The sequence below is a fragment of the Anoxybacillus sp. P3H1B genome (genome assembly GCF_001560855.1).
Taxonomy (GTDB): Bacteria; Bacillota; Bacilli; order Bacillales; family Anoxybacillaceae; genus Anoxybacteroides; species Anoxybacteroides rupiense.
The window spans coordinates 1-115,343 of sequence record NZ_LPUG01000011.1 but is presented as its reverse complement, the minus strand read 5'-3'; the positions used below and the strand labels follow the sequence as shown (position 1 = coordinate 115,343).

Annotated in this window: 113 protein-coding genes, 1 pseudogene and 5 riboswitches (1 of these 119 running past the window's edge); of the genes and pseudogenes, 26 read left to right on the top strand and 88 right to left on the bottom strand. The window is 41.8% G+C overall.

The genetic code is table 11. The features are described 5' to 3' along the window. The 8 genes from AT864_RS04685 to glcT all read right to left on the bottom strand — a co-directional run. Positions 1 to 682 carry the 5' portion of an NAD(P)-dependent oxidoreductase gene (locus AT864_RS04685; protein WP_066147007.1) on the bottom strand. 185 nt of this gene lie to the left of the window's left edge, so 682 of the gene's 867 nt are visible here — the first part of the coding sequence; it begins with the start codon at positions 680 to 682; its stop codon lies off the left edge, out of view. 45 nt (positions 683 to 727) lie between these two features. Further along, positions 728 to 943 carry a TM2 domain-containing protein gene (locus tag AT864_RS04680; protein WP_369815489.1) on the bottom strand — a complete coding sequence of 72 codons (216 nt, stop codon included), beginning with the start codon at positions 941 to 943 and terminating at the stop codon, positions 728 to 730. A 74-nt stretch (positions 944 to 1,017) separates the two neighbouring features. Beyond that, positions 1,018 to 1,803: an SDR family oxidoreductase gene (locus AT864_RS04675; protein ID WP_066147004.1), complete on the bottom strand. Its 786-nt coding sequence runs from the start codon at positions 1,801 to 1,803 to the stop codon at positions 1,018 to 1,020. 106 nt (positions 1,804 to 1,909) lie between these two features. Next, the gene (locus AT864_RS04670) at positions 1,910 to 3,883 is read right to left on the bottom strand and encodes a methyl-accepting chemotaxis protein (RefSeq protein WP_066147002.1); all 1,974 of its coding nucleotides are present in this window, start codon (positions 3,881 to 3,883) and stop codon (positions 1,910 to 1,912) included. Positions 3,884 to 4,539: 656 nt separating this feature from the next. Next, positions 4,540 to 6,261 (bottom strand): phosphoenolpyruvate--protein phosphotransferase, encoded by a 1,722-nt coding sequence (ptsP, locus tag AT864_RS04665; RefSeq protein ID WP_066147000.1) that lies wholly within the window; start codon positions 6,259 to 6,261, stop codon positions 4,540 to 4,542. Beyond that, positions 6,261 to 6,527: a phosphocarrier protein HPr gene (locus tag AT864_RS04660; RefSeq protein ID WP_044746683.1), complete on the bottom strand. Its 267-nt coding sequence runs from the start codon at positions 6,525 to 6,527 to the stop codon at positions 6,261 to 6,263. Before AT864_RS04660 ends, ptsP begins: the two co-directional genes overlap by 1 nt. Positions 6,528 to 6,631: 104 nt before the next feature. Next, positions 6,632 to 8,656: a glucose-specific PTS transporter subunit IIBC gene (gene ptsG / locus AT864_RS04655; RefSeq protein ID WP_066146998.1), complete on the bottom strand. Its 2,025-nt coding sequence runs from the start codon at positions 8,654 to 8,656 to the stop codon at positions 6,632 to 6,634. Positions 8,657 to 8,901: 245 nt separating this feature from the next. Beyond that, positions 8,902 to 9,747 (bottom strand): glucose PTS transporter transcription antiterminator GlcT, encoded by an 846-nt coding sequence (gene glcT / locus AT864_RS04650; protein ID WP_066146996.1) that lies wholly within the window; start codon positions 9,745 to 9,747, stop codon positions 8,902 to 8,904. Positions 9,748 to 10,022: 275 nt separating this feature from the next. Here glcT and AT864_RS04645 point away from each other — a divergent pair, with 275 nt between their 5' ends. Further along, on the top strand, positions 10,023 to 10,472 hold the full coding sequence (locus tag AT864_RS04645; RefSeq protein WP_066146994.1) for a staygreen family protein: 450 nt from the start codon (positions 10,023 to 10,025) through the stop codon (positions 10,470 to 10,472). Between the two features lie 473 nt (positions 10,473 to 10,945). After that, a complete protein-coding gene (locus tag AT864_RS04640; protein ID WP_275900507.1) occupies positions 10,946 to 11,701 on the top strand; it encodes an alpha/beta fold hydrolase in 756 nt (251 codons plus the stop codon). Between the two features lie 389 nt (positions 11,702 to 12,090). On the opposite strand, the gene AT864_RS04635 is transcribed toward AT864_RS04640, so the two are convergent. From AT864_RS04635 to AT864_RS04615, 5 genes are all read right to left on the bottom strand, one after another. Then, a complete protein-coding gene (locus AT864_RS04635) occupies positions 12,091 to 13,236 on the bottom strand; it encodes a cation:proton antiporter (RefSeq protein ID WP_044746688.1) in 1,146 nt (381 codons plus the stop codon). A 748-nt stretch (positions 13,237 to 13,984) separates the two neighbouring features. Beyond that, positions 13,985 to 16,396, bottom strand: coding sequence for a bifunctional diguanylate cyclase/phosphodiesterase (locus AT864_RS04630; RefSeq protein WP_066146990.1), 2,412 nt, complete (start codon positions 16,394 to 16,396; stop codon positions 13,985 to 13,987). Between the two features lie 136 nt (positions 16,397 to 16,532). After that, positions 16,533 to 16,685, bottom strand: a complete 153-nt coding sequence (locus tag AT864_RS04625; protein ID WP_082741650.1) for a YvrJ family protein — start codon at positions 16,683 to 16,685, stop codon at positions 16,533 to 16,535. 174 nt (positions 16,686 to 16,859) lie between these two features. Next, complete coding sequence (locus tag AT864_RS04620) at positions 16,860 to 17,078, bottom strand: DUF2922 domain-containing protein (RefSeq protein WP_044746691.1); 219 nt, start codon at positions 17,076 to 17,078, stop codon at positions 16,860 to 16,862. Continuing rightward, positions 17,047 to 17,310 (bottom strand): DUF1659 domain-containing protein, encoded by a 264-nt coding sequence (locus AT864_RS04615; RefSeq protein WP_044746692.1) that lies wholly within the window; start codon positions 17,308 to 17,310, stop codon positions 17,047 to 17,049. The genes AT864_RS04620 and AT864_RS04615 overlap by 32 nt, the downstream gene beginning before the upstream one ends. 566 nt (positions 17,311 to 17,876) lie before the next feature. Here AT864_RS04615 and AT864_RS04610 point away from each other — a divergent pair. After that, complete coding sequence (locus AT864_RS04610) at positions 17,877 to 18,512, top strand: nitroreductase family protein (RefSeq protein ID WP_066146986.1); 636 nt, start codon at positions 17,877 to 17,879, stop codon at positions 18,510 to 18,512. A 111-nt stretch (positions 18,513 to 18,623) separates the two neighbouring features. Here the strand turns inward: AT864_RS04610 and AT864_RS04605 are convergent, their stop codons facing one another. Both AT864_RS04605 and AT864_RS04600 read right to left on the bottom strand, forming a co-directional pair. Continuing rightward, complete coding sequence (locus AT864_RS04605) at positions 18,624 to 19,901, bottom strand: ATP-binding protein (RefSeq protein WP_066146984.1); 1,278 nt, start codon at positions 19,899 to 19,901, stop codon at positions 18,624 to 18,626. A 96-nt stretch (positions 19,902 to 19,997) separates the two neighbouring features. Then, a complete protein-coding gene (locus tag AT864_RS04600) occupies positions 19,998 to 20,243 on the bottom strand; it encodes a YueH family protein (protein WP_066146982.1) in 246 nt (81 codons plus the stop codon). Positions 20,244 to 20,410: 167 nt separating this feature from the next. On the opposite strand from AT864_RS04600, the gene AT864_RS18095 reads away from it, so the two are divergent. After that, entirely contained in the window at positions 20,411 to 20,551 is a 141-nt protein-coding gene (locus AT864_RS18095; protein ID WP_172798643.1) for a hypothetical protein, read from the top strand. A 44-nt stretch (positions 20,552 to 20,595) separates the two neighbouring features. Here AT864_RS18095 and AT864_RS04595 read toward each other — a convergent pair whose 3' ends face one another. Beyond that, a complete protein-coding gene (locus AT864_RS04595; RefSeq protein ID WP_066146980.1) occupies positions 20,596 to 21,099 on the bottom strand; it encodes a hypothetical protein in 504 nt (167 codons plus the stop codon). A gap of 166 nt (positions 21,100 to 21,265) precedes the next feature. Here AT864_RS04595 and AT864_RS04590 point away from each other — a divergent pair, with 166 nt between their 5' ends. After that, on the top strand, positions 21,266 to 21,460 hold the full coding sequence (locus AT864_RS04590; protein WP_044746695.1) for a hypothetical protein: 195 nt from the start codon (positions 21,266 to 21,268) through the stop codon (positions 21,458 to 21,460). 34 nt (positions 21,461 to 21,494) lie between these two features. Here AT864_RS04590 and AT864_RS04585 read toward each other — a convergent pair whose 3' ends face one another. Beyond that, complete coding sequence (locus AT864_RS04585; RefSeq protein WP_066146978.1) at positions 21,495 to 21,971, bottom strand: sigma-70 family RNA polymerase sigma factor; 477 nt, start codon at positions 21,969 to 21,971, stop codon at positions 21,495 to 21,497. Between the two features lie 614 nt (positions 21,972 to 22,585). On the opposite strand from AT864_RS04585, the gene AT864_RS04580 reads away from it, so the two are divergent. Next, positions 22,586 to 23,173 (top strand): cell wall hydrolase, encoded by a 588-nt coding sequence (locus tag AT864_RS04580; RefSeq protein WP_066146976.1) that lies wholly within the window; start codon positions 22,586 to 22,588, stop codon positions 23,171 to 23,173. A gap of 103 nt (positions 23,174 to 23,276) precedes the next feature. Continuing rightward, positions 23,277 to 23,456 (top strand): DUF2187 family protein, encoded by a 180-nt coding sequence (locus tag AT864_RS04575; protein WP_044746698.1) that lies wholly within the window; start codon positions 23,277 to 23,279, stop codon positions 23,454 to 23,456. A 27-nt stretch (positions 23,457 to 23,483) separates the two neighbouring features. On the opposite strand, the gene AT864_RS04570 is transcribed toward AT864_RS04575, so the two are convergent. From AT864_RS04570 to AT864_RS04535, 9 genes and pseudogenes are all read right to left on the bottom strand, one after another. Continuing rightward, positions 23,484 to 24,143, bottom strand: coding sequence for an oxidoreductase (locus tag AT864_RS04570; RefSeq protein WP_139788169.1), 660 nt, complete (start codon positions 24,141 to 24,143; stop codon positions 23,484 to 23,486). Positions 24,144 to 24,520: 377 nt separating this feature from the next. After that, positions 24,521 to 24,850: pseudogene (gene queF / locus AT864_RS04565) on the bottom strand (preQ(1) synthase); the annotation flags it as partial. 591 nt (positions 24,851 to 25,441) lie between these two features. Next, entirely contained in the window at positions 25,442 to 25,618 is a 177-nt protein-coding gene (locus AT864_RS17475) for a hypothetical protein (protein WP_369815488.1), read from the bottom strand. Between the two features lie 22 nt (positions 25,619 to 25,640). Then, positions 25,641 to 26,372, bottom strand: coding sequence for a 7-carboxy-7-deazaguanine synthase QueE (gene queE / locus AT864_RS04560; protein WP_066146974.1), 732 nt, complete (start codon positions 26,370 to 26,372; stop codon positions 25,641 to 25,643). Further along, positions 26,372 to 26,809: a 6-carboxytetrahydropterin synthase QueD gene (gene queD, locus AT864_RS04555; protein WP_066146972.1), complete on the bottom strand. Its 438-nt coding sequence runs from the start codon at positions 26,807 to 26,809 to the stop codon at positions 26,372 to 26,374. Before queD ends, queE begins: the two co-directional genes overlap by 1 nt. Beyond that, entirely contained in the window at positions 26,806 to 27,471 is a 666-nt protein-coding gene (gene queC, locus AT864_RS04550) for a 7-cyano-7-deazaguanine synthase QueC (protein WP_066147694.1), read from the bottom strand. The genes queD and queC overlap by 4 nt, the downstream gene beginning before the upstream one ends. A gap of 78 nt (positions 27,472 to 27,549) precedes the next feature. After that, positions 27,550 to 27,594, bottom strand: a riboswitch (PreQ1 riboswitch). Positions 27,595 to 27,662: 68 nt separating this feature from the next. Further along, positions 27,663 to 28,772 (bottom strand): GerAB/ArcD/ProY family transporter, encoded by a 1,110-nt coding sequence (locus AT864_RS04545; protein WP_066146970.1) that lies wholly within the window; start codon positions 28,770 to 28,772, stop codon positions 27,663 to 27,665. 23 nt (positions 28,773 to 28,795) lie between these two features. Beyond that, positions 28,796 to 29,875: a Ger(x)C family spore germination protein gene (locus AT864_RS04540; RefSeq protein ID WP_044746703.1), complete on the bottom strand. Its 1,080-nt coding sequence runs from the start codon at positions 29,873 to 29,875 to the stop codon at positions 28,796 to 28,798. 14 nt (positions 29,876 to 29,889) lie between these two features. Further along, on the bottom strand, positions 29,890 to 31,404 hold the full coding sequence (locus AT864_RS04535) for a spore germination protein (RefSeq protein ID WP_066146968.1): 1,515 nt from the start codon (positions 31,402 to 31,404) through the stop codon (positions 29,890 to 29,892). Between the two features lie 152 nt (positions 31,405 to 31,556). Here AT864_RS04535 and AT864_RS04530 point away from each other — a divergent pair, with 152 nt between their 5' ends. Then, positions 31,557 to 33,173: a methyl-accepting chemotaxis protein gene (locus tag AT864_RS04530; protein ID WP_066146967.1), complete on the top strand. Its 1,617-nt coding sequence runs from the start codon at positions 31,557 to 31,559 to the stop codon at positions 33,171 to 33,173. 154 nt (positions 33,174 to 33,327) lie between these two features. Here AT864_RS04530 and AT864_RS04525 read toward each other — a convergent pair whose 3' ends face one another. Further along, on the bottom strand, positions 33,328 to 34,356 hold the full coding sequence (locus AT864_RS04525; RefSeq protein ID WP_066146965.1) for a hypothetical protein: 1,029 nt from the start codon (positions 34,354 to 34,356) through the stop codon (positions 33,328 to 33,330). Between the two features lie 325 nt (positions 34,357 to 34,681). Beyond that, the gene (locus AT864_RS04520; protein ID WP_066146963.1) at positions 34,682 to 35,416 is read right to left on the bottom strand and encodes a FixH family protein; all 735 of its coding nucleotides are present in this window, start codon (positions 35,414 to 35,416) and stop codon (positions 34,682 to 34,684) included. A gap of 202 nt (positions 35,417 to 35,618) precedes the next feature. Between AT864_RS04520 and AT864_RS04515 the strand changes: the two genes are divergently transcribed. Then, positions 35,619 to 37,763: an ATP-dependent Clp protease ATP-binding subunit gene (locus AT864_RS04515; RefSeq protein ID WP_066146960.1), complete on the top strand. Its 2,145-nt coding sequence runs from the start codon at positions 35,619 to 35,621 to the stop codon at positions 37,761 to 37,763. Between the two features lie 94 nt (positions 37,764 to 37,857). Here the strand turns inward: AT864_RS04515 and AT864_RS04510 are convergent, their stop codons facing one another. The 11 genes from AT864_RS04510 to AT864_RS04460 all read right to left on the bottom strand — a co-directional run bounded on the left by AT864_RS04510 (position 37,858) and on the right by AT864_RS04460 (position 49,303). Then, positions 37,858 to 38,274, bottom strand: coding sequence for a PaaI family thioesterase (locus tag AT864_RS04510; RefSeq protein ID WP_231734594.1), 417 nt, complete (start codon positions 38,272 to 38,274; stop codon positions 37,858 to 37,860). A gap of 407 nt (positions 38,275 to 38,681) precedes the next feature. Continuing rightward, positions 38,682 to 39,866, bottom strand: coding sequence for an ABC transporter substrate-binding protein (locus AT864_RS04505; protein WP_231734593.1), 1,185 nt, complete (start codon positions 39,864 to 39,866; stop codon positions 38,682 to 38,684). A 22-nt stretch (positions 39,867 to 39,888) separates the two neighbouring features. Next, the gene (locus AT864_RS04500) at positions 39,889 to 40,629 is read right to left on the bottom strand and encodes an ABC transporter ATP-binding protein (protein ID WP_066146958.1); all 741 of its coding nucleotides are present in this window, start codon (positions 40,627 to 40,629) and stop codon (positions 39,889 to 39,891) included. Further along, positions 40,629 to 41,411, bottom strand: a complete 783-nt coding sequence (locus tag AT864_RS04495) for an ABC transporter ATP-binding protein (RefSeq protein ID WP_066146956.1) — start codon at positions 41,409 to 41,411, stop codon at positions 40,629 to 40,631. Before AT864_RS04495 ends, AT864_RS04500 begins: the two co-directional genes overlap by 1 nt. 15 nt (positions 41,412 to 41,426) lie before the next feature. Continuing rightward, positions 41,427 to 42,452, bottom strand: coding sequence for a branched-chain amino acid ABC transporter permease (locus AT864_RS04490; protein WP_082741648.1), 1,026 nt, complete (start codon positions 42,450 to 42,452; stop codon positions 41,427 to 41,429). A gap of 4 nt (positions 42,453 to 42,456) precedes the next feature. Beyond that, entirely contained in the window at positions 42,457 to 43,335 is an 879-nt protein-coding gene (locus AT864_RS04485; RefSeq protein WP_066146954.1) for a branched-chain amino acid ABC transporter permease, read from the bottom strand. A gap of 1,026 nt (positions 43,336 to 44,361) precedes the next feature. Then, positions 44,362 to 45,021: a TetR/AcrR family transcriptional regulator gene (locus tag AT864_RS04480; RefSeq protein ID WP_044746712.1), complete on the bottom strand. Its 660-nt coding sequence runs from the start codon at positions 45,019 to 45,021 to the stop codon at positions 44,362 to 44,364. Positions 45,022 to 45,034: 13 nt separating this feature from the next. After that, on the bottom strand, positions 45,035 to 46,063 hold the full coding sequence (locus AT864_RS04475) for an ABC transporter permease (RefSeq protein WP_066146952.1): 1,029 nt from the start codon (positions 46,061 to 46,063) through the stop codon (positions 45,035 to 45,037). Next, positions 46,060 to 46,788 (bottom strand): ABC transporter ATP-binding protein, encoded by a 729-nt coding sequence (locus AT864_RS04470; protein ID WP_066146949.1) that lies wholly within the window; start codon positions 46,786 to 46,788, stop codon positions 46,060 to 46,062. The genes AT864_RS04475 and AT864_RS04470 overlap by 4 nt, the downstream gene beginning before the upstream one ends. A gap of 349 nt (positions 46,789 to 47,137) precedes the next feature. Next, the gene (locus AT864_RS18265; RefSeq protein WP_231734592.1) at positions 47,138 to 47,314 is read right to left on the bottom strand and encodes a GNAT family N-acetyltransferase; all 177 of its coding nucleotides are present in this window, start codon (positions 47,312 to 47,314) and stop codon (positions 47,138 to 47,140) included. 294 nt (positions 47,315 to 47,608) lie between these two features. Then, a complete protein-coding gene (locus tag AT864_RS04460; RefSeq protein ID WP_066147686.1) occupies positions 47,609 to 49,303 on the bottom strand; it encodes a M3 family oligoendopeptidase in 1,695 nt (564 codons plus the stop codon). A 160-nt stretch (positions 49,304 to 49,463) separates the two neighbouring features. Further along, positions 49,464 to 49,653, top strand: a riboswitch (Lysine riboswitch). 94 nt (positions 49,654 to 49,747) lie between these two features. Here AT864_RS04460 and AT864_RS04455 point away from each other — a divergent pair. Continuing rightward, positions 49,748 to 51,175, top strand: a complete 1,428-nt coding sequence (locus AT864_RS04455; protein WP_066147684.1) for an amino acid permease — start codon at positions 49,748 to 49,750, stop codon at positions 51,173 to 51,175. Positions 51,176 to 51,319: 144 nt separating this feature from the next. On the opposite strand, the gene AT864_RS04450 is transcribed toward AT864_RS04455, so the two are convergent. The 6 genes from AT864_RS04450 to AT864_RS04425 form a co-directional block, all read right to left on the bottom strand. Next, positions 51,320 to 51,763, bottom strand: a complete 444-nt coding sequence (locus AT864_RS04450; protein ID WP_066146946.1) for a MarR family winged helix-turn-helix transcriptional regulator — start codon at positions 51,761 to 51,763, stop codon at positions 51,320 to 51,322. 203 nt (positions 51,764 to 51,966) lie between these two features. Further along, positions 51,967 to 52,509, bottom strand: a complete 543-nt coding sequence (locus AT864_RS04445; protein WP_066146944.1) for an acireductone dioxygenase — start codon at positions 52,507 to 52,509, stop codon at positions 51,967 to 51,969. A gap of 29 nt (positions 52,510 to 52,538) precedes the next feature. Next, on the bottom strand, positions 52,539 to 53,171 hold the full coding sequence (locus AT864_RS04440) for a methylthioribulose 1-phosphate dehydratase (protein ID WP_066146942.1): 633 nt from the start codon (positions 53,169 to 53,171) through the stop codon (positions 52,539 to 52,541). Further along, positions 53,168 to 53,827, bottom strand: a complete 660-nt coding sequence (locus tag AT864_RS04435; protein ID WP_066146940.1) for a 2-hydroxy-3-keto-5-methylthiopentenyl-1-phosphate phosphatase — start codon at positions 53,825 to 53,827, stop codon at positions 53,168 to 53,170. The genes AT864_RS04440 and AT864_RS04435 overlap by 4 nt, the downstream gene beginning before the upstream one ends. Beyond that, a complete protein-coding gene (gene mtnW / locus AT864_RS04430; RefSeq protein WP_066146938.1) occupies positions 53,824 to 55,062 on the bottom strand; it encodes a 2,3-diketo-5-methylthiopentyl-1-phosphate enolase in 1,239 nt (412 codons plus the stop codon). The genes AT864_RS04435 and mtnW overlap by 4 nt, the downstream gene beginning before the upstream one ends. 62 nt (positions 55,063 to 55,124) lie before the next feature. Next, positions 55,125 to 55,232: riboswitch (SAM riboswitch) on the bottom strand. An 81-nt stretch (positions 55,233 to 55,313) separates the two neighbouring features. Beyond that, positions 55,314 to 56,504: a pyridoxal phosphate-dependent aminotransferase gene (locus tag AT864_RS04425; protein WP_066146936.1), complete on the bottom strand. Its 1,191-nt coding sequence runs from the start codon at positions 56,502 to 56,504 to the stop codon at positions 55,314 to 55,316. 95 nt (positions 56,505 to 56,599) lie between these two features. Here AT864_RS04425 and AT864_RS04420 point away from each other — a divergent pair, with 95 nt between their 5' ends. From AT864_RS04420 to AT864_RS04390, 7 genes are all read left to right on the top strand, one after another. Next, complete coding sequence (locus tag AT864_RS04420; protein ID WP_066146934.1) at positions 56,600 to 57,415, top strand: carbon-nitrogen family hydrolase; 816 nt, start codon at positions 56,600 to 56,602, stop codon at positions 57,413 to 57,415. Between the two features lie 89 nt (positions 57,416 to 57,504). After that, positions 57,505 to 57,612: riboswitch (SAM riboswitch) on the top strand. A gap of 91 nt (positions 57,613 to 57,703) precedes the next feature. Continuing rightward, the gene (mtnK, locus tag AT864_RS04415; RefSeq protein ID WP_066147682.1) at positions 57,704 to 58,897 is read left to right on the top strand and encodes an S-methyl-5-thioribose kinase; all 1,194 of its coding nucleotides are present in this window, start codon (positions 57,704 to 57,706) and stop codon (positions 58,895 to 58,897) included. A gap of 17 nt (positions 58,898 to 58,914) precedes the next feature. Beyond that, on the top strand, positions 58,915 to 59,976 hold the full coding sequence (gene mtnA / locus AT864_RS04410) for an S-methyl-5-thioribose-1-phosphate isomerase (protein WP_066146932.1): 1,062 nt from the start codon (positions 58,915 to 58,917) through the stop codon (positions 59,974 to 59,976). After that, complete coding sequence (locus AT864_RS04405) at positions 59,973 to 61,124, top strand: sugar ABC transporter substrate-binding protein (protein WP_066146930.1); 1,152 nt, start codon at positions 59,973 to 59,975, stop codon at positions 61,122 to 61,124. Before mtnA ends, AT864_RS04405 begins: the two co-directional genes overlap by 4 nt. Next, positions 61,121 to 62,668, top strand: a complete 1,548-nt coding sequence (locus tag AT864_RS04400; RefSeq protein ID WP_066146928.1) for a sugar ABC transporter ATP-binding protein — start codon at positions 61,121 to 61,123, stop codon at positions 62,666 to 62,668. The genes AT864_RS04405 and AT864_RS04400 overlap by 4 nt, the downstream gene beginning before the upstream one ends. Next, a complete protein-coding gene (locus AT864_RS04395; protein WP_066146926.1) occupies positions 62,616 to 63,623 on the top strand; it encodes an ABC transporter permease in 1,008 nt (335 codons plus the stop codon). Before AT864_RS04400 ends, AT864_RS04395 begins: the two co-directional genes overlap by 53 nt. A gap of 85 nt (positions 63,624 to 63,708) precedes the next feature. Then, positions 63,709 to 64,164, top strand: coding sequence for a chemotaxis protein CheX (locus tag AT864_RS04390; protein ID WP_066146924.1), 456 nt, complete (start codon positions 63,709 to 63,711; stop codon positions 64,162 to 64,164). Positions 64,165 to 64,197: 33 nt separating this feature from the next. On the opposite strand, the gene AT864_RS04385 is transcribed toward AT864_RS04390, so the two are convergent. Both AT864_RS04385 and AT864_RS04380 read right to left on the bottom strand, forming a co-directional pair. After that, the gene (locus AT864_RS04385; RefSeq protein WP_066146922.1) at positions 64,198 to 64,695 is read right to left on the bottom strand and encodes a methylated-DNA--[protein]-cysteine S-methyltransferase; all 498 of its coding nucleotides are present in this window, start codon (positions 64,693 to 64,695) and stop codon (positions 64,198 to 64,200) included. Beyond that, positions 64,670 to 66,907: a PAS domain-containing sensor histidine kinase gene (locus AT864_RS04380; protein ID WP_156450502.1), complete on the bottom strand. Its 2,238-nt coding sequence runs from the start codon at positions 66,905 to 66,907 to the stop codon at positions 64,670 to 64,672. Before AT864_RS04380 ends, AT864_RS04385 begins: the two co-directional genes overlap by 26 nt. Positions 66,908 to 67,252: 345 nt before the next feature. Between AT864_RS04380 and AT864_RS04375 the strand changes: the two genes are divergently transcribed. After that, complete coding sequence (locus AT864_RS04375; RefSeq protein ID WP_066146918.1) at positions 67,253 to 69,022, top strand: B12-binding domain-containing radical SAM protein; 1,770 nt, start codon at positions 67,253 to 67,255, stop codon at positions 69,020 to 69,022. A gap of 10 nt (positions 69,023 to 69,032) precedes the next feature. Here AT864_RS04375 and AT864_RS18090 read toward each other — a convergent pair whose 3' ends face one another. The 3 genes from AT864_RS18090 to AT864_RS18480 are packed head-to-tail and all read right to left on the bottom strand — an operon-like array spanning position 69,033 to position 69,470. Further along, a complete protein-coding gene (locus AT864_RS18090) occupies positions 69,033 to 69,170 on the bottom strand; it encodes a hypothetical protein (RefSeq protein WP_172798644.1) in 138 nt (45 codons plus the stop codon). After that, positions 69,167 to 69,322 (bottom strand): hypothetical protein, encoded by a 156-nt coding sequence (locus tag AT864_RS18085; RefSeq protein WP_197430996.1) that lies wholly within the window; start codon positions 69,320 to 69,322, stop codon positions 69,167 to 69,169. The genes AT864_RS18090 and AT864_RS18085 overlap by 4 nt, the downstream gene beginning before the upstream one ends. 13 nt (positions 69,323 to 69,335) lie before the next feature. Beyond that, positions 69,336 to 69,470 carry a hypothetical protein gene (locus tag AT864_RS18480; RefSeq protein WP_255357493.1) on the bottom strand — a complete coding sequence of 45 codons (135 nt, stop codon included), beginning with the start codon at positions 69,468 to 69,470 and terminating at the stop codon, positions 69,336 to 69,338. A gap of 95 nt (positions 69,471 to 69,565) precedes the next feature. Here AT864_RS18480 and AT864_RS04370 point away from each other — a divergent pair, with 95 nt between their 5' ends. Next, positions 69,566 to 69,910, top strand: a complete 345-nt coding sequence (locus AT864_RS04370) for a DUF3905 domain-containing protein (RefSeq protein ID WP_044746731.1) — start codon at positions 69,566 to 69,568, stop codon at positions 69,908 to 69,910. Positions 69,911 to 70,182: 272 nt separating this feature from the next. Here AT864_RS04370 and AT864_RS04365 read toward each other — a convergent pair whose 3' ends face one another. From AT864_RS04365 to AT864_RS04330, 7 genes are all read right to left on the bottom strand, one after another. Continuing rightward, positions 70,183 to 71,319 carry a zinc-dependent alcohol dehydrogenase gene (locus tag AT864_RS04365; RefSeq protein ID WP_066147680.1) on the bottom strand — a complete coding sequence of 379 codons (1,137 nt, stop codon included), beginning with the start codon at positions 71,317 to 71,319 and terminating at the stop codon, positions 70,183 to 70,185. Beyond that, entirely contained in the window at positions 71,319 to 72,581 is a 1,263-nt protein-coding gene (locus AT864_RS04360) for an MFS transporter (protein WP_044746732.1), read from the bottom strand. The genes AT864_RS04365 and AT864_RS04360 overlap by 1 nt, the downstream gene beginning before the upstream one ends. An 837-nt stretch (positions 72,582 to 73,418) precedes the next feature. Continuing rightward, entirely contained in the window at positions 73,419 to 74,246 is an 828-nt protein-coding gene (locus tag AT864_RS04350; RefSeq protein WP_066146914.1) for a carbohydrate ABC transporter permease, read from the bottom strand. A 14-nt stretch (positions 74,247 to 74,260) separates the two neighbouring features. Continuing rightward, positions 74,261 to 75,148, bottom strand: a complete 888-nt coding sequence (locus AT864_RS04345) for a carbohydrate ABC transporter permease (protein ID WP_231734591.1) — start codon at positions 75,146 to 75,148, stop codon at positions 74,261 to 74,263. Between the two features lie 124 nt (positions 75,149 to 75,272). Then, a complete protein-coding gene (locus AT864_RS04340; RefSeq protein WP_066146910.1) occupies positions 75,273 to 76,544 on the bottom strand; it encodes an ABC transporter substrate-binding protein in 1,272 nt (423 codons plus the stop codon). Positions 76,545 to 76,604: 60 nt separating this feature from the next. Next, positions 76,605 to 78,707, bottom strand: coding sequence for an amylo-alpha-1,6-glucosidase (locus AT864_RS04335; protein WP_066146908.1), 2,103 nt, complete (start codon positions 78,705 to 78,707; stop codon positions 76,605 to 76,607). A gap of 155 nt (positions 78,708 to 78,862) precedes the next feature. Further along, positions 78,863 to 79,879: a LacI family DNA-binding transcriptional regulator gene (locus tag AT864_RS04330; RefSeq protein WP_066147676.1), complete on the bottom strand. Its 1,017-nt coding sequence runs from the start codon at positions 79,877 to 79,879 to the stop codon at positions 78,863 to 78,865. A 305-nt stretch (positions 79,880 to 80,184) separates the two neighbouring features. Between AT864_RS04330 and AT864_RS04325 the strand changes: the two genes are divergently transcribed. Beyond that, the gene (locus tag AT864_RS04325; protein WP_066146906.1) at positions 80,185 to 80,391 is read left to right on the top strand and encodes an alpha/beta-type small acid-soluble spore protein; all 207 of its coding nucleotides are present in this window, start codon (positions 80,185 to 80,187) and stop codon (positions 80,389 to 80,391) included. Positions 80,392 to 80,636: 245 nt separating this feature from the next. On the opposite strand, the gene AT864_RS04320 is transcribed toward AT864_RS04325, so the two are convergent. Next, a complete protein-coding gene (locus tag AT864_RS04320) occupies positions 80,637 to 81,143 on the bottom strand; it encodes a ferritin (RefSeq protein ID WP_044746739.1) in 507 nt (168 codons plus the stop codon). A gap of 121 nt (positions 81,144 to 81,264) precedes the next feature. Further along, positions 81,265 to 82,680: an amino acid permease gene (locus AT864_RS04315; RefSeq protein ID WP_066146904.1), complete on the bottom strand. Its 1,416-nt coding sequence runs from the start codon at positions 82,678 to 82,680 to the stop codon at positions 81,265 to 81,267. Between the two features lie 386 nt (positions 82,681 to 83,066). On the opposite strand from AT864_RS04315, the gene AT864_RS04310 reads away from it, so the two are divergent. Together AT864_RS04310 and AT864_RS04305 are read left to right on the top strand one after the other, a co-directional pair. Continuing rightward, positions 83,067 to 83,408, top strand: a complete 342-nt coding sequence (locus AT864_RS04310; protein ID WP_369815499.1) for a DUF485 domain-containing protein — start codon at positions 83,067 to 83,069, stop codon at positions 83,406 to 83,408. Then, positions 83,405 to 84,943: a cation acetate symporter gene (locus AT864_RS04305; protein ID WP_066146900.1), complete on the top strand. Its 1,539-nt coding sequence runs from the start codon at positions 83,405 to 83,407 to the stop codon at positions 84,941 to 84,943. Before AT864_RS04310 ends, AT864_RS04305 begins: the two co-directional genes overlap by 4 nt. 54 nt (positions 84,944 to 84,997) lie before the next feature. Here the strand turns inward: AT864_RS04305 and AT864_RS04300 are convergent, their stop codons facing one another. The 7 genes from AT864_RS04300 to AT864_RS04270 all read right to left on the bottom strand — a co-directional run bounded on the left by AT864_RS04300 (position 84,998) and on the right by AT864_RS04270 (position 91,180). Further along, positions 84,998 to 85,984 carry a signal peptidase I gene (locus AT864_RS04300; protein WP_066146898.1) on the bottom strand — a complete coding sequence of 329 codons (987 nt, stop codon included), beginning with the start codon at positions 85,982 to 85,984 and terminating at the stop codon, positions 84,998 to 85,000. 14 nt (positions 85,985 to 85,998) lie between these two features. After that, positions 85,999 to 86,529: a TasA family protein gene (locus tag AT864_RS04295; RefSeq protein ID WP_066146896.1), complete on the bottom strand. Its 531-nt coding sequence runs from the start codon at positions 86,527 to 86,529 to the stop codon at positions 85,999 to 86,001. Between the two features lie 272 nt (positions 86,530 to 86,801). After that, complete coding sequence (gene menC / locus AT864_RS04290; RefSeq protein ID WP_066146894.1) at positions 86,802 to 87,911, bottom strand: o-succinylbenzoate synthase; 1,110 nt, start codon at positions 87,909 to 87,911, stop codon at positions 86,802 to 86,804. Next, positions 87,908 to 88,759, bottom strand: coding sequence for a GNAT family N-acetyltransferase (locus tag AT864_RS04285; protein ID WP_066146892.1), 852 nt, complete (start codon positions 88,757 to 88,759; stop codon positions 87,908 to 87,910). Before AT864_RS04285 ends, menC begins: the two co-directional genes overlap by 4 nt. After that, the gene (locus tag AT864_RS04280) at positions 88,734 to 89,900 is read right to left on the bottom strand and encodes a M20 peptidase aminoacylase family protein (protein WP_066146890.1); all 1,167 of its coding nucleotides are present in this window, start codon (positions 89,898 to 89,900) and stop codon (positions 88,734 to 88,736) included. The genes AT864_RS04285 and AT864_RS04280 overlap by 26 nt, the downstream gene beginning before the upstream one ends. A 93-nt stretch (positions 89,901 to 89,993) precedes the next feature. Continuing rightward, complete coding sequence (locus AT864_RS04275) at positions 89,994 to 90,425, bottom strand: threonine/serine exporter family protein (RefSeq protein WP_080861493.1); 432 nt, start codon at positions 90,423 to 90,425, stop codon at positions 89,994 to 89,996. An 11-nt stretch (positions 90,426 to 90,436) separates the two neighbouring features. Further along, complete coding sequence (locus AT864_RS04270; RefSeq protein WP_066146888.1) at positions 90,437 to 91,180, bottom strand: threonine/serine exporter family protein; 744 nt, start codon at positions 91,178 to 91,180, stop codon at positions 90,437 to 90,439. A 1,608-nt stretch (positions 91,181 to 92,788) separates the two neighbouring features. On the opposite strand from AT864_RS04270, the gene AT864_RS04265 reads away from it, so the two are divergent. Together AT864_RS04265 and AT864_RS04260 are read left to right on the top strand one after the other, a co-directional pair. Next, the gene (locus AT864_RS04265; protein ID WP_066146886.1) at positions 92,789 to 93,289 is read left to right on the top strand and encodes a cation:proton antiporter regulatory subunit; all 501 of its coding nucleotides are present in this window, start codon (positions 92,789 to 92,791) and stop codon (positions 93,287 to 93,289) included. 9 nt (positions 93,290 to 93,298) lie between these two features. Continuing rightward, positions 93,299 to 94,525, top strand: coding sequence for a cation:proton antiporter (locus tag AT864_RS04260; protein WP_066146884.1), 1,227 nt, complete (start codon positions 93,299 to 93,301; stop codon positions 94,523 to 94,525). Positions 94,526 to 95,087: 562 nt separating this feature from the next. On the opposite strand, the gene AT864_RS04255 is transcribed toward AT864_RS04260, so the two are convergent. From AT864_RS04255 to AT864_RS04170, 18 genes are all read right to left on the bottom strand, one after another. Further along, positions 95,088 to 95,852 (bottom strand): IclR family transcriptional regulator, encoded by a 765-nt coding sequence (locus AT864_RS04255; protein ID WP_066146883.1) that lies wholly within the window; start codon positions 95,850 to 95,852, stop codon positions 95,088 to 95,090. 66 nt (positions 95,853 to 95,918) lie between these two features. After that, complete coding sequence (locus AT864_RS04250; RefSeq protein WP_066146880.1) at positions 95,919 to 96,701, bottom strand: fumarylacetoacetate hydrolase family protein; 783 nt, start codon at positions 96,699 to 96,701, stop codon at positions 95,919 to 95,921. A 366-nt stretch (positions 96,702 to 97,067) separates the two neighbouring features. After that, positions 97,068 to 99,248: a malate synthase G gene (locus AT864_RS04245; protein WP_066146875.1), complete on the bottom strand. Its 2,181-nt coding sequence runs from the start codon at positions 99,246 to 99,248 to the stop codon at positions 97,068 to 97,070. A gap of 154 nt (positions 99,249 to 99,402) precedes the next feature. Then, positions 99,403 to 100,848 (bottom strand): FAD-binding oxidoreductase, encoded by a 1,446-nt coding sequence (locus AT864_RS04240; protein WP_044746754.1) that lies wholly within the window; start codon positions 100,846 to 100,848, stop codon positions 99,403 to 99,405. Beyond that, on the bottom strand, positions 100,839 to 102,206 hold the full coding sequence (locus AT864_RS04235) for a (Fe-S)-binding protein (protein ID WP_044746755.1): 1,368 nt from the start codon (positions 102,204 to 102,206) through the stop codon (positions 100,839 to 100,841). Before AT864_RS04235 ends, AT864_RS04240 begins: the two co-directional genes overlap by 10 nt. Position 102,207: 1 nt before the next feature. Further along, positions 102,208 to 103,533 (bottom strand): FAD-binding oxidoreductase, encoded by a 1,326-nt coding sequence (locus AT864_RS04230; RefSeq protein WP_066146872.1) that lies wholly within the window; start codon positions 103,531 to 103,533, stop codon positions 102,208 to 102,210. A 328-nt stretch (positions 103,534 to 103,861) separates the two neighbouring features. Beyond that, positions 103,862 to 104,749 (bottom strand): diacylglycerol kinase family protein, encoded by an 888-nt coding sequence (locus tag AT864_RS04225; protein ID WP_369815487.1) that lies wholly within the window; start codon positions 104,747 to 104,749, stop codon positions 103,862 to 103,864. 175 nt (positions 104,750 to 104,924) lie between these two features. Continuing rightward, entirely contained in the window at positions 104,925 to 105,122 is a 198-nt protein-coding gene (locus tag AT864_RS04220) for a hypothetical protein (RefSeq protein WP_066146869.1), read from the bottom strand. A gap of 31 nt (positions 105,123 to 105,153) precedes the next feature. Further along, positions 105,154 to 105,498: a hypothetical protein gene (locus AT864_RS04215; RefSeq protein ID WP_231734590.1), complete on the bottom strand. Its 345-nt coding sequence runs from the start codon at positions 105,496 to 105,498 to the stop codon at positions 105,154 to 105,156. A gap of 49 nt (positions 105,499 to 105,547) precedes the next feature. Continuing rightward, positions 105,548 to 105,653, bottom strand: a riboswitch (SAM riboswitch). Positions 105,654 to 105,796: 143 nt separating this feature from the next. Then, on the bottom strand, positions 105,797 to 106,720 hold the full coding sequence (locus AT864_RS17470) for a GyrI-like domain-containing protein (protein ID WP_082741640.1): 924 nt from the start codon (positions 106,718 to 106,720) through the stop codon (positions 105,797 to 105,799). A 39-nt stretch (positions 106,721 to 106,759) separates the two neighbouring features. Then, on the bottom strand, positions 106,760 to 107,110 hold the full coding sequence (locus AT864_RS04205; RefSeq protein WP_066146867.1) for a hypothetical protein: 351 nt from the start codon (positions 107,108 to 107,110) through the stop codon (positions 106,760 to 106,762). A gap of 105 nt (positions 107,111 to 107,215) precedes the next feature. Beyond that, positions 107,216 to 107,608, bottom strand: coding sequence for a hypothetical protein (locus AT864_RS04200; RefSeq protein ID WP_044741807.1), 393 nt, complete (start codon positions 107,606 to 107,608; stop codon positions 107,216 to 107,218). 16 nt (positions 107,609 to 107,624) lie between these two features. Further along, positions 107,625 to 108,386, bottom strand: coding sequence for an RHS repeat-associated core domain-containing protein (locus tag AT864_RS17465; protein ID WP_197430995.1), 762 nt, complete (start codon positions 108,384 to 108,386; stop codon positions 107,625 to 107,627). 197 nt (positions 108,387 to 108,583) lie between these two features. Continuing rightward, positions 108,584 to 108,868, bottom strand: coding sequence for a hypothetical protein (locus AT864_RS04190; protein WP_066146864.1), 285 nt, complete (start codon positions 108,866 to 108,868; stop codon positions 108,584 to 108,586). Positions 108,869 to 109,155: 287 nt separating this feature from the next. Then, complete coding sequence (locus tag AT864_RS04185; protein ID WP_066146861.1) at positions 109,156 to 109,545, bottom strand: hypothetical protein; 390 nt, start codon at positions 109,543 to 109,545, stop codon at positions 109,156 to 109,158. A gap of 188 nt (positions 109,546 to 109,733) precedes the next feature. Beyond that, positions 109,734 to 110,348: a hypothetical protein gene (locus AT864_RS04180; protein ID WP_066146858.1), complete on the bottom strand. Its 615-nt coding sequence runs from the start codon at positions 110,346 to 110,348 to the stop codon at positions 109,734 to 109,736. Between the two features lie 6 nt (positions 110,349 to 110,354). Further along, positions 110,355 to 111,161 (bottom strand): RHS repeat-associated core domain-containing protein, encoded by an 807-nt coding sequence (locus AT864_RS04175; protein ID WP_066146855.1) that lies wholly within the window; start codon positions 111,159 to 111,161, stop codon positions 110,355 to 110,357. A 456-nt stretch (positions 111,162 to 111,617) separates the two neighbouring features. Continuing rightward, entirely contained in the window at positions 111,618 to 112,322 is a 705-nt protein-coding gene (locus AT864_RS04170; RefSeq protein ID WP_066146852.1) for a hypothetical protein, read from the bottom strand. Positions 112,323 to 112,633: 311 nt separating this feature from the next. Here AT864_RS04170 and AT864_RS04165 point away from each other — a divergent pair, with 311 nt between their 5' ends. Together AT864_RS04165 and AT864_RS17460 are read left to right on the top strand one after the other, a co-directional pair. After that, complete coding sequence (locus AT864_RS04165) at positions 112,634 to 113,038, top strand: hypothetical protein (RefSeq protein WP_066146850.1); 405 nt, start codon at positions 112,634 to 112,636, stop codon at positions 113,036 to 113,038. An 81-nt stretch (positions 113,039 to 113,119) separates the two neighbouring features. Continuing rightward, positions 113,120 to 113,344, top strand: a complete 225-nt coding sequence (locus tag AT864_RS17460) for a transposase (protein WP_197430994.1) — start codon at positions 113,120 to 113,122, stop codon at positions 113,342 to 113,344. A 295-nt stretch (positions 113,345 to 113,639) separates the two neighbouring features. Here AT864_RS17460 and AT864_RS04155 read toward each other — a convergent pair whose 3' ends face one another. The 4 genes from AT864_RS04155 to AT864_RS04140 all read right to left on the bottom strand — a co-directional run bounded on the left by AT864_RS04155 (position 113,640) and on the right by AT864_RS04140 (position 115,216). After that, complete coding sequence (locus AT864_RS04155; RefSeq protein WP_066146847.1) at positions 113,640 to 114,038, bottom strand: hypothetical protein; 399 nt, start codon at positions 114,036 to 114,038, stop codon at positions 113,640 to 113,642. A 20-nt stretch (positions 114,039 to 114,058) separates the two neighbouring features. Continuing rightward, positions 114,059 to 114,481, bottom strand: coding sequence for a hypothetical protein (locus AT864_RS18260; protein WP_066146844.1), 423 nt, complete (start codon positions 114,479 to 114,481; stop codon positions 114,059 to 114,061). After that, entirely contained in the window at positions 114,481 to 114,693 is a 213-nt protein-coding gene (locus AT864_RS18255; protein ID WP_066146841.1) for an RHS repeat-associated core domain-containing protein, read from the bottom strand. The genes AT864_RS18260 and AT864_RS18255 overlap by 1 nt, the downstream gene beginning before the upstream one ends. A gap of 91 nt (positions 114,694 to 114,784) precedes the next feature. Continuing rightward, positions 114,785 to 115,216 (bottom strand): DUF5050 domain-containing protein, encoded by a 432-nt coding sequence (locus AT864_RS04140; RefSeq protein ID WP_255357497.1) that lies wholly within the window; start codon positions 115,214 to 115,216, stop codon positions 114,785 to 114,787. Positions 115,217 to 115,343 lie beyond the last annotated feature (127 nt).

Below are 115,343 nucleotides of genomic sequence, written 5' to 3'. Positions count from 1 at the left end.
AATCCCCCGCCAACATTCTTGGGGCTAATTGGCTCAGTGACCAGCTGCCGGCAGCTCCTTGTGAAATGCTTTCCAACACTTTATAAGGATCAAGACCTGAACGTTTCGCATAAATGAGCGCCTCACAAACACCGATCATATTGGTAGCAATCGCAATTTGGTTACACATTTTCGCATGCTGGCCCGCTCCCGCTTTTCCTTGAAAAACAATATTTGTTCCTAGCGCTTCAAAAATTGGCTTGCACTCATGAAATGCCGCTTCATCGCCCCCAACCATAATCGCAAGCCGGCCTTCTCTGGCACCAACGTCTCCACCAGAAACAGGAGCATCTAGCGCAAATACCTTTCTCTTCTTCGCCTCATCATAAATTTTCTCGGCCAACGACGGAGGAGAGGTTGTCATATCAATTAAGTACGTGTTTTCCTTCACATTTTCAATTAATCCGTTTTCGCCAAAATATACGGCTTCTACATCCTGTGGATAGCCCACCATCGTAATAACAACATCCGCCTCGCGGGCAAGCTCGCGAACCGTTTCCTTCCAGACCGCCCCTGCTCTTAATAGCTCCTCTGCTTTCTCCTTCGTGCGCGTGTGCACAAGCAAATCATATCCTGCTTGCAGCAAATTGCGCGCCATGCTTTGTCCCATCACACCAAGACCAATAAAGCCGATTGTTTTCATACTCATTCCTCCACATATAAAACACCTTGGCTTGCGGCCAAGGTGCTAATCTTCTAACACGACATTATATTTTCGATTGAACTCTTCATCGGATTTAACGAGATAAACGATTCCCTCAATAAAGCCGATGATGCTTGGAATTCCTGTCCACGAAAATAATAAATAAAGAATGCCTTGGCCAAGCTTTCCCAAATAAAATTTATGAATGCCGAGACCACCTAACAAAATGGCTAAAAGACCTACAACCACCTTATTTTTCACGATGCCTCTTCCTTTCTCCGCTGGGGTAAGTCCTTTTATTTATATTCACCCAAATGAGAAAGTAGCACCTTTGGTTAAATCGCTTTGACCATCCCCCCATCGACGAGAAACGATTGGCCTGTCATATAAGAATTGGCTGCTGAAAGAAGGAAGGTCACCACATTGGCAAACTCCTCCGGCGTTCCATAGCGGCCAAGCGGAATGGCACTTTTCATCCGCATTTCCATTTCTTCCTTTGTGATTCCAAATTTTTCTGCGTTCATCTGATCTAAAAAAGCCACCCGTTCCGTTGCAATTCTTCCCGGCGCTACGGTATTGATTAAAATGTTATATTGAGCAAATTCAGAAGCCAACGTTTTAGTCAAGCCGACAATTCCAGTGCGGAATGTATTTGATAGCAATAAGCCAGGAATGGGCTCTTTGATGGAAGAAGAAGCAATATTGACAATTTTTCCGCCATTTTTCTTTAAATAAGGCAGTGCTTCACGAATGAGGCGAATATAGCTTAGTAAATTTAATTCAAATGCTTGATACCAATCCTCATCCGTAATCGTTTCAAAAGTTCCCGTCGGAGGTCCTCCCGCATTGTTGACAAGCAGTTCAAGAGCTCCATATGTTTCTGCCGTTTGAGCAACAAGCCGCTGAATTTCTTCTTTTTTCGTTACATCCGCTCGAATGTAAGCAACCCTTCCTTTATGTAACTCGCTTAGCTCTTGAGCCACCTCCTTCAGCTTTTCTTCATTGCGGCTCGTAATCATCACATTGGCACCTTCCAGCACCAGCCGCTGGGCAATCGCTTTACCAAGCCCTTGACTAGACGCTACAACAAGCGCTGTTTTTCCCTCTAACTGAAGCTCCACCTTCTTCACTCCTTTTCTTTATTATTACTATACCATTCGGCAAAGCCGCTGAGTTTTCCTCCTTCTCATCAATAAAAGCGCACGGATTTCCCGCGCGCTTAAATGATTATGCATCGAATTTTTCAACTAATTTCTTGAGCTGCTGTCCCATCTCACTTAATTTTTCAGCAGACTCTGTGACCGTGCTGAGCGCCTGCAGCTGATCATCGGCTGATGCTGCCACTTCCTCCGCAGAAGCTGCCGCCTGTTGAGCAATAGCGGAAATATTTTGCATCGCTTCAACCACTTGATCCTTACTTTCGTTCATATGCTTCACTTCATCACTAATATGAGAGATGGAGTTTGTCAGTTCTTCCATCATGACGGAAATTTTCATAAAGGATTCGCCTGTCGTATGAACGGCTTGCTGTTGCTCTTCGTTCATATCTTTTGAACGCCCAACTGCTTGCATTGCTAAATCCGCTTGTTGCTGAATCGTCGCGATTGTCTGACGGATCAACTCGGTCGCTTGAGAAGATTGTTCCGCCAATTTGCGAACCTCCTCAGCCACAACCGCAAATCCTTTACCATGTTCGCCTGCTCGTGCTGCTTCAATGCTCGCATTTAACGCAAGCAAATTCGTTTGTGCGGAAATCGCTGTAATCGTTTGAATGACTTCATCAATTCTTTTCATTTTTTCAACGAGATCATCCATTACTTTTTCTACAGACTGCAATTCATTTTTTGCTTCATCTGATTTTAATTGCAGCTCATTTAATTTTTCTAATCCATAATAACTTGCTTCTTTTGTATCATTTGATAAAGTTTGCATTTCTGAAGCGGATTGAGCGACTGCTTCAATTTGACTTGACAGCATGGTTGTTCGTTCGTTGATCGTATCTAGGTCACTCGCCTGTTCAGATGTTCCTTTTGCAATATCATTAATCGCTGTCGCTACTTGCTCGCTTGAAGTCATCGTTTCTTCGGAAACAGCGCTTAAATGATCGGCAGATTGAGCGAGCTCAGCAACTGACTGATTCACTTGATGAATGAGTGCCCGCATTTCATGAACCATATGGTTAAAATGAGAAGCCAGCTGCCCGATTTCATCTTTTGCTTTTACTTTCACTTGAACCGTTAAATCTCCCTCTGCTACCCTCTCTACTTGCTCTTGCAAGTAGACGATTGGTTTGACAATGGAGCGAGCCATCAAATAAATGACAATCATTCCGATAAGTACTGCGATAATCGTAATCATGAGCATTTGTGCTGCAATTGAATTACTGACCGCAAATAAATCTTTTTCTTTATATACCGCTCCAACTTTCCAGCCCAGCTCAGGAATAGTTGTAAAATAAAGCATTCTCTTTTCGCCGTCTCTCGTATACTCATACACGCCGCTGTCACGGTCAAGCATGTATTTCACAGTGGCGTCGTTTGCCATATTCTTTCCTTTGTATTGAGGATGGACGATAGCAATACCTGTTTGATCAAATAAAAACGGATAGCCTTTGTATCCTACATCCATTTTATTCACAATTTTTGTAACGGCATCAAGTGACAAGTCCATCCCGATGACACCAACTACTTGTGCACCGTCTTTCACCGCCTTGGCAAGAGTCACCACATACTTTCCTGTAACCGTATCTACATATGGATCCGTCCAGGCAACCTCATCAGGATGCTCGATTGCTTTTTTATACCACGGACGGGAAGTCGGATCAAAGCCAGCCGGAAGGTCCACTTTCGGCGTCGTATACATCTTTTTCCCTTCAGTTCCAATATAAACAAGCTGTGTATTGCTATGAATCTTTAAAAACGTTTGAAATTCCTTTTCAACTGTCGGCGATTCTTGATTGCCTTTCGCCATTTGGACTATCGCCGGCGATTCGCTAAATTGCTTCATACTATTCACTTCACTTGTAAAGCTTGATTGAATATCGTCAATCAGCTGCTCAACAAGCGCATGCCCGCGGCTGCTGACATCCTTGCGAATCATCTGCTTTGTTTCTACGACCCCGACAATTTGTGTAACGGCTAAAGAAACGACCATTAGTAAAGCTATTAAGACAACCAGTTTTGTTCTTAATGTTTTGAACACTTCGCTTTTTCTCCCCCTTGTCAAAATTCATCCTATTTTGTCGAGTTGCCATTTCCATTATAAAACCATGGTCTATAGCCGTCTATAGTAGCATATTCTCAATCATAGCAAAATGAATGAAAAACTTTTTTTGCTATCGCATTTATCACGGTAAAAATTCCAATTGTTGACGATCCATGATTTTACTAAAAATATGGAATCATATAGCTAGACACAAGCTTTTCGCTTGCCGACTACGGCAGAAAAGCGAGGAATCAAGCAGTGTCCATTGATTTGTATTGGATCATCACACACCTAGATAAAAATAGAAATACGATAGAATTAAAGATGGAATAAATGGTCCCTGTATGTATTTTCATCATGAGGCGATATAATTGATCTACACGCCTGTTGTTCGGTTCGTCTTGATCAGCTGCTTAGTAGAGGAAAAATGTGAGACTATGGCCATTATGTCCAGCGCCTTTCAGCGACTAAATATGGACAAAAAAAAGATCATGTAGCCAGCAAAATCAAAGCTTTTTGCTTCATTTGGGCCATGCTGTTCGATCAGTGGCTGAAAATGATGGAGAAGACGCAAAAGCAGCAATCATACTGTATGAATGGAGTGGAAGCCTCTTTTAAATAATAAGCGGTGGTTACGGCCACCGCTTATATTTTTACTCAATATGGAAAGTTTGTTTCACAAATGCCACCACTTCTTCTGCTGTGCTCATGGATAGAATGGCTTCTTTAAAGCTAGCTGCTTCTGTTTTTGAGAGTTTTTTCATTTGTGAACGAGCACGTAAAACCGAAGTTGCGCTCATGCTAAATTCGTCCAGTCCTAAGCCGAGCAAAATTGGAATCGCCAATTCATCTCCTGCCATTTCTCCGCACATTCCTGCCCATTTTCCTTCTTTATGAGCGGCTTCGATCACATGATGAACAAGGCGCAAAATGGCTGGATTATACGGCTGATAAAGGTAAGAAACCCGTTCGTTCATACGATCAGCCGCCATCGTATACTGAATTAAATCATTTGTTCCAATACTAAAGAAATCGACTTCCTTGGCAAATTGATCGGCAAGCACCGCGGCCGCAGGAATCTCCACCATCATTCCAATCTCAATCTCTTCAGCTACTGGAATTCCTTCATGTTGAAGCTTCTCTTTTTCTTCTAAAAGGATGGCCTTTGCTTGCCGGAACTCTTCCAGTGTTGCAATCATCGGAAACATAATTTTTAAGTTTCCATACACACTTGCGCGCAGCAACGCACGAAGCTGAGTTCGGAACATGTCCTGCATTTCAAGGCACAGACGGATCGCTCGGAACCCTAGAAACGGATTCATTTCTTTTGGAAGATCTAAATACGGCAATTCTTTGTCGCCGCCAATATCAAGCGTACGAACAACGACTGGTTTGCCTTGCATTTGTTCCAGTACTACTTTATATGCTTCGAACTGCTCCTCTTCTGTCGGCAGCTCAGAGCGGCCCATATATAAAAACTCTGTACGATATAAGCCAATTCCTTCTGCACCGTTGGCTAGCACACCTTTAACATCTTCTGGCGTGCCAATATTTGCAGCTAATTCAACATGATGGCCATCGCTTGTCACCGTCGACTCGTGAACAAGCTTCGCCCACTCCGCTTTTTGCTTCTCAAAGCGCTCCCGCTTTTCTTCATAATGAGCGAGCACATCACTCGATGGATTCACAACAACTTGTCCATCCAGTCCATCAATAATGACCACATCGCCATTTTGGATTTCCGCTGTGGCACATTTCGTTCCCACCACTGCTGGAATTTCAAGAGAACGAGCCATAATCGCCGAGTGAGAGGTTCGGCCGCCGATATCAGTAGCAAATCCTTTTACATATTGACGATTGAGCTGTGCTGTATCAGAAGGTGTTAAATCTTCGGCAATGATGATCACTTCTTCGGAAATCAAGCTCGGATTGGAAATCGCAATCCCGAGTAAATGGGCAAGCACGCGCTTCGCTACATCGCGAATATCAGCTGCTCGCTCTTTCATGTACTCATTATTCATCGATTCAAACATCGCAACAAACATGGACGTTGTTTCATTCCATGCGTACTCTGCATTGACTTTTTCTGCTTTAATTTTATCCTTTACCGGATTTAATAGTTCCGGATCACTTAACACAAGAAGATGCGCAGAAAAAATGGCAGCTTTGTCCTCCCCTAATTCGCGTAATGCATGGGCCTGAATTTGCTCAAGTTCGCCTTTTGCTTTGACAATAGTTGCTTCAAAACGTTCAATTTCAGCCTGTGGGTCCGTAATGTCATATTTTTCAACAGTAAAATTAGGGGTTTCTAAGCGGTATGCCTTAGCAATGGCAATACCGCTTGATGCAGCAATCCCTGTAATATTCTTAGACATTATTGTGCGAGACCCTCTTTTGCCAATGTATCTGTTAATGCTGCTAACGCTTCTGCTGCATCTGAACCCTCAGCTGTAATTTTAATTTGAGCACCTTGTGGAACACCTAGCGACATAACGCCCATAATGGATTTCAAATTCACTGTTTTCCCGTTGTACTCTAAGTTAATGTCGCTGTTAAATTTGCTCGCTGCTTGAACAAGTAAAGTAGCAGGACGAGCATGAATACCAGATTCAGCAGTTACTTTAAATACTTTTTCAGCCATTTAAACCATTCTCCTTTAACAATATATTTTTTTGTCATCATAACAAACATATCTGCTCTTATTCAACAGAAAAGAAATTTGTCGATCGTTGTATCACCTTTTGGTTATTCGATGACAGCTACTTTGTGCTCACCTTTTGTTACTGTCGTTTCTGTCTCTAAGCGAATCTGCTCGTTCGCTTTTAAGTTTGTAAAAATAATCGGTGTAATGATGGAAGGAGCATTATTTTCTACATATTGCAAATCTACTTTTAAAATCGGCTGTCCTTTTTTCACTTCGTCTCCTTGCGAAACAAGTGCTTCAAAGCCTTGTCCGTTCAATTTTACGGTATCAATACCAAAGTGAATTAAAATTTCTCTGCCGTTCTTCGATTCAATCCCAATCGCATGCTTCGTCGGGAACACATTGATAATTTTTCCATCAACAGGAGAAACTACGGTTCCATCTGTTGGCATGATGGCAAAACCATCCCCCATCATTTTTTGTGAAAACACTTGGTCTGGCACCTCTGACAACGGAAGTACTTCACCTGTTAGCGGAGCGATAATTTCATCTGCACTCGCACTCGCTGCGACTTGAGCACTTGCTGTTTTTGGCTCTTCTTTCACACGAACCGGCGTGCGCCCTTCCATAATATCCTTAATTTGCCCTTTTAAGATGTCGGATTTCGGTCCAAAAATCGCTTGTACATTATTTCCTACTTCAAGTACACCAGCTGCACCTAACGTTTTTAACCGTTCTTTATCGACATGTTGAATATCATGAACTGATACACGTAAACGAGTGATGCATGCATCTAAATGTTCGATATTTTCTTTGCCGCCAAGCGCTGCTAAAATCTCGTACGGTAAATCTCCCGCGCTTGCTGCTTCGCTCGCTTTTTCTTCCGTCACTTTTTCACGTCCCGGAGTCGCTAAATTCCATTTGCGAATCGCAAAACGGAAGCCGAAATAGTAAATAACGGCAAATACAAGACCTACTGGGATCACAAGCCACCAGGCTGTTCGGTTTGGCAGCACTCCAAATAGCAAATAGTCAATGACACCACCGGAGAACGTCATCCCGATTTTCACATGCAATATATGCATAATCATAAACGATAATCCGGCAAAAATGGTATGGATCGCAAATAGTGCCGGTGCGACAAACAAGAACGAAAACTCAATTGGTTCGGTAATTCCTGTTAAAAACGATGTAAGTGCTGCAGATGCCATAATTCCGGCAACGACCTTTTTGTTTTCAGGGCGGGCCTCATGATAAATAGCCAGTGCAGCGGCAGGAAGACCAAACATCATAAATGGGAATTTCCCTGTCATAAATGTTCCGGCCGTTAAATCGACTCCATCTTTTAGTTGAGCAAAGAAGATTTTTTGGTCACCATGAACAACTTCTCCAGCCTTGTTGACATACTCACCAAATTCATACCAGAATGGCGAATAGAAAATATGATGCAAGCCAAATGGAATAAGCGCGCGTTCAATCACGCCAAAAATAAAGGCTGCCAGCGTTTTATTCGCATCAATCATATTATGTGAGAATGAATTCAAGCCATGCTGGATAGGTGGCCATACCCATGTCATCACAATTCCCAAAAGAACAGCAGATGCTGCTGTGATAATGGGTACAAATCGCTTGCCGGCAAAAAATCCTAAATATTGCGGCAGCTCGATATTGAAAAACTTATTGTACATATACGCTGCTAAAATACCGACGATAATACCGCCAAATACCCCTGTTTGCAATGTTGGAATCCCTAAAATATTCGCAAACGACGGATCTGTGCCGATTTTATCAGCCGTGACGCCCAATATAACGCTCATCGTTTTGTTCATAATTAAGTAGCCGACAATCGCAGCAAGGCCCGCAACACCTTCGCCTCCGGCTAACCCGATCGCTACCCCGACCGCAAAGAGCAAAGAAAGGTTGTCAAACACCGCACCTCCTGATTGCTCCATGACTTTGGCCACAAGAACGACCCAGTCTGCCTTAAGTGCAGGAATTTTGTCTGTTAGCGCCGTATTCTGTAAAGCGTTACCAAAAGCAAGCAAAATACCTGCAGCCGGTAAAATCGCTACGGGAAGCATTAACGCTTTTCCGACTTTTTGCAGCGTTCCAAACGCTTTTTTCATAATGTAATCCCCCTTCTCATTCTAAATTGGCAGCAAACATTTTTTCTCTTTATAGTCATCTCACCAAATGCCTGATATTTGTAAGCACTTGCAAAGGATGAAAAAACAAAAGGCATGAGCAAAGAAAAACAAAATTGAACATGAATAGCAACAGGATAGAAAAACAACCATCCATAATTGCTTGTTCCATTTTGTCTTCTTTACTCATGCCTGATCGAATCAGTAACACGTAAAGATGTAGACAATTATTTACTTTTTTTTGCAAGCCTTTGCAAATGCATCGTTAAATAGACTGCTTCTGCATCGTCCACAGGCATCTGCAGCGTTTGCTGCATAATTTTTACTAGCTTCCATGCAGCATTATAACATATCGGATATTCTTCTTTCAAGATTTTCGACAACTTTTTTGGTTCTTCGACACGCTCACCTTTTTTAATTCGTTCGATCGCATACCGTAAATGCTGAATAAATCGCAAATAATAAATACTTTCACGGTCGATGGCAATATGAAGCTGTTCTTCTACAATGGAAATCAGTTGAGCAATTAATTGTGAGTGCTTATTTACTTCCGAAAGACTTTGATGCGAAATCCCACTATGGATATGTAAAGCAATAAATCCCTTCTCTCCTTCAGGAAATTGCACGTGCAGCTTTTTTGTTAACATGTCAACGACTTCTCCGGCAATTTCATACTCTAAAGGATATAAGCTTTTTGTTTCAATCAAAAATGGATTTTTCAGATCAAGTCCTTGCTGAATGCGCTTAATCGCAAAAGAAATATGATCGGTCAGAGCAACGTGGATATGCTCATTCAATGGCGCATTGACCCGATTTTTGATGTGCTGCATCACTTCATTCATGACACCGATGAATTCTTCGTCAAGGCTTGGAAGCAACTTTTTATATTGCTCCTGCTCACGTTCATTTTTCAAGATAAACCATTTTTCGACCGCGTTTTGCTCAATGAAATCTCCCTTTTTCTTGCCGAAGCCGATCCCTTTTCCTAACAAAACCACTTCATCATACTCTTCGTGCGAAGCAACCAATACGTTATTATTCAATACTTTTTCAATCCGAAAGGACTTTCCCACAAAAGCCCAGCTCCTTTGATTTAGACGTTTACAATACTATCATCTTACGCAACGATTTACCATTCGTCAATAATCGACTTTTTTCGAAGCGAGCTTTTTTGCTGCCAAAACATACAATATAACCAAACTATACAAATCCCATTTAATTAAGTAGAGATCGAGCAACAGCCAGTTTCAGAAAGAGCAATGGACCGGTCTTTCAAGTCACTCGCAATCGTCGAAAAACAATCGTTAAAAAGCTAAGCCTCATTTATAGACAAAAAGGAGACAGAATGATGAATCAGATAAATCCTAAAAAACTTCACGTGCAATGGGAAAACAACGCACGTCTGCACATTCCACCTAACACAAGAAAATACACGTTAATCCATTCTGACGACACTGGTGATCTTTATTTGTACATTGGGTCATCATTTGCTTTCAAACATCTTCATCCGATGCGCGATGAAGTATTAGCTGAATGGAAACGAGTGAAGCAAACACTCATTTTATTCCTCTATGTATACGTAGGAAACAAAAATAGCGGAAAAGAAACAAATGAGCAACGAATGCAAGCGTTCCAAAAAAAATTGCCGCTTGCGCTTGAAGCCATTCGTTATGGAGACCAACAGCTGTTTCAAGCGTATCCATCTTTAGATTTTAGTCCTATTCTTGTTCATTTTACATCAGAATATCCCGATTTAAATGTGACAGAGGATTACGGATCTCCTTATCTGTATAAATAATCGATTCCCTGAAAGTGAAAGCTGATATTTCTTTTCCCTTCGATCCATACTATTGAAATGAACATGTCATCCATTACCCATGGTGCTAGTTGCGCATAATAGCTTGAGCGCTCAATATTTCCTCTCCTATATGTACAGGGGATGAGCCGCTTTCGGCGATCAGGCAACTGAACCACACCGCCTCCAGATAAATTCAAATGGCTTATTGATCGCCGCGCGCTCGCTTAGGCTGACCGAGACAAGTCGATGGTTTGCCTCCTGACCGTGAGGTTTGAATCAATACGGTTCATTCATCATATGGATTACCGCGCGAGAACGATCAGTGAAACCGATTGGATCTGGCGCCACGCGTATCCATTATGTCATGGGAAAATGGAAAATATAAGGCTTAGCAAAGCTTTTTCAACAGCGACGATAAAAATAGGATGAAGCACAAACTTTTCAATGAATGGAGGACCTTACACGTGCCATACATGACGATAGAAAACGATATTCGCCTATATTATACGGATGTAGGAGAAGGAAAAGCTCTGGTGTTTATTCACCCGCCAGGAATGGGAAGCAACGTTTTTGCTCAGCAGCAAGCGTTGACAGCCAACTTTCGCGTTGTCACCTATGATATGAGAGGAAACGGAAAAAGCAGCGCTTCAAACAAACCAATAACGATTTCTTTGCTTACGGAAGATCTTCATCAATTGCTTCGCTCTCTCCAAATTGAACGAGCGATTATTTGCAGCTACTCAAGTGGAGGCTCTGTTGCGCAAGCTTTTGCGCTTCGCTATCCAGAACAAACGGAAGCGATCGTATTAATCGGTGGGTTTCCCGAAGTACGCACATTATGGCTATATTTCGAATTTTTATTAGGCATTTTCACAGCGAAAATCGGAGCCATTTCGTTACTTGCTAAAGTATTAGGAACCGCTCACGGAAAAAGCCAAGACGAAAAAAGAGCAATCGAACGATATGCGCGGCTCGCCAATCAAAAGGATTTATTCAGTATGTATAAAACGATGCTGCACGATCGTAACACAGAGCATTTAGCAAAACTAACGGTTCCTCTGTTGATCATATACGGCAATCGCGATTATTATCTCCATGCTTATGAAACCATTTTTAAAACATACGTCCCTCATGCTCGCGCCATCTATATTGATAAAGCTAGACATCAAATTCCAACACGGCATGCTGATGAACTGAATGCCATTTTAACATCATATTTTTTACCGTAAGACGAGCGATATAAACACCGCTCATGCTTCCACCTTTGTTTCCAAGTGGAATTTCACCAATTAGACGACCGAACAACACCACTTCTAAACAGTTTCATTTGTCTGGAAGTGGCTGATTGTTCGGCGCTTAGTGACTATTAGTAAAAAATAGAGCTTTGCTTTTGAGTCAACGATCAACCCAATCTTGTCATGATGCCTATCCATAAACCGGCATAAGCAAGGCGTGGAAGTCATCGACGAAAAAACGATTGGTTTAGGTTGGAAAATATATCTGCTAGCCAAAAAACAAAAAGCCCGTTTCAGTAACCAGTCTCAGGTTGTAGACAAAGTCAATATTGACTTTGTCTACAACCATTTTCATTTCCTTCATCGATTGTGAGGGCTGCACGTCAGACTGGTTGAGAAATCGAGCCGCGCTTAAAAATCATTTTTAATAGCGGAGGAGTCACTAATGTCGTTATAAGGACGACAACAATCAGAACAGCAAATAAATCAGCCGTTAATAAATTAGATTCCAAACCGATACCAGCAATAATCAGTGCTACTTCGCCACGCGAAACCATTCCGGCTCCAACCGCCAATGAGCTTCTCCATTCAAATCCAGCTAATTTCGCTCCAAATGCAGCACCAACTAATTTTGTCAAAATAGCTAGTACGCTTAAGCCGATAATCAACCAAAGATGCTGGCCAACATTGGAAAACTCTACAGCAACACCAATCGAAGTAAAAAAGACTGGCACGAAAATCGAGTAGCTAATGGTTTCTACCTTATGAAAAATTTCTTCTTTATAATCGGTAAAACTGATCCCTAGTCCAGCTATATAAGCCCCGATAATCGCAGCAACTCCTGTCGCTTCTGCCAAATATGCGAACGAAAAGCAAATGATTAATCCCGCGGAAATAAGAGCTTCATCAACACGAAGCGGTGCAAAAAATCGCAATACAACCGGAACAACTTTCCATGCCAGTAAAATGGCAACCGCAAAGAAGACCACTTTCTTAACGATCACAGCACCAAGCTGGACGTCTCCCCCAGCTAGACTCATCAAAAACGCTAATGCGATAATGACAAGAATATCATCAATGACAGCCGCTCCTAAAATGGCCGTCCCCTCTTTTGATTTTAATTGGTTCATCTCTTTTAACGCCTGCACGGAAATACTGACGCTTGTGGCTGACAACAATAGCCCTAGAAAGACCGCTTGTATTGTTGAGAGCTCAAGAGCAATTCCTGCCATATATCCCAGCAATAGCGGTACCACGATTCCAAGTACCCCAACATAGGTAGCCGCTTTTCCCGTTCGTTTAAGCTGGTCTACATCGGTCTCAAGCCCCGCAATAAACATTAACAATATAACACCAATTTGGCTGACTTCTTTTAAAATTTCTGTGTCATTGATTAATCCTAATACCGTTGGTCCAAGAATTATACCGATCAGCAATTTTCCCAGCACTGCTGGTTGGCCAAGTCGTGCGCTAATATCCCCCGCTATCTTTGATGCAAACAAAATAGCTGCCAACTGTAAAATAAACATTTTTCACTCCCCTTATTAAAACGTTCAAACAGGACTATATACGATTAGTGTGCGTCAAAGGTTTCAGTTTCACTAAACAACATGTCCATTCCTTTTGATTTTTCCCGGCTCACCCTATCATAAAAACATTTAGCAAACGAGGAAAACACAACTAAGCGAAGACAAAAATTAAATCAAGTCGGTTATGAGCGGACGGGTGAAGCCAATAACGGAAAAACGCAGTGCTTATCAACCGCCTGAACGCATATCGAAATGATTGATGCACTTTTCCGTTTTTCATCACATCGCTACTTATACTCTCTCACAGTCCAATCATGGACAGCTCTGTGTACACGATAACCCAATACGACAAGAATGATGTCACCTCATCTATAACAAGGACCTTTTTATTAAGCCTAGATTAAAAAAACATGAAGTTTAATCAGGGAGAAAACTAGAAATGATTTGTGGAGAGGAAAATGAAATGAATAACGGTTAAGTCGGTTAGAAAAAGAAACAGCATATTTTTTATTATTTAGAAGAAAATAACAAACATGTGTAACCGCGGTCCAAACGATGCCGCTTCCAGCCCATAAACAGGGCTGGGAAGCGATTCGTTATCGGCTGCTTGATCATCGTCGAAAACGACAAGAACGGCCATTAAGCGATCCACTATCGATCAGATGGCTTGTCTATTAATAACGACAGAAACTCCTTCATGACAACGGATACAGGCTAAAATATTAGAAAAAAACCGGCATCATAAGCATCATACGCGCCATGGCTTCATTAATTCTTGTACCTTCCCCAGTGTATCCAACAGTTGTTCGAATGGAACCGGAGCACTGAAATAATATCCCTGTATTTCCTCACAGCCTTTTTCAAGCAGAAAACGAACTTGCTCTGCTGTTTCGACCCCTTCCGCCGTGACAAATAAATTTAATTTGTGTGCAAGCAAAATAATAGCCTCTACAATTTCCTCGCTTTTTCGCCCTTCGCTAATGCTCCGGATAAAGGAACGATCGATTTTTACAGCATCAATCGGAAACCGGTTCAAATAATTTAATGAAGAGTAGCTCACTCCAAAATCATCAATCGCAATCGTGATACCAAGCTGTTTAAATTTCTGCAAAATCGCGATTACTTCCGAAGGCTCTTTCATAATAGCAGTTTCCGTAATTTCAAATATAAATGAAGTCGGATTCATGTTCTCCTCTGCCAAAATCCTGCATACTACTTCTTCCAAGTCTTTATTTTGGAACTGTCGGGCTGATAAATTGACGGCCATTTTTAAATGGGGAAATCCCGCTTTCTCCAACCGCTTTAAATCGCGGCACGCCTGGCGCAGCACCCATTTCCCAATTTCATCGATTCTGTTTGTTTCCTCCGCAATCGGAATAAACTCCGCCGGACTGACCATTCCGAGTTGCGGGTGCTTCCAACGAATCAACGATTCGACACTAAGAGTGCCGCTTACAACATTCACTTTCGGTTGATAATACAAAGAAAATTCCCCATTTTCGATCGCCTGCTGCAAATCATTCTCAAGGCGCACCTTTTTGGCAAAAATATCGCGCATATGAGGATCATATTCAACAATGCGATTCGTCCCATTCATTTTCGCATAATAAACAGCTTTATGAGCATTGCTAAGGAGCGTTTCAACCGATCGCTCGGCATCAGCTGCGTAGCTTACACCGATATTCGTCGTAATATTCAGCTTTTCCCCGGCAATAAAATATGGCTCCTGTAAGCAGGCGTCAAGCTTGTCAAGCAGCTGTCTCAATTCATCCTTTTGATCATAAACAAAGGCAACCACGAACTCGTCTTCACTAATTCTTGCTAAAAACGTCCGTTCAGATTCAAATTCCTTCAAGCGATTGGCAACCTTCCGCAACAATTCATCCCCGTTTAAATATCCAAGAAAATCGTTAATGAATTTAAAGCGGTGAATATCAATCAATAAAACCGCCACATTTTTATAAGCGAGCATAAACTCCTTTAGCTTTTCACTTAAATAATTCCGATTGGCTAATCCTGTAAGTGAATCATATTGCACCATAAATGCAATTTCTTTTTCTTTGCTTTTTTGCTCTGATAAGTCGTGGATCACAAGAAATCGCGCCTTCTTCCGATAATATGGAATCGTCATTTCGTTCACTTTCACGACTTTTTCTTCTCCATTCAAGGAGGTCATGGTCCATTCGTCTCTATCGCTATCTGCCTTTTTAAGAAAATCGTTTATTTTTTTCCCTTTTACCTCGCTGACCTGTTTGGCGTTTACCATTTTTAATCCAGCGGGATTCATATAAGTGATAATCCCGTTGACTTGAATCATGACCGTATCAGGCAGGAATTCTACCACTTTACGATATAGCTCCTCGCTTCTCCTTAGCTGCTCCTGAACTTCGACTAAGTCCGTCACGTTCTTAATAATGGATAAACCAGCTATCACGTCGCCGTTTTTGCCAAAAAGCGGCGTAACATTTACTGATACATATACTTTCTTTCCGTTTTTATTCGCAAGCGATAATGGAAGAGAAGTTAAACTTTTCCCTGCTTGAAGCTGTCGTAAGCTTTTTTCTAGTTCCAATCGGTATTCTGGTAAAAACTGTGCAATATCTTTTTCCAGAAGCTCATCCTGCTTCCAGCCTACTAATTGCTCCAATTCACGATTGACGCGTAAAATGCGCCCGCTTAAATCGAACATAATAAATGCATCGTGAGAATGTGTAAACAATGAATGAAAAAGCTGATAAATTTCGTCATATTGCTCCTCTTTACGCATCAGCTCTGTGACATCCCGCGTCAATGAAAGTATATAGGACACCGCACCCGTTTCATCAACAATTGGAATCAGTGTTGATTCGGCCGTGCGTTTCTCATTCGTGACATTCATCCGATCGCGGTAAGTCACAACACCCTTTGTTTCAACTACTTTACGATATCGAGAATTTAGATGATCAGCAACCGACTTTGGATAAATATCGTCGATGCATTTTCCCATATCTTCTTCGGCCAAACTGGCTAAATGAAGCGCTTTAGGACTTACATGAACATAGCGAAATCGAGGACCTTCTTCTACTTTCATCAGAAAGACAATATCAAACAGCTGATCCATTACAGTAAACCACAACTGTTCATCCGCTAATAGCTTTTCAACAAATTGATTATGTTTCATCTTCTCCATTCCTTTATGTTAATCTCACGCTGCAATCCCCTCTCATTATTATATTTCGGCAAAAAATCGCCTGTTTTAATATGAGCCAAAACAAAAACCTGATCCCCCTATGCGAGGATCAGGTTTTTGTTTTACATTATTCAGCACGCCAGTCAGCAGCTAGCTGTTCAGATAAACGTTGAATGGATTCAATAACACCATCCAATTTAGCCTCGATTCGATGAAGCAGATAAAGAGTGACAATGACAGGAAAGCCAACGTCGGAAATAAGGGACATATACGCATCCACATGAATCTCTCCATTTGATATGGAATCATGTTTAAATAATAGGCCGGTCGCTTTATAAGCCGGCCGGCCATTTCGCATGTTTTTCTCCTCAAATGATCTTGAGAATATTGGGTAGAGAGGCAAGTGATACTGTATGAAAGTGTTGATCAACATTGGGCGGACTTGCCTATCCGATTATGGTAACGCTATCTCCTCTTCATTGCGCTGCAGCAATCTTGCACCCTTTTTCCCCACAAGGTCCCCTCCACTTGAAGTGAAAATATTGGCCGCGATAATCGTATCCATAACAGAAGATATGTGCTGCGCATTGACCGGCTCAATAGGACGATCAATCACAATCCGGAACACATTCCCTTGCTGGTTAATAAATTGTAGCTCCAACGACTTTTCCATCTCTCATCCCTCCTTCATTTGTAATCAAATGCAGATCGCTGCGCTCGACCTGAACAAGCGGATCGCTTTGCAAAGAAGCAAGTGCTTGAGAAACAGCAAGAAGCTGCTCTGGAGATGCTGTTACTTTTATATTGTTTAATTGTCTCCGTCTATAAATAGGTTTGCCTGCTTCATCAACACCCGCTTCAAATACTAAACGCAGCTGCGACTGCTGAATGATGGATTGTGCCATCCCCCGTTCACCTCCTTTCATCTCTACTATCGCATCAACGAGAAAAAAGGATAGGTGGAACATGCATTTTTTGTTTTCGGCCATCTAAAAAAAGAGGCGCTTCTTTCCGAGCAGCTATAAATTCAAACCTCTACATGAATTCCACTAAATTCTTACCACAGACGTGTTTATTATCCAATAAAAACCAATTGACATTGTTTGATTCCTAGCACAATCATTCCATATTTTTAGTAAAATAATGGATCATCAATACTTGTGTTCTTACTACGTAAAAATCCATTAGATAGATTGACATTCCGCTTATTAGTATGGGGACGCTTTAGATCATGTTGAAAAATCAAGCTGGATTTATGTAAAAAGCGAAAATTATATGCATTTTAGTGGGGGCATATATTCGAATAAGCCTCTCCCACTTCCACTCCGTTAAGAAAGGGAAGACTCATCAATGGATGATATTAAAATATTTGACAAATACAAATAGTAATTTTATGATAGGATTGTTTATATTACTTACCAAAAGTTAGTTAATTTCTTTTTTTAACAATCAGATGTAGGAGGGTATACCAATGGCAACGCAAACATCAACAACGAAAGATTTTTTGACCGTAATAAATGAGCGTCAGTCCGTCCGCAAATATGATCCAAGCTTCCCTATCAGCAAAGAGGAACTAAAAGAAATTCTTGAACTAACAGGTAAAGCACCATCCGCGTGGAATTTACAACAATGGCATTTTTTAGTCTTTCATGGTGAAGAGGCTCAGAAACGCCTTCTGCCTATCGCTTATAATCAGCAGCAAATTGTCGATGCTTCTGCCGTTATTGCTGTACTTGGGGATCTTGAAGCCAATCGCAATACTGACAGCGTATACGATCCATTAGTCGAAGCTGGACATATGACGAAGGAAATCAAAGAAACGCTAGCAAAACAGATTGCTGGTGCTTATGAAAATAAACAATATGCACGGGATGCTGCTTTCACAAATGCTTCGCTTGCGGCTATGCAGCTTATGCTTGTTGCGACTGCAAAAGGATGGAGCACTTGTCCAATTGGCGGCTTTGATGCTGAAAAATTCATGAAGGAATTTCAAGTTCCCGAGCGCTATATTCCAGTAATGCTGGTTACGATTGGAAAAAGCACAGCCCCAGCTCACCGCTCCACTCGTCTTCCAGTTGATGTAACAACAACTTGGATTGAAAAATAAAACAGCAGCTGGGTTAGAACCTTTCATTTGATAAACATTGTTTAAAGATCAAAAAATGGCCGTCCGTAACGAAGAATGGGAGCATCTACCCACAATCTAAGAGGCTGATCGTTAACGATCAGCCTCTTTTTTCTCTTGGTATAAGGGCAACAGCAAATGGACCGTCGTTCCTTTTCCAAGTTCGCTCTCGATTCGCAGCGTTCCTTTGTGCTCCTGAACGATTTTCATGCTTGTTGTCAAGCCAAGTCCCATTCCTTTTTCCTTTAATGTAAAAAATGGTTCGCCGATTTTTTTCAGACGATCTTTCGCAATGCCCACACCCGTATCAGCAATGGTGACGTGTACATTCTCGCCTTCTTCCTGTATATGCAAACGCAGCCTTCCTCCTTGAGGCATTGCTTCAATTGCATTTTTCACAATATTAATTAAAACTTGAATCATTTGGTTTTTATCACCGTGAATTTGTGCATGCGGTGCTGTATTTTCGATGGAAATATCCACATTGTTTAACACCGCTTCATGGCTAATTAAATGAATAACGTAACCGGTCGCGTCGCTCAGCAAAAAGGGCTTATAGCAGTGGCTTTGCGGCTTTGCAAGCACAAGTAACTCGCTTACAATTTGATCGATTCTCTCAAGTTCATTAAGTACAATTTCTATATACCATTCATTCGTTTTCTTCGCCTCTTTCATCATCTGCATAAATCCTTTGATAGAAGTGAGCGGATTGCGAATTTCATGGGCGATTCCCGCCGCCAATTCGCCAACAACCGATAGCTTTTCTTTTTTCAGCAATAACGTTTCTGCTAATTTTTGCTGTGTAATATCACGCCCGATCGTCAGTAACCCTTTCCGTTCTCCATTTTCGTGAAAGAGCGGCACTTTAATGACATCAAAAGTCTTAAATTCCCCATTTGTGGTCATGAACGACTCTTCCGTCCTCGTCATCATTCCTTTTTTCCATGTTTCTTCATCCGTCTGCGCACAATATCGAAACGTTTCTTTAAAAAATGGCACCATTTCGCCAAGATCAAGATCTGTTTTTCCCAGATAATCTACATTTTCTAAATTATATAATTTTCTTCCAAAATCATTCACACGCAGCCAGCGGCCCTTACTGTCTTTAAAGCAAACAAAGTCAGGCATCGAATTAATCAATGTCGACAATTGCTGCTCTTCTTCTACTGTTTTCTTCAATTGTTCGGCCTTTTTAATCATTTGATGAAGAAATACGGCAGATAAAACGACGAAAAGCCCGCCTTTTCCAATATTCACGATCATTTGCATGGAGTGATCGAAACGAAGAAGCTGCATGAACAAGTCCGTTACAATAATCCAAACGATACTAAATATTAAATAAATAACCACGGCTTTTTGCTTTGTAAACACTTTTGCATCGAACCCCTAACCTATAATCATAACGTAAAAGCGGCGAAGCTATGAAGCTCCACCGCCCTGTCTGGTTCTGCGGTACAACTGTATTATTTACATTTCACGGACCCAATATAAAAGCTTGTCCACTAATGGTTCTGCTTGTGCTCCCTCCACTTTCTTCGAAAGCGATGAAAGCAGTTTACTTCGCAACAATTCTGTTTCCTCTTCATAGCGAATCAAAAACGACCATTCCATATGAGGAATCGCAACAACAATGTGCTCTTCTTTTTTATTTTCATAAATGTAAACATTGGTCGTTTCCCGTTCATTTAGTATATTGGCCTTTCTTATTTTCACACTGCCACCTCTTCAACAGCTGTTGATGATATTTTTATTTTATCAAAATGTTTCCAAACGTTCAAATATAAAATTGCCGAACACGAAATATATAGAATTTTCAGAAATGGTTGACTAATACTATTAAAAATGTGAAAATAGAAAAAAGCAATAAGGAAGTGATCTGAATGGCAATTAGTAAAATTATCAAAAATGCACTTATGTCTTATATTACGGTGCTATTTATTCTCGCCTTGCTTCCTGCTTATTTAGTAACAAACGATATTAGCTTAATCAGTGGAATCATCGAATCCATGAACACACGATAAATAGTTAAAAGACCGCCACAATTGTGCAGCGGTCTTTTTTTGCTTTATCGATATGGATAGTATGGTGCTCCGCAGCAGCCTGAACTTGAAGGAAAGCCACCCATTGGTCCGGTCGTTCCCCCCATCGGATACGGCATTCCCATCATCGGCGCACTTTGCATGCCTGGCATTGGCTGCATATTAGGTATTGGCGCCGCATTCGGAGATACGACTGATCCCACTTCGACATGCCCAGGATTAACAAATGGATAAGATCCTCCCATCCATTGATCTGTTCCGCACCATGTCGGCATTGGTTGACAACCGCATGAAGGAATGTATGCATGTTCGACTGGCATCGGCATTTGGGATACAGGCATTACTTGTGTTGGAGGCATCGTTGGCAAAGCCGGCGCGTTATTGGCTGGCATCGTCGGAAAAGCTGGCGCGTTATTGGTTGGCATCATCGGAAAAGCTGGCGCGTTATTATCATGACGAAATGCATCCTCGACATCATAATCATTATCATAAAAACCAGAATAATTCGCATATGGGTTCCAATTACTCATTTCTCTCTTCCTTCCTTTTATTCATTTAGTATGGGTACGTTCTATGATACATACCCATCATATTGTATGAATGAACAAGTAAAGGGTGTTTGCCTGAAAGGAAAATGGGTATTTACCCTACCAAAACCTCTCCAGCTGCGTTACAATATCCTTCGGAGGTGGAGGTATGGACGAAAAGCTTGCAGCAAAATTGCTGGATGATTTGCGAGATCGAAACATTTCCGAGCTGCTTGTCAAAAAAGAGGACTTTTTACTATTTCGCAAAATCCTTGTCAATCGCAGCGATTTTAAGCATTTCCGCGGCATTGCCCAGCATGGTGGAGACGTTATCTACCATTACCTAGAACATCCGCGTAGTTAATCGCCTCCGGCTATGGATACCGGAGGGCAACTGACTATTCCCATCGCTGCTTGCGCAATTTTTTAAGCGCCTCAACCCGCCACTGCTTAACCGTTCCAACTGCCACTCCTTCCTCTTCAGCAATTGCTTTTAATGATTTCCCTTCGATAATGTAACCAATCAGCCATTTTTTTTGCCGTTCTGTCAATGATTTGAGCGCCTGCTCCACTATTCCCTCCTTATAAATTGTTCGATCGTCAAACAGTATATGGATCAATCCATCCGTCAAGGCACATTCCCATTTTTTTCGATGGCACTGTCGACGCAAATGGGAAACCATGGCCCAATATACTTTTTTGTACACAAAGGACGAAAAGCTGCCCTTCTCCTTCTCAAATTGGCACGAAGCTTCCCATAACGCAATTAAGCCAATTTGATAATATTCATCCCATTCTTTTGTGACATGCAGTTTTTTTATCATACTAATAATCATTGGACGATATGTTTTTTCTAATTTTGCAAAGGACGACATCCTCTTCTACAAAACCCTTTCCCAAAAGCGCGCTTTCGTAAATTCCGCGGTACTATAACAATAAAAAGCTTCGTCCCTTTCGTCGAACCGATAAATTCGGAAAAAAGGAAACAAACCATATAGAAAATACCCGCATCAATGTAAGAAATCGAACATTTAGCTTGGCGTTGATCAGAAAATAAGGCATTTCTCCATATTCATATGATGGCAGATGATGAACAAACGGTATTTGTCAAAACTCACAGACGGAAGGCAAGTCGGTAACTTGTCTCAGGCTAAAGCGTGACTGAGAACCGCACAACCGCCCCTTTTAGACAAACGAATTGATCGGTCGTCCGATTGTCATACCCGCCACTAAAAAAGGAAAATGTTGACACATTCCATCCTCTTTATATCGCTACACGAGATTACACCACTAAATTGAAAAGGCGGAATGACGCACTCATTTCTATGCAGAGAGAACAGATCAACTGAACTTGACCGTGAAAATATTTCCAAAGTTGCTATTTAAGCTGTTATATCAACAAAAAACGGATGTTTCCAACATTTAGATAATGACCAGAATAAAAATCCTTGTTAGTCTAGTAGCGAGCGAACAACAAGGAGGTAATTTTATGAAAAAGCTTAAACATTTCACTTTAGCAGCTGCATGCTTTTCTGCATTGTTGTTTGCGAAAGATGCTCAGGCTCAAACCGTTTATACCGTTCAAACCGGGGATACTCTTTGGAAAATCTCAAAGCAACATAGTGTTTCACTTGTCCAGTTGAAAAATATAAATAAAAAACAAAACGCCTGGCTGTTCCCAGGAGAAAGGCTGCTCATTCCTCCAACCATTTCAGCCAGCGACAAAGATTTATTAGCGCGCCTTGTCCATGCTGAAGCAAAAGGCGAACCATTCGCAGGAAAAGTAGCGGTAGCCACAGTCGTATTAAATCGAGTGGACCATCCTGATTTCCCGAATACCATTAAGGATGTCATTTATGAGCGTTCAGGCGGCTATTATGCATTTACTCCTGTACAAAACGGAACGATTCGTGAACCAGCAGATCGCGAATCCTACCTTGCCGTTGAAGAAGCCCTGGCTTTTCGCGGTTTAGGATCTGGATCCTTATTTTTCTATAATCCAAAAACGGCGAAAAGCAGTTGGCTGCGCTCGAAACAAGTAACCGTTGTCATTGGCAATCACGTATTTGCCAAGTAAGATGGCCTAAGGCCATCTTTTTTCAAAATTAGGAACAAAGGGTCTTTACTTATAAAAGAAAATGAGGCAAACTATAACAAATACATGAAAAAGGAGAATGTATATGGTGCAAAAAGCAGAGATAGGCAATATTATCGAGTTTAAAAACGGCTTGCGCGGTATTGTCGAAAAGGTGAATGAAAACTCTGTCATCGTTGATTTAACATACATGGAAAACTATAAAGAATTAGACTTACAAGAACGGACGGTTGTAAACCATAAAAACTATAAAATCATCGAATAAAAAAGCCGGCCGCAGATGGCCGGTTTTTTATGAAATATGGGCGACTTGATCCGATTCATAAATATGCGTTCCTTTCGGGCAAGATCTTGCTGCCTGGAACATTGCCAAAGCCATTTTCTTGGCCTCAACGGGCTTGTATTTGCGCCATTTTCCAATAAACAGAAATGGCATGTGGCTTAAAAGCCACTCCGCTGCCTTTTCTGACAACCGAAATTCCTGACGATCGCCAAGCAGCAAAGACGGGCGAAAAATGTGCAATGATTGAATCGCGAGCCGTTGCAAAGCTTCTTCCGTTTCCCCTTTAACACGATTATAAAAAAACGGAGATTGCGGATCAGCGCCGACAGATGAAATAGTCAGAAAGCTCTTGACGTGGCATTTTTCCGCTAACGCCGCAGCCCGCAGCGTATATTCATAATCCACTTGAATAAAATTCTGCTTCGTTTTGGCTTTTTTCATCGTTGTTCCGAGACAACTAAACACATCATCCACACAAAAATAGCGTTCGTACTTCTCCAAGCTTTTAAAATCAATGACCACTTGTTCCAGCTTGTGATGCTCAATCGGTAATTCTCGACGCACTAGAATCGTCACATGCTGATAATCATCGGATTGGAGAAGCAGCATTAAAAGCTCGCTTCCGATTAACCCGCTCGCTCCGATTAATAGAGCCGTCCTGTCTCCCAAGACTAAACCCCCCAAATAAAAAAATCAATTGTCATTATATATAAGTTTCCGAAAAAAAACTACTACTTTTTTTAAAACCAACCTATAATTTGGTCTATAGCGATTGGAATGGAACAATCGACATAATGAAAAGCAAAAACGGTTTAAGTTGGGCAATGAATATTCGAGCTCCACGATCGCCAGCTATCCAAACGAGGATCAGGCCCATATTTGACATGTTGATTATCCAATGAAAACGAATGAACAGGACTGGGGCTCTCTCGTTTCTAGCATAGTTGACAAGCAAATAGTATGCCAACTGGATGCTGGCAGTACGCTCTTAGGCATTTCGCTGCGCAAAATAAAGCCTCCTCGTTTGGAGGCGAGGAGGCTTTAGCTTAGCGATTGTCTATTTTCTCTGGATACAAATCATGATTCATTAAGCGATACTCGGCCATTTTTTCATATTTTGTTCCGGGACGTCCCCAATTGCAGTACGGATCAATCGAAATGCCGCCGCGCGGCGTAAACTTTCCCCATACTTCAATATAACGTGGATCCATAGCTTCGATTAAATCATTCATAATAATGTTCACACAATCCTCATGGAAATCCCCATGGTTGCGAAAACTAAATAAATAAAGCTTCAACGACTTACTTTCCACACATTTTTTATCAGGGATATAACTAATGTAGATAGTGGCGAAGTCTGGTTGCCCAGTTTTCGGCAACTACTTAAAAAAGTAGGTGGACTATATCTTATTCTTATCCGACTGCGATATCCGATAAGAACCCTTGCGCTTCCACCGTGATCGTCAAACTCACGATGTACTCTACTCTCTTCCTTCATCACTACTCTTCAGTCGCTTCATGATGAAGTGATTTCGATAGTCTCTGCACCTTCCCTAAAAAGAATATGGTTTAACCCGTGGTGCTTGTTGAGCATAGCGCACAACTAACTATCTGGCTGCTTCAGCATTGTCACCGTTGTGGATAGGTGATGCGTCAGTCACGCTTTGGCGTGACTGGGGCAAGTCACTAGCTTGCTTTCCTGCATGTCCATTTGCTTATCATTGATACAGCACAGGGACAACCAATCAATCGATGGGATCTGAAACCACGAGTAAGCATGGTTTGCTTTTTAGGGCTTGGCTCAGGATTGGAGAAACAGGGAGAAACTTCACATACAAGTGACGTTTTTTCATCAACTATAAAAGTCTTTTATCGGCTGATGATATTGCCTGCAAAATCGTTTTCCCCTATTCTCTTCCCCTGAATTCACAAGGTTTAATCGACAGTGTCACCACTGAAGTGTGCCCTCATTGACACAAGCTTGTAAATTCTGGGCAATTAAACTTCACAAAATAGTCGCGGTCTGGATGTTTGTTATCAAATACTTCTAATATTTCTGGACTATATTCAAATAAATATTTGGTTCCTTGATTGCCAAGGAGAGTGACACCTTGTAATTCTTCTTCTTTTCTTCCTGACATCATTCATGCTCCTTTCGTTTGTTCATTAAACTCCTCGCTTATTGCCCCAAAGAAGCGTATGCAGCTGCGGCAGCACGCGGACATCGTTCATTTCTGGATCATAAGCAACTCTTTCTACTAGCCATCGCAGCTGATTGAGCAATTTTGTGCGCAGCATCGCCTCGTCCATTCCTGCTACATCGTCGTTGCCCACTTGCAAATAAAAAGGAATGTAGCGATAACGCTGGTGCACATGTTTCGCATAAGCAAAATCCCGTTCATCAAAAACGACGACTTTTAAACTCATATGAACGGTACGCCCGTTGGCCGTTAGCTTATCCATTATTTCATCCAATATCGCAAAATTGGTTTCCATTCCTGAGCTTGGCGGTTTTGGCGATATCGTTAAATCATCGATTTCATAAAACCAATCTTGCCAACGGCTTCCTTGTGTTTCCAATGCTACACGGATCCCTTTTGCTTTTAATAGCCGAACGAGCCCGCCAAGCGATTTAAGTAAAGCGGGATTCCCTCCAGAAATCGTCACATGGCTAAAACAGTCACGCCCTATTTCTGCAAGCCTCTGCCAAATTTCTTCAGCTGTCATTTGTTGAATTTCTTCCTTTGCTGTTCCGTCCCATGTAAAAGCGGAATCACACCAGCGGCATGAATAATCGCAGCCAGCGGTTCGGACAAACATTGTCTTTTGGCCAATGACCATTCCTTCTCCTTGAATCGTTGGCCCAAAAATTTCAAGTACGGGAATCGTCTTTCCCACTATCGGTCACCCGCTTTCGGGCGGTACACAACATAGCTTGTCGGAGTCTCACGCACAAATACTTGCAAACATTTTGGCTTGTGAGGCAATGCATCCAAATAATCTTGTACCACTTCGTATGTTTTTCGTGCGACAATTTCTGTCGTTGGGAAATGTTCACTATTTTTAGAATCGAACCAATCTTGATGATCATTTAAAAGCGTATGATCGAGCTTACCGTGAACAAGCTGTTTCAATTTTTGAAAATTCACTAAAAAGCCCGTCTCATCAAGTGCATCCCCAGCTACCGTAATGTTCACGACGTACGTGTGACCATGAATATGGGCACATTTTCCCGCCAGCTGATGCGGAATAAAATGAGCAGCAGCGATATGCATATCCTTATTAAGTTCATAACAATAATCATGAAATACTTGTGGATAAAGCTGATGCATCATCGCTGCTCCACCCCGGCTTTTGCTTGCAAATATTGCTCCAATCCTCTCCTGCGCAGCACACAAGCTGGACATTCTCCGCATCCATCAGCCATGATCCCGTTATAGCATGTGAGTGTTTTGGTTTGTACGAATTCCAACGCTCCTAATTCATCAGCAAGCTGCCATGTTTCTGCTTTATTAAGCCACATAAGCGGCGTATGAATAACAAATTGGTAATCCATCGCCAAATTTAATGTCACGTTAAGTGATTTGATAAAAACATCTCGGCAATCTGGATATCCGCTAAAATCCGTTTCACACACACCCGTTACTAAGTGACGCGCGCCTTTTTGTTTGGCGAGCACGGCCGCGAACGACAAAAATAATAAATTCCGGCCATCAACAAAAGTAGAGGGAAGCTCTCCTTCTTGATGTTCAATCGCCATATCGCTTCGCGTCAGCGCGTTCGGCGCCAATTGGTTCAACAAAGACATATTAAGCACCGTATGCTGGATACCAAGATCCCGTGCAATGTCAGAAGCGACTTCAATTTCCAAGCGATGCCGCTGATGATAATCAAAGGTAACCGCCTCTACTTCAGCAAACTGCCGTAAGGCCCAAAACAGGCAAGTTGTACTGTCTTGCCCCCCGCTAAATACAACGACAGCTTTTTCCTTCTTCATTTCGTTTCGCTCTCCTTTCTTTATTTCAAGAAGAAAGAGCATTCTAAAACAAAAAAGCCATACCCCCTAAGGATATAGCCTTCCCTAGTTTTTTATAGAGGGTTGTTCTAGAACCTCTCCCGCACCGATACGACAGTCGGGCGGATTTCTTCTATCCATCATTTTTTCCTTTCATACTATATCACATTTCTTTATTTTGCACTAGCTTTAGATTTAAACAACTTGGCTATTGACACATAGATCCATAAAAATGGAATATAGGCCATCAACACATAAAAGCCAACGGTTGAGACTAAATTGCTAAATTGATCAATCTGAGCCCGCTTAGTGAAAAAAAACGAGGAAATAAATAGCAAAAGTAAAATAATCGGCAATGAGATGCGTTGCTTTAACGAAATAATTTGTTTTAATCCGCGTGTGACCGACCAAACAGCTAAGCAAATAATCGGAAAAATAACCATGACATAAGTTGAAATGACAATATACTCCATCCGTTCAATAAATGGAATTTCCGGGATTTTTGCTAGTGTCAATGTTGGCCATATAATATGCCGAATTTGCTCTTCATTATAAAAAACGATAGCAATACAAACCACTATTAAATAAAGAAAGGTGGTGAATGCGTTGCCCCATTGCGCCCATTTATGTGATTGAGGAGCATTTTTTACAAACGAATAATACATCAGGATCATTTCAAAGCCGAGATAATCAAGCGTCGACGCTTTGGCCCCCTTGATCACCTCAAGCACAGAATGGTCAAAGATCGGCAAAAAATTGCGATAATGAGCATATTCAAGCGGAAATACTAGCATAGGAACAATGATAAGAAGAGGGATCATAACTCCCCAAAAGCATAAGCCGACTACAACTCTGAATCCACCGGAAACCGTATAATACGTTAGCACTAAAATGATGAGACAGAACTGCCATGCTCCCATCAACGGAAATACCCACACCTGAATAATTTCCGTATAGATCCGCATCACAATTAAAGCGAACGAAAAAAAGTAAACGAGCAGGACTACATTTACCATATTTCCGATCCATTTGCCAAAGTATTGTACATTCACTTGAATGACATCTTTATTCTCCCCGGCCGATTTAAAAATTTTATAAATCATCCATATCAAAATATGAATGATCGTTCCAGCGATGATGACGCTCATCCATCCGTCATGTCCCGTCTCTTCATTGAGAAGATTGGGAAGGCTCAAAATTCCTACTCCTATTTGCGAGCAATGAATCGTAAAAAATACAAAAAACGGAGAAATATGAAAGCGTTCATGCTCTGTCTGCTGCATGACACTCCCCCTTTCCAATGCAATCACTCACCAATGCCTGTTTGAACAATGTCAACTTTTACATGCGGGCGAATTTGCAAGTGTCGATATTGCTTATAAAAGGCTTCTTCATCCCAATGTCTCGTCTTGCTCCGCACAAAATCACCAATTCCGAGCGGATCGACACCTTTCTTTTGGAAGAATGAAAGCAAATTCTTAATATCTTGGTTAAGCTTCTTTTCCATCTGCTCGCTCACCTTCTGGAAGGAACGCTGTCCAGAAAGGTCAAGCCACATTGGATAATCGCGAATAGAGGCACGAATGCGAAGATGAATATCGATCACTGGAGAGCTGCCTTTTTTCAGTGAATAATGACTATGGGCAAACAAATTTTCTAATAAAACTCGCCCCTTTTTTTCATTTTGTGAAATTGGCAGCTGATAAACACCATTTTTGGTTTCATCCAATAACAGCTTAACAAGAAACGATTTCCGTAAATCAATTCTCCCAACATAATGGCCATATTTGAATAAAGCCAGCCCCTCCAGCTTTACGGTATCTCCCTTTTTTTCTAAATAGGGCAAAAATGGATCGCGTCCTTTGCCGAAGTAATTGTATAAAAAAATGTGCAAATTCGTCTTCGGCAAATTCATTTCACGAATATTTTGTTCAATGAGATTGGATAAATAGAGCGTATCGCTCAATGTCGTTTCAGCGGTGATGCGCAGCAGTTCTTCCGCATCGCCTTTGGCGACCGCCAGCTGCAAATGACTCCCCACCTTGTTGTTCCTTGCTAAGCTATGAACGATTTCGGCAATGCCTTGCTTAGCAAACTGTTGTCCAAAAAGCACAAGCCGTATTTGCCCTTCTTCAATCGGCAAGGCTGATTTCGACGAAAGCCGCGGAATTAAATCATACGTCGTCGATGATTCCGTCGTTAAAATGTCCGGCTTCGTCATCGGTCCTTGCTTAAATGTCGGATAGATGGCTGTCCCTGTGTATTTGCCATTTTTCACATCATACCCCATCGCATGAATAATTTGAATTTGGTCAACGATGCGGGAGCTTTTACATCCAGAAAGCACTAAGAGAGCGACCAACATGAAATAGAGAGCTCGTTTCATCAGCATCTCCTCTTCTACTCATCAATATCTTTTTTCTTCTTCGCTTTTTTTGGATCATATCTCCATAATGTCAAAGGCCGTAAATAACTTGGACGTTTTACGGTCAAATGATAAGGAGAACGAATAAAGCTGTCTGCAAAATCTTTAACCCGAAACGGATATAGAGGAACGAGATAAGGACTTCCGAACGACTGTAGCTTGCCTAAATGAATCAGAAGCAAACAGGCGGCGAAAACAATGCCGATTCCTCCCCAGCAGGCAGCAAATAAAATAATCGGAAACCGAATAAACCGAATCGTATTCGACATTTTATAAATTGGCGTCGTGAACGAAGCAAGGGCGCCTAATGCGACGATAATCAACAAAATATTACTTGTAAGCGCCGCTTCCACGGACGCCTGCCCAATGACAATACCGCCGACAATCCCCAGGGTCTGGGCTACTTTTGTAGGCAGGCGCGCCCCAGCTTCACGCAAAAGCTCAATCGTAATTTCCAGAAACAACACTTCTAATATCGGCGGAAAAGGAACGTTGGAACGAGAAAAAATAATCGGACCCAGCAGATCCTTCGGAAGCATTTCATAATGATAGGTTAAAACCGCCACATAAATGGGGGATGCCAAAATCGAAAACATGACTCCGATCATTCGAATCAAGCGAAAAAATGAACCAAGAAGCCACGGCAAATAATAATCTTCCGGAGAGGTAAAAAAATCAAATAACGTCGAAGGCCCTGTGATGACATATGGAGAGCCATCGGAAAAAATCGCAACCCTTCCTTCAATTAACGCATATACGATTTTGTCCACCCGTTCACTTGATACAAATGAAGGAAAAGGAGATGAAGAATTGTCTGATAATATTTGTTCAAATAGCGATGTGTCAAACATAATATCAAACTCGATTTCACTTACTCTCTGCACGACAGTCTGTAATGTTTGTTCATTAACAATTCCATCAATATAAGCAATAACGACTTTCGTTTGTGACATCGAACCGATCGTTAATTCCCGAAAGACAAGATGAGGAGTCACAATTTGGCGGCGTAATAAATGTAAATTAGTTCCAATATTCTCAACAAATCCTACTTTTGGACCGACCACGCTAAACTCATTTTCCGAATCATTATTTGGCCGTAATCCTAGATTTTCGCTGGCCAAATTAACAAGGGCGCAGTGGTCCGCGACTCCTTTCAGCTGAATCATCGCAAATCCCTTTAGCAGCTTTGCTTCAATCATCTCAACATCTGCCGTCACCTCGATTCGCTGTACAGGGATAATTTGCTGCAAGTCTTCCAGAGCAAGAGAAGCATAAGACGATAAATCCCGCTGCAACCGGCAAATCACCTGCTGTTGCAAGAGCTTTGGATCAATCAATGAATCAAAATAAGAAATGCAAAAATGATATCCGTTTGTCTGGAATTCAACCGTAGCAAAGTCGCTCGATTGCTTAAAAATTTGCAATAATTGCGGCAGCGTTTTTACTTGTTGCTGCTTACCGTTTTTAAACATAAATGAAAAAATAGACATGGTCATCCCCTCAAGCCTTCATTAATCAAACAAGCATTTATTTGCTAGTCTCCCTTGATTTTGTTGTTTTATGCATAGACATCCTTTTTCCTAGGTTGATAAATCTAAATTTTCAGTATATATTGAAAGAAATAAGAACGGAGGGGGACATAATGAATCGACTACTCAAAAAGAAAGAGGCACAAGATGCACTGAAAAAAGTTGTTCAAGTGTCTGAACAAATTCGGCAAAAAATAGACAAAACCAAGCCTCTTGAACAGCAAATGGATCGCATTCGCTCATTTCTTGATGAACAGCTGCAGCATGATGAATATTTTGTTATCGTTGATGAAAGAGGCTATGCCATTGTCCACACGAATCGGCTGCGCGAAGGCCGAACGTTTTCTGATGAAGTTGGTCAAAAAGCTGCTCAAACAACCGAACCGCTTCTGCAAGCGTACAAGCGTGATACCGGTGAGCTGCTCATCGATGCAAGTTGCCCTCTATACATAGACAGCACAGGCAAGCGATTAAATTTGCGAATGGGCAGATTATCTTATCAGTCTACTTTGCAAATTCAATTAGCATGTCTATCGGCCATTCCGGCCACCATCAGCTTTTTTATCGCTCAACTGCTCTCTTTATCGCCACTATTCATTTGTAGCTTAACGATCGTAATCAGCCTTATTCTCCATACCTTCCTTTATCGAGCGATCATCAAAGAATGCCGCCACTGGTACTATGTCACTCGCACCGTTTCGTCAGGAAATCTTGACGCGCAAGTACAGACAGTTCAAAAACGAACGATATTTCATCAAATTGGGTATGAGCTTAACAAAATGATTCTAGGTATGCGCACGATTTTAGCAGAATTAGCCAAAGCTACCCAAACCGTAAGCAAAGTAGGCGAGCAGCAAACAAATGAAACGAGACGCCTTTCAGAGTCGTTTGACGAAATTGCCGCTGCGATGGAAACATTCCGCGAAGGGGCGAAGCAGCAAACCGCATCAGTAGAACATGCCAATCAATTTGTCACTAAAATGCTTGAAGAAGTATGGGATATGCAAAAAGAGTTTGAAAGCGTTGTTAACCATGCGAGAGAAGTAACGGAATCGATGCGCCAAGGAAGCCGCTTGCTTGAATTGACAAAAGAGCAAATGGATGGGATGCAGCATGATATGCAAGAGACGGCTTCGCTCATCTACTCCGCTTCTCAAGAAGCCAATCAAGCCGTGGGAATTGTTTCGGCCATTACAGCGATTGCCAAGCAAACAAATTTGCTTGCGCTAAATGCTTCGATTGAAGCATCAAGAGCTGGAGAAGCTGGAAAAGGATTTGCCATTGTCGCTCAAGAAGTCAGAAAGCTGGCGGAAAACACTAACACCTTTTCCGCACAAATTTTATCTTCGTTGCAAGAGATGAGGCATTTGCTGGATCGTGCAGTGGAAGCGGTTCAGCAAAACGGGCAAACCGCTGCCACCACTATGCATTCCTTTTTAAAAACAAATGAAGCGATGAAATCATTTTTGCAAGTTTTTTCACAAATGAATGACCTGCTGCTGCGTAGCCGAAATCATGTGGAGCAGATTACGAACCATGGTGATGAATTAAAACAAACGATCGAAGAAGTGCATAGCATTGCTAAAGATTTTACCAATATGGTTCATGAAACAACTTCAGGATTGGAACAGCAAACCATTGCCATTCATGAACTGGCCAAGGATGCCGCTGTTTTATCCACCTCTGTTCAACAGCTGCAACAAATCGTCACCCGCTTCCAGCATTCCTAGTTTATACTAACCGTTTGTCGAACGCTTCACGGCTAAAAACGCCCATTATCTGAGCTGAGCGAATCGCACAAATGCCCTATCTTTTTTAAAACCAAAAGGCTTGGCTGCACCGCCAAGCCTTTCATTTTTTTGAAAAGCAGATTTTTGCCGCATCCTATTTTGGCGTCTGAGGAATTTTGCGAAACAAAAGCAAAACAAGAAACAAAAGACTGATATATCCAAACAAAGGATATAAGAATGAGAGCAAAGATCCGTAGCGAAATGAACTGATCGTATACAAAATCAAAAACAAAATCGCCAAAAACAACGTCGAGGAGAATGCCTGAAACTGTCGCTGCAGCCCAAATACTCCACCAATGATGGACGTAAAAATCTCGCCATAAATAATGAATAAATACAACCAATAAAAATACGTAAAAAACGTGCGAACAATTTCAGCCATAGGAATTTCATAACGCAATACATGCGGAAAAGACAGCAAAACAAAGTGGCTGCTCAATAAAATGCTCGTTAGCAATATCCCGCCAAGCAACGCTCCCCACTTGACCACTCGATCGTCCTCTGCTTCAGAGGCGAGCGGAACAAGAACCGGCTGCGCCATCGCTAAATTAAAGGCCGCATAGGAAAGAGGCGAGAAAAAAGCACTCCAAGAGGAAGGAGAGGAGCTAGAAGGACCGCACCATTCTCCCCCAAGCAGTAATTTCCCTAAAAGCACAAAGCTAAATAGGATCATCATCGGAACAACGAACACATTCACGGCAAATAAGCCTTTTGCATCATAAAGCATCACGGCAAACACAAGAACGATCGTCGCCAGCATCCCTAGAGGCTTCGGCAATCCGAGCTGCTCCTCAAATAACGCTCCTGCTCCTGATAGCATCACAGAAGTCACGCCAACAATCATGATCGTCATAATGAACGTAACGAATGTGCTGGCCGTTTTGCCAAACAAATAATCATTCAATTGCTTGTACGAGGAAGCCCGCAGCGCTCTCGCCATCATCATCATCCGCATTCCTAGCCATGCAAACAGCCAACCGCTAACCAAAACTCCCATCGTTCCAATTTTTCCGTATTGTGTAAAAAAAGCAATAATCTCTTTTCCTGTCGCAAATCCCGCTCCAACGACAGTTCCTACGTATACAGCAGCAATCTGCCAAGCTGCCAGCCATCTTTTAATCATTTTCTTCCCCCTGTCTCTCTTTTCCCTAAGCTTATCGTGGCAATCCATTATTTATTGAAAATACAAGCTCACGAGGCTGAGCACCGAGCTTTTCTCCCCTCTCCTCAATCAAAGCTTCGAGCCCAGCAATCCAGCCGTTAGCCATCGCCCTAAACGCTATCTCCATTTCGATTGCAGGCTGCTTATAAGCAATGGCAGAACAGTGTGGAATGAGCCGTGGATTTGGTTTGATCAGTTCGCTAATATGCTTGGTTATATATATGAAAAAAAGGACAAAGAAAGACGAAAAGAAAATAGAAAAAAGGAAGCCTTTGGGGCTTCCTTTCTATTGAACCATCACTTGCTTTACTTGATGTTCATGCAATTCGTTCGTTTCGACATGCACTTTAACTGAAAACGTTCCCTTTTCTTTAAATACCGTTTTCGCCTGGTACTTTCCACTGCCTTGTTCATTCGCATCGATAAACTCATGCTTCATCTGGTCCTTCCAGATTTCAAAACGAACTTTTGCCGCCGTAAGTGGCTGGCCATTATACGCAATATCGGCTACAATTGGTTCCTCCTTGTTGACTGTAAACATCTGTGGATGCAACGTTACAGCCACACCAGCAGCATCGTCATGGTGCGAATGGTCAGAACCGCTTTCTTCATGCTCCGATGCGGAACCAGCATTGTCACCTACAATCACATCTGTTTTGGGCATATTATGCATATTGCGAGCTGTAACATGGGCTACAACGGAATATGTCCCTACCTCGGTAAATGTTTTTTCAATAGCGTATTTTCCATTTCCTTTGCTCTTGGCTGAAATCATTTCATGCTGGTCGTTTCCCTGCTTCCAAATTTCGAACTTCACCTCATCCGCGTCGTTCACTTTTTCCTTTCCATATGTAACAATACAAGCGATTTCTGTTTTTTTCTGAAGCTCAATTGGCGACTTCACATCTATTTTTACATCTAAAATGGCAGGTTCATCAGCCGATTGATCTTTCGTTTGGCCACATGCCGAAATCAATAACACCACCATCATGGCAAGCATCAAGCGAATATAAACTTTCATCTTCACGTTCCCCCTCTTTCTTCTCTCATTGTCCACTATATCACACCTCTTTCTAGCTACAAATCATTGTTCACATTTTTTTCAAAAACATTTCACCAATCGCACAAAAAATTTATAAAAACCTCTTGAAAGTCAAAAAAGGTCAAATTATAATAAAGTTAAAGTCAAATATAGTCAAAGTCAAAAAAGGAGGTTATGCCTCATGCTTTGCCAATTATGTCAGCAACACAAAGCAACCGTATTCGTTCAGATGCAAATTAATCATGAAAAAAAGCAGTTGCAGCTTTGTCATGAGTGCTATACAAAACAAAAACAAGAATTGACCATTCCAATGAATTTTGAATTCGGAACATTTCCGTCCATTCCGCTAGATTCGTTCTTTTCAGGAAATCTGGCGGCCGATTCAGCATTCTCTTCTTCGGCAAATCCAATACCAATGACGCCATCGCACAGAGGCGGCGGCTTTTTAGATCAATTTGGTCGCAATTTAACCCAGTTAGCAAAGGCCGGATTGATCGATCCAGTCATTGGCCGCGACCAAGAAATTGAACGAGTCATTGAAATTTTGAACCGGCGCAATAAAAACAATCCTGTGCTGATTGGAGAGCCGGGTGTCGGAAAAACAGCGATCGTCGAAGGATTAGCCTTAAAAATTGCGGAAGGACGCGTTCCAGAAAAACTGTTAAACAAAGAAGTATATTTGCTTGATGTCGCTTCTCTCGTAGCCAATACTGGCATTCGCGGGCAATTTGAGGAGCGAATGAAGCAGCTCATTGCCGAATTGCAACGGCGAAAAAATATTATTCTTTTTATCGATGAGATTCATTTGCTAGTCGGAGCCGGCTCTGCTGAAGGCTCCATGGATGCAGGCAATATTCTGAAGCCGGCTCTTGCCCGCGGCGAACTTCAAGTTGTTGGAGCAACGACATTAAAAGAATATCGACAAATTGAAAAAGATGCTGCTCTTGAACGTCGCTTCCAGCCTGTTATTGTTCATGAGCCAACAGTGGACGAAGCCATCCATATTTTAAAAGGAATCCAAGAAAAATATGAACAATTCCATCGCGTAAAATATACGGATGAAGCGATTCAAGCGTGTGCAGCTTTATCGCACCGCTACATTCAAGACCGCTTTTTGCCGGATAAAGCCATTGATTTATTAGATGAGGCTGGCTCAAAAGCCAATTTACGCATTGCTGCAACAGATGAAAAAAATATTCAACAACGATTGGCCTTTTTAGCGAAGGAAAAAGAAAAAGCAGCGGCGGAAGAAAATTATGAACGCGCCGCTCAATTGCGGGCTGAAGAGCTCCGATTAGAAAAACAGCTGCAAAACCAGCAAGCTGATGAAACACCGATTGTTGATGTTGCTGATATTCAGCAATTAATCGAAGAAAAAACGGGCATCCCTGTCGGCAAGCTCCAAGCTGATGAAAAAACAAAAATGAAGCAGTTGGAAGAAAACTTAGCGAAAAAGATCATTGGACAAGAAGAAGCGGTGAAAAAAGTGGCTAAAGCGATCCGCCGCAGCCGGGCTGGACTAAAAGCGAAAAACCGGCCAATTGGCTCCTTCCTCTTCGTCGGCCCAACAGGAGTCGGTAAAACAGAGCTGACAAAGACGCTGGCAGAGGAGCTATTTGGTTCAAAAGACGCCATGATTCGTTTAGATATGAGCGAATATATGGAAAAGCATTCTGTATCGAAATTAATCGGTTCACCTCCTGGCTACGTTGGACACGAAGAAGCGGGACAGCTAACAGAAAAGGTGCGCCGCAATCCTTATAGCATGATCTTGCTTGATGAAATTGAAAAAGCCCATCCTGATGTGCAACACATCTTTTTGCAAATCTTAGAGGACGGGCGTTTAACAGATAGCCAAGGCCGCACAGTTAGCTTCAAGGATACCGTTATTATTATGACAAGCAACGCCGGTGTTACCGATAAAAAAATTACAGTCGGCTTTGAAAAAGAAAATCGCGTTGGCCAAACAAGCATTCTCGACTCTCTAAGCGCGTACTTCAAACCGGAGTTTTTAAATCGCTTGGATGCCATTATTGAATTTAAAGCGCTGCAAAAAGAGCACATGCTACAAATTGTTGAGTTAATGCTTGCTGAGCTGCAAACAACCTTAAAAGATGAGGGCATTCAGCTTGAAGTATCGCAGGAAGCGAAGGAAAAGCTTGCTGAAATCGGCTACCATCCTTCATTCGGAGCTCGTCCGTTACGCCGGGCCATTCAAGAGCATATCGAAGATCAAGTGGCTGACTTACTTCTTGATCAGGATGAAGTGAAAAAAATTCAAATTACAGTTGAAAACGAGCGCATCGTCGCCCGATCAATAAATTAAAGAAGAGGCTGTCTCAAAAGGGCATTCAAACATCCTTTTTGAGACTAGTCTCTATTTTTTATTTCTCTGTGGAATCCAGGATTTCTCTTTCATTTTATTGTGTAGGAACAGAAACAACTGTTCCTTTCTTCCTATAAACCATCCCTTCGGCGAGAGCAATAATCTCCTCATTATCATTCAAAACAACAATCCGGTATAATCCGAGACGATGTGGGTCCGTTTCTTCCTGTGCAACGGCTATCAGCTTTTCGCCCACGACGCTCGCTTTGATGTAATGCATGGTCATCGTAATTCCAACAGCGATTTGATTATGGGAATTGCTGGCGCAGGCAAAAGCTATATCCGCTAAAGAAAAAATCGCACCACCATTTGTGCTTCCATTAAAATTCAACAAATGGTCTTTAATTTCCATTGAAACTTGCGCATATCCTTGTCTAACTTCATCAATAGAAACACCTAAATATCGAGCGAAAGGGTCTTCCTTCATCTTCTTTATAAGTTCTTCCATCATTTTTTATTCACCCCGCTAATTATAATAGATGAAACTTACCCTTTTAACCTTTATATCTTCAATATGAAGCTCGTGTCGTTTTTGTATCCTAACAACGAACCGCTTCCAGACCCATTTATTAGTCTGAAAGCGGTGTCGTTCGAGCTTTTATCACGTGAATCCATAGCTAAAGGCAGATCCACAGCTTTCTCTCATTTAGCAACTTTTCAAAGACCATTCAGCAAATCTTCACATTTCATTTATAATTTCAATTAAATTCCTGAATATCAGAAATATAGTTACGCATACGCTCCTTGTCTCCTCTTTCATCCCCATTAAACACGGATTCAAGCATAGCACTTATTGGTCCTTACTATATATCATCTAACTCCATGTTTTACATCACAATAATAAAATTATTCGCTTTCTTAATTCTCAAGCAGCGTCCATTTTCCATCTTTGACAACAGCCATAACCATACTATCGGAAGTTAAGCCATTGTGATCATCTGGAGAAAAAGTGAACATGCCTGTTGCCCCAACCCAATTCTTCACTTTGTTTTCTAAGAAATCACGAATAGACTCGCGATCAGTGGCACCGGAACGCAATGCCTCAATGACAAGCATTATATTATCATGCCCATATGCTCCAAAGTTGGTTGGTTCATTCCCATATTTTTCAACATATGCTTTGTGGAAAGATGTGATCACTTCGTACTGAGCATCATCTTTAGGAATTTGCTCAGGAAACAATAGCTTTCCTGTGGGAATAACAACGCCTTCCGCTGCATCCTTCGCTAAATTAATGAAATTTTGATTTGCTATACCATGGCTTCCGATCATCGGTATTGCCATATTCAACTTCTTCATATTACTAGCAATCACCGCAGGACCTGGGTTTGTTCCCCAAACTACAACCGCCTGCGCTCCTGAACTTTTAATACGCGTCAGCTGTGCACTCATATCTGGATCTTGAGTGTTATAGCTTTCTTTTTCTGTAATTTCAATATCGTATTTTGAAGCCAATTTTTCCAATTGCTCTAATCCGCTAGTTCCAAATGAATTTGAATCTGTTAGCGTACCAATTCGGTTAATGCCTTGTTTGTTAAGGTACTCATAAATTCTTTGAACAGCATGAACATCGGAATGCGGTGTTTTAAAGACCCATTTAGATTCCTGTACAGGGTCAATAATATGAACACTTGCTCCTGCTGAAATCATGGGAACTTGATTCTGCATAGCAATTCCTTTCATCGCCAAGCTTTCGCCACTTCCAGACGATCCTAAAACCACTAGCGCCTGTTCATCATGAACAAGACGATTCATCTCTTGAGTCGCTTTTTCCTGATTTGATTCATCATCTGCTAAAATTAAGCGGATAGGCACCCCGTTAATTCCACCTTCAGCATTGATTTTATCAACGATTAATTGTGTTGCATTCCATTCCGGCTCGCCAAGAGGGCTATTGGGTCCTGTTTTAGAATAAATGGCCCCTATCACATATTCAGAAGCTTTTTTATTTCCTTGACCGCTATTCTCCTCTTTGCTGCTACATGCAGCAATAAAAAGAAACACAGACAAAACGAATATGAGCAAAAACCTTTTTTTCATCATTCCCTCTCCCCCTATCAATTTTTTATGAGATCGCTTGGCCTAAATAAGCTTCTTTAACTTCCTTATCGTTTAACAATTCTTGTGATATTCCTGATTTTACAATTTTGCCATGCGAAATAACGTATCCGCGATCGGCTATTTTTAATGATGCAACAACGTTTTGTTCAATCAGCAATACAGTGGTTCCGAACTCTTTTTTCAGTTCTCTAATCAGTCGAAGAACCTCTGCTGCGACAATTGGCGCTAATCCTAAAGTTGGCTCATCTAACAGAAGCAGTCGCGGCTTAGACATAAAGCCTCTAGCAATCGCTAACATTTGTTGTTGTCCCCCTGATAACGTACCAGCTAATTGTAATTGTCTCTCTTTTAAAATAGGGAACAACGCAAAAACTTTTTCTAAGTTTTCCTCCATTTCTTTTCGTCCTGATTTTCGATAATGATGAAAGGCACCTAAATGCAAATTATCCAATACAGACAGAGTAGTAAAAATTTTCCGGTGCTCAGGAACATGAATCAAATGCTTTCTGACAATCTTTTCGGCAGTTAGTGAGGTGATGTCTTCACCGTAAAAATAAATTTTTCCGCCAGCTGGTGTCAGCAACCCTGAAATCGTTTGTAGCAATGTTGTCTTGCCCGCTCCGTTAGCACCGATTAAAGCCACAATCTCTCCCTCATTCACTGTCAAAGATACTTCGTCTAATGCTCTAATGGGGCCATAATTCACTGATACCTTTTGAATATCAATAACCGACTGTTGTTCCATCACGCTCCCTCCCCTGCTTTTTCCTCTATATCAGCTCCCAAGTAGGCACTGATAACATCCTCATTATTTTGAATTTCCTTTGGTGTCCCTTCAGCAATTTTGCTTCCTTGATCAAGAACGATAATTTTATCGCATATCCTCATCACTAGATCCATGTCGTGCTCAACGATAAAAACGGTTATACCCTTCTCTTTGATTTGTTGGATTAATCTTGCCATCTCCTTTGTCTCTTTATGATTTAATCCTGCCGCAATTTCATCAAGCAATAACAGCTTTGGTTTTGTTGCCAATGCCCTAGCAAGCTCTAAAAGTCGAAGAGCCCCTAGTGGAAGGCTGCTCGACATTTGATCATATAGTCCTTCGAGCCCTACAAATTTCAAATATTCCATAGCTGTTTCGTATAAAATTTGTTCTTCTTTTCTCGTTCTCGGAGAAAAGAAAGCGGCAGAAAGCATGCTGCTTCTTGTATGAATGTGGAGCCCAACCATCACATTCTCAATAACTGTCATGTTTTTGAAAATTTTAATATTTTGAAATGTACGGGCAATCCCTAAACGGCTTACCTCGTAATTAGGAAGCTTCTCGATATTTTTCCCTTCAAAAACAATTTCTCCTATTGTTGGAGGGAATACCGCAGAAACCATATTAAACATCGTACTTTTCCCTGCGCCATTTGGACCAATGAGCCCTACAATTTGTCCTTGCTCGATAGAAAAGCTAACATCTTTATTAGCCACTACCCCTCCAAATTTTTTTGTCACATTTCGCACTTCTAACAACATCTCTGCCTCCCCCCTTTAGTAAGAACCTTTAGAACGGCGGTACAATAATGCTGATAAACCATGCGGGATAAAAATGATTACACATACTAAAATCAATCCATAAATCACTTGTTCAAAATCACTTGTAATAAAAGTAAATTGCTCTCCAAGATTATGAACGACAACACTAATAAAAGTAATAAAAATGGCGCCACCGACCGCTCCCCATATACTCCCGCTACCTCCAAGAACAACCATTGTTAAAAAAATGATCGAAGCGTCTAGTGAAAATGAGCTTGGTGAAATACTGTAACTCATATGAGCGAATAACCATCCAGCCAAGCCCGCTAACATAGCGCTCAGTATAAAAATTTGCATTTTATACTTTCCTGTTTCTACCCCCACTGAACTTGATGCAATTTCGCTGTCATGAATGGAACGGAGCACTCGTCCAACATGTGAATGGACGATATTTAAGGACAGCATCACAACAAGTGATACAATTCCCCAAACGAAATAATAATAGGATACGCCTTGACTTAATGTATAACCAAATAAACTCATGGATGGGATGCCGTAAAAGCCAGAAGCTCCTTTTGTTACTTCCCGCCATTCTAAAAGAAGTACGTGCACAATGATGCCAAACGCTAATGTTGCCATGGCTAAGTAATATCCGCTTAACCTTGACATAGTGTAACCCATTATAAAAGCTAACAGGGCTGGCAGAAGAATAGAGATGAGCAGGCTAAGCCATGGAGACCACCCGTAAGTTGTTGTTAGTATGGCGGTTGCATAAGAGCCTACACCATAAAAAGCAGCTTGCCCTAACGATATTTGGCCTGCATATCCCATCAATAAAGCTAACCCAATGGCAATAATGGAATAGATCCCGGCAAATGTTGCTTTTGTTAAATAAAAAGATTCATTGACCAATATCGGAAGTAGAAGCACCAATGCTAAAAATCCGCAAAAACGGATCCAGTTTGTTTGTTGAACCCCTTTCAAATTTCCCTTTTTTCGAAACCTAGATAAAAATAACCGTGAGCTTGTTTGTTCCTTCATGCGATCATAATCCCCCTTTCCCAACACTTTTTTCTCCTAAAATACCGCTTGGTCGAATTAATAAAATGACTAGAATGCAAGTAAAAACAATCGCATCTTTTAAACCGGAGCTGATATATCCAGAACTGAATGATTCTAAAAACCCGATCACTAATCCGCCGAGTACCGCTCCAGGAGCACTGCCAAGCCCGCCTAAAATAATAGCCGAAAAGCCTTTTATGCCTAACATAATTCCCATATCGTAAGCGGGGAACATAATCGGCGCAACTGCCAGTCCAGCCAGCGCTCCTAATATTGCACTTAACACAAACGAAAAGGAAGACATTTTTCGTGGGTTGATTCCCATTAGTCTAGCTGCTATAGGATTGACTGAACAGGCTTGAAACGCTTTTCCGACAAGGGTTTTATTCATTAATAAATACAGTGCAAGGACAACAGCTAGCATGATTATGATGATCCAAATACTTTGCGGGGTGATCGCAGCTCCTCCTACATTAATCGATTCATTTGCAGTAAAAGGTTCAATCCGAACCGGATTTTTCCCCCATATTATCCCAGCCATTCCTCGGATAAAAATTGAAATACCAATCGTTAAAATGATTAAGCTTAAAGGATCTGCTCCTTTTGCTTTACTGAGAATCGTCACTTCCATCCCCCAGCCTATCACCATCACTATGGCAATGGTAAAAAAGAACGCAACCCAATATGGCAAACCGCGGCTGACAAGGGTAAACATGATCATTCCACCAAGCATAACAAACTCACCCTGGGCAAGATTAATCACTTTTGTAACGCTGTAGATCGTCACAAAACCAAGAGCCACAATTGCATAAATACTTCCTATGGTTGCCCCTGTTACGAAAAACTGTAAAAAATTCTCCATATCAAATTCCCCCTTTTACATTTATTACATTTTTTTATATTACGTTTTTTTATCGTCATCTATTTTTTAGAAAATGTTAGCGTTTTCAATCATTAATGTCAAGAATTTTTAGAAAATTACATTAAAATAATTATACTATTTTTACGTTGTTAAAGTTGTTTGTTTTTATAAAAATGATAAAACAAAAAATTTTCGAATGGTGAAAAATAATCGACAAATAATGACGGTCTAAGACTTCATTTCTATGTTTTTTAGCTAGCATCCTTCAATACAATAGATTATTAATATAACGTTTTTATATAATACGTTTAATAAACGTGATTTTAAAAAAACAATAATGAATATCAATGGAAAGAGAGAGGTGATAAAAAAATTATCCTAGTAATATTGAGGTAACACAAAAGAAGAACTTCAATTAAAACATTTGTATAGGACATTCACAAAATTAACCATTTATTAACAAAAATCCACCCTTCTTGGAATTTATGGTTCCAAAAGGGTGGATGAAATTCAAATGTTATAATAGAAAAATTCATCACTACAGAATAAGCGAATTCCCCCGCTTTTCCCTCCCTAAAACAGCTGAACTTTCCTTTTCTACCATCTCGGTCTTGTCAATGAAAGGATAAACACGAGGTAAAAAATGATGAGCAATCTTTTATTTTAACACCTCTCCCCGTCTCCCTTCTTAAAATGGCCTATTCCGTTTCTTCGCTAGATTGCGAATGATCAGTTCCCCCGCTATTGATGCACGAACATATTTCCTTATCTTTTATTACGCCAAGTCATGCGCGTTGATGATCTGAGCTGCAAACCCAGCTTAGGCTTTTTATAGCACATCCCTGAACAAGTATTCGATGTAGTAGAAAAATTTGAAATTAATCGTCCGCTTTTTATCAACAGCCATGTAGAAACGAAGCGAATAAAAACGGCGCACATCTGCAAAAGAAGGGAGTTCATTCTTTATAGCAATATATCTTTATACAGTGTTTTATTAAGATAAAGAAGAGACTGATGCCAACACCATCAGCCTTCCTTCTTTAATCCATGCATAAGCATTTGGATGGTGCGCTCCATTTCCTGCTCATCATCCCATTGGAGGTTCGGTAGCAGGATGAAGCGAGTGAGCAAAAAGCCGACGATCGTTGTAATCGTCATCCGAATAATCGTATTCGCCGGCAAATCAGCAAGCTCTCCCTTCTGCTGAAAATGATCAATAACTCGCTTAAATTTCCCATAGATATTTTCCATAAATACCGTTTGAATTTGCTCTTTAATATCTGAATGAAATGCAGTTTCCTGCCAAAAAATCCGAATCATCGGCAAATATTTTTTCACGAATTCATAACGGTTGTTCATCAGCGCTCTAATAAAGTCTTCATAGCTTGAATATTGGCTTTCAAATACTTCTTTAACAAATTCTTTCGCTAAAAACGGGGCCGCAATTTTCATAATGGTTGGCGTCACAATCGCCATCAGCAGTTCTTTTTTCGTTTTATAATGGCGGAAAATCGTTCCTTCCGCAACGCCCGCTCGCTTGGCGATTTCGCTTGTTGACGTTGCAGCATACCCTTTTTCTGCAAACATTTCAATCGCCGCTTCTAAAATTTTTGCTTGCTTATCACTTAGCTTTACTTCCTCATCATTTATTTTCAAGAGCTCCTGCAGCCATTGCTCATCATTCATGTTCATTTGCTCCTTACAATTTTCGATATTTCTTTAACGCTATTACATTTAATATCATAAATAACAAAGAAAATCCAAGCAAAACATATACGTCTATGGCAATCTCGTTCCAACCATTGCCGCGAATCATAATCTCCCTTAATGCGTCCGCTCCGTATGTCAATGGCATGATCACACTGAATGAGCGGAGCCACTGTGCCATTGTTTCCAAATTAAACAATCCAGAGAAGAAAATTTGCGGCACAACGATAAGCGGAATAAATTGAATCATTTGAAGCTCATTGTTCGCAAACGCTGATAATAATGTCCCAAGCGTTAGCGCCGTCATCGATAGCAAAAAAGTAATCAGCAGCACATACAAAAACGACCCTTCCATCATCATATCAAGCACATGAATCGCAAACCACGAAATCAAGCTGGCTTGAAATGTGGTGAAAATGCCAAAACCGATCACATAACCAACCACAATCTCCCATCGTTTTAACGGCGTTGCCAACAGACGCTCTAATGTTCCTCTCGTCCGTTCTCGTAAAAAAGAAACGCCAGCGATTAAAAAGACAAAAAAGAAAATAAAAAAGCCAATCAGCACAGGGCCAAAGTTATCAAATAACGCCATCTCTTCCGATCTGTGCAAATAGATGGTGTCAAGCTTCATCGTTTTTGTCTGCGGAGTTAGCTGTTGAAGCGTTTTTTGCACAGACATCAGAACGGCTTTGTTAGCCGTCGGATCGCTTCCCTCCAATGTCATTTGCGGCATTCCTTCTTTCATTTCAATAAAAGCGTCAATTTGTTGCTTGTTTAACTGAGCTTTCGCTGTCTGTTTGCCCATCCACTTGATATGGGCATCATTTTTTTGCAGCTTTTCAGCAAGCGCCACAGGGACGGCTTGATCCACTGCAATCGTTGGTTTATATTCTTCACCATTAAAGACTAAATTCATTAAAAATAGGACAAACATCGGCGCTAAAATCATGAGTCCAAGCGTCCGCTTATCACGAAAAAATTGACGGATAATCCGAATCACAATCGCGCGTACTCTCATTGATGCGCACCTCCAAAATATAAAAATGCCTGTTCAATCGTCTCGGAATGAGTCTTTTCTTTTAATTCATTCGGACTTCCTACAGCAATCAAGCGTCCGTCACGAATCATCGCCAGCCTTTGACATTTCTCCGCTTCATCCATGACGTGAGTCGTTACCACAATCGTTGTTCCTTGCTGGCGAATGCGCTCAAGTTCTGCCCAAATCGATTGGCGAAGCACAGGATCGATTCCTACTGTCGGCTCATCTAAAATTAACACTTCTGGTTCGTGCAACAAAGAAGCAGCCAAAGACAACCGTCGTTTCATTCCTCCTGAATAATGGTGCACCGTTTTTTTCAAATGCTCTGTTAAATGGACAAGCTCCGCCACTTCTTCAATGCGCTCCTTTTGCCTTTTTCCCCTCAATCCATAAATAGCAGAAAAAAATTGCAGGTTTTCAAGCGCTGTCAATTCTTCGTATAATGCATCTGATTGCGCCATAAATCCGATGCGCTTCATCGCTTGTAAATGAGGCATTTTGACATCAAACACATGAATCGTGCCTTCCGTTGCTTGATCAATTCCCGCGATTAATTTCACTAAAGTCGTTTTCCCCGCTCCTGATGGACCTAGCATTCCAAAAATTTCTCCCCTCTCCACAGCAAGGGCAATGTCATCAAGAACTTTCTTTTTTCCAAATACTCTCGACACATGCTCAACACAAATGCACGGTTTCGCTGCCATCTTTATTCCTCCATCTCACCAAAAATGAGTGATTACTCACTTCATTATAACTTGCTCTCGAATAAAAATAAAGTGAGTACTCACTCATCAAATAAAGAATTTTTAGAGACTTTATTCTCGACCGTTCAACCTCATGGCCGAAAACAGCCCCTTTCTCCGCTACAATAACGATTCCAGTCCCTCCATCCGCAACAGATTTCTTTAAGAACTTTGCCACCAATGTTGATCGTCTCTTCTCCGACCATCGTTCCGCCTAAACGTTCGCAACAATGTTTCGAAGGGTTATCATTGAGTACCCAAACGATCATCGAGCGAATTCCATCGTTCCACAAATCTTTGATGAACGCACTCACAGGTTTTTTCCATATCCTTTTCGCTGCGCTTCTTTTAGTAAATAAATGGCGTACAGCTCTCCTTCGTACTCTGCAAGCGTTCCTTCTTTTAAGCGATTGTTCCCGTCGGAAACAAAGACGCACACCATCCCGTGCTCCTCCACAACCAAAATATGGTGATGGTCTTGCCGCATTCCCTGTTTTCACCGTTCTTCCCTTTCTGTCACATTTAACTTCTGTAAATTCCTTTGTCGGTCGTTTTCCACCTTTCCACTTGCACATGCGCGATCGCTTTGGCATCTTCGAGCGTGGCTTTGCGAATGTTCCTCATCTTTCTCTCCTTTTCTTCATATCCTATTCCCTTTGCATTTCTACATGAGCTCGACAAAAAAAGGAAGAAAACCTACAACAGTTGCTTCCTATCCTCTATAGAAAAAAGCTGGCCAAAAAAAGCTAGCCAGCCTTCCAATCAAGCAAATCGGTCATTTTTATAGTTGTTGATCATTGACGCTGTCCAGCCACTGCTCAATTTCTTCCATAACCGACTGAACGCAACCATCTGCAAATGGCGATATTAAATGAGCCACTTGTACAAGTTTGGTAAATGACTTGCTTCCTCCCTCACGGCAAAGCGTTAAATAATCGCGCCACGCTTCCTGATAGTTTTCTCTTGAACGCTTCCAAAACTGAAATGCACACATTTGCGCAAGCGTATAGTCAACATAATAAAAAGCCGTTGTATAAATATGGCTTTGCCGTTGCCAAAAACCGCCGCGTTCCAAATAATCATGGCCATCGTAATCCCTTGTTGGCATGTATTTTCGTTCGATTTCCCGCCATTTTCTCTTCCGTTCCGCTGGTGTTGCCTCCGGATTTTCATAAACGAAGTGCTGGAATTCATCAACCGCCACCCCGTATGGCAGAAACAGCACAGCCGAGCTTAAATGATGAAATTGATATTTTTTCGTATCTTCTTTAAAGAACAGCTCCATCCATGGCCATGTGAAAAACTCCATGCTCATGGAATGGATTTCACACGCCTCTAACGTCGGCCAATTATACTCTGGAATTTCGTAATGGCGGCTTTCATACACTTGAAAAGCGTGGCCCGCTTCATGGGTGAGAACATCAATATCGCCGGACGTGCCAGTAAAATTCGCAAAAATAAATGGCGCTTTATATTCTTCTATATATGTGCAGTAACCACCGCTTGCTTTCCCTTTTTTGGCCAAAAGATCCATCCATTCATTTTCAATCATAAACCGGAAAAACTCGCCTGTTTCTGGTGACAGCTCTTCATACATTTTTCGGCCGTTTTCGATAATCCACTTTGCATCCCCTTTTGGAATCGGATTGCCCGTCGGGAATGAAAACGCTTCATCGTAATATTTCAGCTTCTCAACGCCAATTCTTTTCCTCTGGCGTTCATACAGCTTTTCTGCTAACGGCACAATATAAGCTTTCACCTGCTCACGGAATCGCGCAACCATTTCAGCATTATAATCGGTCCGTCCCAACCTTGCATATCCAAGTTCAATAAAGTTGTTAAACCCTAGTTTTTTTGCAATGCTTGTACGCACTTTGACAAGCTGATCGTAAATATGGTCAAATTGTTCCTCATGCGTTTCAAAAAAGGCAAATCGCGCTTCATTTGCCCGCTTCCGCATTTGCCGATCAGGCGACTCCACAAACGGCTGCAGCTGTGCCAACGTGTATTCTTGTCCTTCAAATAAAATTTTTGCGGAGGCTACCAATTTCGTATACTCGCTTGCTAGCTTATTTTCTAACTGTAAATCCGCGACAATCTCAGGAGAAAACGTTTTAAGCTCTGTTTCCGCAAGTGCAAATAACTGTTTTCCCCAGCGTTTTTCGAGCTCCGAACGAAATCGGGAGGCGACGAGCGCCTCATAATATTCGTTGACAAGGCCTTTGACAATCGGATCCACCTCATCGAAAAAATCTTGCTCCTGCTTATAAAAATCATCATTTGTATCAACCGTATGGCGAATATAGCAAATTTGCGCCATCGTGCTAAATTCGTTGCGCAGTTTATTGATTTGCTTCATCGCTTCATCCTGCTCTTCCGCATGCAGGGCCTGCTGAAACGCCTGCAATGCCGCTTGAAATTCTGTCTTTAGTTTTTCCATGTCAGGGCGTTTATATAGAAACTCGGAAAACTTCAAATCCATCCCTTCCTTTTCCTCAAAAATTTCTAACCTTAGTTATATTCCACTTGTTTGCTAAAAATTCCTGTTCATGCTTCAGATAAAAGCATATTGACGAATATTGTCGAATCGTGTATGATTATCAAGGTAATTGAATATTTTTTCTTCTCGTCAACTTAGATGAGATAGAGGTTGCAATGGATAAAAGTAGTTTGAATGAGGGACAGAGGAACCGATGACTTCAAACGAAAGGATCCATTGCCGAAGTTTGCAGCGTACTCTGGCGCCGCAAGCTGGGCCTGCATTCGAATAGAGTCAGGACTGCCATCGCTTATCTTATATGGAAGCGATGGAGCGCTATCTACATTAAGTTCGATGCGGATGTCACATGCACCCGTTGAAAACTTAAGGGTGTATTTTTTTTTTGATAAATGCGCAAATCAGAAAGGAGTAGGGGTTATATTGCAGCAAAATAAACTAGGTCTCTGGGTATTAACGGCGCTTGTCGTTGGGAATATGGTTGGATCAGGAATTTTTATGCTTCCTCGTTCACTTTCAGAAGCCGCGAGCCCTTTAGGGGTCATTTTAGCTTGGCTATTAACAGGTGGCGGAGTGCTAATGACCGCTCTTGTCTTTGGCAATTTAGCGATTCGCAAGCCTGCGTTAAATGGCGGGCCGCAAATTTACGCGAAGGAATTGTTTCCAAAGGGCTCAAACGCCTCGGTTTTATCGGGATTTATGTCTTCCTGGGGCTATTGGATTGGAAATTTTGCTGGAAACGTGGCCATTATTACGACATTTACGAGTTATTTATCCACATTCTTTCCGATTTTAACAAGCAAACAAACCGTATTTATGGTAGGCGCTACACCGATCAAACTCGGCAACCTCCTTACATTTATGGTTTGTACCGCTCTATTATGGGGAATGCACTTTATTATTTTGCGCGGCATCGAGGGAGCCGGAAAACTAAATTTCATAGCCACTTCGGCAAAGGTACTCGGCTTCTTTTTATTTATTGCCATAAGCTTATTTGCATTTGATAAAAGCAACATCGGCTCTATCGTCGCTCCGCGTTACGATGAAGCAGGCCATTCCGTTAGCCTGTTCGGGCAAGTGACCGGCGCGGCCGTTGCGACATTATGGGCATTTGTCGGAGTGGAATCTGCGATTGTGTTCGCTTCACGTGCACGCAAGCAAACAGATGTCAAACGGGCAACCATTCTTGGTTTGCTGATTGCTCTCATCATTTACATTGGCATAAGTGTGCTTGTAATGGGCTTGCTTCCGCAAAAACAGTTGATTCATTCAGAGAAGCCTTTAGTGGATGCGATTCAAACCATTTTAGGACCAAGCGGCGCATACATCTTAGCTGGACTTGGCCTCATCAGCCTTCTTGGCTCGACGCTCGGCTGGGTGCTATTAAGCGCGGAAGTTCCATATCAAGCCGCGAAGCAAGGATTATTTATCCCTGCTTTCTTAAAAGAAAACAAAAAAGGAATGCCGAAACTCGCTTTAGTTTTGTCAAATGGATTAGCGCAAATTTTCATTTTCTCAACGATCTCTCATTCGATGTCAGCTGCATTTGATTTTGTCATTTATATTGCGACACTCGCTTATCTTGTTCCTTACTTTATCGCTTCTGTCTTTCAGCTCAAGCTCACATGGACAGGAGAGACATATGAAACCAATACAAAGCAGCGAATCACGGATGGAGTCATTGCAGCACTGGCCACTATTTATTCCATTTGGGTCATTATCGCGGGAACATCTGACATCAAAACCTTTATGCTTGGCGTTGCGTTGCTCGCAAGCGGCATCATTTTTTATCCGCTTGTAAAAAAAGCAGTAGACAAAGAAAAAAACGCGAAAAAAAGACTGTCAGCTTAATCCAAAAAAGAGGGGTTTCTCCCTCTCTTTATCTTTTATCTATAGTCCCTCCTCTCTCTTTATCAAAAAAGAACGCGCGCCCGCCACCCATTATAAAAAAGCGCCAGCGAATCTTTGATCCGCTGGCGCTTTCACCATCCGTACTTATTGCTGTTTCGCACCGTATCCCATTTTTTTCAATAACTCAATAACCTGTTCTTTCTCTTCAATCGTTAATCCGGAAAGTGTTTCATGGATCGTTTGTTCATGCTCCGGAAATACCTTTTCAATAAAAGCTTTTCCCTTATCCGTAATCGAAGCATAAGTTACACGGCGGTCCTTTTCACATGCTTTGCGCATAATTAGCCCTTTTTGCTCTAATTTATCGACAACATATGTGATGCTGCCGCTTGCCAGTAAAATTTTCCCGCCAATTTGCTGCAATGGCTGATCCCCCTTATGATATAGCAATTCCAACACAGCAAACTCCGTAGGGTTCACGCCGAACGACTGAATGGATTTATTTACTTGATCATTAACAGCACGGTACGCTCTTGACAGCACAATAAATAGCTTTAATGATTGCAAAATTTCCTCTCTATCCGCCACTTGTCATCAAATCCTTTATCGGTCGAATTCGAAGCCATTGTAGCGAAAAATCCTCTCTTTGTCAATGAAACGCCCCGATCTACGCCGTCCATTCCGTACGTTCTTCTGCCATTCGTTTCATTGCTAGAAAACCTCTCGGCGAATCGAATCGATTCCATCCATCAAAAAGCGCAAGAATCGCTTAAGATTCCTGCGCTTTTTGGTTATTGAACAGCTTCTTCTTTTTCCTCATAAGGATGGGCAACCCAGCCAGATGGATCAATAAACAAACGAACAGCTACCACTTGGCGGTCTTCCATTAATGTGAAGAAATGCGGATTTCCTTCTGGAACGGAAATAACATCGCCAGCTTCCAGCTGCACTTCAAAATATCCTGTTTGTTCGTCGCCTTTAATAATGAAAATGCCGTGTCCTGCGACGATGGCGCGTACTTCATCCTCCGTATGGATATGCACTTGTTCAAATTTCTTCAATAATTCCTCTAAATTCGGAGTAGCATCTGATAAAGCGACAACATCCCACGCTTTATAGCCTCTTCTTGCTGCTAAATCCTCAATATCATCTTTAAAAATCGCTAAAATTTCCTCTTTTTCCTCGTCACTCAAAACAAACGTTTCTTTTAAGTGACTTGGCAGCTTGCTAACATCCCAATGTTCATACAGAACGCCTTGCTTTTCTAAAAAGCTCCCTACATTCTCATGACCTTTGATCCATTCACCTGTGTTTCTAATTTTAATAACTGCCATTTTTCATCCCTCCATTGTCATTTTAAAATCTATGAAGTGAATACTTTGTGACCTTTTAGCATAAGCAGCTTAACATGATAGCTAAACAAAAACTCGCACGCTTCTAAAAACTTTTTCGCTTCAAAGGAGCTTCTTCCCCATACGGTAATACCGTGGTTGCGAATCAGCACCGCTCCGCTATCTGCCGAGACGTGCTTCGAAAACTCAGCGGCAAGCGTCGGAATGTGCGCATGATTCCGAATAATCGGAATGCGAAAAACCGCATCTTCCTCCCAAAGACCAAACGCTTTAATCATTTCTTGGCCGGTAAAAATGACTTCCCCATCATCCCCATACAGTTCAGAGACGACATTATTATCAATCGTATGAACATGAAGCACGCAGCCAGCGTTCGTTTTATTATAAATTTCCACATGCAGCAAGGTTTCAGCCGATGGCTTTAAATGGGTCGACTCAGCCGGATTGCCCAAAGCGTCGACAAGAAGAAAATCATCATTTGTTTGCTTTCGTTTATCTTTTCCGCTGGCCGTAACGAAAAAGGTTAGCGGCTGATCAGCCACCTTGATCGATAGATTCCCACTTGTTCCCAAAAACCAATCGCGGGAAGCCAGTTCTGCTTTGACATCAGCAAGCTCTGCCCATTTCTTCAATAAATCGCTCATGCGCTCACCTCCATCCTTTTCAAAGATTCAATGACATCAAAGAACGTCGTAAACGGCGTATGGGTCAGGTCCAGCTCCGCACATTTTTGCAACAGAAAATCACGGGCAATCACGTGATCGGCAAGCTGGGCGACCGCTAAATCCGTAACGGAATCACCGATGACGATCTTCGTTTCCTCTGGTGTTGCTAGCTTTCTTAACAACGACGGCTTGCAGCAGCCGCAGCCATTACGGCAATGGTCATCACACGCATACGGCCATGTAATGCGAATCGTTTCCCCGCTAAAGTCCGAACCATTGCAAAAAATCGCGTCTTTTTCAATAAGTCCCTCTAAAAGCGGATAAACGAAAAAATCGATTCCGCCGCTAACGACATAGAGCGGAATGCCTCGCTCCTTTGTAAAGGAGACAAATTCACGAAAACCATCGCGAATTTGGGCAGTGCCTAAAATAAAACTCGTAATCTCTTCTTTTAGCCGGGAAGGAAGAAGCGAAAACATCGCTCCGACGCCAGCTTGAACAGAGCGACGCTGCGCGAGCACATCCTCTTTGATGCTTTCCCATTGCGGCGGAGCAAATTGCTTCATAATCGCTATAATGTTGTCATTATTTGTAATCGTGCCATCGAAATCGCAAAAAATTATCGGTTTCGTCATACTTTCACCTCTTGAGTGCCCCATAAAGCAATGGCTTTTTGCAATGAATGGTTTTCTTTTGCCGCCTCACTTAAAGGCTTTCCGGCTAATACTGCCGCGATTGCGGCGCTAAATGCCTTTCCTCCTCCTGCCACTCCCTCTGGATGTCCATGCACCCCGCCTCCTGCATTAATGACGCTGTCGATGCCAAAATCGCGGATAAGGAGCGGAACCAGCCCTGGATGAATGCCGGCAGACGGAACAGGAAACGTTTGTACAAATACATCTTCCTTCGTTAATTCATGGGCAATGCCACTTGCGTCTTCCTTGGCCAGAGCAACGTTTCCATATGGAGACGGGAACAAGGAAAAATCCGCCCCTGCCATGCGAACGAGCTTGCCAAGCAACAAAGGATGGCTTACACCGTAAAATTCCGACGGAGTCAACGCCCCGCTAAACGCCGGATGCGCCATAATCGGAATGGAAATCTCCTCATCCTCCCGCAATCCTTGCAATACGTCCAGTCCATACGCGAACACGTTGAACAGCAGCAAATCGGCGCCAAGCTCCACCGCTCGCTTCGCTTTCTCTTTTAACTCAAACGTTTTTCCCGAAAGATTCACCGCATAAAGCGTTCTATGCCCTGTCTCTTCATATACGTGCTGCAAGACTTTTTTTCCTGCCGCAATTCGCTTTTCGAATGGCGCCTGTTCATTTTCAAATAAAATTTCATCATCCTTGACAAGATCTACGCCTCCAAGCGCCTGCTGTCTCAGTTGCTCGGATAAATAGGACAAATCGCGCCCGATCACACCTTTAAAAATGCTCATTAACAGCGGGCGGTCATAAACATCCAGCTTTGCGCGAATTCCCTTAATGCCAAAGCGAGGACCAGGAAATGCTTTCTTTAGATCATCAGAAAACTCTAAATCTATCAGCTTAATCGTGCCATCTAATGACAATTTCCCAAACACCGTCGTCAAAACAGCGGGCAAATCGGCGCTGAAGTTGGCGCTTGGGTAAGCGATCTTGACCATTCCCCGCTTCAAACGTTTTCCGAAATATTGATTGGCACGTTCGCTTTCTTCAAGCGGTTGCACATGCACAACCGTTCCTTTATGTTTACGCAGTTGTTCTTTTTCCAAAAACGGCAATTCGGTCCATGAACCGATCGTTAAGCCAAGCGCGATTTTCTCCGCCTTTTTCTCCAAATCAGCCTCATCATAAAGCAGATACGTGGCGATGACTTGGCTCATTCTCATCCCTCCAATTCCAATAAAAAAACCTCTTCCATAAGAAGAGGCTTTGGTTTCAACTCTTCTTATCTCTCAGCGTAATGCTGCAAGAATTAGCACCGTGCTTAACGTTGGTTAAGTCGGTTGCCGGGCTTCATTGGGCTCGTCCCTCCACCTGCTCTTGATAAGAATGACAGCTTCTATTCATTTTTTTGAAATTTTCATTTTGCAAATTTAATTCGAATTATGACAGGGATCATGCAGATTGTCAATTATTTTTTTACCGCTTGCTGAAAAAGATTGAGCTTAGCGATGCGCCGTGCCGCTTCTGTCAAGCGTTCTTCGCTTGTCAACAGCCCGACGCGCACATATCCTTCCCCGTGCTCGCCAAATCCAATCCCAGGCGCCACCACAACATGCGCTTGCTCAAGCAATAAATCAGCAAAGCGCTCCGAAGTCCAGCCCTTTGGTACCGGCAGCCAAGCAAAAAAGGAGCCGGCTGGAGCACTTACGTTCCAACCAATTTCCTGTAAAGCTCCAATGAACGCATTGCGCCGTGATTCATACAACGCTACCAACTCCGTCACGCATTGCTGTGACTCAAGCAGCGCAACCGCTGCCGCTTCCTGAATCGCACCAAACAAGCTGACATATAAATGGTCTTGCAAAAGATTGATCGCAGCAATCACACTTTCATTGCCAATCGCAAAACCTACGCGCCAGCCAGCCATATTATACGTTTTGGAAAATGTATAAATTTCAATACCGACATCCTTGGCTCCTTCCGCCTGCAAAAAGCTGATCGGTTTTTGCCCGTCAAATCCAATCGCACCATAAGCAAAGTCATGGACAACGCAAATTCCATGCTTTTGTGCAAACGAAACGGTCTCTTGAAAAAACGAGTCTGTCGCTACAGCTCCCGTCGGGTTATTTGGATAATTTAAAAACATCAGCTTGGCTTTCTCAACCACCTTTTCATCCAATTGACGATAATCAGGCAAAAAGCCGTTTTCGCTATAAAGCGGCATCATTTCCATTTTTGCACGCGCTAATGCCACTCCCGACCAATAATCAGGGTATCCGGGATCCGGCACAAGCACAACATCGCCCGGATTTAATAAGCACTGCGGAATTTCCACAAGCCCTGCCTTTCCACCGAATAAGACAGCTACCTCTCTCTCAGGATCAACCGTAACGCCATATTCGCGCTGATAGAAAGCAGCCACCGCCTCTTTTAAAAACGAATAGCCACGAAACGGAGAATACTTATGGTATTTTGGATTAGCCGCCGCTTTTTGCAGCGCTTCTACGATATGCGGAGGCGTCGGTTGATCAGGATTTCCTTGACCAAGATTAATTACATCATGTCCTTGAGCCACCACTTTTCCTACTTTGTCGACAAGCGAAGCAAAAAACTGCTTCGGAAGACTTTGCAACAACTCGGATTGGACAAATGATTTCAATTGCTTCACCTACTCAAAAAATTCTTGAAATTCTAGTCAAACATCATATATCGTAAAAATTAAATTGTAAAGACATTTTTTTGGGGTGAATGATTATGACATTAAAAATTGCTTGTCTTCAGCTCGATATTGCTTTCGGAAATCCTGCGGAAAATAAACGCCGCGTTCAACAAGAGATCGAAAAAGTTTGTCAAAGCTCTGTTGACGTCATCGTCCTTCCTGAACTATGGACAACCGGATACGATCTCGCACGCCTTGACGACATTGCTGATGAGAATGGCGCTGATACCAAATCGTTTATTAGCAAGCTCGCACGCCTGCACAACGTCTGTATTGTTGCTGGCTCCATTGCCAAAAAAACCGCTGCCGGCATCACCAATACCATGTACATTGTCAATCGAGACGGCGACATTGTAGGAGAATACAGCAAACTCCATCTCTTTCAGCTCATGGATGAGCATTTGTATTTACAACCCGGTGAATCGAGCGGCTTATTTACCTTGGAGCAAACATTGTGCGCGGGAGTCATTTGCTATGACATTCGCTTCCCTGAATGGATTCGCGCCCATACAACCCAAGGCGCAGAGTTATTGTTTGTGGTCGCCGAATGGCCACAGCCCCGCCTTGAACATTGGCGAACCCTTTTGCAAGCGCGCGCGATTGAAAATCAATGCTATGTAATCGCCTGCAATCGTGCTGGAAAAGATCCGAACAATCAATTTGCCGGCCATTCACTTGTCATTGATCCATGGGGAGTCATCCTCGCCGAAGCCGATGAAAATCCATGCTCTCTTATGGCCGAAATCCAGCTGTCAAAAGTGAAAGAAGTTCGCAAGCAAATTCCTATTTTCCAAGACCGCCGACCTGAGCACTATATTTCGGCCGAAAAAAATTTTCAAAAAAACAGTTGACAAAACTGGCAAATCGAATGTATGATTCGAATCAAGCGAATTGAAAAAAGTTTTGCATTGTTAAAAACATTCGAATAAAACTGAACAAACTCTTATCAAGAGCAGGTGGAGGGACGAGCCCGATGAAGCCCGGCAACCGACTTAACCAACGTTAAGCACGGTGCTAATTCTTGCAGCAACACGCTGAGAGATAAGAGGGGAGAAGCCGACTTCAAACCTCTTTCGAAAAGCGAAGGAGGTTTTTTCATTGTTTCATTGATTGAGTGAATGATAAGGAGGGTACAAATGATGACACATTCTAAACAATCCGTCTACGAGCCTTTAACGGAATCGGGAGCGGTTGCACTTGCTGCTCGATTAGGCTTATTTCCGGAAGGAACACCATTCATTTGTCAAGAAATTGGCGATGGTAACTTAAATCTTGTGTTCCATGTATTCGATCCCCAAACAAAGAAAGGAGTCATTATTAAACAAGCGCTACCATATGCAAAAGTGGTCGGTGAAAGCTGGCCGCTTACGCTTAAGCGGGCTGTCATTGAAAGCCATGCGTTGCGCACGTTTGCCGACTACGTTCCGCAATACGTGCCAAAGGTATACTACTCAGATGAGTCATTAGCGATTACCGTGATGGAGGATTTATCGCATCTGCAAATTGCTCGAAAAGGATTCATTGCTGGAAAAACATATCCGCTTCTTTCCCAGCACATTGGAGAGTTTATCGCTAAAACGTTATTTTACACATCGGACTTTGGCATGAACCAGCAGCAGAAAAAACAGCTGCAGCAAAATTTCATCAATCCAGAGTTATGTAAAATTACCGAAGATCTCGTCTTTACTGATCCGTTTTTCGACCATGAAACGAATAATTTTGAAGAGGAGTTGCGCCGTGACGTAGAGGCTCTTTGGAATGACGATGCGCTTCATCTTGAAGTAGCAAAACTCAAGCGGAAATTTTTAACGGAAGCCGATGCGCTCATTCATGGGGATTTACATACTGGAAGCATTTTTGCAAGCGACACAGAAACAAAAGTCATTGATCCTGAGTTTGCGTTTTACGGCCCATTTGGGTTTGATATCGGCCAATTTTTTGCCAATTTACTCCTAAATGCGTTGTCCCGTTCAGAACATGAGCCGCTATTGGCTCACATCGAAAAAACATGGAATGTATTTACGCACACGTTTGCTGCCCTTTGGGAACAGCATAATGTAGAACCGTATGCAAAAACCGAAGGATTGTTGCAAGACGTGCTGCAGCAAACGCTCATCGATGCGGTCGGTTTTGCTGGTTGTGAAATCATCCGGCGCACGATCGGCTTAGCCCATGTCGCCGATCTTGACGGAATCGAAGATCAACCTACGCGCATCCATGCCAAACAGCTTGCCCTTCAGCTCGGGCGACAACTGATTTTACATCGCCAGACGATCCATGAAGTGCAACAAATACGCTCTTTGTTCTTTCAAACATTTGCTGCCACTCATTAAACGAAAGGAAGAAGAATATGGATTCATTGCTCTCCATTCCGCGTTCTGTTGAATGGAATCACACACATTTGACCATTTTAAATCAGCAAAAGCTTCCAAATGAGACTGAATATTTAGAATTAAAAGATATTCAATCTGTGTGGGATGCAATTGCCACATTGAAGGTTCGCGGTGCTCCAGCGATTGGCATCACAGCTGCATACGGTCTTGCTTTAGCGGCACACAGCTATCAAACGAATTCTCTCGAAGATTTTCGCAACCTTCTGAAAAAGGATCGTGATTATTTGGCAAGTGCCAGACCGACAGCCGTCAATTTATTTTGGGCGCTCGACCGCTTGATGGCCAGCATTGCGAACGTTTCGTCTGTCGCCGATGCCAAAAAAGCATTGGTTCATGAGGCAATCCGTATTCAAAGCGAGGATGAGAACACATGCCGCTCCATCGGTGAACATGCCCTTTCTCTTTTTCAAGAGGGAGATCGCATTTTAACCATCTGCAACGCTGGATCAATCGCTACGGCTCGGTATGGTACCGCGCTTGCTCCCCTTTATTTGGCAAAAGAACGCGGAATTCGTCTGCATGTCTATGCTTGCGAAACAAGACCCATTTTGCAAGGCGCGCGGCTGACGACATGGGAGCTCATGCAAGCAGGCGTTGATGTAACGCTGATCACTGATAATATGGCAGCACAAACTATAAAGACAAAAGACATCACAGCTGTCATCGTCGGTGCTGACCGCATTGCCGCAAACGGAGATACCGCCAATAAAATCGGTACATTTGGCTTGGCATTGCTCGCTAAAGCATTCAACATTCCTTTTTATGTAGCGGCTCCCCTGTCCACTATTGATTTATCGACTAAGACAGGGGCAGATATTCCGATTGAAGAGCGTCCGTCTGAAGAAATAACCGAGCTGGCAGGAACACGAATCGCTCCTCCTGGAGTAAAAGTATACAATCCTGCTTTTGATGTGACGCCTCACGAGCTGATTACAGCCATTATTACTGAAAAAGGAATCATAAGCGGCCATTATGAAAGCGTGCTGACAGCTTTGTTTAAGGAGGAAATCAAGCGATGAAAAAACGACACACATTTTTGTTGGCAATCCTATTGTTATTCGGCATCATGCTCGGAGGCTGCACCAATGAACAAGATGCTGTAAGCTCTAAACCAGCGGCTAAACAAGAAAACACGGAACAGAAGGCGACGAACAATACAGCCAATGAATCCGCTTCCGCTGAGCAGGCCGCTATTCCAAATCAATTAAAAAAACCCATTAAAATTGCGGCCATTATGCAATTTTCGATCGGTACCTTCTCCTCTCAATATATTGCTGGCGTAAAAGATCAAGTGCAGAAATTTGGCGGAGAAGTACAAGTTTACAATGCTGATAACGATTTAACGAAAATGGCTTCATATGTAGAAACCGCGATCACGCAAAATGTCGATGCCATCCTTTTGGACCACGGACGAGCCGACGCATTAAAAGGGCCGGTTGAAAAAGCGGTGGCCCAAGGTATTCCTGTCGTCGCTTTTGACAACGACTTAAATATTCCCGGCGTAACCGTCATTGACCAAGATGACTATAGCCTTGCTTGGAAAACATTAAAAACATTAGCAGAAGATTTAAATGGCGAAGGAAAAATTGTTACCATCTGGGTCGGTGGTTTTACACCAATGGAACGGCGTTATGTCATTTATGACGCATTTAAAAAACGGTATCCAAGCATTAAAGAAATTGCTAAATTCGGCAATGCCAGCTCTAATACAGCATTAGACACACAAACGCAAATGGAAGCGATTTTGAAAAAATATCCGAACAAAGGCGATATCGATGCTGTATTCGCTACATGGGACGAATTTGCGAAAGGAGCCACACGAGCCATTCAACAGGCGGGCCGTACCGAAATCAAAGTATACGGCATTGATTTAAGCGATGAAGATTTGCAAATGATTCAGCAGCCAGACAGCCCATGGGTAGCAACAACCGCGACTGACCCTGCCGAAGTCGGCCGAGTCCAAGTACGGTTTGCTTATCAAAAAATTGCAGGTGAGAAAACGCCAAGTATTTATTCTCTCGAGCCACATCTGGTGAAAAAGACAGACTTGCCTAATCAGCAAGTAACAATGGGAGATCTGCATCAATACATTACTGGCTGGGGTCAATCCAACGTCGCCCTCTCTCCATGGATGAAAACATTAGAAGAACAGGGGAAAACAAAATGAGCGGGCTTTTCATGAACAATATTTATAAATCGTTCGATCGCGTGACCGTATTAAATGGCGTGAATTTCCATGTAAAGAAAGGGGAAGTTCACGCCCTTTTAGGAATGAATGGAGCTGGAAAAAGTACATTAATGAAAATTTTAGCTGGAGATCTTCAACCCAATGAGGGAACTATCACGATCGATGGCACAGACGTCAACTTTCCAAATCCGGCGGCCGCCAAGAAGGCCGGCATTGGCTTAGTGGTTCAAGAAGTCGACACAGCGCTATTCCCCTTTTTAACAGTCTATGAAAATATTGTGGCTGATGATTTGGTCCATGCCGCCCGCCATCCATTCCTTTCATGGAAAAAGCAAAAGCAGCGGGCAGCCCAAGTACTGCAGCAAATCGGGCTATCGCTTCCGCTTGATAAACGGATTCACGAGTGTACGCTGCATGAAAAACAGCTTATTGTACTAGCGAAAGTGCTTTTCTCTTCTGCCCGTTACATTATTCTGGATGAACCGACAGCCGCCTTAAGCGAGGTAGAAACAAAACGCCTTTTTTCGATTATGAAACAATTAAAAAATCAAGGCGTTTCCTTTATCTATATTTCTCATAAGCTCAAAGAGGTGAAGGAAATTTGCGATCAGGTAACCATCCTGCGCGATGGTTCCATCGTCCATCAAGGTGATGCTGCCCAGCTGTCAATCGAAGAGATGATTTATCATATGGTTGGACGGACTCAGCAACGAAAAGAAAGAGAGCGACGCACATACGGCGAGGACATCCTTTTTGAAGTCAAGCAATTGCAAATTCCGAAAACAAACACGATGATTGATCTGCAAATTCGCAAAGGGGAAATTGTCGGAATTGCCGGATTGGTGGGGGCAGGAAAAACAGAGCTAGCCGAAAGCCTATTTGCCCATACGAAAACAACCGGGGAATGGTTGATTCATGGAAAGCGTCATACGTTTTCTTCACCAAAAGAAGCGATTGCTGCCGGCATGTGCTTTATTCCTGAAGAACGGCGAAAGCAAGGACTCTTTATGAGCGAAACGACTCGCACCAATTTAACTGTCCGTTTACTATCATCACTAGCAAAATGGCAATGGATTTCTAGAAAACAGGAGAAAGAAAGGGCTCAGCAGCTCATCGATACACTCCATATCCAGCCTTCCTCCCAGCAAGCCATCGTCAAGCAACTAAGCGGCGGCAATCAGCAAAAAATTGTCATTGGCAAATGGCTGCAAACAGGCGGCGAGGTTTTTATTTTTGATGAACCAACAAAAGGCATTGATGTGAGCGCAAAAGCAGAGGTATTTGCGATTATTCGCTCCCTGGCCGAGCAAGGGAAAGCCGTTCTATATTTAACAAATGAATTTCAAGAGCTGCTCGATATCGCTGATACAATCTATGTCATGGTTGATGGACAGCTTGTACAGCGTTTTACAGCAGAGGAAGCAACATATGAACAACTGATCTATTACAGCAGCGGAGGTGGCGAAGAAAATGGCACAAGTACAAACAACAACGCTTTCAACCGTAAAGCGATCTCCTCTTAATTTTCTATATAAACACGGAACATTGCTTGCCATTCTAGTTGTCATTGCTTATTTCAGCATTACGCTTGATCGTTTTTTGACGTATGAAAATTTTAGTGATATTTTGCGGTCCATTTCGATTGTAACACTCGTAGCCATTGGCATTACATTTTCTCTTATTGTCGACGGCTTTGATTTATCCGTCGGTTCAACGGTCAGTCTCGCCACAATCGCGAGTGCAGCTTCTCTCGTTTTATATCGACAAGAAATTTTGGTCACTCTTCTCGTTCCGCTTTTATTAGGAATAGCAGTGGGCCTATTAAATTCGTTGCTCATTGTCAAACTAAAGCTCCCTGATCTTCTGGCAACACTGGCAACCATGTATGCCATCAATGGGGTGCATCTCACTTATACAAAAGGGTTTTCCATCTACAATGACATGCCCCTTCCAGACGGAGGAACGGCGCCGGGAAAGTTTATTCCATCCTTTTTATTTATCGGCCAAGGAGAAGTAGGCGGCATTCCATTCTCTGTATTACTCATGTTATTCATTGTTGCCGCTTCCCATTTCTTTCTGACCTATACAAAGCCTGGCCGTTTATTCTACATGACAGGAGAAAATCGGGAAGCTGCCCGACTTTCGGGAATTCCAGTCAATCGCTATCGAACATATGCATATGTCATTAGCGGATTTTTCGCAGCACTTGGCGGTATCGTCCTTGCCTCGCGAATCGGAACCGGACAAGTTTCTGCCGGAGCCTCCTTTTTAATGGACGGAGTGGCCGCTGCCTATATCGGCTTTTCCGTATTCGGCGCAGGGAAACCAAACGTTATCGGCACTTTATTCGGATCCATTTTAATTGGTGTACTTTTAAACGGCTTAACCATGATGAATGTCCCATACTATGCCCAAGATATTATTAAGGGAGCGATTTTAGTAGGGGCGTTAGCGCTCTCACATCTCCAAAAGAAATAGGAATGTTTCCCCATCGGCTTATATGAAATTTTGTGATATGATAAAATTACTAGCGCATTTGTCTTATGAACGGGGGAACAAGCGGATGACGACAGCAACAACTCTTACTCACTTATTAAACAGTGCCATTCATTCGATCAAAACGGTAATTCCAGCGGGGATTGAGATTGAAAAACCGGCTTTATACCATGCTAGTTCAATCCGCTCATCTTTATCCGTGCTGATTGGAATGACTGGACAAATTCATGGGCAGTTAGTCATCGCAGGAACGAATGATCTTTTTGCGCAAATCAGTCAACTTATGTATGGAATGATGCTAGAGGGAGAAATGCTCGAATCATTTACATGCGAGTTAGGAAACATGATCGCTGGCCAATTGGCGACACACGCATCGAGCCAGCAAATGATGATGGACATCACTCCTCCCACTTTGCTTGTAGGAGAAGCGAATGTAAAAGGGTTTCAAAAAGCGATTGTTGTTCCTGTCAATATTGTAGAAAAAGGAACATTAAATATGATTGTCACTCTCCATCATGAATAAAAAAACTAGAAGCGATTTTTGCTTCTAGTTTTTTTATTCTCTAGCATAGCTTTGCTCTAAGTTTAACAGCTTTTCTTTTATATCTGTTCGACTTCCCGCATAGCCGGTTAATGAGCGATTCTTGCCAATGACGCGGTGACACGGAACTACAATGGCAAGCTCATTAGAACGGTTCGCCTGGCCGACCGCCCTTACCGCTTTCGGATTTCCAATTTTCTCAGCAATCTCGCTATAGCTTACCGTTTCGCCATATGGAATCTCGCAAAGCGCTTGCCATACCTTTTCTTGAAACGGTGTACCCTTCCATTTCAATGGAAGCTGAAATCTTTTCCGCTTTCCTCGGAAATATTCATCCATTTGTTCAAGTGCCGTTTGCAGCAACTCAGAATCGCTTTTCACCATTTGGTGGTTGCTGCTCAATTCTTCCCAGTCGTCAGCAAATAGCTCGATTTTCACAATGGCTTCCCCGTCTGAGACAATATACAAATCTCCTAGCTCTTTGGAGCTATAAACATTGTATTCTAGCTTCATGATCTCCCTCTTTTTCTGTTCTTTCAATCGGCAACGTAATATGGAAAGTCGTTCCTATCCCCACTTCGCTTTCCACATCAATTTTCCCTTGATGCTCCTCAATAATTTTATAGCTAACCATCAGCCCGAGTCCAGTTCCACGTTCTTTAGTCGTATAAAACGGTTCACCCAGCTTTTTTATTTTGTCCTGAGGAATACCGCAGCCTTGATCCTTGACGGAAACGCGAATCGATTGGCGATCCACTCTTTGAATGCCCACCTGTATTTCTCCGCCTTTTGGCATCACTTCAATGGCATTTTTTAAGATATTGATAAATACTTGCTTAAGCTGATTCGGCTCGCAGTAAATATACGGCAAATCTTCGGCAAAGTCAGGGATAATTTGCACATTATGCATCATCGCCTGAGCGCTAATTAAATCAATTGTATCTTTCATAATTTTGCAAACATCATTTTGCTGGTATTGAATGGCTTGCGGTTTTGCGAGCACAAGAAACTCGGTAATAATGGACTCAATTCTCTTTAACTCAGACATAATCACATCAAAGTACATGGAGTAATCTTCGCTAATGCTGCCTTGCAACAACTGAATAAATCCTTTTAATGCTGTCATCGGATTACGAATCTCATGAGCAATTCCTGCTGCCAGCTCACCCACCACATTAAGCGTATCTGATTTACGAAGCTGCCACTCCAGTTCTTTTCTCTCAGTCACATCCCGCAGCATCATCATACCAACATTAGGAATAATTTCCCTTTTTAATGAAATTTCAACTGTTCGTTGCTCTCCCTTATTTGTTAACAGCGTCATTTCCGCATAAGCTTTGCCAAATTGCTCGCACTGCTTAATCAATTTATAAAACACCTTCTGCTCTTTTTCCGGGACCCAGTGGACAAACGGCTCATGAATTAATTGCTGCTTTGTTGCTTGAAAAATTTCGCAAGCGATTGGGTTCGCATCCAAAATACGATACCCCTCTCCCCAAAGCAGAATGCCATTCATCGAGTGATCAAAAATGCTGCGAAATTTTTGTTCGCTCTCCTGCAGTTCTTTTTCCATTTTGCGTCTTTCGGTGACGTTGCGGAAAATAGCCAAATGGAAGCCGTCAATAACTCCCTGCTTCATCGTAAACTCAAGCTGCTTATCCTCTCCATTCGGCATATGAAAGGTTAGTTCATCACGAATTTCGCCCGTTTTTCGGAAAAGCTCAAACACATGGTGTGCCTTTTCGTCGCGATAGTCAATAAAATCAAGCAAATTTCTTCTTGTGAGCAAATTGAGCGGCAGCTCGAACGTTCGGCTTGCAGCAGGATTGGCATTGACAATGTGTCCATAGTCATTCCAAATTAAAATCGCCTCATGCGCTTGTTCAAACATCGCACGGAATCGCTCTTCGCTTTTTTGGAGCTTAATCTCCATATTTTTCTTTTCCGTGACATCGCGCATAATCGCCATATAAAATCCGCTATATACATTTGATGTCATGGTTAATTCAAACATTTTGACCGTTCCGTCAAACCGGATAAACGACAGTTCTCCCTTCGCCGTTCCTTTTTCTTTTAGTTCAACTAAAAGCTGAACAAAATCGTCTTTGCATTCTGGTGCAACGAATTGCTGGAAGGACAAATTCAGCAGCTTGGCTTTTTCTAAATTTAAGCTCATGCAAAAAGCGGGGTTTACATCAATAAACCGCCCGAATTCATCGAAAATGATAATGCTGTCTACTGCGCGATTAAATACATCCTTAAATAAAAACTCGTTGATGATTCGTTCTCGTTCCAGCGCTTTTCGCGCCGAAATATCACGCATAATGGCTAAATCAAAGTGGTTGAATGCATCTTTTTTCATCGAAAATTCAATGTGCTTGATCTTCCCGTTCGCTAGCTTAATCAGCAATTCATCGCTAAAGGAGCCAAACTTATGTAACATGGATTGCTGAAATGCTAAAATGTCTGGGGGAACCAAATCAAGAAACAAGGTAAACGATTTCCCCACCAGTTCTCCCTTGTCCATTTCAAACAGCTGACACGCTGCCTCATTCACCTCTACAAACTCACCGTTTTTATTAAAAATCACGATCGCATCTAGTGATCTTTCAAAAATAATGGAATATCCGCATAGCTGTTCTCTCAGGCGTCTATTTTCTTCTTCTAACGACCTGACGTTAATCATTAAATCTTCTTCTTCCCGATGAGAAAGGCTGTTATTCACCATTAGCACCTCTCCTTCTCCCATAACGGCATAATATTCAATTATATTCGCTATAAAAAAGGGTACTCCTTCCATTGTTTTCGAAAAAATTCCTATTAATATTCAATAAAAGGGATATTTTGTTTTTAACTGTCAAGTTGCGCTGATATTTGCTTTTTTCTTTTATCACCAATATATGCTGCTTTTGTTTTTTTCATTTATCTTTTGACAAAACTGTGGTATATTAGAGTGTTGTTTTGAGACTTAAACGCTGATCTATTGAAATTCTTATTGATTAATGAACAGTCGCGATAGGCTAAGCTGTAAGCATTGCTTAGAATGTTGTGAATAAAGGAGTTTTTGCCTATGAATATCATCTGTGCGACATTAAATGCTAAGTATATCCATACAAATTTAGCGATTCGCTACTTAAAAGCATATGCTGAACCAGAGTTTACCATCCAGCTTGCGGAATATACCATTAAAGATCCGGCGATGAATATTGTGACAGATCTTTATCGAAAAAAACCGGATATTATCGGTTTTAGCTGTTATATTTGGAATATTGAAGAAACCATTAAAGTCGTGAAAATGCTGAAAAAAATTGATCCTACCATTACGATTGTCGTCGGCGGACCTGAAGTATCGTATGATGTCCGCGAGTGGCTCGAAACCGTTCCCGAATTTGATTTTATCGTCATCGGGGAAGGGGAAGAAACGTTTAAACAATTTCTGGCGCAAATGAATGGAGAACGCAATTTTAATCAGGTACACGGACTCGCCTTTCGTCAAGAAGGACGAATCGTCATCAATCCTCAACGAAACAAAATCCGTTTAGCGGAAATGCCTTCTCCTTTCCGTTTTCCGGAGGACATTCCGCATTTATCCAAGCGCATTACTTATATTGAGACAAGCAGAGGCTGTCCATTCAGCTGTCAGTTTTGTTTATCGTCCATTGAAGTAGGTGTTCGCTATTTTGACAAGGAAAAAGTGAAAGAAGATATTCGCTATTTAATGAAGCATGGGGCGCGCACGATTAAATTTGTCGATCGGACCTTTAATATAAGCCGCAGCTATGCGATGGACATGTTTCAATTTCTTATTGAGGAGCATGTTCCCGGAACCGTGTTTCAATTTGAAATTACAGCTGACATTATGCGCCCAGAAGTCATTGAGTTTTTAAATCAACATGCGCCGCCGGGTCTTTTTCGATTTGAAATCGGCGTTCAGTCAACCAATGACGAAGTAAATAAGCTCGTGATGAGAAAACAAAATTTCGCCAAGCTCACTCGCACAGTAACGATGGTAAAAGAGGGAGGAAAAATTGCCCAGCATCTCGATTTAATCGCTGGATTGCCTGAGGAAGATTACACCTCCTTCCGAAATACATTTAATGATGTGTTTGCGCTTCGTCCAGAAGAGCTGCAGTTAGGATTTTTAAAAATGCTGCGCGGCACCGGATTGCGCCTGCGCGCTGCTGAATACGGATATGTATTTATGGATCACGCACCATATGAAGTATTAAAAAATCATGTTTTGTCATTTGCTGAAATCATCCGCATCAAGCAAGTAGAAGATGTATTAGAAAAATATTGGAATGCCCATCGGATGGATGAAACAATCGAATACTTAGTCACCCATACGTTTTCTACACCTTTTGATTTCTTTCAAGAGTTTGGGACCTATTGGGATGAACAAGGCTGGGGACGCATCGGCCATCAGCTCGAAGATTTATTCCGTCGTCTTCATCAATTTTTGCAGGAAAAAGCCTGTGAAGATCTTTCGGTGGTTGAAGCATTGATGAAGTATGATTATTTGCGCAACCAGAAGCATAAGCCGCGGAAGCCTTGGTGGGAGGAAAAAACAGACAAAGAACGGCGCGCTGCTCTTTATCGCTCTCTTCTTGAACAGCCGTCCATTTTAGGAGAAGCTTTTATGTCTCTCCATTTAGACGAAAAAGATTTATTTAAGCATACGATTATGGAATTGGTTTCAATCGATATTGGACATTACTTGGAAACAAAAGAAATCCATTACACTCCGACCGTGATGATTGCTTATTTTGACCCAATTCAGCTGCAAACGATGATTTTCTCCGCTCCATTGTCATTATTTTCATCGACATTAAAAAAGTAGGGAACTTTCCCTACTTTTTCTTTTTTGACTTCTTCATTTCTTCCATTAGCGCCAGTATTTGCTGTGCATTGAAATCTCCTGTTTCAAAGGCAAACTCCTCTTGATTGCGATTGTCCATACGGCTATGTTCTTGGTTTTTCTTGTTCATTCGCCTTGCATTCCTTTTTTCGAATTGCGGTTAGCCCCGCGAATCATCGGTTCATCGCTTGCGTATTGCGCAATACCTTCCGATTCGGGCAAGCTTTCCGTTGGGGTTTTGTTATTGTTTTTGGCTGCATTTTCCTTGACTTTTCGTTTCATCCTTAGGCCTCCATTATTTTTTCTTATGCTTGTATGCAATAAGGACAATCTCTTCTCCTGTTTCCTCCCGCAGCGATTTTTCAAGCTGCTGTAATTTCTTCAATGAATCGTCCCGCAAATGGGCTACAGGAAAGGCAGTATTGTTCATGACACATCCCCTTTTTTTCTTTACTTTTCGTAAAAGCTGTTTGTTTTATTCATAATATTTTGCGACGGGTTCAAACTATAATAGAGGTGAAAAATATGGACAAAGACAGCAAATTAGAATCACCCATTTTAGATGAAACGCTTCCTCATCAAATTCATGCCCCTTCTTTTAAAGGAACAGGCATTCAAATGAAACCGCCATTTGTGAATCAATATGGAGTCATTATCGGCGACAGCAAATACAATTCCCCTCATTCTCCATTGAATCAATGGAGCGATGAAGTGGATCCAAGCGTCATGTCCGGAGAGGAATGGGTGCATCCAACCAATGATATCGGTTGGAATACACCGGAAAACCGCGAGCTACTGGAAGCAAAAAAGCGGCCGCAATCCGTTCCGTTCATGCATCCAAGCATTGACACAAGCTATGGACAAGATTGACCTTTTCTTTAATTAAGTAGGAGCTCCTTATCATTGATTGGAGATCTTTCTAAGTGGTAGACAAAGTTAAAATAGACTTTGTCTACTCCCATTTTAAAGATCGTGAATTCATTGCCATTTTCCCTTATGAGGCAAGGAACGAAGCCGAATGCGAACCAAGAAAAGTGCTTGCCAACACCCACCTCCACTCCGTTAAGAGGTCGGAGACTTGTCGGTGGATCATGTAAAAAGGATCTCCTCTATTGCTTGGAGATCCTTTTTTATTTTAGTCATCATGGTTTGAGTACGACTTTAATGCAGCCATCCTTCTTTTCATCAAAAATTTCATACGCGTGCGCCGCATCCTTTAAAGGCAAGCGGTGGGTAATAATGTCGGTAGGGTCGAATTTTTCTTCCACAATCCACTGATATAAAGTCGGAAGATAGTGAATCACAGGTGCTTGTCCCATCTTTAAAGTAACATTGCGGGCAAATAAATCCCCAAGCGGAAACTGATTATAGCGCGAGCCATAGACCCCTACTAGCTGAATGGTGCCGCCTTTGCGAACCGCTTGTGTAGCAATGACAATGGCTCCCATCGCTCCCCCTTGCAGCTTTAATGCAGATTCAACCATCTCAAGCGCCGTCTTTTTGCCATCTAAACCGACACAGTCAATCACGATATCCGCTCCGCCGCCTGTGATTTCTCTTATATATTCTCCCACATTTTCATATTCAGTAAAATTAATGGTCTCCACCCGATTCACATTTCGTGCATGCTCCAAGCGATAGCCGATGTAATCAACCGCAATCACTCGTTTGGCTCCTTTTAGCCAAGCAAATTTTTGCGTCAACAGTCCGACAGGGCCGCAGCCGAGAACAACTACCGTATCCCCGTCCTTTACTCCGGCTTCATCAACACCCCAAAAGGCTGTAGGAATAATATCGGATAAAAATAACAGCTTTTCATCCTCAAGTTCACAATCTTGCGGGACAACAAAAGAGGTAAAATTAGCGAATGGAACGCGCAAATATTCCGCTTGTCCCCCTGCGTAACCGCCGAACGTTTCAGAATAGCCAAAATAAGCGCCAGCATCTCCATGTTGATTCGATGTATCGCATTGGCTTTCTAATCCATGACGGCAATACCAGCATTGGCCGCAGGCAATCGTAAATGGCACAATGACTCGATCCCCTTTTTTTACCTTCGTTACTCCTGGACCGACTTCCTCTACAATGCCCATCGGTTCATGACCGATGACAAAATCATGCGGCATATTCGGAATCATTCCATGGATAAGATGCAGATCAGAGCCGCAAATAGCCGTGCTTGTAATTCGTACGATCATATCATCATCCTTGACAATAGACGGATCAGGTACATTTTTCACTTGTACGTTTTTAATGCCTTGATAAGTAACCGCTTGCATCATGCGTTTTCTCCTTTCTTTGATGGTTTTATTCCTGCCACAATCACCACACTGGCCAGCACGCATAAACCAGCTAATACGTAAAACATCATATCCGTTGATTTCTTCATTAATAGGGCAACGACTGGCGGGCCTGAAGCCACGCCGATAAAGCGCATCGAGCTATAAATCGAAGTGATGGTTCCTCGTTCTTTTTTCTCAATTCCTTCGGTAATGAGCGCATCTAGACAAGGTAAGGCAACACCAATCCCAATGCCGCTTAAAAAGAAAATGGTTAATTGAAGCCAAATATTTTCAAAAAAACTTAATAAAAATGTAGCGATGGCTAGGAGCGATACCCCAGCAAAGGTAAGCCACTTCATCAATAGTTTGTTCTTTTCAATTTTCTTTCCGGTAAGAAATGAAGCGATGCAAAGCGCCCCAAGCGGCAAAGCAAGCGCAAATCCTTTTTTTACCCCGTCCATATGATGACGGCTCTCAAGCATACTCGATAAAAAGAATAAGACGCCAAATAAAGCAAACATTAAAATTCCGCCGATCATAAAAATGGCATAAAGCCAACGCCCTTCCCTCTGAAAAATTCCTTTCATCTCATGTAAAAATTGTTTGAACGGCATAGGTTCTTGAGACTTGCGCGGAGTTTTAATAAAAAATAGCATAAGCGCAATAGAAATCGCACAAAAAATCGGAAATGAAAAAAAAGGGAAAAACCAACTAAACCCAGCAAGAAAAGCACCTAATATCGGGCTCAATACTTTCCCAAATGTATTCGCTGTCTCAATCGTCCCTAAACAGCTGCTCATTTCGCTTTCATTTTTATACAGATCGCCAACAAGGGGCAAAACGATCGGAGCTGCTCCAGCTGCCCCTGCACCTTGAAGCATTCGACCGATTAAAATAAACATATACGAATGATCCATTTTCCAGGCGGCCCACCCGGAAACAAGGCCACCAATCGCCGCTAAAATTAAACTTGGAATGATGACTTTCTTCCGTCCAATACGATCGCTTAAATATCCAGCAATCGGTATTAAAATAATAGCCACGATGGAGTACACGGTAATAATCATGCTTGATTGAAAGGATGAAATCGCCAATTCTCGCTCCATAGTCGGCAAAACAGGAATTAACATCGAATTCCCTAATGTCATGACTAAGGGAATCGATGACAAGGATATAATAGCCAGTTTTTTTCCTTTTGACTCTTCTCCTTCTCTTTTCACATTTTTATCTTGTTGAGACAACTGCTCTATCCATTCCATATAACATTCCTACCTTACATTAATATATAAATGATTAGCTCATATGAACGCGTTTTTTGCATTTTTATTCGTTCGAGTTCGATGATTGGAAATGCTGTATATAAACTTAGGCACTCCCGTCATCCTCTCCACCTCTTTTCAGCATGATGGAGCAAAGATTATCCACTTCTTTTCTCATGGTGAATAGCCTTATTGTGTGGCAAAACCTCGTAGTTCTGTTATAAAAACAGCGGACAATAACAATGAGAAGCATTTCTTTCTATAGCCTGCCTTTTAGGAAATGTACCAGCTTAATGATGGATATAGATGCCCCTAAGGCGATCCTGTTGATCCTTCCCCGTTCTAGGCATGACAAAAAGCCAAACAAGGCTGCCCCCACTCATAGATCTGTACAGCGATTCGTTAGTTCATCATTCAATAGCCGGAAAAACACCAGATACATACCAATGCTAAACGGCATCTATGGTGAAGCTATAGTAAAGGAAGAAGTTGATTTTCTCAAAGCTTTCATCATTCGTACGTCCTTTATTCCCCCTTTACGCGCTAAATGGATTCATACACGTTTAGCATCTCCTTCAATTATCATGACATTCTGTAAATTTTTTCAAAACAAAAAAGCTGATCTTATTAAAGAAGATTTTTCGATACATGTATAGAATGGAACATCTGTGAAGCTTTCTATACACGTCATCGATGACATTTCTTCTTTCTTAAGATCAGCGTTTCAATCTATGCGCTCAGGCGGGTTAATTATCCAATATTCCTCGCTTTTCTGTTGAAGTTTAGCGATATCATTCTGTTTTTTAAGTAAAATAATGGAAAAAACAATAGTGTGCGCTATTTTCCACCTGTAAATGATATTCCTTTGATGAAATAACGATTAAAAAAGATATAAATGAGAAGCACGGGCAAGGTGAACACCATGGATGCTGACATAATATAGTTCCAATAGCTAATATACTGTCCTTTAAAGCTGTTTAAGCCAAGCGGCAAGGTAAACATTGCTGGATCAGAAAGAATAATAAGCGGACGCATAAAATCATTCCATGATCCCATAAACACAAAAATGGCTTGTGCCGCTAAAGCGGGCCTCGCTAACGGAAGCACGATCCGAAAAAAGGTTCCAATCCGGCTAAGGCCGTCCAATGCCGACGCTTCTTCCAATTCCTTTGGGAAATTAATAAAAAACTGGCGCATCATAAAAATAAAGGTAGCATTCATCATCGTCGGTACGATCATCCCTTGATACGAGTTGAGCCATCCAAACCACTTTAAGATAAGGTAATTGGGAATCAGCGTCACCTGTGCAGGAATCATTAATACGGCTAAAATAATCACAAAAAGAGGCTTTTTGCCCGGAAATCGCAACCGCGCGAGCGCATAGCCCGCCATTGAATTAAACAACAAATTCAAAACGGTAACGGCTGCCGCAACAATCACGCTGTTAAGCAGCCATCGCGGAAACATTTCCTGTTCAACAAAAATTTGCCGGTAATTCTCAAGCGTAAACTGTTTAGGAATAAAAGAAACCGTTCCACTTACAATTTCCTCAAGTGTTTTAAACGAAGAAGAAAGCGCCCATAAAAACGGAAGCATCGTCGCTACAGCATAAAGCACAAGAATAATGTATAACAATCCTTTGGCTATCCCGATTTTTTTCTTCATCGCACCCATCTCCTTTAGTAAAGAGACTCCTCTTTTGAAAATTTTCGCTGCAACCATGTCGCCATCAAAATAATGAGCGCTAAAATAAAGGCGAGCGCTGCAGCATATCCCATCGTCCCTAATGTTTTAAACGCATATTGATAAATGAGAAGCACAATGGTGAGTGTCGAATTATCTGGACCTCCTGAACCCGCTGAAAAAATATAGGATTGATCGAACAATTGAAACGTGCCAATAAGTCCCATAATAACGACAAACGAGGTCACCGGACGCAAATAGGGCACCGTCACATACCAAAATTTTTGCAAAGCGTTAGCTCCATCCAACTCAGCTGCTTCATAAAGCGAATCAGGAATATCTTGCAGCGCTGCCAAATAAATGACCATAAAATACGGAGCGGTCGACCAAATATTCATCGCCATAATGGCGCTCAGTGCCACTTTCGGATCTCCAAGCCAATTGTAGGTTGGAAGCCCGATCGCTGCCAACACATGATTAATTAAGCCGTTTTGATTATACATCCACATAAAAATGAGCGTTAAGACCGCCGAAGAAGTTAGTGTCGGCAAAAAATAAATAATGCGAAACCACTTTTGTCCTTTTAACCCTGCGTTTAACGTAGCTGCTAATATAAGAGCAAGCACGGTTTGACAAGGCACTACAATGATGACGTACTTAATGGTATTCCATAGGGCAATTTTCGCACGCAAATCCCCACCCATTCTTTTAAAGTTGTCAATCCCGACAAATTCAAAGGAAGTGGCACCAAGCAACTGCACTTTATGGAATGAGAGAAAAACGATAAACAAAATCGGGCCGATAATAAATAACAGCAGTACAAACAGTGTTGGTGAAAGCAGGGCATAGGCGGCGCCCGCTTCTCGCCACGCTTTTTTTCTCATATTCATTCCTCTCCTTAAATGAAGGAAATTCCGTTGACTTTTCCCCTAAACGCTATTCTTTTTATCACGATCTTATATAACGCAGGTAGCTGATAGAAGAAAGCTCTTCTATCAGCTACCTCCTTTATTCGTTTCCTTTAATTTCTTTATTAGCGGTTTCTTGAGCTTCTTTTAAAGCCTCTTTCAAAGAGCGGTCGCCTAAAAATGCACTGACAAATTGGTTATTAAAGTTGTTCATAATAATTGGCAGGTTCGTCCCGTTTTGCCATACGGTTGCATAAGAAGCTCCTGCCACTATTGGCGCGCGCAATGGATCTTTGTCAAATCCGAGCTCAGCAGCGACAGATTTGCGTGATGGAAGCTCTAATCCTTTACTTGTCCATATTTTCATTCCTTCTTTTCCGGTTAAAAAGGAAAGTAATTCCCATGCTGCTTCTTTATTCTTCGCGTCTTTGTTCATAACATAGGCTACTGTATATGCCATCGTCGCTTTCTTTCCATCCAATGTTGGCACTTCAGCTGTTCCGTACTCTAAGTTCGGGAAGGTTTCATCTAAAAATGGGATAGCCCAGTTTCCTTCAATCACCATTGCTGCTTTTCCTTGTCCAAACATTTCACTGCCTGAACTCGCTCCCACTTCTTTAGGCTCTGCTGTCGACCGGTCTTTAAGATGCATATCCACAATTGGTTGAAGCGCTTCCACTACTTTTGAATCGGCAAAGCTTGCTTTATTATCAGTGACTACCTTTCCGCCTTTTGATTCTGCGAGGTAGTAAAGGCGAGCTAATTCCGGCATCACTCCAAATCCATATACGTCCTTCCCCTTTGTTAATTTTTTCGCAGCTTCCCTTAATTCATCCCATGTTTGTGGTACTTCCACACCAGCTTCATCTAGCATTTTTTTGTTATAAAATAAGGCGAGTGTTGAATATCCTTTTGGAAACCCATAAATTTTTCCATCCTTTCCTTTGAACGCATCAAGCAACGGCTTTTCAAAATCGTTTATATCAAAATCATTGGTTACATAAGAATCAAGTGGCTCTAGCACTCCCGTTTCAATTAAAGCAGGGGCTTCAAAAGCATCAAGATAAAAAACATCCGGCCCTTCTCCACCCACAAGACGTGTTTTAATCACATCCATATATTGATCTGAAATCACTTCATATTTCACCTTAATATTTGGATGGGTTTTTTCAAATTCATCTAGCGTCTGCTGAAGCAGCTTTTGCTCTGTCGGATTTCCTCCCCATCCAGCAAGCGTTACTTCCACTTTCCCATTGTTGTTTGTGCTTTCTTTGCCGCTTCCGGCCTTTTCATTGCCGCTGCTGCATCCTGATAAAGCGCTTCCAACTAATAATGAAGTCATCGCAATGGTGGCTAATTTTTTCCCCTTCATGTTTAAAAACCCCTTTCTTAAATAAAATGATCATATATACAAGGAAGAGAAGACTCTTCCTTATGTAGAAACAAAAACAAGATCGTAGCCGGTTGTATTTTCATGAACGTGAACGTTCATTTTTCCTTGCTCCCGCACAACCGTTAAGGACAGTTGTCCATCGCCAATCGCCATATTGCTTATTTTTAAAAAATTCATCGAATCCAGCAAAGTTGGTGATAGTCGAATTTCTTTTGTTAAGCTATTTGGAAACAAGCCAAGCAATGCTTGAATAAAGACAAGCGGAGTTCCTGCCGCCCAAGCTTGCGGCGAACAAGCCACGGGGTATTTCACAGGCTTGCCAAATGACTTGTCATAACCGCAAAACAATTCCGGCAAACGATCATATTCAAAATGTTCAGCCGCCTCAATCAGCCCGCTCATAATCAATGTTGCTGCGTCTCGCCGCCCCAATTTGCTCAATCCGAGTAAAATGATACTGTTATCATGAGGCCAGATGCTTCCATCATGGTAGCTCATCGGATTATATCCCGTTTCTCCTTTCCCCATTGTGCGAATTCCGTAACCAGAAAACATTTTCGGAGACAGGAGCATGCGGACGACGGCGTCTGCCCGATCTTGATTAAGCATATCGGCAAACAAAACGTGTCCCGGATTCGAAGTAATGGTGCCAACCTGCCGTTTCTGCTCATCTAACGCAATAGCATAAAACTCGACATCCTCCATCCAAAACTGCTCGTCAAATTGGTCTTTTAATGCCTTCGCCTGTTGGCGAAGTTTTTCGGCACGTTCTCCCTCATTCAATTTTTCAAAAATATCAGCAAGCCCTTTTTTCGCTTGATAAACATATCCTTGTACTTCTGCGAGAGCAATAGGAGATTTTGCGTATTCGCCGTTGCGATGCACAATAGAGTCACCGGAGTCTTTCCATCCCTGGTTGGCAATTCCTTTGCTTGATTCTTGATGATATTCAACAAACAAGTCGCCATCGCGATCGCCGTATTGATCGATCCAAGCGAGGGCAGCATCAACATTTTCTTTTAATTGGTCAACAATGGCCAAATCTCCCGTCCATTTCACATATTCTGTTAATAACACAAGAAATAACGGGGTGGCATCAATCGTTCCATAATACGGCGTAAACGGAATTTGATTGGTGTTGGCCAACTCGCCAAACCGAATCTCATGCATAATTTTTCCCGGTTGTTCATCACGCCATGGATCAAGCTTTGTTCCTTGATAACGAGCCATAGTCAAAAGAGTGCCTTTGGCAATTTCCGGATTAAAAGCAAGCAACTGTAGCGCCGCAATTAAACTATCGCGTCCAAAAGGAACCCCGAACCAAGGCAATCCTGCCACCGGAAACGGTCCGTATCCTAAATCGGTCAACAACACCCGCACATCGTTAATACCACGATGAACAAGACGTTGCAGCGGTTCGTAATCGGTCTCTATTTCTGTAATTTTTTCCTGCCATTGTTGATAAGACCACTTTAAGCGCCGCAGCGCCTCATCTGGATGAAGGACCTCGTTGGCCGCTTCTTGACCGATTTGCGGCTGCACAATAAATGTTACGGTTTCTTCAGCCGCAGGCTGGAGAGAAAAACGAAATGCGATTTCTCCATGCTCAAAAGCGGCCTTTTCTTGACGATCCCAACTAATTTTGGTGGTTCGTGTAAGCTCGTCTTCCCCCTTATAGTGGAACATAAGCGAGCGTTCTCCGACTGTTTGGCCTGTACGTGTCCCCACTTTTCCTGTTTGGAATCCGCGCACTAGAAACATGTCAGCAAAATCAACATCAACCTGGATGTTCAAATCGAAGGTCACTGGCTTTGGATAGTAATTTTTTAATTTCACGACTTCATAAAGAACATTTTCATAAATAAATCGTTTCCTTTCTATTTCGATCGACTCGCGCCATAAAATCAATTCTCCACCTTTCTCCATATGCGGATTTGTGAGCAGAATCGTCGCTGCATAGTTTTCCGCTGCATCGGACGAAAGCAGCACAGGCTCTTCGCCATTGATTCGCAAATCCCATTTGCTCAAAAAACGAGTATCTTTTATGTACAATCCTAGACCGTACGGATGATTTTCTGGGATATTCCCTTTTTGATCCGTTAACAGAAATAGCTCATTCTCTTTAATCACTCGATATTCCATTCACTGATGCCTCCTCTTGCTTGAAAGCGTTTTGGAGATCCATACGCCAAATCCGAAACGTTTTGATTTTCGTTTCCAAAACGTTTCGGATCATCAACTAAAAAAAAGCAACCTATTCCAAAACGTTTTCAATTTTCACCTTTTAAAAACCACTCCTACTCGTGGTTTTTAAAAGTCGATTCGCGTACTTTTAATTCTGTCTCTAACACTTTAATATGGGAGGTTGCTTTTCCCTCCAGCATCTCAATCAACAGCTTAGCTGCTTCATATCCCATCGCAAATTGATTTTGAGCCACCGTCGATAACGGCGGGGTCGTATAGGACGCCAAAATAATATCATCATATCCTACTACCGCTACATCTTCAGGAATGCGCTTTCCAAGTTTTTTAATCGCCTTCATGGCTCCCAGCGCCATTAAGTCACTTGCACAAAAAAACGCTGTAATTTCCGGATAGCCAGTCAATAGCCGCAACGCTTCCTGCTCCGCTTTTTCTTCCTTGAAGGCTCCATCCGCCACTAGCTGCTCGCGAAAAGGCACTTCTGCTTCCAGCAACGCTTCACAAAATCCTCTCAGCCTTTGTTCGCTAACAAATGCGTATTCATAGCCATTAATCATCGCAATGTCGCGATGACCGAGCGCAAGCAAATGGCGAACGGCTTTTTTTGCCCCAAGAACATTATCGGTTGTCACATATCCAACCGTCTCCGATTCGATCGGAATATCAATAAGCACGCAAGGAATGTCGCTCTCTACGACTTCCTGCAAATACGGATCATCAATGCGGATTCCTTGCAAAATCGCTCCGTCTACGCGCCGCTCGCGGCAAAGCTGCGTATACGTTTTTTCGCGCTGCTTCGTCGATGTCGTGCTGAATAAAACCATATCATAATCTACTTCGCTTACGTATTGATTGACACCTGATAAAATTTCAAATGTAAAGTTGTCCTTTGCGCTTTCGCGCGTCAATCCTGAAACGAGCAAACCAATCGTTTTGGATTTATTCATCACGAGCCCCCGTGCAAGCGTATTCGGACTGTAGTTGAGCTGTTTAGCAATTTCAATAATTTTTTGTCGTGTCTTTTCATTTACGTCAGAGTAGCCGTTCAGGGCTCTTGAGACAGTCGTAATCGAAACCCCGGCCGCTTTGGCAATATCTTTAATCGTCGTCACCATTCTTCCTCCAAAACGTTTCGGATTGCTTTCTGATTGCATTTTATCTTAACTTCTAACGGATTGCAATAAAAAAATAAACGAAGCAAACAAAATATCTGAATTTTGCTTCCTCTCCTTGACTCATCATCTTTGTATCACCATTGGCGTAATGCTCAAACGAACATACAAAGCATCAACCGAGTCATTGAACAATGGCTCATTGCCAAAAAATTGCCGCTGCCTCTGTAATTGCCATTATAAATTATTTCTCACGCCACATACTAACATTGCAAGACCATTTATCACATTAGGAGGAGAAAAAGATGGCTCGAAACAGCAACAAACTACTCGTACCTGGAATTGAACAAGCACTTGATCAGATAAAATATGAAATCGCTCAGGAATTTGGCGTACAGCTTGGCTCAGACACAGCATCTCGCGCAAACGGTTCTGTCGGCGGAGAAATTACAAAACGTTTAATAGCACAAGCTCAAAGCCAACTTACTGGATCTTTCCAACCAACTGAATAAAAATGGCTGATTATAAATGAAGAGGCTATTCCTTTTGAATAGCCTCTCAGTCTGTTCAGACACACTTCCCGTCACCGACCTCGCCCGTCCGCCCACGAACGGCTTTCGCTCCGATTCGTATCTTCGCTTGGCTGCAGTCCTTGACAACCAAATGTTTTCATTTTGAAATGAAAAAATCAAAAAATAGGTGCTTAAAATGGCGATAGACAAAGGCCATTTTGACTTTGTCTATCGCCTCTTTTGGTTTACTGTTGTTCTGGGGTAAATGTCCGCTTCGCTAACTCACTATCGAGCATAAACATGGCATTGTCGTCGTTTTGAATGCGAACAAGTTTTTGAATCATCGTATCAAACATCGATTCTTCTTCCACTTGCTCATCAATAAACCATTTTAAAAAGTTAATGGTCGCATGCTCCCGTTCATCCCACGCGATATCCGACAAGCGGTAAATTCGTTTCGTCACTTCTTTTTCATGAGCAAGCGCCTTTTCAAAGCAATCCAACACAGAGGCAAACTCATTATTTGGCGAATCGAATCCTGTTATCGTTGCACGTAAGCCTAACGCATTAATAAAATTGTAAAATTTCATGGCATGGAACCGCTCTTCCTCGGCTTGAACAAGAAAGAAGTGAGCAAATCCATCCAAGCTTTCTGACGAACAGTATGCTGCCATCGCCATGTAAGCATGTGCAGAAAAGAACTCAAAGTTCATCTGTTCATTTAACCCTTGCAAAAGCTCTTCACTAAGCATCTGTTTTCACCCCGCTTCATTCATAGTATGTCCATTATAGCAAAAAACAGAAAAGGAATGCACCTTTGCTCAAAAAAAGACCTTTGCGTTCTTTAGCAAAGGTCTTTCCAACATCATAACATTAGCTTACTTTTTCATTTGCCTCAGACGGTCCGTTCAATGTGCTATGTCTGCGGCCATATGCAAAATAAATAACAAGACCGATGATTAACCATGATCCAAAACCAATCCATGTAGTGGCTGGAAGCTGAAGCACTAAATATCCGCAGAAAGCAACAGCCAGCAACGGAACCCAAGGAACTAATGGAGTTTTAAACGCACGTTTTAAATCAGGCTGTGTTCTACGCAATACGAGCACTCCGATTGAAACGGTAATGAAAGCAAAAAGCGTTCCGATATTTGTTAGCTCTGCTAATTTATTTAAAGGTACTACTCCTGCAAAGAAAGCAACGATTAATCCTGTCAACCATGTATTCACATATGGTACTTGTTTTTGTTGGCTAACACGTGAAAATACTTTTGGTAACAAACCGTCACGGCTAATCGCATAGAACAAACGTGTTTGTCCATACATCATAACGAGCAATACCGTGGTAATACCAGTAATCGCTCCAAGTGAGATGAAGCCGGCTACCCAATCTTGATGGATGTAATTTAACGCAAAGGCAACTGGGTTTTTCACGTTCAATTGGTCATAAGGAACAATACCTGTCAATACGAGTGACACAACGATGTATAAAGCCGTACATATTAGCAATGAAGCAATAATTCCGATCGGCATATCGCGCTGCGGATTTCTTACTTCCTCCGCCGCTGTTGAAACCGCATCAAAACCGATGTAAGCAAAGAATACAGTTGCCGCACCCGTCGCTACGCCTGAAAATCCATATGGCATAAATGGAGTCCAGTTATCCGGCTTAACATACCATGCACCCACAGCAAGGAACAAAAGAACAACGGCAACTTTAATGATAACCATGACAGCATTAAAGCGAGCAGACTCTTTCACACCGCGTGTGAGCAATAATACAATTAAAAGAACAATCAAAATCGCTGGCAAATCAATAAAGGTTCCTTTTGCTGGATCGTATGCGCTTGTTAGCGCTTTCGGAAGTTCAATTCCAAAACCGGCAAGCAATCCTTGGAAATACCCTGACCAACCAGCTGCTACTGCTGAAGAAGCGACCCCATATTCCAAAATGAGATCCCAACCTAAAATCCAAGCAATCAACTCACCAAAGGCCGCATAACTGTAAGTGTACGCACTTCCCGATACAGGAACAGTTGAGGCGAACTCTGCATAACAAAGAGCTGCAAATACGCAAGCAAGACCCGAAAGAATAAAGGAAATGACAAGTGCAGGACCCGCGTGTTCAGCAGCTGCAACCCCAGTCAATACGAAAATCCCTGTACCGATGATGGCTCCGACTCCAAGCATCGTTAAATCGAAGGCGCTTAAAGATTTTTTTAAGGACGCCCCTTTCCCTCCTGCTTCTTTCAGAAGGACATCAATCGATTTCTTTCTGAATAAACTCATTGTTTGTCTCCCCTTGTCGTTTTCTGTAGAATTTTGCAGAAGTACACGTCAAACATTGTATACTATTCAATATTTTTTGTAAAGTTGAAAAATGAAAAAAGAGTGAGATTATTTTTGGAATTGAGACAAAAAATTTAGAATTTTCCAACTTATTATTGTTACTAAACATTCTTTTGAGGTGTTATTGTTATTGTTCAATAGTGTTCGTCATTTTTCTAATAAATAATCTTCCAAAATAATGAAAATTTTTCAATTCCCAATTTACAAACTTTTCTGATAAATATATAATAAATTTGTGAAAAAAAATGTGAACACATATGGGAAGGGAGGGAAGTTTATACATTTTTCTCATCTAAAAAGATTATGAGGAGGGGCAAAACATGGAAATGCAAAAAACCGCTTCACAGCAAGACCACACGTTTACAGATTACAGTCAAATTGTCCAATCTGCTTCATTTCGGCAGCTTATGCATGCCAAAAAAAGGTTTATTTTGCCGTTTTCTTTATTCTTTATGATCTTTTACTTTGCTCTGCCGGTTTTAACATCATACTCTAAAGCGCTCAATACACCCGCCATCGGTTCCATCAGCTGGGCTTGGCTCTTTGCTTTTGCCCAATTTATTATGACGTGGGCTCTATGCACGCTCTATTCCAAGCGGGCAGCCAAATTTGACGAAATGGTAGAAAAAATCAAAAATGAAGTCAAAGAAAGGAGCCACAAATCATGAACGGCTTAGCATTTTCCCTTTTCCTGATTATTGTCGCCTTAACTCTTGTCATTACCTATTTTGCTTCCAAACGGACAAAAACAACAAGCGATTTTTACACGGCGGACAGCACCCTTACCGGCTGGCAAAACGGCTGGGCGATCGCCGGAGATTACATGTCGGCCGCCTCATTTTTAGGAATTGCAGGAATGATTGCGCTGACCGGATTTGATGGATTTTTTTACAGCATTGGCTTTCTCGTAGCGTATCTTGTCGTTCTTTATATTGTAGCCGAACCTCTTCGCAACTTGGGGAAATATACGATGGCTGATATGATTGCCGCCCGATTTGACGAAAAAAAAGTCCGCGGAGTAGCGGCTCTCAATACGATTACCATTTCCATCTTTTATATGATTGCCCAGCTTGTCGGGGCAGGCGCGCTCATTAAGCTTTTATTGGGAATTGATTATGTATATTCCGTTCTCATTGTTGGTGTGCTCATGACCGTCTATGTGGTATTCGGAGGAATGACAGCCACAAGCTGGGTGCAAATTGTCAAAGCTGTACTCCTTATGGCTGGAACGTTTATCATTTCCATTATCGTATTCGCCAAGTTCGATTTTAGCGTTGTGAAAATGTTCAATGAAGTGAAAACAGCCACTCCACTTGGTGAAGCATTTTTAAATCCTGGAAACAAATTTAAAGACCCGCTTGATACACTCTCTCTAAATTTAGCTCTCGTCTTAGGTACAGCCGGACTTCCACACATCTTAATTCGCTTCTTTACAGTAAAAGATGCACCAACCGCTCGAAAATCAGTTGTGTACGCGACATGGATCATCGGTTTATTTTATGTGATGACCATTTTCTTAGGATTTGGAGCAGCTGCATTTGTCGGCTATGACAAAATCGTGGCCGCAAACGCAGCAGGAAACATGGCCGCTCCTTTGTTAGCAGAAGCGCTTGGCGGAGATTTCTTATTCGCTTTCGTTTCAGCCGTTGCTTTTGCTACCATTTTGGCCGTTGTCGCTGGACTTGTACTATCAGCCGCCTCCGCATTTGCGCACGATTTTTACAGCCATATCATCCGGCATGCACAAGCAACGGAAAAAGAACAAATGGTGGCAGCCCGCTGGGCATCGATCGGGGTCTCCATTCTTTCTATTCTTTTAGCGTTATTTGCCCAAAAGATGAATGTAGCGTTTCTCGTTTCATTAGCTTTTGCTGTCGCCGCCAGCGCTAATTTGCCCATTATTTTGCTCACGATTTTTTGGAAACGCTTTAATACAACAGGCGCCATAACGGGTATGCTCGTTGGACTCATTAGTTCACTTCTGCTTGTCATCGTGAGTCCGAACGTTTGGTCACCGGAGCCAGGAGCTGCTATTCTTGTCGGCGAACCGCTCTTTAAACTTGCGAATCCAGGAATCGTCTCCATTCCGTTAGGATTTATCGCCGCTTTTGTTGGAACGCTTTTATCATCGAAAAAAGCAGATGAAAAGAAATTTGATGAAATTCTCGTGAAAGCGAATACAGGGATGAAAGAGCTAACCTGATCAAACAGTGAAACAGGCTGAACTCGGGACATGTTCCGCGAGCTCAGCCTGTTCTTATAATAAGCGAACCCGTAAAGTAAGCGGGATTTGAAAATGATAGCCATTGATATCATCCGTGATCGTCACCATGCCTTGATACGTCCCTGATATCGTCAAAAGCGGCAAAAAGGTGATCTGCAGTGGAATGGAAGCTGTCTCATTTGGCTGAATGGTGAGCTGCTTGGGAACACTGACAATATAATTCGCGCCAACAAGCGATAAAAATGGCTGTGATACATTTTCAATGGCGAGCGAAACATCCGCTTGGCTTTTTGTTTTATTCATAATCGTAAAAGAATGCAAAATGGTGGTATGGAAATTTGTAATCCCGGAAAGGCTTCCCACATCGAGTGACAACGTGGCATTTTGTCCGGTGGATACATACTGATGATGGTCCGTGGGCTGTCTTGTGTCGGTGCTATTTAATAAATAATAAAAAAAGAAACCGTTGCCTGTTGCGAGCTGTCCTTGAGCTGAATTTGCCTCTGTCCACACCGCCTTCGCCTCCAACGGCAAAAGCAAAAGAGCAAACATTAAAAAAATAGACAATATCGCTCGTTTACATAAAAAAACGAGCAAAAGTAAAGCAACTATGATCCCGCCGTATTTTTTTATCATATATAGCCACATTCCGAGCTTAGGAATATGCCATACATAAACTCCTTTCATATCGCTTCTTTGAACTTTTAGAGGATCCTCGATTGGATTCGCATCTCCCTTTGTCTGGATCAGAATCTCTTTTCCTTGTTCAGACACTTGCTGTCGCTTGACGCGATGCAGAACATAAGCGGATAATGCCGGATGATAAAATAGCACAATTTTTTCAGAAAGCGATTCTGCTTTGCTCAACGGTTTCGTAATGACAAGAGAGCCTTCTGGAATGGTAGGCGCCATGCTATTCGTTAGAACGACATTTCCCTTCCAACCATTCATATAAAACAAACAAATGAATAAACAAAAGCACACCGAAAAAATAACGAACCATTTCATACAAATGCGCATGCTGTCTTTCTCCTTTATCGCGACGTCCCCGGTAATTGAATGGCTTGAATGGTAAATACAATCGTTTCGGCCAGATTTTGAAACGTATTGTCCGCTGTCACAGGAAATGAAATCGTAAATTGCAGATCGTCCTTCTCTCCTGGGGGAAGTAAGAGATTGGGGCCCTGGTGAACATTTAAATCAGAAATGGCTCCATTAAAGTAGGTTGTTGTTCCATCAACAATGGACAGCTGCAAGCCGTTGGTTTGATCAGTCCAAAGCAATGAGTTATTGGAGCTTGCTTGAATAGTGTATGAAAAAGGCACGGTTCCATCGTTTTGCACGGTAACAGTCCGCACAACGACATCTCCGGGAACAAGATTGGAAACGTTAAAAATAGGGGCAGGGGAAACAGAAACGTCTAAAGTGGCGGTCGTTAAATGATTGTTAGGAGAAGTCGCCTCGTCTGTAAATAAAGCATTTGTTTCGCCTAGCAAAAGTATAGGCAAAAAGAGAAAGAAAAAGGAAACAAGCAACAGCCATTTTTTCTTTCGTTGCTTGTACATCTGAGTTCCTCCTTCATGGTCAAAAAACTTTATATATGTTATGCATTTCTGAAAAAATGGTGTGCATGAATAAAGAAAAATCCGCTCTCTTTGTTTAACCTATCCATCGAGAAATGCATATCAACATTTTCGCTTTCTCGCTGAAGCAGCTGTTTGGTCACGCTTTGAGGTGTCGAAACGATAGAACGGCTTCCTTCCAGTTAGCGATAAATTCAATGTTTTAAATTTCGATAAAAAGCCGGTCCCTGATAAGGACCGGCTCCTGGAATCAATTAAGCGTCATATATTTTTTTAAATACCGTGTAACGGTCCACTTGCTGGCGATTCACTTCATACCCGATTCCTGCCCCTTGAGGCACATGAATCACCCCGTTATGTACGGTCACCTCCGGGTCAATAATGTCCCTTTCCCAATAATAAGAAGAGGCCGCTGTATCGCCAGGCATCACAAAGTTTTCAAGTGTTGTCAGCGCTATGTTGTGGGCTCTGCCCACTCCCGATTCAAGCATTCCTCCGCACCAAACGGGAATGCCATGCTGTTGACATAGATCATGAATAAGCTTCGCTTCTGTCAACCCGCCTACACGGCCAATTTTAATATTAATGATTTTGCAGCTTCCAAGCTGAATCGCTTTTTTTGCATCCTCCCACGAATGAATGCTTTCATCAAGGCAAATGGGTGTATGCAATTTGGCTTGCAGCGTAGCGTGATCGACAATGTCATCAGCGGCGAGCGGCTGCTCAATCATCATCAGCTGAAACTCGTCAAGCGCCTGCAAACGTTCAGCATCCTCTAATGAATAAGCTGAATTCGCATCAGCCATAAGCGGCAAATCAGGAAAACGGCGGCGAACTTCACGGACGACCTCAACATCCCAGCCCGGTTTAATTTTCATTTTGATGCGCCGATATCCTTCGCCAGAATAGCGCTCAATGATGCGCAACAAATCATCCACGCTTTTTTGAATCCCAATGCTGATGCCTACTTCAATTTCCTTCTTTTTTCCCCCAAGCGCTTCACTTAATGAGAGTTCGCTTTTTCTTGCATAAAGATCCCATACTGCTCCTTCAATCGCTGACTTCGCCATATGATTTTTTCGAATCGCCGCAAAGCGCTGGCGCAACTCATTCGGATGTTCCATCGGCTTTTGCAGCACAAGAGGCAACAAAAAATCCTCCAGCATATGCCAATTCGTTTTCACCGTTTCTTCATTATACCATGGAGAATGAAATGCCACTGACTCTCCCCATCCCGATACGCCATCTTCATCAATCGCTTCCACTAAAATAAACTCCTTCTTTGTAAAAGCACCGAAACTTGTAACAAACGGTGATTTCAATTCCATTTCCATATGCCGTAAAATAACTTGTTTGATTTTCATTCGTCGCTTCTCCTCTCATCTAAAGCTAGCTTTTGGCGCTTAACTAATACGTAATACTGAACAGGCTCGCCTTCACGACGCAAAATATGCGCCACTGCCCAGCCTTGATGAAATAATGGAACAAATACCTCTCGTGTTTTATAGCGCCAATCCAAAGCCAATTCATCATCTTTCTCTTTCAGCCTCTGGAAATAAAGCGGAATAGGAACAAAAAGCAAGGATGGCTGCTCAAGGCGTTCCCGAATGTCCACTGGAAAAACAGCTTCCGGCATCCCGTCCTTTCTCTCGCGCCAATGAAGCGCTTCCGCTCCTTCAGAACCGCGGATTTGCGAAAACATATGATGCCTCTCGGTTAAATGTGAACTTAAAATTTTCCACTCAACCCAAAAACGATCAGACGGAAGATTGCGGTTGAGAGCATCGTCCATTTCTCCATAGCAGTTTTCAATATAATCGGAACAGACAGCGCCAAGCTTAGCAATATTTAAATAGCCGTTGCGGCTCTCAAGCGGATCATAAGTCCACCGAATCGTCCGGTATCCAAACCTTTTCGCTTCTTCGGCCTGCTTCATCTTGAGCATATAGCCAATTCCATGATTGCGAAATGATTCATCAATGCCCAGCATATGTGAGCATAAATAGATTTCTTCTCCTTGATATCCAGGAAAGCTATACACAAATCCGACGAGTTTCTCTTCCACATACGCTCCAATAATAATGCCGCCGTTTTTAGCTACGGTCAATGTTTGGTGAAGCGGGGTAGGGGTTGCTTTCCAAACATGCTGCTCCAGCTGCGCCATTTTTTTCAGCTCTTCAATCGTGCTAATTTTTCTTAACGAAATGTTCAACGTCTTTCTCCCCCTGTGTTGCTTGTTGGAATGTTTCGATAATCGCTCTTGCTAATATCTCGATGCCAATTAGCAAATCTTCGCGGCGAAACGTCATCGCTGGATGATGCAGACCTGGCGTCAGATCGCAGCCAAGACCGAGCATGGTTGTTTTCAATGTTGGCTTCAGCACGGAATAAAAATGGAAGTCCTCTCCACCAGATGTCACCACAGGAGGAGCGCATTTCTCCCTTCCGATCGTTTGGATAATGGCGCGTTCCATGATCGATTGCGCTTCTTGATGAACTTGGGCAGCCACAATGCGAACCCCTTGATCCAAGTGAATATCCGCTCCATAGATAAGGGAGATTCCATTTGCCACATGGTGAAGCCGTTCGAGCAGCCGCTCCATCGCCTCATTCGTCTGCGCCCGTAAATCAAGGGTAAATGCTGCGTAATCAGGAATGACATTGGCGCTTTTTTCTCCGGCATGAAAGCGCGTCATTTTTATTGACGCGGGTACTTGCGGGTCCATGTGAATATGGCTTAGCTCTTGCACGAGCGTGCTTCCTACTTCGATCACATTGACACCTAAATGAGGTCTTGCGGCATGGGCAGCGACTCCTCTAATCTCTCCTTCAATCATTTGCGCAGCTCCATGCAAAATGGCTGGAGAAGCATAGCCGCTTTTCAGCTCTTGAATGGGGCGCAAGTGAACGCCGTATAAAAACTCAACCTCATCGACTACTCCTTTCTCCAGCATTTTCAAAGCTCCTTTCCCCTTTTCCTCCGCCGGCTGAAAAAGAAGCTTCAATTTTCCTGGAGGACGATAGCCGATGCGGTTAAACAGCTTCGCCACTCCAAGTACCATCGTCATATGAGCGTCATGCCCGCAAGCATGATTCGCCTGCCACACTCCGCCAATTTCTTGCCAAAGCGCGTCCATATCTGCTCGCAAGGCTACTGTCAATGAACCGGTTCCTATTTCTCCGACCACTCCCGTGCAATCGGAAAACGTCTGAACGCGATATCCTTCTTGCAGTAGCTGCTGCCGCAAAAATTCCGTTGTTTTTACCTCTTCCCAACTAATTTCTGGATGTCGATGAAGATGATGAAACACCTCAAATATTTCCTGCTGTATACTCTCGATTGCGTTTTTCATTTTTCCTCTCCCCACTGCATTGGTTCAGCTATTGCAAACATCTTATAATATTCAAAAAAATGTTTCAATAAAATTCGTTAAAAAAACGAACTTCTATCTTGAAGTTCGTTTTTTAACCAATTGATTCGCCACTTCTGAAAAAACAATCCCCATCGCAATGGCTCCCGAAATCATAAATGCCTTGGCAGCGAGCTGGATCGCCATGCTATAGTCGTTCATCACCACATACCGCATCGCTTCATACGCCATGCCTCCTGGGACAAGCGGAATAATGCCAGAAATACTAAACACGGTAATGGGCGTTTTGTACATTCTAGCAAACAGCTGGCTCACCACGGCAATGAAAAAAGCAGAAACGAATGTGGCAAATACCGAATCCGCTTTATGTTCAACAAACGAAATATAAATAAACCAGCCAATCATCCCGACAAAACCGCAATGTCCCAGCAGTTTTTTTGGAACGTTAAACATCAAACCAAATGCGGCGGATGCAATTAAACTTGTAACAAGTTGTTCAATCATCATGCTTTTCTCTCCTAATACATCGTCAAAATCACAGCAATGCCGGTGCCGATGGCAAATGCGGTTAAAAAGGCTTCCGCTCCTTTTGATAACCCCGCCACTAAATGTCCTGCCATTAAATCACGCACCGCATTAGTAATCAGCACTCCCGGCACTAGCGGCATCACCGAGCCGATAATAATTTTATCAAGACTGGTCCCTAAGCCAAGAGAGACAAGCAATACGGCAACAATCCCCGCAAGAAACGATGCAAAAAACTCAGCAAAAAAACGAATTTTTACAAGTCGATGAACATAATCCAATCCGCAGAAGCCAATCCCCCCTGAGACCAACGCCGGCAAAAAATCGTTCCATTTTCCTTGAAACATAATCACAAAACAGCCGCTCGCCACCGCAGCTGCCGCTACTTGTGCCCAAAAAGGGTAGGCAAGATGCTGTCGTTCTAATTTTTTTAATCTTTCATAGGCTGCTTCGAGCGAAAGCTGGCCGCTGCTTATTTGCCGGGAAATATCATTAACCATTGCCACCTTCTGCAGATCGGTGGATCGCTCCACAATGCGAATCAGCTTTGTCGGTCCCGCTCCATCCATCGAAAAAATAATTCCCGTCGGCGTCACATAGCTATGAGAATGCGTCATGCCAAACGAAGCGGCCATTCTCATCATCGTATCCTCCACCCGATAGGTTTCCGCCCCGCTTTGAAGCATAATTTTTCCCGCCAACAAGCAAACTTCGGCTACTTCATTTGATCGCTCCATAAAACAACTCCTTTATCCTCTAAACTCTATTGAGATATTATCGAAAAAACACGCTTTCGACAACTGCACGCTCGCTATTTATTAATCTCACACCATCAGACATTCAAACCATAATCCGTTCCCTTTTTAAATATTACAGTAGTGCGAATGGTACGATATATAGGCATGAACCATTTGTATTCGAATTTCTGCGCTAAACCAAAAGTTTTTAAAACAAAAATATATTTCTTTTTTAAATTATTTCCAAATATATTGTTCTGCTGTCAGTAAACGAATCCTTCTTATTTATAAATGCGATTGATGATTTCGGTATTCGATCAATGGCAAACACTTACCTTTTTTGGCAAAAAGACCGTTACACTCTATAGCCTCGCAAATAGGAAGCTGTCAAGTTTACATCTATTTCATTGAGCATAATGCCTCACGAGCACTATGGATTATATTCCTATAATCCCCATTTAGATACTGCAATGTATTTGCATGTCACACATGATATAGTATATAATGTGGGTGGACATATGGATTAAGGGGAACATTAGTATATGATGACGAAGCTTCCAAATAAGCTGACTTTATCTTGAAAAATCAATGAAACATTCGGAGCAAGCCAATGCTTCCCTGATTCTTGGTGGCGTTGTTGCTTTTGTAAATGATGGGTACACAAAGTTTTTGAGATGCTGTTTCTATGACAAACCATGACAAAAAATCAAGATCCATAGCCATCTTATTTCCCATCCTCTTTATCAAAATCCATTCCTTTCTCTTTTAGAGCAATGATTTTAAAAAACTCTCTCTTTTCACAGCCAAGTAGCCTGTGCTAAAAATCACATCCATATATGATGCCTGATCGCCTCAATCATTGGTTGAATCACATAAACTCTCTCTTGAGATATTCATTATAGTCAATATAGAAAACTGAGATACATCATCCCCATAGTTTAGCGGATTCTTAAGCATGACACACTTATACACATCTTCTCCCGATGATTGAGCCAAGGGCTACTCTTAAACAAGTTAAAAACAGCTGCCTGATCATAGGGATGCCACGATAATATGTCACAAGTGTTGATTATTCGTTGCTTAACTTAAACTGGCTTAACACCCGTTTTTCTATCTCTTTCCTTGAATGAGAATGTCAGCGGGCCCATCTATTTGTCCACAAAGCATTTGTTGTTTGAAAAGGGCATAACTGTCAACACCATCGCTTGCTGGCTATGACAGAAAAGTGAGAAATCAAACGGTACCAATAAGGTTTTATTGGATCATCAACACGCCTGATCATATTTTCTGCTCCTATCCCTAGGGATGAAATGGACCCGATAAAGCGAGCTCTCTTTCCATCCATTTTCATCACCTAGGCCAAGAATACTGGAATGATGCTGCAAAGATGTCTAATTCTCATGAGAAATTAGCACATCCCTATCTTCCAATCCTTTAGGTTTTTCTCTCCTGTCAGCCGAGGATTGAATAGTTTTCTCCTTATCATGTCGTTGATTTTGGACATGTTTGAAAACCTTAAGACCAAGACGGAAATCATCTAAAATCATTTGGAACTAATTTTCCCTTATTCCATTTAAGAAATCATTTAATAAAAAGGAGTGTTATTTGATGCGTATTAGAGAAAGCGAGCTTCCCGGCATTGGGTATAAGTTTGAGATTATTACAAAAAATCAAGATAAGCTTGTCATCGTTATTCACGATGATGGACGAAGAGAAATCTACCATTTTGACTCTGATAATCATGAAGAAGTTCTTAGTACAGCTACATTCGATGACGTTGAAGCTAGACAAATCGCGGGCATTTTAGGCGGCATGGCCTATAAACCGAAAGCATTAGAAAGTGTCGATTTTGCCTTTGATGACTTAATTATCGAATGGTATCAAGTAGAACCTGGCGCACCCGTTATTAATAAAACGATCGGGGAAGTAGATATCAGAAACAATTTTGGCGTAACTGTCATCGCCATTAAGAAAAAGAAGACGAAAAAAACGATCAATCCTGGTCCTGATACCGTCATTGAGGCCGGTGATACTTTAGTCGTTTCCGGAGAACGAAGCCAATTAAAAGAACTCATTAATAACTTATTAGCAAGTAGAGGAAAGGAGTGACCGATATAGATGGATCATCTGGTATTCCAAGTCGGTACAGCGCTTGTTCTTGTTTCCATTGCCTCGCTTATTGCCCATAAACTTAATTTTTCAATTATCCCTTTCCTGATCGTTTTAGGCATGCTAGTTGGTCCGCATGCCCCAACAATCGGGATCATCGATCTCACCTTTATTGAAAGTCAGGAGATTATTCAATTTTTAGGAAGAATCGGCGTTTTGTTTTTGCTTTTTTACTTAGGATTGGAATTCTCGGTTGGCAAACTAATAAAGTCTGGCCGCAACATTGTAGTAGGCGGGAGCCTCTATGTAAGCATCAATTTTATTTTAGGGATTCTTTATGGATGGATCGCCGGGATGCCGTGGATGGAAACACTGATTATCGCTGGACTTGTCAGTGTCTCTTCCAGCGCCATCGTTGCAAAAGTTCTGGTGGATTTAAAGAGGACAGCCAATCCAGAAACAGAGTTAATCTTAGGAATTATCTTGTTTGACGATATCTTCCTTGCTTTATTTTTAACGACTATGTCAGGAGTTTTATTGGCTGGTTCCACTTCTGTCTTTGGAATCGTTACCTCAGTCCTTATCTCTGTCGGTTACATGCTGTTGTTTTTTCTCATTGCCCGAAAAGGTGCTCCTCTCTTAAACAAATGGTTAAACATTAAATCTGACGAGATTTTCATCATTGTTATATTTGCCACCTTATTTTTCATTGCCGGCTTTTCTGAAACGCTTCATGTTGCTGAAGCAATTGGTGCTTTACTGCTAGGGCTGGTTTTTTCCGAAACAGATCATCGCGATCGGATTGAACACATGGTTGTTCCGTTTCGAGATTTCTTTGGAGCCATTTTCTTTTTCAGCTTTGGATTAAGCATTGATCCATCTACACTAACAAATGCGATCTGGTTAGCATTAGGTGCTGCTTTCCTTACGATTGCCGGAAACTTTGTAGCTGGAATGATCGCAGGAAGAAGAGCCGGGCTGTCTCATAAAGCCTCCACTAATATCGGCTTAACGATTATCGCCCGCGGAGAGTTTTCCATCATTGTTGCGAACTTAGGAATTTCGGCAGGTCTAAACCCCGTGTTGACTCCTTTTACCGCCCTTTATGTTCTAATTTTGGCGATCGCTGGACCACTGTTGGCAAAAGAAAGCAAAAATATTTACCAATTTTTAAATCAATTTTTCAAATGGAGTCATACTCCTGAAAGAAAAAAAATAAACGTTCCAGGTGAATAAAGTGAATTTGTATGAATCTAAAAAATAAAAAATCGATTAGACCTTCATTTATATAAAAATTTTAACGATTATTAACTAAAACCTTGTGATTCTATTCACTAAAAAATCCCACTATTTCACTTTGTTTAGTGATATTTCAAGAAGAAACGGTTTGCTCATTCTTATTTTGTTAAAACTCTACGATTCTTCGCTTATCTCAAATATGATCCCCCTTCGCGCGGAAATGCCTATTGAATTGAATGGATGGCGAGAACTAAGAGCATCATGCCTCTTAGTTCAAAAAGGTGTCGGCGGGCTATGAAACTGCCCGCCGATCATTTTGTTATCTTTTTCTATAAAATATGTTATTAAATTCCGATCCAACTCACTCGTTCAAATCGGATGGATGATCCATTCATTATCAGCACATGGACCTGGACATGCGCATGCTCCTTATAAAACAAGCTAGCCTCCTCTCTCCGAACAACCGAGACGTTTTTTCTCTTTCAACATAGATTCGCGCTTTTATTCACTTGCAACAAAAAAGCCCGATATCTTCCAGTAAGATACCGAGCAGCTGTTTCTATACATATCCCAACCTTGCGGAAATTTGTTTGCCAATTTGCTGCATTCTTCCTTGCAGCTGTTTGATCCGCTCATCGGTCATTCTTATTGTCGGACCAGAAAGGCTGACAGCGGCAACAACCTTTCCCCCATGCGCAAAAATCGGTACGGCAATACAGCGAATCCCGTATTCGTTTTCCTCTAAGTCGAGAGCATAGCCCTTCTGTTTGACTTGAGCGAGCTCTTGCAAAAAGGCATTTTGATCGGTTATCGTTTGATCCGTATGCCTTGGCAATCCTTTGCGCTCTAAAATATCGCGGACAACATCCGCCGGCAAATGGGCTAAGATCGCTTTCCCTACTGCCGTGCAATGCATTGGGGCTCTTCTGCCGACTTTTGAATGCATGCGCAGCGTTTCCGTTCCTTCTAACTTTTCGATGTAAATGACTTCTCCTTGGTCATATACGACAAGATGAATGACCTCATTTGTTTCCTTTTCTAATTCCTGCAAATATGGCTTGGCCTCTTTTCGTAAATCGATTGATTCAAGCAACTTCGAGCTCAGCTCTAAAAATTTATAGCCAAGTTTGTAACGGCTTGTTTCTTCATCTTGCTCTATATATCCATATTGAACCAGTGTGGATAAGATTCGATATACAGAGCTTTTGTTAATATCCATCTGTTTAGCAATTTCTGTAACGCCTAAGCCATCCTTTTCCGAACAGACAATATCGATAATGTCTAATGCCCGGCTCACAGACTTGACCATATTTTCTCTTTCCATGCTCTCTCACCTCTGTCACAACACATAATAATTCATTATACCATTGATTTCCGGGCATTTAAGCGGTTACTGACCGGCTTGAACACTTTCTTGTGCCGCAACAAATGGATTGCGAAGCGTTCCAATCTCTGCAATCTCACATTCAATCAGATCCCCTGGCTTAACAAATTCGGCCCCTACTGGACTTCCCGTTAAAATCACATCTCCTGGCTTCAGCATCATAATATTCGATAGATAGGAAATCATTTTACAGATTGAAATTACCATAAGTTCCGTCGGACTATTTTGTTTTTCAACACCGTTCAATCTTGCCTTTACATTCACCTTGAAAGGATTGAGCTCCGTTTCAATGACTGGACCTAATGGGGTAAACGTATCAAATGCTTTGCCGAGCGTCCAATGGCCGTCTTGATGAAAAAATTGCGGTGCCGTTACATCGTTCCCAACGGTATAGCCGAACACATAATTCAATACATCTGATTCTGGAATATGTTTCGCTTCTTTTCCAATCACCACCGCCAATTCTGATTCAAACTTCACGTGGTCGATTCCTTTTGGAATGATAATTTCTTCTTCAGGCCCGATCACCGATGAAGCAGGCTTAAAGAAAAACACCGGAATTTCCGGCAGCACATCCGGAATCTCTTGTTTTTGCGAGACGTAATTGGCACCGATTCCGATGATTTGATTCGGCTCTAACGGAGCAAGAAGCTTGACCTCATGCCCGGAAAATGTTTTTTCTGTATACTCCCATTTTCCAAACATATCCCCTTGAATTTCTCTGATCCTACCATCTGTTACGATACCTGTGTACCTTTCTCCGTTCGCTATAAATCTAGCAAATTTCATCCCTTTTCTCCTCTCGTCCAATCTGTCATCCGCTCTTGAAAGAGTCCTGTGACTTGCCTTTTCGCCAATCAACTGTGTGATAAAAGAGCTAAATCACACCTTTTTCCAACCTGTTTTTATGAAAAGAATGTCTGACTCTCGAACGATTCTGAAAATCATTCAGCCATGATTCAGCAATGAGCCATTTTCCTGCTGCCGCTGATAGCACATTATATAGTGACAAACAACTCCCGATTGGCCATCCATTGGCGGCGGCTTCTGCAACGTTTAAATCAGGACAACTTCCCCACCCTTGTTCACTGTATCACGTAGATGAAAGGGCATCCTAAATAAATAGAATGCCCTCATTGTTCCTTGTATGATCTCCTACTGTTTTACCGCAAACTTCGCCTTGGCTTCTAAGCGGCGGCGATGCAAAATTGGTTCCGTGTAACCGTTCGGCTGCTCATAGCCTTTGAAAATAAGGTCGCAGGCCGCTTGGAAGGCGACAGAATGATCATAGTCTTCCGCCATTGGCCGATAAGCAGGATCTCCAGCGTTTTGCTCATCGACGACCTTCGCCATACGTTTTAATGTCTCGAGCACTTGTTCTTTCGTGCAAATTCCGTGATGAAGCCAGTTGGCGATATGCTGACTTGAAATTCTTAAGGTCGCCCGGTCTTCCATCAGCCCGATGTTATGAATATCAGGAACTTTCGAGCAGCCAATTCCTTGTTCGACCCAGCGGACAACATACCCAAGAATACCTTGAGTGTTATTATCTAGTTCTTGTTGAATTTCTTCCGGAGCCCAGTTAGGATCGACGGCCACTGGAATTTGTAAAATATCGTCACGGAAATCTTTCAACTCTTTGCTTAATTCATTTTGTGCCTTGGTTACATTGATTTGGTGATAGTGTAGAGCATGCAAGACCGCTGCCGTTGGAGAAGGTACCCACGCTGTATTGGCGCCTGCCTGAAGCTGACTGCCTTTTTGCTTCAGCATTTCCGCCATCATATCCGGCATGGCCCACATTCCTTTACCGATTTGCGCCCGACCTTGCAAACCAGCAGCAAGCCCAATGCTTACATTTGATTTCTCATAGGCTTGCAGCCATGCTGATGTTTTCATATCGTTTTTGCGAATCATCGGCCCCGCTTCCATTGAAGTATGGATTTCATCCCCCGTACGATCTAAGAAACCAGTATTAATAAACACGATGCGGTCTCTTACTTGATAAATGCAGTTTTTCAAGTTCAGCGTTGTGCGGCGTTCCTCGTCCATGACACCAATTTTGATGGTATTTCGCTCGAGGCCCAGCATATCTTCCACACGGTCAAATAATTCATTCGCAAAAGCCACTTCTTCTGAACCGTGCATTTTCGGCTTCACAATGTAGATCGAACCCTTTGCGGAATTTTTATAGCGGCCATTGCCTAACAGAGAATGTTTCGCAATTAAACTAGTCACAACCGCATCCAAAACCCCTTCATAAATTTCCTGGCCATTCGGATCTAATACGGTATTATTCGTCATCAGATGGCCAACATTGCGAATGAACATGAGCGAACGTCCCCGCAATACCAATTCTTCTCCATTTGGCTTTGTGTAAATCCGGTCAGGATGGAGCGTGCGCGTTATCGTTTGATTGCCTTTTGCAAATGTGGCTGTCAAATCTCCTTTCATTAAACCTAATAAATTGCGGTATACAAGGACTTTGTCCTCCGCATCGACGGCGGCAACAGAATCTTCTCCGTCCATAATCGTCGTCAACGCTGCTTCCAATAAAATATCTTTCACACCCGCCGCATCGGTTTTGCCGACAGGATGATGGCGATCGATTTGGATTTCAATATGCAAGCCGTTATTTTTCAGCAAGATAGCCGATGGCTCTTCCGGATCTCCTTGATAGCCGACCCATTTTTCCTCATCTTGAAGGTTTGTCGTCTTGCCATCCTTGGTGAAAACAGATAATTTTCCATCAAGGACCGCGTACTTGACGGCATCTTTATGGGAGTAACCGTTTAACGGTGCCGCTTCATCGAGGAATTGCTTAGCATAGGCAATCACTTTCTCGCCGCGGACAGGATTGTAATGAGCGCCACGTTCCGCGCCGTCCTCTTCACTGATTACATCCGTTCCGTAAAGAGCGTCATAGAGACTCCCCCAGCGCGCGTTCGCTGCGTTCAGCGCATAACGGGCGTTGCTGACAGGGACAACTAGCTGTGGTCCAGCCTGTAGAGCGATTTCATCATCTACTCCTTCAGTTGTGATTTGAAAATCTTCTACTTCTGGTTCTAAATAGCCAATTTCCTCTAAAAATGATTTATATTGATGAAAATCAAAATTTTCTCTATGCTGGCGATGCCATTCATGAAGTTTTTCTTGAATTTCATCACGCCGGGCAAGCAACTCTTTATTTTTCGGCGTCAAATCGTTTACTAACCTTTCTAAATCCGCCCAAAACTGTTCGTTTTCAACTCCGCTTTCGGGCAAAACCTCTTGGTTGATAAACTCATAGAAAAGGCGGGCAACTTGAAGATTTCCTACTTTTACATAGTCTTGCATACAACCACTTCCCCCATTTCATCCTCATCGATTTTTTAAAAGTACTTCCTTCCTCATACAGAGAGTTTCTGTTTGTTATTACGAAACATCGTTTCTTAATTTATTAAAAAAATAATAGCATAAAGTTGCAGGTGCTTCAATAATTTTCAAAAAATTATTTCATTTTCTCATTTCTTTTCACTTCGACACAACGCCCTGGTGTCGGAAATAACTTTCCAGCATTTAATAAGTTTTTCGGATTGAATACGTCACGAATATTGGTTTGTGCGGCAATTTCTTCGTCGCTGAAAATGAAACGCATTTCTTCTCGTTTTTCAATGCCCACTCCATGCTCGCCGGTGATCGATCCGCCAGCATCGGCACAAGCTTGCAGACATTCGCTTCCAGCCGCCAATGCCATTTCTGTTTCCCCTGGTTTCCTCGAATCAAAAAGGACAAGTGGATGAAGATTTCCGTCCCCAGCATGGAAAATATTCGCGATTCGCAATCCATATTTTTCGCTTATTTGTCTAATTCGTTCTAGCACTTCCGGCAGCTTGCTCCGCGGAATCACCCCGTCTTGCACTAAGTAGTCCGGAGAAATCGCTCCCATCGCCCCAAATCCCGTTTTTCGATTCGCCCACCATCTTTCCCGTTCCTTCTCATCTTGGGCTACTTTCACTTCACGAACATTTCGGCTTCGGCATACCTTTAATATTTCTTGAATCTGTTCATCGATGCCAGCAGAAATACCATCTACTTCAATAAGCAAAAGCGCTTCAATATCTTTCGGATGCCCTACTGGAAACGCCGCTGCTTCCACCCCCTCAATCGCTGTTTTATCCATCATTTCAAGGGCAGCGGGAACAATTCCGGCGGAAATGATATCAGACACGGCTTGGCTGGCATCGGAAACTTTATCAAAATACGCCAGCACCGTTTGTTTCGCTTCAGGATTTTTTAAAATGCGAACGGTGATTTTCGTTACAATTCCTAACGTGCCTTCCGATCCTGTCAATATTCCAAGCAAATCATATCCAGGCGGATCAAGAACTCCGTTTGTGCTTATTTCAATCATTTCCCCATTTGGCAAAACAACTTCCAGCCCCAAAATATGGTTTGTCGTCACGCCATATTTTAAGCAGTGGGCTCCCCCGGCATTTTCAGCAACGTTCCCACCGATCGTACAACAATATTGGCTTGATGGATCAGGAGCATAATAATAGCCTTTATCAGCAATCGAATGGGTCAGCTTCAGATTTATAAAGCCCGGCTCGACCACCGCACGTCGATTTTCGAGGTCGACCGATACGAGCCGCTTCATTTTGGTTAAGCTAATGATCACCTCGCCATTTAACGGAATCGCTCCGCCGCTTAATCCCGTTCCTGCACCGCGGGCAAGAAAGGGCAAATCATGCTCATGGCAATATTTCACAATCTGCGCGACTTCCTCTGCGCTATTGGGAAACACGACTGCCTTCGGTAAATGGCGATGAATCGTAAAACCATCACAGTCATATGCAAGCAAATCTTCTTTTTTATAGAGAATCGCTGAAGTACCAACGATTTTCGCAAGATTTTCGATATGTGTATCCTTTATTTGCCCACCTTTTATCGCCATGATTCTCCCACCTTTTGTTGATCCTCTTTTTGGTATGCCCAATCAAGCAGCTGAACGGTATGCACAATTTTTTGGTTTCTTCCGTATTTCAGCACTCCCATCGCCATTTGCAGCATACAGCCGGGATTCCCCATCGAAATCATTTCGACCTCTTCAGGAACATGCTCCATTTTACTTTTTAGGACAGCTCCTGCCATTTCCGGATGAGTGATATTGTAAATGCCGGCACTTCCACAGCAACGGTCGGCATTCGGCATATGCACCATTTCCACCCCGGGAATGCTAAGAAGAATGTCGCGCGGCTCCCGGCGGATCCCTTGGCCATGCGCTAAATGGCATGCATCATGATACGTAATCCTTGTTTTGATTTCTGCTTTTGGCTTTTCATACCCTGTATCATAAAGATATTTAGAAATATCTTGTACCTTCGCAGCAAACCGTTCTGCTTTTTCGCGCCACTCCTGATCTTCACGGAATAATTCTGGATATTCTTTCAACATGCAGCCGCAGCCTGCCGCATTCACAATGACTGTATCAGCATCTTTAAACGCTTCGATATTCCGCTTCGCCAGCTTTCTTCCTGTTTCACGGTCGCCGGCGTGAACATGCAGCGCTCCACAACACGTTTGATTTTGTGGGATTGTCACATTATTTCCATTACGGGTTAATACACGAATCGTCGCTTCATTTATATCACTGAACATCACATCCATGACGCATCCAGTTAAAAGGGCAACCGTCCGCTTCGTTTCCCCTTTTGCTTGAATCATGCCCGCCTGTTTGTATTTTTGGCGAACCGGCTGCTTGGCTTCTGGTAAAATCGCTTCCATTTCCGCTAAATGCTCCGGCATCATATGAATCAGCCGCGTCTTACGCGCCATCTTTTGCAACCCGCTCTTTTGGTAAAACTTCAACAACCTCCCTAATAAATGCAAGCGATTCGCATGCGGAAATACTCCCTCAAGAAAAAATTTGCTTACCGCTCCTTTCCATCCGGTCAATGGCATCGCTTGACGAATTTGCCCGCGCGCCTCTTCGATCAGCCCTCCGACATCAACATCAGCAGGACAAGCGGTCGTACACGCGCGGCAATCAAGACAAGCAAAAACCGGATCGGCAAACGCTTCATTCACTTCCAGCTTTCCTTCGGCAACCGATTTAATCAGATGGACGCGTCCGCGCGGAGAATGCTGTTCTTGCCCCGTTTGTTCATAAGTTGGACAGGATTCCAAGCACATGCCGCAATGAACACAATCGGCCCATTTGCTTTCATCAGGAGGGTCATTCCAAAGATAATTCCCCAAGCTCGCCGCTGTACATGCCGGTGCTTGTTTTACATCGTTCTCTCTTACACTCACATTATATCCCTCCTACAAATCGTCCATGATTAAGAGTAGAATGGGGATCTATTTTTGTTTTAATACCTTCTAATAGGAAGAAATAAGACGGTTTTTCACCCCAAACCTCTACTTTTTGCCGAAGCGCCAACGGCAAATGTTTCACAATCACGTATCCGCCAAGCGGGATCACAAACTGACGAAGCCGCTCAATGGCAGCAACAACCTCTTCGCCCGTCCCTTTGATATATATTTGACATAGTCCATGCCCAAGACCGCCATGCGCCTCAACAGCTATATTCATAGCGTCTTGTAAAATATGGCTTGCTTTTATGACTTGAAGAGCATCGAGATTGACAACGCCGATTTTCAAAGCAGCCTCTATTTCGTTGCTGCTTCCGCTTTCCCTCCCATTCGGAGCGATGGTGTAAAATTGTCTCCAAAATGCTCGCGCTTCTTTTAATGGTAAAATCGTTATGTTTGTTTTGGCTGGCTGAATGCGCTTGACAAAATTCTCCTGGTAATGGACAGCGCTTTCGACATCTTCAAAGCTGATCGCTACTGTATAAGCATGATTCCCTGTTAACCGCTCCGATAAAGAAGGGCTTAACAATTCCAGGGATGTCGGTTCCATCAACGAATCTAGCAATTCCACAGCAAAAGCGCGTATTTCTTCCATCTTTCCTTCTTGAAAGGATAATAGAATAAGGCTTTCATATTTCGGAAGCGGGCGAAGCTTCAACGTTACTTCCGATATCACTCCGAGCGTCCCCATAGAACCGATAAACAGCTTGTTCATATCATAGCCAGCCACATTTTTAACCACTTTGCCGCCCGAGCGGATAACCGTTCCATTCGGGTAAACAATTCTCATTCCAATGACGCTGTCGCGAGCAGAACCATAACGAAATCGTTTCGGGCCGCTGTCGTTCGCTGCAATCACTCCACCAATCGTGGCATATTCTGGCCATATCGGATCCAACGCGATCGTTTGGTTATATTCGGCTAAATATTCCTGCAAAGATTGAAACGGTGTCCCCGCTTTAACCGTTAATGTCATGTCACCAACGTTATGCTCGACAACTCCTTTATATTCCGCCAGTGAAAGCAAAAGATCGGCGACTTCCGTTCCCCCGCCAAATCCTCTCTTCGTTCCGCCGCCGACAATCGTTACTTTTTTTCCATGGTTGTCTGCATACATTAAAACATTGGAAATCTCCTCTTCCGACTGCGGACAAACGGTGACCCGACCGCTATTTCCCAGCGGATGTCCCACATCTTCTTCTACTTGAACGTGGCTGTCGCGCAAAATCGCCTTTAATTCTGATAAAAATTCTGTGGCGAGCAATCCTCACACCCCTTATTGTTTCGTAATAAGAAACATCGTTTCTATAATTTCGTGCAACGAATTTAAGCATCATCACTGAAATGTATACTACTTACCATTTATTTAATCACTTTTTCCACTATTTTTCAATTAATTTTTAGAATTTATAAAATAGTATAAATATATCATTTCCCCAGTGCTGATATGATCTAGTATGCTACTAAAAAACAGAATGAGCTTCCTGCTTCTTCTCTCGAACAAGAAACGCCAGTGAACCTATTCATTTGCCCACAAAGCGTTCCTTAGATGAAAATAAATTGCTTGAACAGCTTTTTTGCCTGCGGGAGGGTCACATAATTAGCAACGCCTCCTTCTGAATCGTTACATTCACTGGAGTTTTCGTGAGAATCTCGCCATCGCTTTGGACAATTATCGGCGGTTCAGCGATAATTTCTACCTGTTTTCCTTTGATCATGGTGACACTTGGATGTGAAACATGCTTTCCTTTATACGCTTTTGGAAACGTGCGTAACAGCTCCCATTTTGTGACGCTATGTACGATACAAATGTCAAAAAATCCGTCATAGTAACAAGCATCCGGACATATTTTAATCCCTCCGCCGTAATTCGGAGTATTAGCAATGGCAATGAACCATGCATTTGAAAAAGATTGAACCTCCCCGTCAATTTTTAATTGAATGCGGACGGGACGATATTGGAATAAAGCATGCAAAACGCTCAATCCATAGGAAAGATCGCCTAACCTAACGAGATTTAATAAATCTTTATATTTAGCAGCATTGTTGATCTCGGCCACTTTGCCGTCAAATCCGATTCCCGTTACAGTCATGCAGTATTCTTCGCCAATTTTTCCAACGTCCATTTTTCTTTTCTTTCCTCTTAAAATACGTTCCAACGCCCTTTTATAGTCCATCGGTATATCAAGAGCCCTTGCTAAATCATTTCCTGACCCTGCCGGAATAATCCCTAAAGGTATATTCGAATGAATGAGCCCGTTTGCCACATCGTGGATTGTGCCATCGCCGCCAACGGCGACAACCGCATTGCATGCTTCAGAAGAAAACTCCTTCACTATTTCTACCGCATGTTTTGGACGTTCTGTAAAACGAACTTGATAATTTACCTGCTTCTCTTGAAGCAGCTTTTCAACCTTTTTCCAAACTTTCAGCCCTTTTCCGTTTCCCGAGATTTTATTAACAACAAAATAATAGATCATATCGATCGTTCCCTCTAATCAAAGATCGTAACATGAAAATCCCAAACAAGGTCCCGCTTTACATCGGGACGCTTGTTTTTCTCTTTTTACTTTACCGATTTGAGAATTCCGGCCATTTGCTGCTCGTGCCGAAGAAAAAATAAAGGCCCTACCGTTTTTCCTCATGAGCGGTACCCTAAGCGATGGCAACCGTCCTTTTTCTTGTTTCACTCCCTCTCACTAAGGTAAAGGTTTCGAAAGGATCAATGAGCATAGCGACATGCCATTTAGGAGACAAGAACCGCCCATTTCGCTGAGTCAATCTCATTCCGCTGACATTTGTTTCCATGTCTTTTCCTCGAATACCGGCATGCTCATCTATTTCGACTTCCATAGCTCCCTCTCCTTTTTCTTTTCTAACGTTTTTAATCAATCTGCCCGACCGGCAGCCCTTGCTCTCTTAGCTCCCGCCAAATGTAACGATCGAGCGCATAGGGCTCTTCTGCTTTGAACACTTCCACTTCCGCCAACGTAAGTAACAGTTGAAACGGTTTTCCAAATGCTTGCCCATACAATAGAAAAAAGTTCGTATGGTGATCAATGTAAAAAATCGCTGTAGAATCCCATTGACAAAGCTGACGTTTTACACCGCTGGCAACATGTAAAGCGAATGAAGCAGCTTTCATATGGCACGCCATGTACCTGCGGATCGTTTCACTCATCATGCTCGCCCCTTTCTCAATAAGAATGGTCACAAACGGCTCTGCCAAAATAAAAAGCTCTTTCCGCCATGAATGACGCGAAAAGAGCTTGAAGCCGTCCTTATCATTCAAAGCGAAGCGCTTTGCGGGTAGGAGCACCTTGCGTCAAGCGCAGGTTGCTGTGAAGTCATTGAGCCCGATCTCTCGTTCACTCTTGATAAGACTTATTCAGTTATTCCTATGCTACCATTATTTTATGGAAATGACAACCATTTTTTAATTTCCAAAAACCAGGATTCATAACATCGAAATAACAAGGACTTCTTCATTACGATCGACCATCGTCGCCAGATCATTCGTCCTATTCCTAGCCCCCGCTAGATGATCCCCTTTCTTTTATAGGGACATATAAATGAACTTTACACTTTCCTTCCGGATCTGTTTCTGGATTATTCATACAAAATTCCAGGCACGGCCTATCATCCGCATCATACTCACTATTTGGCAACCACTGTCCAAATAAACTTTGATACGCAATCGCTAATTTATCAATCGTATCGTAAAACTGATATAAGGCATATAATCCGCCAGGTATTGTTTTATATTGAATATCGGGATCTTCATCTCCCTTGAAACCGGTCGGCAGCGTCACACACGCATCATAGCGGCAAGCAAATTCTTCTACAACAAGTGGATCATCCAATGAGATGCCAATAAAATCGTGCTCTGGCGGATACAATCCGTTTCGGTTTGCCCATTCGTTTAATTGATTCCATGCATAATACGTTTCTAAATAACTACCCACATGCCTAACAAAAGCCACTTCATAGTCAGGAAGCTCTTTAATCATTATATTCATGCTCCATATTCTCCTTAATAAATGATGGTTAGCGTAAGTATAACGGATCGGAGCAGACCATTCTTCTTGATTCTTGCTTATATCTAATGAAATATTGCGATTTTGATGTTTTTTTCTTACGTCACTGGGAACCATGTGAAAATGTTGTTTAAAAGCAGCATTAAAATTTGAAACGGAGCCAAAACCACAGAGATTGGAGATTTCCAAGATAGATTTAGTCGTTTCAGTTAAGTAATACACCGACTTTTGCAGACGAATTTTTTTCACATAAGACATCGGTGTCATTCCAACAATCGAAGTGAAGATACGATTAAAATGATATTTCGAAAAATGGGAAACGTTGGCTAATGTATCAAGATGAATAGGCTCGTCATAATGATCATGAATATACTTGACGGCTCTTTCAATTCTTTCATAATAATCCCTTCTCATTTCATTGCCTCCTAATATTCGCTGAACCCTACTCTTTCACTAATAGTATCGCATGGGAGCTATCACGATTTTCCCTCGTTCTTCAGCGGCAACTCTAACACCATTATGTTTGTAAATAATTCTAATTGCACTGTTTCTAATGACTGTTCTTGAAGTGCCGTTCTTCATTACATCTTCAACAACATTTGTCGGAATCCCTCCCGTTTGATGCCCTCTTGCATATCCTATTGGCTGTCCAGTCACTGCCGCATTTTCCGAAACCGAAAGTACTTTTCCCCATGGATCATAGCTATAATTCGCGACCGTCGCGCCGTTTTCGTCGACAATGCTGACGACATCGCCGCGGTAGTTGGTGACATAATAGAACGGATCGCCGTTTTGGTTCGTCACCGTATTTGGTTTCCTGTTCGCCCATACCGTTTAGTCGTTATCGCCATCATATCTTCAAAAACAAATATGATGGTTATCATCGCGATAACCACCAAAAAATTCAATCTAATTATACATTTCTTTTTTTATCTTTAGAAATAATTCTATTTCTTCTGGCTCTTGCTCACTTAATCCATCAAAATGCTTCTCGGAATGCACTAATTCATCATACCCCCAGATTGCAGAAATCCCTTCCTCGTCATATCCATAAAACTTGTAATACCATGTTTCAGGTATTTTATTTTCAATAACTTCAAATAATTCTGCCGGATACCAATAAGGAGTTTCGTAATCGTCAAATAAAAGATATCTTAACCCATCTTCATAAAATAATATTCCATAGACATTATAATCTCTATTAACTTCTATTCCGTTATAGGTGGTTTTTTGATTATAACCTTCTCTTACCTTTCTTGGACTAAATAAATAGCCATCATCTGTAATACATCTAACCTTCAAACATTATTCACTCCTATCACTTAAATTTAAAGTCATCAAATTTTCCCGTTTTGATATTGTAATTAAAGTGAATATTGATATTTCCTTTGGAAGTCTTAATAATTCTTTGCATTTTTACCCATCCTTCTGAACCCAGCCATCTTTTATCATTCATTTTACTTCTTGGAACTACCTCCCTAGCTCCAGCAAGTGGATTTGATAATACTTCCTTCATGGCTAACTGTTCTTCAAGGCTGTTAGGGGTTGTTCTTCCTGTTGAACCTCTACCTAATGATTTCTTTTTTAGTAGACTATTGAGGTTTCCAGTACCCTTACGTAAAACCTTCTTTGCTACTTTCCCTACCGCTTTTTTAACTAAACTCTTTGCTACTGCCCCGCTGACCATAACATATGTGAGAGCACCTGCAACAGTCCGATACAATGTGGTTAATCCACGATTCCCATCCGGATCCACCAGCATCACCGGATTGTCATTCGTATACGTATACGCATTTTGAGTGATCGGATCGTCTTTGTCTCCCGGATCTCGATCTCTCGAAAGAAACCTCGCCGTCTCTGGATCATAATACCGCGCTTGCAAGTAGTACAGCTTCGTTTCTCTATCATAATAGTATCCTGCATACCCTAGCAGTTGTCCAGCCACGGCCGCATTTTCCGAAACCGAAAGCACTTTGCCCCACGGATCGTAGCTGTAATTCGCGACCGTCGCACCATTTCCATCGACCATCCGCACGACATCGCCGTGATAGTTCGTGACGTAGTAGAATGTATCGCCCATTCGCATTTGTCACCGTATTCGATTTCGTCCATGTAAATGCCCATATTCCCAAACTTTCTTTTCAATGTTTCATAATCAAACATGTAAGTAAGTGCATCTACAGACATATAAAAAGCCTTAGCCCGGGTAAATTCAGAGCTAAGGCAATTTACTAGTTGAAAATAAATATGTTTAGCCTAATTCTAATCCTGCTTACACTATTCTTTGTGTGTTTTATACTTTAAATATTTAGTAATAAAAAAAGGAATGTCTTCTACTTCTTCCATCCAAAAGCCAAAGCAAGCTGTTGCTTCACCATCAACGGTCGTAATATTAGACGTGGCATCATCAGAGAGATAATAAAGAATCCCTCCATTTTTGTCACAAACTTGCCATTCCCCCCATGGTGTCCAATTACACTCTTCATCATACTCCTTATCCGTGTTAAGGATTAGATAAATTCCTTGAACAAATTTGTATTCAAATAGCTTACCTTTATACATAGTTTTTCTTTTAAAGACAAACCCTCATTTTTCTATATACTCAATAAATTCTTTCTCAATCCGTTTAAATTCACCATGACTAACTTGATTATTTTTTAAGCGTGTAACCAACTCTTTTTTATAACGGCTCCCCTTTTATTCCCACGCTTTACTCAATAATTTGATGGCAAACATAAAAATTTATGCTAAATATTATACATTTTAACTGACTAAAGGTTTTCCTTACTCAATCAACAATCCTCTATGCAACTAGTACAGTTTAATTACACCTTTTTTTCCAAAATTCCCTATAGGAAAGCAGTAATTATCTTTCCTGCCTGTTTATAATATACAACCTTAATAACACATGCATATCCTTTATAGAATACAGGTGCAAACCGATAAGCTCGATTTTTATACGTTGCATCATGAAACTCTGGCAAATAACTTGCATTAGCAATCTCTAATATCTTATTTTTAATAACCCCCTCACTCCAAACATTGGTTGGAAAAAGGTTTCCTTTACCCTCTTTCATAGGGTAATTTGGAAAATGTCTTTCTTTAATATGCTGCCATCGTTCTTTAGATAAAGTCTTGGGCACTTTTTTCGTTGGCCTCCACTGTTTTCCTGTTTCATAGGCCCAAATGATAAAATTCTTAATCGCTTCTGCACCAGCATATGCTGCCATTGCAGCCAATGTTGCAGTTACTGCAAGAGGTGTTTATTGCAAAATATACTTAGTGAGTGGCTAAATTCTTGAAAAAGACTAATAAGCTGATAACTAAAACCAAAAAACTTAGTCCCTCTCAATGGGGACTAAGCCTAAATTGCATGTTGAATTAATCTTTTAGACAATCCATCCTCTAAAAGGTTAACTCCATTTCCTCAACTATATGACTCAATGACTTCAACCACTTCAACATATCTGGGTAACTCTTTTATAAATCCACTACTATCCAAATATCTTGCCTCATTTGTAATTAATTCAAAGAACAAACCATCATACCCTATCCAAATATAGGAGGTGGGACTTGTAAAATCAAACTTCGGTATAGCTACTTGTTCGGGAAAAGTCCACTTACGCAGATCAAAGTTTAAGTTACTGGTAAATGTGATGTAATAAGGAAGCGTTGCAATCGCGAAATTATATGTTTGATCTACTACTGTCCGAAGTTCTTCTATATTTTGAGCTTTTACTTTAAAAATAGGAGAGAAGTTCTTTTTCTTATTTTCTATCTGACCTAATTTCAAAATTTGAAAATCTACCCCATGAAATTTAAGATCTTCATCAAAGTCATCAAATGCTTCAAAATAAATATATGTCGGAAATTCATTTTTTAATGTTAAAAAATTGATTAATAGATCCCTAATATTTTCAATGCTGCTGTCATCTTCATTGTAGAGAGAAACTTGATAAACTCGCTCATTGCCCGCCTCATTTACGAGCTCATAATGAATATTCGGTTCAGGTTTCATCACTTCAATGCTAATTGCAACCATAGTTTATCACCACACTAGCCTATAGGAATAATTTTCTTCATACAAAGTATATCCACTTGGAATAGACCATCTAAATACGTAATGCACTTTAGGATCATTCATATGGTAATGCCATACTTTTATATTTTTCACTTTTCCTTTCTGTCCTATCTTCCTAAGAGGAATCTTATCGTGATAATCAAGGCTGAAGACTCGCTTATTCCCGTTCTTTTTATCTAAAATGACAACAACAGCACTCGAACTTGAAGTAATTCTATAGCGATCTGTTAAGTTTTTAAATAGTTTCAAAGCAAAATTTCTTATCTTTGTCCCTACATATTGAATAGCTTTAGCACCATATTTCCTAATTAAAGGGGTTGCAAACCTTAGTATAGTACCAACTAAAGCGGCAAAAACCGGATTGTTTCCATCTGGATCAACATATATCACCGGGTTATTATTCGCATAAGTATATCCATTTTGAGTGATAGGATTATCCAAATCCCCCGGATACGGATCCCTCGAAAGAAACCTCGCCGTCTCCGGATCGTAATACCGCGCTTGCAAGTAGTACAGCTTCGTTTCCCTATCATAATAATATCCTGCATACCCTAGCGGTTGTCCAGTCACTGCCGAATTTTCCGAAACTGACAACACTTTGCCCCACGGATCGTAGCTGTAATTCGCGACCGTCGCGCCGTTTTCATCGACAATGCGGATAACATCGCCGCGGTAGTTGATGACATAGTAAAACGTATCGCCATTCGCATTCGTGACCGTATTCGGTTTCCCATTCGCCCACGTAAACTCCCATACGGTTTGGCGGTTGTTCAATTTTTCGTACGATTAGTTCTCTTTGGTTTGATTGATAACAGTGTCAACTTGACAATTGGCAACCGCTGCATCATACCAAGATGCTTTTTCTTTCAAGTTCCTAAAAGCCTTTCTAACAGGAATGCTCTTTGTATCGAACTAGATTTTCTGCAATGCGTATGGCAGCCGAAGAAATAGGGTACTGACACAGCAGGGGCTGATCGGCCCCTGCTGTGTTCCATCTCTATCCATCCTCATTCTAGTTGATCATCCGAAATAATGTGCAAACGTTCGGAAATAATTTGAAAAAGGGATTCTGAAATAACGTGCTAATTTACATTAATCATCGTTTGAAAATTAAACAACCTTAGTCCTCAAAGATATAGGACTAAGGTTGTTTAGTTATACTTGTTTAGTTTATTTAACAAAGAGGAATTTTTTTCATAACTCCCATGTAGACTAAGGGAAAATACCTTATTAATAAAGTGAATACGTAAATCCTAAACTAATCGGTTTTCTATAATAAATATCAGACCCCGAGGAAGTACCGAATGTAAATCCTGCTTGTTGAAGAGCTGAAATTGAAAATTCCCCTGTTGTACTATAACTTGTTTTAACCTCAATTGTAGCGCTTCCGGATGTTTGAGTTTTTGTAGTAGGGAACGAACCAGTCATAGAAACAGTGGAAGCAACTTCGCGTGTTAAATACCAGCTTCCTCCACTAGCCTCAGACCACCAAGTATTTAAAACACTTTGAATTTGACGGAACGAACCACTTGAATATATGTAAAGTTGTGTGTTTAATCTAGAAACAGCTGGTCCATCAGTTCTTTGACGATAAACAGTAGATACTGAATATGTTCCTGATGTAGTAGCTAACGCTTGTACGTTATTTAATTTATTTGCTACCTTAGCCACTTGTTCTGGTGATTCTAAAATTTCCCCATATGTTTCTAGTATCTTTCCTGTTTTTTTGTCTATTAGGTTAATTTTAGTAGAGTTTTGATCTTCTACTCTAACTAACTTTACCTCTGATTTGTCATAAGGGATGTCAACAAATACATTTTTGAGTTTTACTTTCTCCTTTGTTAATTGTTCAGCTCCAGCACTTGATACAGGTGAAAAAATAGTAATAAGTAGAGCAAATGCTGTTAAAATCATAGAATAGAACACCTTTTTCATAATTAACCCTCCTATCCTTTTTATTGCAACCTACGATAGTAATATACAATATTGGTATATATTTGTAAAGTATTTGTCGGAATTTGTGGATTTTTTTAAAATATAATGTTTATTTTTACATTTTTTAAATAAATATAAAAAAATGTTTGAAAATAGAATGGATTTACTTTAAATTAGAGTATAGAAATTTATTAGGAAAACTAACTGAATTAGTATACACACCTTATTACATATAACGAGAGTTAAGGGGATTTGCTATCGTTGCAGTTGTAGGAATAGAGAGTAAATTTTGTTATGAGAGGTAGATAAACATGAGGAAATTTTATGTTTTGTTATCTATTATGGTTTTATGCATATGTGGTATAATTGGCTGTCAAACATGGGGCAGAACAGGATATACATTCGAGGAGTCAGACGTCATTAAAATAACTAATAGAACAGATAAATTCTCAAGTATTAAGGAGATTAAAGATAGAAAAAAAATTGAAAGGACTATCCAAATTATAAAATCTGTAGAATGGTCAAACAAAATTTCTAAAATCAATAATGAAGCCGACTATAGTTTCTGGTTGGAACATAAGGATGGCAAGGATAGATTGTTTAATTACAACATTTGGTTTGATGATAATAGAACAGTCATTTTTGATAAAAAAACAGGGAAGTACGGTTTGGTCCCTCCGGAGTACGAGACAGAACTGAGGAACTTATTAGACTAGTTTATAAGAGTTGGAGTTAGTATAGTTTCATGGACACATCTAAGTTAACTTTATACAATAACTTTTAGGAGGATGTGTCCAATGAGTACAAAAAATAACGGGAAACGGTATAATGATGATTTTAAAAGTATGGTTGTTGATCTTTATCATTCTGGAAGTTCTGTCAAAGATTTGAGCAGCGAATATGGCGTATCGAATGTAACGATCTATCAATGGATTAAGGATTTAACCCCCATTGAAGGGACTAGCGACAAGGAAATTACTCCAAAAGATTGGATGCCATCCAAAAAGAAAACCTTCTCTTGAAACAGGAGCTTGAAATCTTAAAAAAGGCTATGGCCATATTCGCTCAAAAGTAGATGACACAGAACTAACTGATTTTATTACAGAACATAAAGATGATTACCCGATTCGTACAATGTGCGAAACCCTTGATATACCAAAAAGTACCTACTACCAATCCTTGAATAAAACCGAATCAAATCGTGGCCGTGAGAACCGTGAACGTACAGAAAAAATCGTAGCGATTCATGAAGCGAGTAAAAAACGATATGGTGCACCTAAGATCTTTAAAAGAGGGCAATAATCTTAATTTTAGATGTTATTTTACAACAATACTTGGAGTGTATGTTGCTAGTATTTCAATTACGTCATTTGGTGTTAAAAACACATAATGCTCTAATTGATTTGGCTCATAAATACCTGAACTTTCTTCAAGAAACCATTTTATATACTCAGAGTTTTTGACTTTGAATAAAGTCCAATTGCTATAAAAATCTGTACCGTATTGTTGGTCTAAATAATTTAGTTTTTTCAATAGTGAGCCTTCATCTGTATTTCTATAGGATAATACCCCCTCTTCAAACTTAACTACAATTTTCTTTTTATCTTTTTCATCGCTGAACTCTAATATTATACCTTCTTTATTATCAACAAAAGTATCATTGTGTAATTTTGAAGGTAATCCATTTATTGGTATCCATCTTTCCCAATGTTCCAATACTCTTCCTCCTATTACAATTAATAGCGAAACTTAATTTTCTTTTTTCCGTCTTGAATTTCAATGGTTGGACGCCCATCAGTACTTTTCTTTCTTACTATGACTGTTCTTCCATCTGGTAATTTACCAACTTTTAAATCTGGAGTATTCTTGATGATATTTGGTTGCAATGACTCAAAGTCTTTTAATGCTTTACCAAACCCTCCAGATAAGTTATATTGAGAAGTTCTACCCTTAGTCGCTCTTCCACGTGTTGCGCTTTTAATCAAATCATCTACAGTTTTACTACTCCCCTTACGTAAAACCTTCTTTGCTACTTTCCCTACCGCTTTTTTAACTAAACTCTTTGCTACTGCCCCGCTGACTATAACATATGTGAGAGCACCTGCAACAGTCCGATACAATGTGGTTAATCCACGATTTCCATCCGGATCCACCAGCATCACCGGATTATCATTCGCATACGTATACGCATTGCATTTTGAGTGATCGGATCGTCTTTGTCTCCCGGATCTCGATCTCTCGAAAGAAACCTCGCCGTCTCCGGATCGTAATACCGCGCTTGCAAGTAGTACAGCTTCGTTTCCCTATCATAATAATATCCTGCATACCCTAGCGGCTGTCCAGTCACTGCCGCATTTTCCGAAACTGACAACACTTTGCCCCACAGATCGTAGCTGTAATTCGCGACCGTCGCATGAATTTATGAATCTATTATGCACGCTGCAACACGTTTAATATTATTTCTATTTGACCCTTTCTTTACGTGAACCATCTATCTTAACTCTATATAGTATATCGTTTTTATCAGAATTATAATAATAGATCCAGCCATCGATAAGGTTAAATGTAAATTGTATTGTATCTTCGCATATCTTCATTCTGTTTGTTCCATCAATTTTAATTCTATATAGATAACCACTGTCATTATAATTTTTATAGCAAATCCAATCATCCGATACAATGATACCAGAAACGTTATCATCACTTACTTTCGTTTTAGAAGTCCCATCGGTTCTTATTTTATATATTTTGTCACCGTCTAAAATATTCACATAATAGATCCAACCGTCTGATACATTCATTTCTCCTGCTTCATTCGAGATTATTTTCAATGGATCTGTACCGTCGGTTTTAATTCTATAAATGCTCTGCTTTTTTTCTGATTCATAATGTATCAGTAGCGTTGCATAAAAAATAAAAATATTTTATACAGAATTTTCTGGATAAAATATTTTATGATAAACGAAAAACAAGGCAGTAACCAACTAAAGGTGATCACTATCCATTTGGTAATAAATGTAT

Bases quoted from the DNA above. Each gene is read 5' to 3' on its own strand.
- ptsP (WP_066147000.1), bottom strand. From the start codon at position 6,261: ATGTCTAAGAATATTACAGGGATTGCTGCATCAAGCGGTATTGCCATT.
- AT864_RS04660 (WP_044746683.1), bottom strand. From the start codon at position 6,527: ATGGCTGAAAAAGTATTTAAAGTAACTGCTGAATCTGGTATTCATGCT.
- ptsG (WP_066146998.1), bottom strand. From the start codon at position 8,656: ATGAAAAAAGCGTTTGGAACGCTGCAAAAAGTCGGAAAAGCGTTAATG.
- AT864_RS04645 (WP_066146994.1), top strand. From the start codon at position 10,023: ATGAATCAGATAAATCCTAAAAAACTTCACGTGCAATGGGAAAACAAC.
- AT864_RS04640 (WP_275900507.1), top strand. From the start codon at position 10,946: ATGACGATAGAAAACGATATTCGCCTATATTATACGGATGTAGGAGAA.
- AT864_RS04635 (WP_044746688.1), bottom strand. From the start codon at position 13,236: ATGTTTATTTTACAGTTGGCAGCTATTTTGTTTGCATCAAAGATAGCG.
- AT864_RS04630 (WP_066146990.1), bottom strand. From the start codon at position 16,396: ATGAAACATAATCAATTTGTTGAAAAGCTATTAGCGGATGAACAGTTG.
- AT864_RS04620 (WP_044746691.1), bottom strand. From the start codon at position 17,078: ATGGAAAAGTCGTTGGAGCTACAATTTATTAACCAGCAAGGGAATGTG.
- AT864_RS04615 (WP_044746692.1), bottom strand. From the start codon at position 17,310: ATGGCACAATCCATCATTCAGCAGTCGCAGCTGCGTTTAGTATTTGAA.
- AT864_RS04610 (WP_066146986.1), top strand. From the start codon at position 17,877: ATGGCAACGCAAACATCAACAACGAAAGATTTTTTGACCGTAATAAAT.
- AT864_RS18095 (WP_172798643.1), top strand. From the start codon at position 20,411: ATGGCAATTAGTAAAATTATCAAAAATGCACTTATGTCTTATATTACG.
- AT864_RS04595 (WP_066146980.1), bottom strand. From the start codon at position 21,099: ATGAGTAATTGGAACCCATATGCGAATTATTCTGGTTTTTATGATAAT.
- AT864_RS04590 (WP_044746695.1), top strand. From the start codon at position 21,266: ATGGACGAAAAGCTTGCAGCAAAATTGCTGGATGATTTGCGAGATCGA.
- AT864_RS04585 (WP_066146978.1), bottom strand. From the start codon at position 21,971: ATGTCGTCCTTTGCAAAATTAGAAAAAACATATCGTCCAATGATTATT.
- AT864_RS04580 (WP_066146976.1), top strand. From the start codon at position 22,586: ATGAAAAAGCTTAAACATTTCACTTTAGCAGCTGCATGCTTTTCTGCA.
- AT864_RS04575 (WP_044746698.1), top strand. From the start codon at position 23,277: ATGGTGCAAAAAGCAGAGATAGGCAATATTATCGAGTTTAAAAACGGC.
- AT864_RS17475 (WP_369815488.1), bottom strand. From the start codon at position 25,618: ATGATGTCAGGAAGAAAAGAAGAAGAATTACAAGGTGTCACTCTCCTT.
- queD (WP_066146972.1), bottom strand. From the start codon at position 26,809: ATGATGCATCAGCTTTATCCACAAGTATTTCATGATTATTGTTATGAA.
- queC (WP_066147694.1), bottom strand. From the start codon at position 27,471: ATGAAGAAGGAAAAAGCTGTCGTTGTATTTAGCGGGGGGCAAGACAGT.
- AT864_RS04545 (WP_066146970.1), bottom strand. From the start codon at position 28,772: ATGCAGCAGACAGAGCATGAACGCTTTCATATTTCTCCGTTTTTTGTA.
- AT864_RS04540 (WP_044746703.1), bottom strand. From the start codon at position 29,875: ATGAAACGAGCTCTCTATTTCATGTTGGTCGCTCTCTTAGTGCTTTCT.
- AT864_RS04535 (WP_066146968.1), bottom strand. From the start codon at position 31,404: ATGTCTATTTTTTCATTTATGTTTAAAAACGGTAAGCAGCAACAAGTA.
- AT864_RS04530 (WP_066146967.1), top strand. From the start codon at position 31,557: ATGAATCGACTACTCAAAAAGAAAGAGGCACAAGATGCACTGAAAAAA.
- AT864_RS04525 (WP_066146965.1), bottom strand. From the start codon at position 34,356: ATGATTAAAAGATGGCTGGCAGCTTGGCAGATTGCTGCTGTATACGTA.
- AT864_RS04520 (WP_066146963.1), bottom strand. From the start codon at position 35,416: ATGAAAGTTTATATTCGCTTGATGCTTGCCATGATGGTGGTGTTATTG.
- AT864_RS04515 (WP_066146960.1), top strand. From the start codon at position 35,619: ATGCTTTGCCAATTATGTCAGCAACACAAAGCAACCGTATTCGTTCAG.
- AT864_RS04510 (WP_231734594.1), bottom strand. From the start codon at position 38,274: ATGATGGAAGAACTTATAAAGAAGATGAAGGAAGACCCTTTCGCTCGA.
- AT864_RS04505 (WP_231734593.1), bottom strand. From the start codon at position 39,866: ATGATGAAAAAAAGGTTTTTGCTCATATTCGTTTTGTCTGTGTTTCTT.
- AT864_RS04500 (WP_066146958.1), bottom strand. From the start codon at position 40,629: ATGGAACAACAGTCGGTTATTGATATTCAAAAGGTATCAGTGAATTAT.
- AT864_RS04495 (WP_066146956.1), bottom strand. From the start codon at position 41,411: ATGTTGTTAGAAGTGCGAAATGTGACAAAAAAATTTGGAGGGGTAGTG.
- AT864_RS04490 (WP_082741648.1), bottom strand. From the start codon at position 42,452: ATGAAGGAACAAACAAGCTCACGGTTATTTTTATCTAGGTTTCGAAAA.
- AT864_RS04485 (WP_066146954.1), bottom strand. From the start codon at position 43,335: ATGGAGAATTTTTTACAGTTTTTCGTAACAGGGGCAACCATAGGAAGT.
- AT864_RS04480 (WP_044746712.1), bottom strand. From the start codon at position 45,021: ATGAATGATGAGCAATGGCTGCAGGAGCTCTTGAAAATAAATGATGAG.
- AT864_RS04475 (WP_066146952.1), bottom strand. From the start codon at position 46,063: ATGAGAGTACGCGCGATTGTGATTCGGATTATCCGTCAATTTTTTCGT.
- AT864_RS04470 (WP_066146949.1), bottom strand. From the start codon at position 46,788: ATGGCAGCGAAACCGTGCATTTGTGTTGAGCATGTGTCGAGAGTATTT.
- AT864_RS18265 (WP_231734592.1), bottom strand. From the start codon at position 47,314: ATGCGGCAAGACCATCACCATATTTTGGTTGTGGAGGAGCACGGGATG.
- AT864_RS04445 (WP_066146944.1), bottom strand. From the start codon at position 52,509: ATGGCAGTTATTAAAATTAGAAACACAGGTGAATGGATCAAAGGTCAT.
- AT864_RS04440 (WP_066146942.1), bottom strand. From the start codon at position 53,171: ATGAGCGATTTATTGAAGAAATGGGCAGAGCTTGCTGATGTCAAAGCA.
- AT864_RS04435 (WP_066146940.1), bottom strand. From the start codon at position 53,827: ATGACGAAACCGATAATTTTTTGCGATTTCGATGGCACGATTACAAAT.
- mtnW (WP_066146938.1), bottom strand. From the start codon at position 55,062: ATGAGCCAAGTCATCGCCACGTATCTGCTTTATGATGAGGCTGATTTG.
- AT864_RS04420 (WP_066146934.1), top strand. From the start codon at position 56,600: ATGACATTAAAAATTGCTTGTCTTCAGCTCGATATTGCTTTCGGAAAT.
- mtnK (WP_066147682.1), top strand. From the start codon at position 57,704: ATGACACATTCTAAACAATCCGTCTACGAGCCTTTAACGGAATCGGGA.
- mtnA (WP_066146932.1), top strand. From the start codon at position 58,915: ATGGATTCATTGCTCTCCATTCCGCGTTCTGTTGAATGGAATCACACA.
- AT864_RS04405 (WP_066146930.1), top strand. From the start codon at position 59,973: ATGAAAAAACGACACACATTTTTGTTGGCAATCCTATTGTTATTCGGC.
- AT864_RS04400 (WP_066146928.1), top strand. From the start codon at position 61,121: ATGAGCGGGCTTTTCATGAACAATATTTATAAATCGTTCGATCGCGTG.
- AT864_RS04395 (WP_066146926.1), top strand. From the start codon at position 62,616: ATGGCACAAGTACAAACAACAACGCTTTCAACCGTAAAGCGATCTCCT.
- AT864_RS04390 (WP_066146924.1), top strand. From the start codon at position 63,709: ATGACGACAGCAACAACTCTTACTCACTTATTAAACAGTGCCATTCAT.
- AT864_RS04385 (WP_066146922.1), bottom strand. From the start codon at position 64,695: ATGAAGCTAGAATACAATGTTTATAGCTCCAAAGAGCTAGGAGATTTG.
- AT864_RS04375 (WP_066146918.1), top strand. From the start codon at position 67,253: ATGAATATCATCTGTGCGACATTAAATGCTAAGTATATCCATACAAAT.
- AT864_RS18090 (WP_172798644.1), bottom strand. From the start codon at position 69,170: ATGAACAAGAAAAACCAAGAACATAGCCGTATGGACAATCGCAATCAA.
- AT864_RS18085 (WP_197430996.1), bottom strand. From the start codon at position 69,322: ATGAAACGAAAAGTCAAGGAAAATGCAGCCAAAAACAATAACAAAACC.
- AT864_RS18480 (WP_255357493.1), bottom strand. From the start codon at position 69,470: ATGAACAATACTGCCTTTCCTGTAGCCCATTTGCGGGACGATTCATTG.
- AT864_RS04370 (WP_044746731.1), top strand. From the start codon at position 69,566: ATGGACAAAGACAGCAAATTAGAATCACCCATTTTAGATGAAACGCTT.
- AT864_RS04365 (WP_066147680.1), bottom strand. From the start codon at position 71,319: ATGCAAGCGGTTACTTATCAAGGCATTAAAAACGTACAAGTGAAAAAT.
- AT864_RS04360 (WP_044746732.1), bottom strand. From the start codon at position 72,581: ATGGAATGGATAGAGCAGTTGTCTCAACAAGATAAAAATGTGAAAAGA.
- AT864_RS04350 (WP_066146914.1), bottom strand. From the start codon at position 74,246: ATGAAGAAAAAAATCGGGATAGCCAAAGGATTGTTATACATTATTCTT.
- AT864_RS04345 (WP_231734591.1), bottom strand. From the start codon at position 75,148: ATGAGAAAAAAAGCGTGGCGAGAAGCGGGCGCCGCCTATGCCCTGCTT.
- AT864_RS04340 (WP_066146910.1), bottom strand. From the start codon at position 76,544: ATGAAGGGGAAAAAATTAGCCACCATTGCGATGACTTCATTATTAGTT.
- AT864_RS04335 (WP_066146908.1), bottom strand. From the start codon at position 78,707: ATGGAATATCGAGTGATTAAAGAGAATGAGCTATTTCTGTTAACGGAT.
- AT864_RS04325 (WP_066146906.1), top strand. From the start codon at position 80,185: ATGGCTCGAAACAGCAACAAACTACTCGTACCTGGAATTGAACAAGCA.
- AT864_RS04320 (WP_044746739.1), bottom strand. From the start codon at position 81,143: ATGCTTAGTGAAGAGCTTTTGCAAGGGTTAAATGAACAGATGAACTTT.
- AT864_RS04315 (WP_066146904.1), bottom strand. From the start codon at position 82,680: ATGAGTTTATTCAGAAAGAAATCGATTGATGTCCTTCTGAAAGAAGCA.
- AT864_RS04310 (WP_369815499.1), top strand. From the start codon at position 83,067: ATGCAAAAAACCGCTTCACAGCAAGACCACACGTTTACAGATTACAGT.
- AT864_RS04305 (WP_066146900.1), top strand. From the start codon at position 83,405: ATGAACGGCTTAGCATTTTCCCTTTTCCTGATTATTGTCGCCTTAACT.
- AT864_RS04300 (WP_066146898.1), bottom strand. From the start codon at position 85,984: ATGCGCATTTGTATGAAATGGTTCGTTATTTTTTCGGTGTGCTTTTGT.
- AT864_RS04295 (WP_066146896.1), bottom strand. From the start codon at position 86,529: ATGTACAAGCAACGAAAGAAAAAATGGCTGTTGCTTGTTTCCTTTTTC.
- menC (WP_066146894.1), bottom strand. From the start codon at position 87,911: ATGAAAATCAAACAAGTTATTTTACGGCATATGGAAATGGAATTGAAA.
- AT864_RS04280 (WP_066146890.1), bottom strand. From the start codon at position 89,900: ATGAAAAACGCAATCGAGAGTATACAGCAGGAAATATTTGAGGTGTTT.
- AT864_RS04275 (WP_080861493.1), bottom strand. From the start codon at position 90,425: ATGATGATTGAACAACTTGTTACAAGTTTAATTGCATCCGCCGCATTT.
- AT864_RS04270 (WP_066146888.1), bottom strand. From the start codon at position 91,180: ATGGAGCGATCAAATGAAGTAGCCGAAGTTTGCTTGTTGGCGGGAAAA.
- AT864_RS04265 (WP_066146886.1), top strand. From the start codon at position 92,789: ATGCGTATTAGAGAAAGCGAGCTTCCCGGCATTGGGTATAAGTTTGAG.
- AT864_RS04260 (WP_066146884.1), top strand. From the start codon at position 93,299: ATGGATCATCTGGTATTCCAAGTCGGTACAGCGCTTGTTCTTGTTTCC.
- AT864_RS04255 (WP_066146883.1), bottom strand. From the start codon at position 95,852: ATGGAAAGAGAAAATATGGTCAAGTCTGTGAGCCGGGCATTAGACATT.
- AT864_RS04250 (WP_066146880.1), bottom strand. From the start codon at position 96,701: ATGAAATTTGCTAGATTTATAGCGAACGGAGAAAGGTACACAGGTATC.
- AT864_RS04245 (WP_066146875.1), bottom strand. From the start codon at position 99,248: ATGCAAGACTATGTAAAAGTAGGAAATCTTCAAGTTGCCCGCCTTTTC.
- AT864_RS04240 (WP_044746754.1), bottom strand. From the start codon at position 100,848: ATGGCGATAAAAGGTGGGCAAATAAAGGATACACATATCGAAAATCTT.
- AT864_RS04225 (WP_369815487.1), bottom strand. From the start codon at position 104,749: ATGATCTATTATTTTGTTGTTAATAAAATCTCGGGAAACGGAAAAGGG.
- AT864_RS04220 (WP_066146869.1), bottom strand. From the start codon at position 105,122: ATGGAAGTCGAAATAGATGAGCATGCCGGTATTCGAGGAAAAGACATG.
- AT864_RS17470 (WP_082741640.1), bottom strand. From the start codon at position 106,720: ATGAGAAGGGATTATTATGAAAGAATTGAAAGAGCCGTCAAGTATATT.
- AT864_RS17465 (WP_197430995.1), bottom strand. From the start codon at position 108,386: ATGGGCGATACATTCTACTACGTCACGAACTATCACGGCGATGTCGTG.
- AT864_RS04190 (WP_066146864.1), bottom strand. From the start codon at position 108,868: ATGTATAAAGGTAAGCTATTTGAATACAAATTTGTTCAAGGAATTTAT.
- AT864_RS04180 (WP_066146858.1), bottom strand. From the start codon at position 110,348: ATGGTTGCAATTAGCATTGAAGTGATGAAACCTGAACCGAATATTCAT.
- AT864_RS04170 (WP_066146852.1), bottom strand. From the start codon at position 112,322: ATGAAAAAGGTGTTCTATTCTATGATTTTAACAGCATTTGCTCTACTT.
- AT864_RS04165 (WP_066146850.1), top strand. From the start codon at position 112,634: ATGAGGAAATTTTATGTTTTGTTATCTATTATGGTTTTATGCATATGT.
- AT864_RS17460 (WP_197430994.1), top strand. From the start codon at position 113,120: ATGAGTACAAAAAATAACGGGAAACGGTATAATGATGATTTTAAAAGT.
- AT864_RS18260 (WP_066146844.1), bottom strand. From the start codon at position 114,481: ATGCTGGTGGATCCGGATGGAAATCGTGGATTAACCACATTGTATCGG.